Raw genomic sequence first — 89,745 nt, 5'->3', positions numbered from 1 at the left:
CACCAATCGGCAAGTCTTCTTTATCGTACGGAGGCGAAGGAAGTCTTGTGCCTGTGCCTGCGGTTACTCGGCACAAAAGCAATGAAGTTTCGCCACGTAGTTTTTTTGCGATTACTCGGCACAAAGGCCAGAGGAGTAATTCTATGTAGTTCCTTCGCTAGTCGCAGGCGCTCGGAGCTAGACATCTCCGAATTTTATTCATTTCTTTGCTATGTAAAAAGGACAACTAAATTGCTGTCCTTTTAATGACTCCCTATGAATACTTCTTCTTGTTGTTCCTTCTGAGCATTTTCTCCATCCAATGACTGTTGGATTACGGACTGGATTCTTTCAGCCAACTCTGCACTTTTTAGTTCTTTATATTCTTCTGGACGAATAGGATTGTGGATAGTAATGTTTATCGTAGAACCTTTCACCCGTCCTCCACCTTCTTCTAACATCTGGTAGGTACCATCAATTGCAACCGGTACAATGGAAACACCAGCTTTAGTAGCTAAACGAAGGCTTCCTGGCTTAAATTCATTTAACGTGCGGCCTCGACTTCTTGTGCCTTCTGGAAAAATAACCATTGAGTGACCATTCTTAAGATTCTCAATCCCTTGGTTGATGGCTTTCATCGATTGTCTACGATCTGCACGATCAATAAATACACAATAAATGATTCCCATCCAAGTCCTTATAATAGGCAACTTGTTAATCTCTTTTTTTGCAATAAAACCAACTGGTCTACCTAGATATCCTAAAAATGCTAGAATATCAAATAGCCCCTGATGATTCGCTACATATAAAACAGCTCCATCAGGCACTTTCTCTTGCCCCGTTACCTCTACCTTTGTTCCAGTACGTTCAATAACCTTTTGTGAAACTCGTTTCGGTGTATTAAAAATTTGTTCCTTTATATCAGCAGTCATTGGTTGATTAGATAGTTTCTTGGCCCTTTGCAAGGAAAACCAACTACCAATTACTAATAACCCAGCATATAAATAAATCCATAATGTAAAAATCATCGAACTCCCCCTATTAGTACAATATAAATTATACCCGTTTATGGGTGATGTTCAAGCAGCAAATGCATCAATTTTATAAATCTAGTCCATAATCTATATGAAGAAATTTTGTAATAAATGTCACACTACTATTCGCTATCCTAACTCATTTCAGATGATTATCATGTGAGATTATTACAAAAGAACCATCTTGTAATCAAAATGTTACTTGTCTTCTTATACAATATATTCTATTTTATATATTAGTCATAGTTTTAGTTAGGACATCAGGAACAATTAAAAATCATGTTTTTTTGGTATTTGTCCATAATAATTGAAGAATGTCCAATAAATGGATTAAATAATGGAATATCCGGTCCTTATGATTATCATTACATGAATATATACTGTCATCATTGGAGGAACTTATTATGTTTTCAACTGCAGAGATAGGAATTGACCTAGGTACTGCGAATATCTTAATATATTCAAAAAATAAAGGAATTGTTTTAAACGAACCATCTGTTGTAGCGATTGATGTGAATACTAAACAGGTTGTTGCTGTTGGTACAGAAGCAAAAGAGATGGTTGGTAAAACACCTCGCAATATCATTCCAATACGTCCATTAAAAGATGGGGTTATTGCCGATTATGATATTACAGCGCAAATGCTTAAAGCATTCTTGAAAAAAGTAAGTAAAAAACAAGGGCTATCCATGAGAAAGCCTAATGTTGTTGTGTGTACACCGACAGGAAGTACATCTGTGGAACGGCGCGCAATTCATAATGCAATTACAAGCTATGGTGCTAAAACTGTTCATCTAATTGAGGAACCTGTTGCTGCCGCTATTGGAGCAGACCTACCAGTTGATGAGCCAATTGCCAATGTCATTGTTGATATCGGCGGAGGAACAGCAGAAATCGGTATTATTTCATTAGGTGGGGTTGTTTCTTCAAGCTCTGTTAGAGTTGGTGGAGACAGAATGGACGATGAAATTATTCAATACATCCGTAAAAAATATAATATTCTTATCGGTGAACGTACTGCTGAAAATATTAAAATGGAAATCGGGTATGCCCATCCAAACCATAAAGGAGAAACAATGGAAATACGTGGACGCGACATGGTTACTGGATTACCAAATACCATTTCGATTTCCTCAAAAGAAGTTTACGAATCATTAAGAGAATCATTGGAACAAATTTTACAAGCTATCCGTGTTACATTAGAAAACTGTCCACCAGAATTAAGTGGAGATATTGTCGACCACGGAATTGTAATTACTGGCGGTGGCTCACTATTACACGGTATGAAAGAATGGTTAGCCCATGAATTATCTGTACCAGTACACCTAGCTCCAAATCCATTAGAATCTGTAGCAATCGGTACTGGAAAAGCTTTAAAAATGATCTCAAAACTAGAAAAAGCAGTGAAGTAAGAGCACGGGCTATTGCCCCTGCTCTTTTTTTATTTGGCTTAGTCTCATCAATTTTTGATATCCTAATGGGTATTGAATTAGTTTATCGATTACCATAGATCCTCTCCCTCAACCTCTTCGGGCATCGAGACGCCTTATCGATTACCATAGATCCTTTCCTTCAACCTCTTCGGGCATCGAGACAGCTTTTCGATTACCAGAGCTCCTTTCCTTCAACCTCTTCGGGCATCGAGACAGCTTATCGATTACCATAGATCCTTTCCTTCAACCTCTTCGGGCATCGAGACACCTTATCGATTACCGTAGCTCCTTTCCTTCAACCTCTTCGGGCATCGAGAAAATCCATCAGTATATTACTTCTATACTGTTTACTTATTTTTCAGAATATATTAAACTAGTATGTAATGAGTCATGTAAAGACGAACGCCACGTCTCTGCCCCATGACCAATCAAATTAGAATCGTACTGCCTATCTTGTTTACAGTCCCAAACCAGGATTGTCCCAACAAGCAAAAAGCCAGTTCAACTTGACTATCAGCTATAGCTACATAGTCTTTTTGAGCTGGCTTTTTTAATACTTTTCTAAAGGAGGAACCCACCCAATAAAATTAATTAAATAAAAGTTGCATTCCGTGGCAACATTACCAACTTATAGAAAGGAGTGAAGCAGTGACAGGAGCGTTAGAAAATATTCGCGTATTGGATTTGTCGAGAGTTTTAGCAGGTCCGTATTGCACGATGATCATGGGTGACCTTGGTGCTGAAGTAATTAAAGTGGAAGCACCTGGAGGCAGTGACGATACGAGAAAATGGGGACCACCTTTTCAAAACGGTGTGAGCGCTTATTACCTCTGTGCCAATCGCAATAAAAAGAGCATTACCGTAAACCTCAAAACAGATGAAGGTATTGAGACGATCAAAGATTTGGTTAAAGAGAGCGACGTAATAGTTCATAATTTCAAAACAGGTTCAATGGAAAAATTCGGGCTAGATTACGAAACACTCTCCAAAATTAATCCGGAACTAGTATACTGTTCCATCACGGGATTTGGAGAGACTGGACCATACAAAGACTATCCGGGATATGATTTTATAATCCAAGCTATGAGTGGATTAATGAGCATTACCGGAACGGAGGAGTCTGGACCACAAAAGCTAGGTGTTGCCATTACCGACATTTTGACAGGTTTGTATGCATGCATTGGCATACAAGGAGCCTTATTAGAACGAACACAATCCGGCAAAGGACAAAAGCTCGATATTTCCCTATATGACTCAGCAGTAAGTGCACTTATTAACATTGGTAGCAATTATTTAATGTCAGAAAAAATTCCAGTGCGCCTTGGTAACCACCATGCAAACATCGTTCCGTACCAAACCTTTCAAACGATGGACGGAGAAATGGTGATTGCCGTTGGAAATGACAATCAATTTAAAGCATTATGTACTATTTTAGGAAAATCCCAATATAGTGAAGATGATAGGTTTAAGACTAATCCCGACCGTGTGACAAATAGAGATATTCTCGTTCCACTTTTACAGGAAGTTTTTACAACAAAAACAACTCAATATTGGCAAGAGAAATGTCAAGAAAATAATATTCCATGTGGACCAATCCAAAATCTAGAAGAAGTAACACAAGACCCACAATTAATCGCCCGGAATATGTTTTTAGAAACCGAACATCCAACTGCAGGATTAATAAAGATGATTGGTAGCCCACTAAAATTTTCGAGAACACCAGTAACATTGAGAAACCACCCACCTGATGTTGGAGAACATAATGATAGCCTATTATCAAATAAAAACAGGAGTTGATACAATTGGATTTTAATTTTTCTGAAGAACAAAAAATGCTGCGAAACACTGTTCGTAGCTTTGTAGATAAAGAGATTATGCCTCAAATTGCAAAATGGGACCGTCAAGGGCAATTCGATCCAGCAATTATCCCTAAACTTGCTGACCTTGGATTAATGGGAGTTTGTATACCAGAAGAATATGGTGGAAGTGGAATGGATTACAACTCTTTAGCAATCGTGTGTGAAGAACTTGAAAGAGGCGATACAGCCTTCCGTACAGCTGTTTCCGTTCATACCGGGCTTAATAGCATGACTTTATTACAATGGGGAACGGAAGAACAAAAGCAAAAATACCTAGTTCCACAAGCCAAAGGTGAAAAAATTGGTGCATTTGGGTTAACCGAGCCAGGCGCTGGTTCTGATGTTGCTTCACTTCAATCAACAGCTGTAAAAGATGGTGACCATTATATCCTTAATGGCCAGAAGACATGGATTTCCTTATGTGACACTGCTGACCATTTTCTAGTTTTTGCCTATACTGATAAATCAAAAAAACACCATGGAATTTCAGCGTTTATCGTGGAACGTACATGGGAGGGATTCTCCTCTAAAGCTATTAAAGGTAAACACGGAATACGCTCTGGTAATACTGGAGAGTTATTTTTCGAGGATGTAAAAGTACCAAAGGAAAATTTACTAGGCGAAGAAGGTGAGGGCTTTAAAATCGCCATGTCAGCCTTAGACAATGGCCGTTTCACCGTTGCTGCCGGGGCTGTAGGACAAATTATGGCTTGCTTAGAAGCAAGTGTGGATTACTGCCATGAACGCGAAACTTTCGGAAAACCAATCGGAAAACACCAGCTCGTACAACAAATGATAGCGAAAATGGAAGCAGGCCTTCAAATGAGTCGACTACTCGTCTATCGTGCTGGTGAATTAAAAAATGAAGGGAAACGAAACACTAGGGAAACCTCTCTAGCAAAATGGCAAGCTTGTGATTTTGCCAATAAAGCAGCAGATGATGCGATGCAAATTCATGGTGCATATGGTTATTCCGATGAATACCCTGTTGAGCGTTACCTTCGTAATTCTAAGGCACCAGTTATTTATGAAGGGACTAGAGAAATTCACACCATTATGCAAGCAGAATATGTACTTGGCTATCGTAAAGACAAACAATTAAATAAAATGTTACCAGCATGGGACACTGAAAAAGAAACTGTTAACTAAAAACTATATACGCACCTGCTAGTTTGCGAGATTATTAGTAGGTGCGATATGCTTACATTAATAAGTTAAAAATTTAATTAGTCAAGGAGGCAATCGGATGATCTCAACGTTAACAAAAAGTATTTTTATTAATGGGGAATGGAGAGAAGTAGACACGAATCAAACAGACACCATCTACAACCCAGCAACACTTGAACCTATTACAGAGGTAGCCCACGGTGGCGCCCAAGAAACTAAGGAAGCAATTGAAGCTGCTGCCAATGCTTTTCCGATGTGGAGTGAAATGACAGGACGCAAGCGTTCTCGCGTTCTTTATAAGGCTTCAGAACTGATGAGAAAAGATGCTGAACGTCTAGGAGAAATTCTTACAATGGAACAAGGAAAACCTTTAAAGGAAGCAATTGGTGAAGTAAAGGGTGCTGCAGGTTTCTTATTATGGTATGCAGAAGAAGCCTCTCGTGGATACGGGGAATGGATTCCATCCTCCATCAAATCTAAGCGTATGCTCGTTATTCCAAAACCAGTTGGAGTTGTCGGTGCTATCACTCCATGGAACTTCCCATCATCTATGATTACTCGAAAACTAGGACCAGCGCTTGCAGCTGGATGTACAGTTGTACTAAAACCATCACCTGAAACACCATTATCAGCCATTGAGATAATGAAAATCTTTGAAAAGGCTGGCATGCCTGCTGGAGTCGTAAACCTTGTCACCGGTGATGCAGAAGCAATAGGAAAAGAAATGCTAGGAAATAAAGAGGTAAAAGCTATCACTTTCACAGGCTCAACGGCTGTTGGAAAATACTTAATGCGCGAAAGTGCTGACCATGTGAAGAAAGTAGCACTTGAACTAGGTGGGCACGCTCCCATCATTGCTTTTGAGGATGCTGATTTAGAGAAAGCAACAACACTAGCCCTTGGAAGTAAGTTTAGAAACAATGGGCAAACATGCATCTGTGCTAATCGTCTATACGTTCATGAATCAATTGCAGATGAATTTACGACATTATTAAAAGAAAAAGTGGAAAAGCTTAAAGTTGGTTCTGGTCTTGAGAAAGATACTGATCTCGGCCCATTGATCAATGAACAAGCTACGAATAAAGTTCAATCTCACCTAGATGATGCCTTATCAAAAGGGGCCAACATTGTATGTGGTGGACAAAAATGGGATGGGGATTTACAAGGACATTTTTATCCTCCAACCATCATATCCAATGTAACTGATGATATGGTTGTTATGAATCAAGAAACTTTTGGACCACTATTCCCTATTCAAACATTTACTGATGAAGATGCTGTTATTAAAAAAGCTAATGATACCGATTATGGTTTAGCTGCTTATATCTTCACTGAAAACACGAGTCGTACATTGCGGGTTGCTGAAAAATTAGACTACGGAATTGTCGGAGTTAATGATGTGTTCCCTGCCGTACCAGAAGCACCATTTGGTGGCATTAAACAATCTGGGAACGGAAAAGAAGGCGGCCATCATGGAATGGATGAGTTCTTAGAAAAGAAATTTGTGTCAATTGGAATAGAATAATTTGAAAAGAGGAACCGCCCAATTTAGTGACGGTTCCTCTTTTGGTTTTATTAGGTGATAGGACATTTATTCCGTTATAATCTAGAAATCTTCATTCTAGCAACATAATCGGACAAATAGTACGCTATTCACCTATTTTAGTAGAGGTATTAATAGATTTCAGATGAATAAAGGAACAGAAGTCCATAAGAACTCAAAACCAGGCTTTTTATCAAAAATAAAGGAAGAAATGTCCTCCCCCACACCTGCAAACATCTAATATTACCTCTCTCTCATCTCATACTGCTTATACAAATCCTTTAATGCAGACACTAAAGCATTTCCTGCTTTCCCTAAGTAATGCTGTTTTAATGCTTGTACTGGCTGTTCAATCCCATCTTGCAAACTATGTCCCCGTAGTAACTGGTGAATGTAATCTCGTCCATGTTCAGTTGCAAGTGTACAACTAGCTGTAATAATAACGCCATACTTTTTATCGATTTCTGCAGTAATCGTTAGAGTTTCATAAATGCTTTTGGCTGCCATCCCTGAAGGAAGTCTCGCATGCCCTGCTATAAATACTGTATTCATTATGTATCGATCCTTTCTTAATTAAATAATTCTCCCACGCTTCCCTCTATAAGTTTGGCTTACTGTAAGAATCGTGAATCTCTTTAAAGCCCAGTTTGCTAGATATCTCAAATGCAGTATTTAGCGTCTCTTTTTTGATTTTTTGTAAGTTATTTCCTGTGAAATAATGGGATAATCCACTTACCGTTAACGCTCCAACTACATGTTGGTGGAAATCAAAAATAGGATAAGAGATTCCTGTTGTATCAGGGTCCTGTTCACCAATACTATACGCATAACCCTGTTCTCTAATCGTACATAATTCATCATATAATTTCAGATAATCGACACCTTCACCAATAACTTGAGCTTGTTCTTCTTCAGGTAAATGAGCCAGTAGTAACTTTGGACCCGATCCTATTAACAAAGAAGAACTTTTCCCAATTCTAGTATCTAATCGAATCGCTTTCTTGCTATCTACTTTTTCAATATAGACGGCCATCTGTTGGTGAGGAATGACTAAGTGAACAGCCTCCTGTATTTCGTTTGCTAAAGATTCCATATACGGAAGGGCAATTTTACGTAACTCCAGTTGGTCACGAACCAACTGACCTAATTCTAGTAATTTAATTCCTAAACGGTAACGACTATCATGTTCACTTTCTTTTATTTTATATAAAAAATTCATTGATTCTAATGAAGACAATAATCGATATGCTGTTGGTTTCGGTAAATCTGCCTTTCTTGCAATCTCTTTTAATGTTAGTTCCTTTGTGTTTTCTGTAAATAAGTCTAATAACTTCAGTGCTTTAATTACACTTTGGTTCATATAGATTCCCCTTGGACCCATTATAATAAGAGATGAGGCTGCCTACTAAAAGACAACCTCATAACAGCTATACCTTCTCATGTGTTGCTTCTTGGTGGATGGATTCTTTAATAATGACATCTCTTTTTGCCATTTCCGAAATATATAATTCTCCAGGAACGATTTTTTCAGGAGGATATACTCCTTTTTTCTTGATTGATTTATTACCAATCATTTGTGCAACAACAGAAATGGTATTTGCTGTTGCGCGTGCCATCGCTGTTACATTCGTCGTACGGTCCTTATAGGTTGTCATTTCGTATTGATAAGTTGTTGGAACGCCATCCTTCTCTCCTGTTACAAGTACTCTTAGTAGTACAGCATCATCTTTTTCCCCTAATTCAACAATTGGATCTAATACTTTCAAGAAAACATCTCTTGGTTTAACTTTTTGACCGTTCACTTCTACTTCATAATCCATCTTTGTTAAATTTAAATCAACGAGTAACTTGAACTTCTCGGCGTGGCCTGGATAGCGAATAGTTTTGTATTCTAAAGTATCTACATCCGGATAAGACAACGGCAATGTCGACGTTCCTCCAGAAGTATGGAAGGCCTCTAATGGACCAAATTTTTCAAAATGAATTGGTTCCACTTCCGATAGCGATGGTACATCAATTTTAATTCCGTTTCGAATGATAGTCGATGGGTCTGTATAATGGTCAAACACACCTTCCATCGAAAAGACATGATTGTATTCTAGTGGAGGTTCTGGCCTAACCGGAATTCCCCCAACAAAAATGCGAATCGATTCTAATTTATCTAACTTACTATCTCCATAACCTGATAAAATATTAATCATTCCCGGTGCAACACCTAAATCAGGGATTAAGGTTACATCAGCTGCTTCAGCATCTTCCTTCATAGCCAAAACCTTATCTGTCATATGCCCGATATGGCCTCCAAGGTCAACGGAATTCACTCCAACTTGAATAGCCGTCTTTGCTACAATTTCATTAAATGAATAAAATAACGCATTGATAATCACATCAAATTGACGCATATAATTTGCTAGTTGTTGATTATCACTAGCGTCTACTTGGTAAGCCACTAGTTTATTAGAATGCAAACTATCACATACTTGTTGTGCCCTATTCAAATCAATATCTGCTAATCCAACCTTTTCCACACCTGGACTTGCAACTAAGTCACGAGCCGCTTCTTTTCCCATCAATCCTGAACCTAATACGCCTACTTTCATCTCTGTCACTCCAATCTACTAATTTTTATCAGAATAAAGGCAGCCTCAAATCCAGCTGCCTGTTCAGTTTCTTTAATCTACATCAATCTGTGCACGTTGTAACTTTCCACTAAAATCAACATAGACTGCTTTCCACTCTGTAAATACATCGAGTGCTTGAACACCAGAATCACGATGTCCATTTCCAGTTCCTTTTGACCCTCCAAATGGAAGATGAATCTCTGCACCTGTTGTACCGGCATTTACATAAACAATTCCAGTATCTAGATCACGCTGTGCCTTAAACACGCGATTTACATCTGCCGTAAAAATAGAACTGGACAAACCATAAGTTACCCCATTATTCACCTCAATTGCTTCTTCAAAGCTCTTAACAGGAATTAAGGAAACCACTGGACCAAAAATTTCTTCTTGAGCAATACGCATAGTTGCTGTTGCATCTGTAAACAATGTTGGCGCAAAATAATGCCCTTTTCCTAAATCAGCTTCTGTTAACTCATAACCACCAGCAAGGAGTTTAGCTCCTTCTTCTTTTCCAATCTCAATATACTTTTTAATCTTATCTAAACCAGCTTTATTAATAATAGGACCTACTTTAATCGATTCATCCAGACCATTACCAATCGTTAATTTTTCCATTTCGACTAGTAATCTCTCTTCTAATTTTTCCTTAACGTCCTCATGAACGATGACACGGCTACATGCCGTACAACGCTGTCCACTCGTTCCAAAAGCACTCCACAGAATGCCTTCTACAGCTAAATCAAGGTCTGCATCATCCATCACTATTACTGCATTTTTTCCGCCCATCTCTAAGGATACCTTTTTCAACTGACGCCCACATTCTCCAGCAATATTACGGCCAGTTTCATTGGATCCAGTAAAAGAAATGACGCGAATATCATCATGATGTACCATCGCATCGCCTACTGTTGATCCTTTTCCAAACACAACATTAATAACTCCTTTAGGTAGGCCTGCTTCAGAGAATATTTTCGCTAATTCATAAGCCATGATTGGTGTTTCTGTTGCAGGCTTCCAAATAACAGCATTACCAGCGACAATAGCCGGGAAAGATTTCCACGTAGCAATAGCAATCGGAAAATTCCATGGAGTAATAATTCCAACAACGCCAATTGGTGCCCGAACACTCATCGCAAATTTATCCTTTAATTCTGCTGGAGTCGTTTGACCAAACAAACGACGACCTTCCCCTGCCATATAGAAGGCCATGTCAATTCCTTCTTGAACTTCTCCTCTTGCTTCTTCAATGACTTTCCCATTTTCCATTGTTAGTAATTGAGATAATTTTTCTTTTCTTTCTTTCATTAAATTTCCAACACGATATAATACTTCTGCACGTTGTGGCGCAGGAATTAATGCCCATTCTTTTTGAGCTACTTTAGCAGCTTTTACTGCCTCATCAACACTTGCGGATTCTGATAGTGGCACTTCAACGACAGTTTCTCCATTCGCCGGATTAATAACTGGTGTTGTATTTTCACAATTCACCCACTCACCATTAATAAAGTTTGCTAGTTTTTTCGTATCTAGAACTGTTTCAACCATCTTTCTACCTCCTAAAAATATATAGTAGTGAGGAAAACCTCACTTTTTCTTACGATTTCTTATCTCTGTAATCGTTGATGATACCGAGATCTGCTCTTTCTCTATTTGAATCTCAATAACAGTTGGTTTGTTGTTTTTTAAAGCATCAATTAAAGCCATCTCAAATTCAGGAATGGTTTGTACGGAATACCCTTTAGCCCCAACACTTCTCGCTAATTGCGCAAAATCCACTCTTCCAAGGTCTGTACCTACTACTCTTTCTGGATAATGAATTTCCTGGTGCATTCGGATCGTTCCATACATGTTATTGTTGAAAACAAGGGCAATAATTGGAATCGATTGCCTCACTGCTGTTTCTAATTCTTGGACTGTCATCATGAAGCCACCATCCCCCGATAAGGAAAGAACTGTTTTCTCCGGTTGAGCCAATTTCACTCCAAGTGCTGCAGGCATTCCATATCCCATCGCTCCTGATGTAGGTCCTACATATGTATGTTTCTCTGTAAAAGGATAGAAGGAGTGCAGCCAACCTGCAAAATTACCAGCATCATTAGTTAAAATTGCATCTCTTGGAATATGCTCAACTAACGTTTGAATGACTTGTTTCATAAAGTCACTTTCTTCCCTTGAACGCTCTAGTATTCCTTTATAAGGCAAATGACATTTCCCAGCCCATTCCATCCATGAAGGTTTTACTTCCAACTTGTTTAATGATTGCAATGCTTCATACATGTGACTAACAATCCCAATCTCAGGTGCGTAAGTTTTACCAATCGTGTCGTAATCAATGTCGATATGAACGAGTCGCTTATCAGTTGTAATTAGTTGATAATCCTGCGTAGTAACTTCAGATAAACGCGTTCCTAATGCCAGAATGACATCTGCTTCTTTAACTATATTTAGAATGTCGGCATTCGTACCTAACCCAAGGTGGCCGGCATACAAGGGATGGTCATTTGGAAAAACGTCATGTCTACGAAATGCTGCCATAACTGGAATCGTGTATCTCTCTGAAAAGCTAACTAATAGTTCTTCTGCTTCTGCCCACTTCACTCCGCCACCAGCGATAATAAGTGGTGCTTTGGCTTGAGCAAGCAATTTTTCTACCTGTCTCATTTCTTCAATCGATGGGGTTGGCCTCGGAATGATAGATGGTGTTCCAAACATCATTTCTTTTTCTTCTACAAGTACATCTTCGGGTAAGGAAACAATTACTGGGCCTGGTCTTCCTGATTTTGCAATGCGGAAAGCACGTTGGACGATTTCTGGCATTCTTTCAGCATCTTTCACTTCCACAGCCCATTTTGATATTGGTTGGAAAAATTGCTCTAAATCTACTTCCTGAAACCCTTCCCTTCCCCTAAATTTACTGTGAACCTGGCCAAGAAAAACGACCATTGGTGTAGAATCTTGATAGGCTGTATGAACTCCAATCGATAAATTGGCAGCTCCGACACCACGTGTTGCTAAAACAACCCCAGGTTTAAGCGAAGCCTTAGCATAGCCTTCTGCCATAAAGGCAGCACCACCCTCATGCCGTGTCGAAACAACGTCAATGGTGGATTCTTCATACAGTGCATCTAGTACGGGCAAATAGCTCTCCCCTGGCACACAAAACGCTTTGGTAATTTGTTCGCGTTTCATACATTCTACAATTGCTTGAGCAGCTGTCATCGTTTGTTTCTTAGTAGATGTTAACTGGGATTTCACTGGTTCTTACCCTCCTGATTGGTAAACTTTTTCAATCGTTTAATAACCTCATCTATCCGCTCTAAAGTAACCGATAGTGATATTCGAATATATCCTTCTCCTAATGGACCAAAGGCAGTTCCAGGTGTAACAATCACCCCTACTTCCTCTAATAGCTTCGTACTAAATTCCATAGAATTGTACTTATCAGGGACTTTTGCCCATAGAAAAATTGTTCCTCTTGGCTTATTCACTTTCAATCCTAAATTGACTAATGCTTCATACAACTTTTCCATTCGTTGTTCGAAAACTTTATTATTTTCTTGCACACCTTGAAGGTCACTATTTAATGCTGTAGCTGCCGCTTTTTGTATTGGTATAAATTGTGATGTATCCATATTGCTCTTCAGTGTTGACAGTGCTTTAATGACTTCCTTATTTCCTACAACATAACCGATACGCCAACCAGTCATGTTAAAACTTTTCGATAAAGAGCCAAATTCAATAACACAATCCTTTGCATTAGGAATTTGAAGCACACTTGGTGCACGATATTCATTGAACGTGACAAGGTTGTATGCTGCATCATGAGCAAGTAGAATATTATTATTTCGACAAAATGTAACCGTTTTCAAAAATGTGTTTAATTCAACTGTAGCTGAGGTTGGATTACTAGGATAATTTAAAAATAGCATTTTAGCTTTTGAAATGTCGTCGTTGGATAGTTGGTCGAATCTTGGTACATAACCATTCTCTTGGTCCAATGGCAAGTAAGCTACTTTACCATCAGCAAGTTGTACGGCTGTTCGATATACTGGGTAGCCTGGATCTGGGATAAGAACTGTGTCATTTGTGTTAATAACAGCGTGGACTAAGTTGGCAATTCCTTCTTTTGATCCGATTAAGGTGAGTATTTCTGTGTCGGGATCTAAATCAACACTAAAACGAGTTTTATAGTGTTCTGCTACACTCTGTCTAAACTCTGGTATTCCATTGTAGGATGAGTAACGATGGTTTATCGGTTTATTTGCCTCTTCCACCAGTTTGTCAATGACGAACTTTGGTGTTGGTAAATCAGGAGCACCGATTCCCAGGTCAATTACATCTACTCCTTCTGACTGCAATTGCTCCTTTTTTCTTTGAAATTCAGAAAAAAGATAAGGCGGTAAATCCTTCACCTTATTCGAGACGTGCATGGCATCATCCTCCATTTCAATATATGAAACGCCATTTCATATATCTATCATCAGTATAGATTAGTATTTTTATTTTTTCAATAATTATAATTAAACTGAATATATTTTACTATGGGAAGCTTCGTGTTACTATTGTAAATGTATTATTTAAACTTAAGATTTATACTTATTGGAATCTACAAGTAAAAGCGAAGTGTATTTCCTGCGCTTTGATAGAAAAATACTCAGTATCGCCTTCTCTATATTATTTCTAGTTTTTCAATACAACTGTTAGAAAGGATTGTTACTTATGGACATTGGGTTTAACTATGCACAAGAGCTTGATCAAAACGATACTTTACATACGTTTCGCAATGAATTTTATGTATCAGACAAGTCGATTTACTTTGATGGCAATTCGTTAGGGTTATTATCGAAAAGAGCTGAAAAAACAGTCTTTGAGCTGCTTGACTCTTGGAAGCAACACGGCATTGATGGGTGGACAGAAGGAAAGCACCCTTGGTTTTATCTATCCGAGAAACTAGGTGCTTTATCTGCACCATTAGTTGGAGTAGATGCTGAAGAGGTAATCATCACAGGTTCAACCACAACAAATTTACACCAGCTGGTATCCAGCTTTTTTCATCCAACAGAATACAAGTCAAAAATTCTTGCTGATGAACTAAACTTCCCTTCTGACATTTATGCATTAAAAAGCCAGCTTCAATTAAAAGGATTAAATCCAAATACTCATCTTGTTCAAGTATCAAGTAATGACGGTCACACGTTAGATACAGATACGATAATTAAAGCTATGAATGAAGATATTGCATTGATCGTTTTACCAAGCGTTCTATATCGAAGTGGCCAAATTTTAGATATAGAAACACTTACCAAAGAAGCCCATAAACGAAATATCCTAATTGGCTTTGATTTATGCCATTCTTTTGGAGCAATACCTCACCAATTATCAGAGTGGGATGTCGATTTCGCATTTTGGTGTACATATAAGCATACAAATGGTGGACCTGGCAGTGTTGGTGGCCTGTATGTGAATAAAAAGCATTTTGGCACTCCCCCTGGACTAGCAGGTTGGTTTAGCTCAAAGAAAGAAAAGCAATTCGACATGGAACATACTTTAACAGCAGCAACAAACGCAGGAGCATTCCAAATTGGGACACCACATGTTTTAAGTGCTGCCCCTTTAATCGGTTCTCTTCAAATGTTTGAAGAAGCTGGCATCCACAATATTAGAAAAAAATCGCTTCAATTGACTAACTATCTTATGAAGTTAATTGAGTTGGAATTAGGAGATTTCAATTTTGTAATTGCGAATCCTAGAGACGAAAAAGAACGTGGTGGGCATGTGTTTTTAGAACATCCAGAGGCTGCCCGTATTTGTAAAGCATTGAAAGCAGAAGGAGTTATTCCAGATTTTCGTCAACCAAATGGAATTCGATTAGCACCCGTTGCTCTATACAATACTTTTTCAGAGGTCTACCAGGCAGTACAAATCCTCAAAAAAATAATGACAAAAGAAACCTATAAAGACTATAAAAATGAGCGAGGTGTCATTGCATAATGTCCAAATGGATTGATATTTCTCAACCATTAACCAATGATTTAGCCCAGTTTCCAGGGGATACACCGTTTAATTTTTCACTTACTTACACGAAAGAAGAAACTGGATCCGTTAATATCGGTCAAATGACTACTAGCCTTCATGGGGGAACACATGTGGATGCCCCTTTCCATTATGATTCAAACGGGCAAACGATGGAAAAAGTAGATTTAGATATTTATATTGGAAAAGCATTAGTCGTTGATGTGAGTGATACGGATTCGATTCTCCCAGAAATGTTGGCAACTATTGATAACGTGGAAAGAGTTTTACTTCGTACGTCTCTACCAAATAATCCGAAGCGTTTTCCAGAGGCCATTCCTAATCTCAACCCGGCCGTTGCTCCTTTATTAAAAGAAAAAGGGGTTAAATTGTTAGGTGTTGATATGCCATCTGTTGACGCACCAGATAGTAAAGACTTACCAACCCATCACGCACTATATGAACAGGGAATCTATATTTTAGAGAATCTTATGTTGGATCATGTAAAACCAGGTCTTTATGAATTAATTGCATTGCCACTCGCTATCGAAGGCGCGGATGGCAGTCCGGTAAGGGCCGTACTTAAGCCATTAGCTGAGGAGGAATAATTGATGACATCCAGTAATGATAAGACCTTTCAATCAGAAAAAGGAATTCATACTGATTTTCTTGAAAAGATGACCTATGGGGATTATTTAGGGTTAGATACTTTATTAAATAGCCAAAAACGGCTTTCTAACCATCATGATGAAATGCTTTTCATTATTATTCATCAGGTTAGTGAACTTTGGTTGAAATTAATTATTCATGAAACAAAAGCTGCAACACAAGCGATTCAATCTAGGGATTTTCAGGCTTCCTTTAAAATGTTAGCTCGTGTCTCAAAGATACAATCACAAATCATTCAAGCCTGGGATGTCCTATCAACGTTAACACCAGCTGAGTATATGGAATTTCGGGATAAACTAGGAAATGCTTCCGGTTTCCAATCCTACCAATATCGGTTAGTGGAATTTGTGTTAGGATATAAAACTCCACATATTTTGAAAATCTATGAAAAAAATCCTGAACTTCATCAAATATTAAAAGAAGCCTATCACGCACCTGGTCTTTATGATGTATCCATTCAAGCCCTAGCTCGCGAAGGGTTCCAAATTAATAAAGATATTTTAGAACGCGATTTTTCTAAAACCTATCAAAAGGATGAAAGTGTTGAAAGGGCATGGCAGGAAGTCTATAAAAACGTCAATGACTACTGGGACTTATACCAACTCGCTGAAAAGTTAGTCGATATTGAGGACTGGTTCCAACAATGGAGATTCCGTCATATGAAAACAGTTGAACGTATTATTGGGCATAAAAAAGGAACAGGTGGGTCTTCAGGTGTGAACTATTTGAAAAAAGTACTAGATCACTATTTCTTCCCTGAACTTTGGGAAATACGCTCGACACTGTAAAAAAGGCTAAACCCGGCATACCTAAGTATGCCGGGTTTGGTTAACTATCTTCATCTACTCTAAAGACTACTGTAAATTTATCTTCATCTAATAAATCCGTAACATGGACTCTCACACCATGACCAAAAATAACTTCATCCACTGTCATTGCTACAATCATTGCTTTCGTTTTCTGTTGGACGTCCATATAAATATCGCCAACCATTGGACTAATGCTATCATCACTTTCAGCCAAGTAGGAAATGGATTCATCTTCTAATTGCTGTGATTCCGGTACTAAGCTCTTGTCATAATACGCAATCTCTTGACTAGCATCCGAACGACCACGAATCATCACAACATACTCATGGTGTTTGACACCATTATCCCTTGTTGTTACCACATTTCCATCTTCCACACTTTCTACTTTTTCAATCGCATTTAATGAATAATGATCTAAAAAGTCTGGAGCAGGTTTTGTAATTAAAATATAATTGCCTGGTTCTGGTCTCTTATTTTCATCAATCGTATAACGTTTTCCATAAAAAATAAATGTATCATTATGCTTTGGTTTATACAGCTGGATTTCACTAGCTTTTGTCAGCACTTGTTTCATATCTTTTAAACGGTACAGATGAACCGACTTCTTAAACATAGGCTTTACTGAATAAACCTGATGGAGTTCATTTTCGAAAAATACAAACTGACCTTTTCTTACTTGAAAAAGCTTCATATATTATCCTCCTATATGTATTTCGTATTTATTTTGCATAAATATCGTTATAAGTATTCTTATATTTCCTTATCTACGCTCATTTAGTCATAAAAATCATGATTAATAATCTTGAACATATTATTTTAAAACTAGTTCCTCTTCGGTAAATGAATATTAACAGCAATGATTCCAACAGCAACAAGTACTAATGCACCAATGATATTCATCGTTAAATACTCTCCTGGAATCAACCATGCTGACAGGATTGCACCTGAAACTGGAGTCACGAATTTAAACATGCTAATTACACCAGCTTTGTAATATTTTAATATAGAATACCATAAAGCAAAAGCTACAGATGATACAAGAGCAGAATAAATTAATAACCCCCAACCAAACGGTGTAAATGTAATCGCATTTTCCTGCATCTGTGGAACACCAATTAGCAACATAAGGGCTGAACCTATTGTTAATTGCCACCCTGTTAATGCAAATGGATGTATCCCAACAGCTAGTTCTTTTGCCATAATCGTTCCAATTGCTCCCGTTAATGCTGCAAGAATCATATACCCTTCGCCGGTAAACTGAAAGGTCATCTCAAACTCCTGCCCCCAATTAGCAACGATGATTCCTGTAAAACCTGCTACTAATCCAATTGTCTTTCCTAAATTTAACCGATCATCTTTATAGAAAAAATGAGCAATTATAATGGTAAAAAACGTGCCACTTGATACAATAATTGCACCTTGCATTCCCGACGTATTTGCCAAACCATTATAGAAGAAAAAGTATTGCAATGCTGTTTGGACTAAACCAAAGATAGTAAGAAAAAGTAACTGTCTTTTAGTCACCTTTAATGCACTTCTCTTAATGACCAACATACTAATTAATAAAATTAACCCCGCCATTAAAAAACGCATACCAGCAAAAACAATTTTTGCCATCACATCATCTGCAGCCATTTGCATTTCTTCATAACTTAATTTTAAAACGGGAAAAGCACTTCCCCATAAAATCGAGCAAAAGATTGCAATGCTTATAACGACCCATTTTTTCATTAACCAATCTTTCAAACCTTGTACATCTCCTGTCTTACTTCACATTATTGTCCATATGAACAAAAGGTAAATCTGTATTAACTTGACCAAGAATTCGTTTTGTTTTAAAGTTTTCACCAGCTAGCCATGCATCAAAATCAAAGACTACTGGTTCTCGGTCCCCACCAAGTGCAAACCAGGCTTTTCTTTCTTTAGGAAAATAGGCAGAGGTGTGAATGGTACCAGACCAGTTTTTGTATTGGTCAGAGAAAATTCCTTTATCCGAATCATTTAACATTCGAAATGCTTGGTAACCATCACTTACATCTTGTTGCCTCAATTCCATTGCTTCCATGCGTTTGTAAGAATCATCTAAATGATGGCGATTTTCATCTTTTAACAATTCAAAGTGATTCGTACACATATTGGATTGCCTTAATTCGAATCCTCTAGGTGTTGCCTCTACAATATAAGTTTCCCCACTTTGATCTAAAACAATATAACTGAACGAATGACGATGTGGTATTTCCTTTAATAACGTAACAGCTTCATGGACATCTTTACACGTCTCAAGGACCATTCTCCCAATCATGTTACAAATAAAGCCATCACCCGGCTTTTTTCGATGCATGAAGTTATATCCCATCGCTAAACCTTTTTCATTCATGCCGTCCATTCTTCCTGTAATCCTTTGTGAAGGACCGATAACACTGTAACCTTGATCCGTCGGTTGGAATACAGTATACCTTCCCTCGTATGTCTTCGGATGATAATCATAATTCCGTATCATGTAATCCTCACTTGTAAAAATGGAACATCCACTTCGCTGGTACGCAAGTCGATACCCACCAAACTCTTGAAGAACATTATTCATATCCCATTTAAGCGCATCTTGTAGACCTAATAATTCTTCCCAAATTGCTGGTGCTATTGGGGTAATGGCATTCTTCACTTCGTTTTCGTCAATTGTAAATCGAGGCTTTCTAATTTTCCACTGTTTTTTGCGGTTCTCGATAGTTAAGGAATCCTTTAACAACTCTCCTTGCTTATACCCAAAATCATAATGTGTGCCTCTGAACTGTATAATATCACTATAAATCTGTTTCATTCTCCACCCGTCCTCCAATGCTATGAGTACCCCTAGTGTAACGAATCATGTCTTAATTTAAAATTAAACAGACTTAATTGGAGTTTTAGATTTGCCCAATTTTATCGATTACCTTTCAACCCTTCTTTCACTTCAAAAGGGCACCGAGGTCATTTAACTTAGGACATGAGGTACGTTATTTAATAGATTTTGCATGATCTTCTATTGTATCGGACATATAATCACTTATTTACCAAATTCATCAACTATTTTAGACTAGATTCATCATATAAGGAACTATATGTCCGATTCACTCCAAAATAGCACTATTCTACACAAATAGAGGAATATATGTCCCTGTCCCTGGCCCTGTCCCTATAGCATTCCTTCTCCCCATCAAAAAACCACACAACCAAATGCTGTGTGGTTTTCATCTCTTCTAGTTATTTTCAAATTCCTCAATCATCATTGAAAGTTCTTCCCAGCGTTCCATTTTACGTTCCAATTCGCCTTCTACTTCCTGTTGTTCAGCAAATAGCTTTTGAACTTGTTCGGAATCACTTCCAGCATCAACAATTCCCTGCTGCAGTTCCTCAATTCTCTCTTCCAATGCCGTAATTTGATCTTCTATTTCATCCCACTCTTTTTGTTCCATATAAGATAGTTTCTTTTTCTGCTTCTTTGGCTTAGGTTCATGAGATTTCAAAGGTTTGGAAGTTGTTCTTTCCTCAGCTTGATGCTCATCCAAATACTCACTATAATTTCCATAATAGGATTGAACCTTACCATTACCTCGGAATACGAGTAATTTTTCAACGACACGGTCTAAGAAATAGCGGTCATGGGAAACGGTAATGACAACACCTGGAAAATGATTGAGATACTCCTCTAACACACTTAAGGTTTGAATATCCAAATCATTGGTAGGTTCATCGAGAAATAGTACATTTGGTTCTGTCATCAGCACTTTTAACAAATAGAGGCGACGTTTTTCTCCACCTGAAAGTCTTCGTATGTACGTCCACTGCTCAGACCTAGAGAATAAAAATCGCTCCAACATTTGCTCAGCTGTAATAACATCTCCATCTTTTGTATGGATAACTTCAGCAACCTCTTTTATATAATCAATGATGCGAAGGTCTCCGTCTAACTCTTCATCACCTTGCGTATAATACCCTATCTTAACCGTTTCATCAATGATGACTTCTCCTTGTTCAGGTTCAATACGGTTCGCCATAATGTTCAATAATGTCGTTTTGCCTGACCCATTCGGACCAATAATTCCAATTCTATCGCCAGGAATGATGAGCTGGTCTACATCTTTCAATAACACTCTATCATCAAAGGATTTATAAATGTTTTTTAATTCCATTACCTTTTTGCCTAAACGAGTGGAACCAACTTGAAATTCCACATTCTCATTTTTCGTATCAAATGTTTGTTCTTTCATATCATGGATACGATCAATTCTTGCCTTCTGTTTGGTAGATCGAGCTTTTGCCCCTCGCTTCAACCAAGCTAACTCTTTTCGCAATGTATTCGCATGCTTTTGCTCACTACTACGTTCCAATGCTTCACGTTCTGCTTTTTTCTCTAAAAAAATCTCATAATTGCCTTCATAAACATAAAGATTGCCTTTATCTAATTCAAAAATCTTATTGGTCACTCGGTTTAAAAAGTAGCGATCATGTGTGACCAACAGCAACGCACCTTTATACGAAGATAAGAATTTTTCCAACCATTCCACTGTCTCATTATCCAAATGGTTGGTCGGCTCATCTAAAATTAATAAATCAGCTGGTTGAATTAATGCTTTTGCTATCGCTACACGCTTTTTCTGTCCACCAGATAGCTCTGTAATCTTTCTATCAAAATCATGAATACCAAGTTTCGTTAACACTGTTTTTGCTTGGGTATTCGCTTCCCAAGCCTCATATTCATCCATCTTTTGTTGAACCTTTAAAAGATTCTCTTGGACTCGTTCGTTAGTTGGATTTTTTTCAAGCTCTTGTAATGTTCTTTCATATTCACGCATGACCCTCATTATTGCTGATTCACCATAGTAAATCTGCTCAATAACCGTTAATTCCGGGTCTAAATCAGGTTCTTGTGCTAGATACTCGATATAATAATCTTTGGGAAAACTAACACTCCCATCTTCTGGGCTCTCTATTCCTGCGATTACTTTTAATAAACTAGATTTCCCAGTTCCATTGACCCCAATTAACCCAATGCGATCATGAGGGATAATCGTGCCATTTATCCGATTAAATAACACCTTTTCCCCATATGATTTATATAAATTTTCAATCGTAAGCATGTTAACCCTTCCTTTTGGAGGTAGCCTCCACTAAAGCTATTCCTTGTTCTTTTTGCTTCTGATAAATTCCTTTACTAATAAAACAATTAAAAATAATAGCCATGAAGAAACAATATAATATATTAGTTTACTGGAATCTGACATTTGATTAAAGAAAAAGGACATACCGAGCCAAATCACACCAATTGCAATCACTTGGTATACTAAAAATTTCATTCTTGTATCCTCCCTTTCCAATACCTATCTATTAGTGTATCTTATCATCGAAATGTTTTCCATTTTGGAAAAGCAGGAAAATGTAATTTGGTGTCGAAATGATATATTTATATCCTTTTAGGGAGGTTTTTATTATTGCTAAATATCATGAAAATGAAATTATAAAACCTATCAAATTATGTACAACAGATGGAAAGTTTAATAAAGAAAGCATCGGTTGGGCTCGGAGGCCAATTATTACATCCAATCTTTCCGGGAATTTCCTTCGTAAGAAAAAATGGAATTATTGGTGTGTCTTTGGGAAAGACGCCTTATTCTCAGCAACTATTACTCATATGGACTATGCTGCTGTTTGCTTTATCTATTATTTAGAATATAGCACAAAGAAATATATTGAAGAAACGGTACTTGTCCCTTTTCATCAAAAATTAACAATGCCAGAAGAAGTCCTGGATAGTGTCGAGTTTATTCATAATAAGATGGGAATATTCTTTGTTAACAATGGTAACAACACTTTACTAAAGGTAAGTAGTAAAGATTTTGGTGGAAAGACTTTGGAGGTTAACCTAACTATTAACCATCCAAACAATGCGGATTCACTCAACGTAGTCGTACCTTGGAGTGATGAGCAATTTCAATTTACTGCTAAGCATCATTGTCTTCCTGCAACAGGTAAGGTGAAAGTAGGAGATCAGAGCTTTTCCTTCGATGAGAAATCAGCATTTGCTGTATTGGATTATGGGCGTGGAGTTTGGCCAAGAAAAAGTACTTGGAATTGGGGAATGGCATCTGGAAAACAACATGAGGATGTAATTGGCCTGAATTTCGGTGGCCAATGGACAGACAATACAGGTTCTAATGAAAATGCATTTTTCGTCAACGGTTCCATCACCAAAATCAATGAAGATGTTGAATTCATTTATGACCGCAATGACTTTATGAAGCCATGGAAAATCGAATCAACCGAAACAGATGATGTACGACTTACCTTCCATCCATTTTTTGAACGTAAAGCTGCCTCTAACGCAGTAGTTGTAAAATCAGATGTCCATCAAATGGTTGGCCACTATGAAGGATACGTTCGGATGCAAAATGGGGAGAAAGTAGAAATTAACCAATTACTAGGGTGTATTGAGGAACATATTGCTGTTTGGTAAGGAATTAGTGGGGGGCATCCACTCCCACTGACTCCTTATTCCATCTTTTCAAATTCCTGTACCATTTGATCATAGTTCATGGCACCATATGTAAAACTATGGACACGTCCATTCGAGTCAATAAAAAATGACGTTGGGATTGGCTGAATTCGATAGAGATGTGATATCTCCCCGTCTTCATCTAATAAAACTGGAAAAGTTAAATTATATTTCTCAACGAACTCTGTTACATTTTTCTTACCAATTTCTGTGTCTGTTAAGTTTACAGCTAAAATCGCAATATCCTTCTCTTCATAGAATTTCTGCATATCTGGCATTTCTGCACGACATGGCCCACACCACGATGCCCAAAAATTGAGCATGACACGTTCACCACGTAAATCAGAAAGTTTTACAATTTTATTATCTAGCGTTTTTAGTTCAAGATCAGGTGCGATGTTTCCTTTTTGTAATCCAATCGAGTCTGAATCCTGTTCTGCTTCTGCCAATACATCTTCTGCTTTTTCGTTATCACGTTGTGCATTTTCACTGTCACTCAATGCAAAATCATAAATTGCCCATGAGAACATTCCAATTAAAACGATTAGTACAACACCTTTTTTCATTCGATAACCTCCCCTAACTTTTACTAATAGTTATCTATTTTACTCTTTTTCTTTTAAATACATACGTCCAGACGAGACATATCGTTAATAGTGCGATTAAAAAGACTGGGGATATCATATATCCAAACACGGTTATAAAAGGGGTTAACAATGAAAGGATTAATTGGCCAACAACCCACCCTACCCAGGTACTAAAGATTAGAGTATTTATTGATATTTTATTATGAAGTACGACCACTCCTAATAATAAGACAAATAATACAATTAAATACAACCATGTATATGTATCACCGACCCACATAATCTGAATGAATTCGTAACAAAAGGACGCGGCAATGAACACAAAGGTAAATGTACTAATAAATCTCATAACATCCCAATTATGTTTTCTTACTTTATATGCAATATGAATCCCAGTTAATACAGTAGCTAAATAAAATGCTTGAGCATTACTAGGGTATGCAAGTACAGCAATTGGATCTGTGAAGAACAAGCCGATGTTAATAATGATTTTGCTTATCCAAATATAGACAACAAAATTAATTAACATAGAGAGTACTTCTTCTAAATGTTTCTTCTTCTCTAGTCTTTCTATTGGGCTAATAACATAGTAAAAAAGAAACCCTGCAATAAAACTAATAACAAAGATTGCAATATTTTCTAATGCCCACGTAGGTAACATTTTAATTCCTCCAAAATTAAGGTACTTACATTATAACGGCCATAGAACTTAATTCGTATTAATACGCTTACGAGATTTTGTTGTTTAATTTATCTGTTGTTTGTATACATTAGTAACATTAATAAGAATTTGTTAAAGGAGTGCAATAGATGCCATTACAACAAGGGAATAAAAATTGTATTACAGATGTATCTGGAGTAAAAGTTGGCCATGTCACGCTTTATGAAAAAATAAATGAAGAAGACACGATTTGTACTGGCGTTACTGCCATTCTCCCCCATGAAGGAAATCTCTTTTATGAAAAAATCCATGCAGCTAGTTATGTCATAAACGGTTACGGAAAATCAACCGGGTTAATTCAGTTAGATGAATTAGGTTTGTTGGAATCACCAATAATGTTAAGCAATACTTTTAGTGTTGGGCCCGTACTTGAGGGAACATTGCGCTACATGCTTGACCAAAACAAGGAAATTGGCAACTCTGCTGGTACGATCAATATTGTTGTAGGTGAGTGCAATGATAGCATGCTAAATTCAATTCGAATTCAAGCAATTAAACCAGAACATGCTAAGATGGCTATCGAAAATGCTAGTAGTGGAGCATGTGAACAAGGAGCTGTTGGTGCCGGGAAAGGGATGGTTTGTTTTCAATATAAGGGCGGGATTGGAACTGCCTCACGAATAGTCACAGCAGCCGATAAAAAATATACGGTTGGATGTCTTGTCCTTTCCAATTTTGGAAAAAGAGAACAAGCGTTATTTGCTAAATTTCCCACAATTGAAGCCAAGTCTCCTGATGGTTCCATTATGATGGTAATTGCTACAGATGCACCACTCTATGACCGTCAATTGAAACGATTAGCTAAACACACCACGGCAGGTCTAGCACGCACTGGAAGTCATATCGCCCATGGTAGTGGAGATATTGCCATTGCTTTTTCCACTGCTAATAAACATAATCATAATGCCAATTCACATACCGAATCAATGGAATATATAAGAGACCACCATCAAGTAATGAATCAGCTCTTCCAAGCTGTCATTGAATCCACAGAAGAAGCTATTATTAATTCACTAAAATATGCAGAAACAACGGAAGGAAAAGGAGGAAAAGTGATAGATAAGGCTCCTATAAACCTTTTTCATTAAGAAAAGCTTAGTGCGCCCGCTTTGCGACGTATGGACTGGGACTGTGTCTTCGGTTACTCGGCACAAAAGCGATGTAGTTTCTCCACGTAGTTTCTTTCTTTTAAAATAGGGATCCTGCTACCAGACGTAGCATTAAATTATCGAACAATATCTTCTTCATGAAAAGGAGGTTGAACCTTTCACCTTATTGGTGGCCCTGGTTCCGTTAATAGACCATAATGTCGTATATTTGATGTGCAGTCGGTTTTAGGTTCCGTTATTGTCCTTAAAAACGTGAATACATTGTTCAAAAAAGGCAAATTAAGGAACCAGGATTACATAACACACTTAAAACTAACAATTCTCTTGGAATAACGGAATAAGGATTCATCAAAAAATCCGAACTCAACTAGCCCGGATTTCGTTATGCAAATATTCCTTTTTCCCCAATTCTTATTTTGTTTTTCTAATAAATGTAGTTGGGACGTCAGATTTAAATAATAGTAATTGGTTCGTGGTTGGATGGTTAAAAGATAATATCTTTGCATGTAATCCTAGTCTACCAACAGGATTCGTTTTTGCTCCATATTTCTTATCTCCAACTACTGGATGCCCCAAATCCTTCATATGAACTCTAATTTGATTTTTCCGTCCTGTTTCTAATTGAACTTTTAGCAACGAATACTCTTTATTTGATCGTAGAACTTTGTAATGTGTTACAGCACGTAACCCACCGTTCTTTTCTTGGCTAGAGTACATAAGATGTGTTTTTGTTTCTTTTAGCCAGGAAGCTATGGTACCTTCAGATTTTTCTACTTTACCCTCTACTAAAGCGACATAAGTGCGCTCCTTAACGATTCTTTTCCAGTTATCTTGAAGGGTTCTCTTTACTTTTTCACTCTTAGCAAACATCATTACACCAGAAGTATCTTTATCTAAACGATGAACAACAAAAATACGATTAAGTGGATTTTCTAAACGAACATATTCCATTAATTGATGGTGGGCCGTTTGCTTCTTTTCCTTTTGACTAGCAATAGACAACAAACCCGCTGCCTTATCTACAACGATAATATCCTCATCTTCATATAATATCGTTAATCCAATTAACTGTTCCTGTTTGACAGCAGCCTTATTTTTCAAAATTGTCACTGTGTTTCCAGGTTGAAGTGGATAATTATGCTTCGTTTCAATATGGTCGTCAATGGAAACTTGACCGCGTGTTAGAATGGACTTTACAGAATTTCTACTACGATTCGGCATTGATTTCAAAAGGAACGGTAATAATTCGGATGCTTCCTCCACCTCAAAGTTCATTGTATTGCTCGTTCTATTCTTGTTTTTGGACATATGTATTTTCCCCTCTAATCTTCATCTTTAACGTCAATATCTTCTGGAATTGGTTCTGACAAGTAATCTTGAATCATTTTGCGATATTTTTCTACCTGTTCAAAATGGGTTGTAAATTGCTCTTTATTTACTAAATACTGGTTACCGTCATGGACAGCACGGATTCTACCTTGAAGGACTAACGCACTCACCTTGGATGAGTCCATGGATAAATATTCTGCTACTTCTTCTATTGTAAGATACATTGTACTCCCTCCAAATCCCTGCCATATTATTTTCTTACCTACTATATAATGTCTCTACATTTAGTATTATCATACAAGTATACTTTAATTTACCACTGTTTGCAGACTTTGAATAATTTTTCGTTAAAAAAGTAATTAACCCCTCCGTAATGAAGGGGTTATAACGTTTAAGCCGACTGTTGTTGAAGGTATTTTTCAAAATCTGATGCAGCTAATGGTTTGGAAAAATAATAGCCCTGCCCATAACTACAGCGAAAATCGGTTAAGAGACTTGCTTGTTTTTCATATTCAATGCCTTCAGCAACCACACTTAGTTTTAAATTTAAACTTAAATCAATAATTGATTTGACCATTGAGTCTTCTTCCAGTTCTGTTATATCGTCAATAAATGATTTATCAATTTTTAACGTATCTATTGGTAATTCCTTTAAAACGTGTAAAGAAGAATATCCCGTACCAAAATCATCAATCGAGGTACTTATACCAAGAGCCCTTAACTGTTTCAGCACTTCGGTTGATTCCTCAATATTTTGAATCACACTCTCTGTAATTTCTAGTTCAAGGTATTGCGGATCTAGTTCAGTTTCTTCTAATACCCTTTTCACATAGCTAACAAATCCACTATGTTGGAATTGTCTTACAGAGACGTTTACAGAGATACATACTTTTGGAAGACCTTCTTCTTGCCATTTTTTATTCTGCTCACATGCCTCACGCAGTACCCATTTACCAATAGGAATAATTTGCCCGGTTTCCTCTGCTATTGGAATGAATTCTGCTGGTGAAACAAACCCAATATCAGGATTATTCCATCGTAACAATGCTTCCATTCCAATTACTTCTCGAGTTTTCAAATCCATTTTGGGTTGATAAACGAGCTGTAATTCATTATTATTGATAGCTTTTCTTAAACCATTTTCAATTTCTAGTTTTCGTGAAACTGCACCATTTAATTCTGGATTATACAATTGATAGTTGTTCTTGCCTTTTTCTTTCGCAACATACATGGCAGCATCCGCATTTTTCAATAATGCCTGACTGTTTTTAGCATTATTAGGAAAGACACTAATCCCAATACTTGGTGTAATTGAAATTTCATATTCATCTACTACAAACGATGTTGAGAATAATTTAATGACCTTCTTAGCAACTTCCTGACTTTTTTCTACTGTTGCACCTGGTAAGAGAAGAATAAACTCATCTCCACCAGCGCGATAGAACTTCCCTTCAATACCTGGAATTGTTACTAAGCGTTCAGCCGTAACCTTCAATAACTGATCTCCAACGTAATGTCCCAAAGTATCGTTGATATTTTTAAAGCGATCCAAATCAATTAATAATAGTCCAAGTTGATGCTTGTTTTGTGACGCAACTTTTAAGTATTGATTTATTTCCTTTAAATACTTCGTCCGATTCTCTAGTCCTGTTAGCATGTCGTGATAAGCTAAGTATTTTATTTCTTCCATCAGTCGGTCGTTTTGTTTTAACAGAAGCACCTGCCGAACGAGTATCAGTAAAAAGACCACACATAATCCTGCTGTTAATATATTAAATTGCCAATCATAACTTTCTATTACTAATAGAACCAATACCCCTATAAAGATATACGGAAATATTGAATCTCTTTTATTGTTTAGAATCTCTGGCAAATTCCAGTTTTGATAGGAATGACCTTTTCTAGCATAATAACCAGCTAAACCAATTACTAATAATGATACGCTCCATAATGGTTCAATGTAATCTCCATTCATTTGTGTTCCATTATATGTATGTAATAAATCGGCTAATATTTGTAAAAAGAAACCAAAAATAACGAGCAACAGTACTTTACGTTCTTTACTGTACATGGACACATAATACAAACTCGTGACAACGACTAAAATACTTAAATTTACTAAAGGATAAAGCGTATCGATTGCTAATTGTGCAACAGATTCATTAGCACCAGCCCATATAGGTTGGACAAAATAATGTATCACGACACTAATTGCAATAATCATAAAGATAATCATATTAAATAGATAAGAATGCTTCTTTATCGACTGTCTCAATAACTGATTCTTATATACCAATGCAATTAAGAATAACGTATAAGCCCCAATCCATAATAAATCGGCAATATACGGTACATTTTGGGTATTCATATTAAGTTGATAATATAACCAAGATACATTAGAACTTGCATATAATAATACGCCAAGACTTAGTAATAACCAAAAGTATCCATCCTTCTCTTTCCTAGCTGATCGGTATGCCTTCCATAACCAAACAAAGCTTATTAAACCAGCCGTTATCGGAAAAGTTGAAGCAGCAATTAATCTAGAATTGCTATAGTCTTGAAGTAAATAAATAGTTATATAGAATAGAATAATCAGTGTTATTAACATCAGTAGTCCATAATGTCTTTTAATCTTCATAGAGTCCTCCACTACTTTCCAGAACAACACAATGTACTGTTTTTCAACAAATTTCTACTATTTGGAATTAGTTATATATTACCACATACAATGAAATACCGCATGTAATACTTTATATTTATATAATCGTTCGGAAATTGTAGTGCATTTTTTACAAAAAAAGTGTCATGTACCAAGTACACAACACTCTTTTCGATCTAAGCTAAAATATCTTGATATGATTCTGTTTTTTCAATTTTATTCTTGGCATAGGAACATTCAGGAATAATTTTATACCCTTCGTCACGTGCATAACTGACCACTTTTTCTACTAATTTCCCTGCCATACCTTGCCCTCGTAATTCGTCTGAAACAAAAGTGTGATCCACTGTTATCGTTGATTCATTTGTTTTTTGGTATGTAATTTCTGCTAGCGGTTCTTGTTCATTTTCACCTACAAAAAACTTTTGATTCCCTTGTTTGATTTCTGTCATCTTTTCTCCCTCCTTTGTTATAAGATATCATAGTATCTCTTGATCAGAAAATCACCTTATCTAGTACTCATCTATTTTTCTATTCTAGACCAGTCGAATAATTTACCGGGATCTGTTTTTCTAAAAGGAGCATATTGATTATGGCCAAGAATATTTAGGTTCTCAGAATGCCTACTATAAATATTATTTAGTAACTTATCCAAAGAATTGTATTGCTCATCCGTATATCCAATATTCTTCCAATGTATGAAGTTATAAATATCTTCTCTAATGAATGGTGTCATCTCTTCTTTCGTTCCTATTGCCATTAGTTCAATCCCAATCGAATGCTCATTCATCTTTCCTAGCGTTGAAAAGCCATGGAAAAGATTCGATCCAGCATGGTAAGCAACGCGATACTCGGGAACGAATCGGTAGATTGTCCCATCTCGATCAATTAGGTAATGGGATGACACATGATGCTTCTGGAATAACTGGTAAATATCTTCAACTTGATATGGATTGTGAGGTTTTTCTTTCACATTACTAATAAAATGAAGCATAATGTGGGTAATTCTTGATTCTCTAATGGAAGAGTTTTCAGGTGGTAGTAAGTAATCGTACCAGAGTTCGTTTTCGTTAGCTTGCTTGAAACAATCGTTCTCCTTGGCATAATAGTGATGTGGCAAATAAAGGACGTTAATAATTAATAATAATAGGAAAATTAGAGTGATATTACGAATCATAGCCCTCATCCTAAGTCCTCCTAAAGAAAAGTTCATCTATGCTTATCGTTCATCATTCATTAAATGGATTTCTTTTTCAATGAACCATCGACCTATAATCTTAAGTTCCAACAAAGATATTTCCCTTTTCTTTGCTACTTGTTCGATTAATTTCCGTTCAAAATTCATAGTACTTAAATGCTTTTCTTTCTTTATATTGTCCAGTACATAACAATAAAAACAACCTAATAGTTCTGTCGTTAAATTCTCATAAAAGTTCTTTCTTTTCATAATCTTCTCCTCTTCCCCGTGTATTTCTAGTTGTCTATAAACAAAAAAGCCAAAAAGAGTAAAGCAAAAATGCTTTAACTTCTTTTTGGCTTATGTCTAGCTTATTTATCTAGTCCATTGCTGCCTCTTTGATGTGGGTCTAATATAAATAACATAACGGATTTATCTAGATCAAAATCCCAAGATACAAAGCTATCATTAATTTTCTTATCAAAAATGGATTCTAATCTCATATTATTATGAAGTAATCTTTTTTCAAGATTCCTCTTAGCAATTCGTAAAACTTCTCTTTTCCCCAGGCGAATAAATTCTCTTTCAATACTAACTAAAATCCCTTTTCGTATAACTAAAACCGTTCGTTCATTCAATTCATAGGAGATTATCTCTTCAGGTAATTTCTGTGCTTGCAAACTAATATTTGAAATTTCTTCATGTAGTACATCTTTTCCGAAATAATCCTCACTTGCTAATTGAGTGATACGCTCATCATCAATTGTGTGGGATATTGCAACAAACATTCCTGAATGATTATGCATTCCCCAATCGTAATAAAACTCGTCAATCTCAATACTAGTAATGAATTTAATAAAGGATTTCACTTCAGGAATTAAATTTTCCATTACTACGTCTCTAGATGTTTGAACAACTTCCTCTCTATTCTCATGCAACAAAGTCCGTTCTACCGGAGAGAGAAAGTTTTTTAAATATACCGTAACAAAAGGTTCTTGAATACTAACAAATACTGCTTCAGGTCCTCGCCCGAAATTATCTCTTAGTAATTTTCCAATTGCACTAGCTAATTCTTTCTGACGTTCGACATTATTCAATATCAACATCCTCTATGTAGATAAAAGCATTATATCTTTTATCCAGGTTTCATTGTATAGCCTATTATTATAATTATCAACTTTAATTCAAAGAATATACTTTATGATGCAAGTCACTTCATTAAAACCATTTCATGTTATACACTAGTACTATTGTTTTTATAACAAGTAGTTAGAGAGGAGTTTTTCTAATGAACAATGACTATCAATTACCAGAAAATCTGGTTTCTATATTAAATGAGAAGAAAAGTAAAAGTCCTGAAAAGTTTACTGAATTAGTTAGGGAGGGCGGTTATGTACCTCCACATATAGACCTATTAATCGATGCCATTTCAGCATTAAGTATGGGGAAAAATATATTATTGAAAGGACCAACTGGTGCCGGAAAGACAAAATTCGCAGAAACACTATCCTATCTTTTCCAACAACCAATGTTTAGTGTGAACTGCTCCGTTGATTTAGACGCAGAGAGCTTACTGGGCTTTAAAACGTTAACTTACGAAGAGGAAAAACAAATGATCGATTTTATTCCTGGGCCAGTTATCAATGCGATGAAACACGGGACCTTCTTGTATATCGATGAGGTAAATATGGCTAAACCCGAAACATTACCACTCATTAATGGAGTACTTGATTACCGCCGAACGATTACTAATCCATTTACTAATGAAATAGTTACCGCAAAAGATTCTTTTAACGTCATAGCCGCTATTAATGAGGGTTATATCGGAACTGTGCCATTAAATGAAGCATTGAAAAATCGTTTTGTCGTGATTGAGGTACCTTATATTGAAGGAGAACTATTAAAAAACTTAATTCAATCCAATACAAAACTTAAAGATGAAACAACGATTGATTTATTTGTGAAATTATCAGGTGATCTGATTGAGGCTGTATATCAAGGCAAATTATCGGAAGATGCTGCATCCATTCGAGCATTATTAGATGCCTGTGATTTAAGTAATCTAATTCCACCAAGACGCGCAATTCAACGCTCAATTGTTGATAAACTTGATGAGGATAGAGAACGGGAATTTATTAAAAATCTAGCAGAGACACTTTTTAGTTAATGTTCTTTAAGTAAGGAGTATATACTATGTATCGTTTTAATAATAAGAAAGTCGATACGAATCTTTTCCTACAATTGCAAGACTTAACAACTGTTTTGTCTGGGAATAGAGATCTGGAATTTGAGTTTAATTTTGGATCCTTCATCGATGTTATTGATCACAAGGTGACGGCAAGTCGTTTTTGGGATAATACAAAGCCAGTAATTCATGAAGCAGGCTTAAAATCAGATGTTTTTCTACGCACTGTTGGAACATTGCATCACACCAATCTAAACGATATAAAACAATATTTAGAAGAAGTCGTTCGTGAAGTTAGTATCCCAAAATTTGCTACTCAATTATTTGCATTGTTTGAAGACATTCGCTTACAGGAAATCATTAGAAAAGAGCGACCTGGAACTAAAAAGGTATTTGACATTCGAAACAGCTACCACAAACAACATTTTGAAACTCAATTGAATACAAACATCACTAGAAGCTATTCTTTAGATGAATTATTTTGCCTTATCTATTTGTTAATAGAATCAGACGTACCAGACCCGGTCTTCCCAAGAGCAAATGAGAAACAACTATCTGATTTAGAAAAGATTAAACCTTTTCTATACGAGTTATTTGAGGCAAAAACCACTAGAGATGTCGTTCATATTGCTGAGAAGATTGTTTTACAAATCGATGGGCATTATCGGGATTCTTATAACGAATATTTTGTATTACCTGTTTCCCATATTGACCATTACACAAGAAACACCTTATTTGATGAATTAACAAGAACGGATAAACTAACGAACGATGATTATGAAGAAGTGGACCAGGAAAAAAGCGAATATATCGATGAGAAATTTTCAACATGGCATCGTGAAAGCAAAAATGGAGAAGGTAATCAAACTTTTCTTCAGTTTGAGCTCGACCAAGGAACGAAAACCAGCTTAATTGGTGATGGTGCCCGAGAAACAGAGGAAGGCGACCAGGCAATGGCATCGATTCAAGGCGCCTCTGGTCAAAGTAAGCAAAATGACTACTCTGACATGGAATCATTAGAAGAAAAAGAAACAGAAAAAGGCAATCAACAAGATGAGGCGATTTACGGTGAAGAAAATCGAGATGCTGTGAAGATCGACAAAGTGGCCGAAAAACCAGAACATGAAGATATCCAATTATATAAAGAATATGTAATGGAAATCGAAGCCTATCAGCGTAAACTAGCTCGAACAATTGAAAAAACATTAGAGCATAAGAAAAACGCTCCACGAAAAGACTTACTATTTGGTCGTCTGTCTAAAAAGCTACTACCTATTGTAATTGATAATGATCGCCGTATTTTTTATAAAAAGAATCACGAATCGAAAGAAATGGATGCCGTCTTTACTTTACTCGTTGACTGTTCTGCTTCCATGCACAATAAGATGGAAGAAACCAAAAAGGGAATTGTTTTATTTCACGAGGTTTTGAAGCAGTTAAAAATTAAGCATTCCATAATTGGATTTTGGGAAGACGCGAATGATGTGAAAGAAGGTTATCAGCCGAACTATTTCCACAGAATCCATACCTTTAATGATTCTCTATATGAAAATAATGGTCCTAAAATTATGCAATTGGAACCAGAAGAAGATAACCGTGATGGCTACAGTATTCGTGTCATAACGAAAGAACTAGAAGCTAGACGAGAGAAGAATAAGTTCTTGCTTGTTTTCTCTGATGGTGAACCCGCAGCTTCTAACTATGAACAGAACGGGATTGTGGATACCCATGAGGCAGTACTAGAAGCAAGGAAGAAAGGTATTGATGTTATTGGGATGTTCTTGGCTAACGGAGAAGTCCAAGAACACGAAGACCTTACGATGAAAAACATTTACGGTAGAGAACGACTGATGATACCAGGCGTATCAGAGCTACCAGACCACTTTACCCCATTGTTGAAAAAATTATTATTAAAAGCAATCTAACGATAAAAGCACTTGGTTTCGACTAAGTGCTTTTTTTAAGATAAATCGTGTTAGATATCTTAAAAAGAAAAACTGTCCAAAATAGGACAGCTTCTTAAGTATACGAAATGCTATTTTACAATCTTATAATTTTTATGATTCACTACGGTTTTTATTGGTTCTCCTGTTTTGTCATTGGTCCCAATTTTGATGATGACCGAGTTCTCTCTTACCGTTAATACCGTTCCTTCGTTTCCTTTTGCTTCTCCTTTAACAACTTTAATTTGATCTCCTTCATTAGCCTTCTTAATTTCTGGCTTGTCTTGTTTTTCAGCTGTATTATCTTCTGCCATTTTGCTCTCTCCTTCTCATATGCTTCCTACTTATTATTTATTAACATAAATATTTCATTCGATACAATTTCATAAGTAATCCATTGTAAACCAATAACTAATGTAAACATAATTACCAGCATAATGTAAATAAATAAACCCTGTATTCACAAATTTTACGAATACAGGGATTACCTTTAGTAGTTTATTACTTGTTTCCAATTGGCTATGAGAAAGGTTTAGATCTAGCAGGTGATATTATTTTAGAAAGTTACATAACCATATGATATAATATGAATAAGTAACGTATAGGGTGATGATTCAATGGAATATGTTGATCCAATTAAAGAGATAGACTCATTAAACAAAATAAAAGCTCTATTGAAGGAAAAATCCAAGAGGGACTATCTATTATTTGTATTTGGAATAAATACAGGGATAAGAATAAATGAGTTACTTAACTTAAAAGTCCATGATGTTTTAGACAGGAATGAGGTAAAAGAATTCTTGATTATTCCTGAAACTGAAAAACATAATGAACAAACGTTTTTCCTAAACGACAATGTAAAAGAAGCCATAAAAGACTACCTATCAGATATTAAACTTACAGGTAATGATTTTCTATTTAAATCCAAGAACTACGACACTCCGATTACCCGTCAGCAAGCATATCGAATCATTAACCAAGCAGCTAAAAAGGCTGGTATTAATGGGAAAATTGGTACACATACAATACGAAAAACATTCGGATACCATGCGTACAAAAAAGGAATTGCCATCTCAATATTAAAATCAATTTATGGCCATAATACACCATCAGAAACACTTAAGTATATTGGAGTCAATCCCCAGAATGAACACCCTATAAGAGTGGATGTAAATTTATAATTTTCTTTATTAACACTTTATAAAGGAGGTCATTTATGAATGGCACTAGTTTAATTTTTGATTACTTTATTCTGACTCTTGGACTCTTACTAATTATCGGTGTATTGACAGCTAAGTTTTCTAATCGTCTAGGGGTTCCAGCTCTTGTATTATTTATCCTCGTTGGAATGGTTATTGGAAGTGATGGCCTAGGACTCATACACTTTAGTGATGATAAACTAGCTAGAATGATAGGAATGGCTGCACTAGTTATTATTTTATTTGATGGTGGATTACAAACGAAGTGGACAACTGTAAAGCCAGTTATAGCCCCATCCCTATCGCTAGCAACTATAGGTGTTATTTTTACTTCTGTAATTGTAGGTATAGGAGCAAAATTTATTTTAGATGTTTCTTGGTTTGAGGGTTTATTATTTGGCTCAATTGTTGGTTCTACTGATGCTGCAGCTGTATTTGCCGTCTTAAAGGGCAAGAATATTAAAAACAGAATTAGTTCTACACTAGAAGCAGAGTCCGGATCGAATGACCCAATGGCAATGATTCTAATGATTACCTTTATAGAGCTAATAACGACTGAACAACAAAATTATCTTTATTTTGTTGGTTCGTTTTTCTGGCAAATGATAATTGGTTTACTATTGGGGTTAATTATAGGTAGACTAGCAGTATTTGCAATAAATAAAATTAATCTAGATTCAAGTGGTCTTTATCCTGTATTCACACTGGCATTTGCACTATTAACATTCAGTATTACTGATTTTATAAATGCAAGTGGTTTATTGGCAGTTTATATATCCGCAGTACTAATAGGGAATTCAGATATTGCATACCGTCACTCTATTTTTAGATTTAATGAAGGGTTTTCCTGGATTGCACAAATCTTAATGTTTACCATTTTAGGTTTATTAGTCTTCCCCAAACAAGTATTCACTTTAGACATTATTATTAAAGGGCTGCTTCTTTCCTTTATATTAATTCTCATAGCACGTCCTATAGCTGTTTTCCTCTCAACGATCAAACTAGGGTTTAACTTTAAAGAAAAAGCTTTCCTTTCCTGGGCTGGTTTAAAAGGTGCGGTGCCAATTGTATTAGCAACTTTTCCAATGGCAGCAGGTCTAGAAAATAGCCAAGTGTTCTTTAACATTATCTTCTTTATTGTATTAATCTCTGCACTCATACAAGGTTCGACAATCTCTATTTTGGCAGAGAAATTAGGTTTAACTGGACCTAAAAGAACAGAACCAATGCATTCTTTAGAGTTAGTGTCGATCGGAAAGGCAAATGCCGAAATGGTCGAGTACGAAGTGAATGAGGAAGGATTTATAACTGGTAAATCGTTAACAGAAATTGATTTTCCTGAAAATGTTCTAATCAATGCGATTATTCGTAATGACGAATTAATCACTCCCTCTGGTGATACAAAAATTGAAGTGGGAGACATTCTATATATTCTTGTCTCACGTAAAAGTAAAAAATCACTAAAACAACTGTTGAATAAATAGAAGAATTAAATATAAAACTGGTGTCTAAAAATATCTAGACACCAGTTTTAATTTTCGCAGACCACGTATTAAGAGGTTTGATTCCTATTCCTCTATTCCATCTATGTTCTCAGCCATAAATTGATCCAACATATCACGTACCTCATCGGTTGATTCAGTATTCATCAAGTGGTTTCTTAACCCACTTGCTCCTTTAAAACCACGAACATAAATCTTAATAAAGCGGTGTAGGGATTTAAATGGGCGTAGTTCTAAATGAGAGTACTGGTCATGAAGATCTAACTGCAACCTTAATAGATCCAGTAACTCCTTGCTACTATGCTCTCTTGGTTCTTTTTCAAATGCAAATGGATTTTTAAATACACCACGTCCAATCATAACCCCATCAACCCCGTATTTATTAGCAAGTTCTAATCCTTTTTGACGGTCAGGAATATCGCCATTAATCGTCAATAGTGTATCAGGTGCAACTTCATCTCGAAGTTTTTTAATCTCTGGTATTAGTTCCCAGTGAGCATCTACTTTGCTCATTTCCTTTTTTGTACGCAAATGAATCGACAAGTTTACGATATCTTGCTTCAAAATATGGGTTAGCCAATCACGCCATTCATCGACATCCGTATAACCTAGTCTAGTTTTTACGCTAACAGGTAATCCCCCTGCTTTTGCTGCTTGAATTAATTCTGCTGCAACATCTGGGCGACGGATAAGGCCACATCCTTTTCCATTACCTGCTACATTTGGTACAGGACAACCCATGTTGATATCTACTCCACTAAAGCCTTGTTCGGCCATTCCAATACTCATTTCCCTAAAAAGTTCCGGCTTATCTCCCCATATATGGGCAACAATGGGTTGTTCATCTTCAGTAAAAGTCAGACGTCCTCGAACACTTTGTTTCCCTTCAGGATGACAATAGCTTTCTGTGTTTGTAAATTCTGTGAAAAACACATCTGGTCTGGCTGCTTCACTAATAACATGTCGGAATACAACATCCGTCACTTCTTCCATAGGTGCCAGTACAAAGAATGGTTTTGGTAAATTGTGCCAAAAGTTTTCTTTCATATATATAAAATCCTTTCATTATCTAAAAGATCTTCTTGTATTTAAAAACTCCTTCTACACTTATACCATGTATTCGTATTTTTAATCAAACTATTAGTTATGAATAGCACCTAATATCTGATTTACTTTACTCACTTCTTTTTGGGAATTAAATTCCGAAGAACTCTATATTTTTTATGGTCATGACCAGCATACAGATAGCCAAAAACACTAAACTAGTCTTATATCTCTTCCAACTGTTTCTTAAGCTCTTCCACTTTATATGCCCATCCAGATTTCGCACCATAGAAAGCTGGTCCTACTTCCTCAAATCCTGTATGGTCAAGGTGAACGTAGGTTATTTTTCCATCTTGCTTTAATGTCCATGTTACGAATGTGTCAATCGGGCCACCTATCCATGTATAAGATAGCTTATGGGGCTTGTCCACAACTAATACTTCACAATCTATAACTAAATCTATTTCCTTATTTTTAAATTGACATTTGTATCCGACAATAGGTTTAAAATTATTTTCCATAACCCGTTTTGCAAGTGTCTCCGATTTGGTTATACGAAACTGAATGGTGTCTAGTCAAATTCTATTTAAAATCATGGACGGTTATCATTTTTCATTTATAATGCTAACTGCAACAAAAAAAGGAATTCACCTACTATATCTCGAATTTATTATATGAGATTGAAAGGAGGAAATTATGAAACCACCAGTAGCAAAACGCATAAACCACATCCATGAGTTACATGGAGATGTACGAAAAGACGAGTATTATTGGCTAAGGGATAGAGACAACCCCGAGGTCATTGAGTATTTAAAACAAGAGAATCAGTATTACAATGAAATCATGCGTCCATTGGAAGTTAAAACTGAGTCCATTTTTCAAAGTATGCTAGACCGGGTTCCCGAATCAGAAGTGAACGTACCTGTGCAGCATGGACAATATTTCTACTATTCTCGCCTAGAAAAAGAAAAGCAATATCCAACATACGCTCGTAAAACGACAACAAGCCGTGAACTTCTACCAAATGCAAAAGAGGAAATTGTGCTCGATTTAAATGAATTAGCCGTAGATGATGAATATTTAAGTGTAACGGTACAACGCATGAATACCGACCATAACCTACTTGCTTATTTAGAAAATAGAGATGGTACAGATCGTTATACCCTCTACATAAAAAATTTGGAAACAGGTGAACTTCTACCAGATCAAATTCCAAACGTGTATATATTTGGAAGTTTGGAATGGAGCCAGTGTAGTAATTATATTTTTTATATAACGGTAGATGAAAATCAGCGTCCACACCAGTTATGGCGACATCAGCTAGGCAGTAACATTGAAACTGATGAACTTATTTATGAAGAAAAAGATACAACCTTTACATTATTCATATCTAAGTCAATGAGCAGAAAATATATTTTTGTTCATTCAGGATCAAAAACGACAAGTGAGGTTAGCCTAATAGACGCAGATTTTCCATTAGAACCTCCTAAGTTAGTGGATCAACGCCGGGATGGAGTTGAATATGACGTTGAACATTGGGAGGAACAATTTCTAATACTAACCAATGAAGAGGCATCGAATTTTCAGCTTCTCAAGTGTCCAGTCGATAACCTTGATTCACGGGAAGAAGTTTTTGAGTATAACAAAAAACGCTATATTCAAGCCATCTATCCGTTTCGTAATGCATTACTTATTTTTGGCCGGGAAAATGGCTTAACGCAGCTTTGGATACTACGTAATGGAAATTTAGAGAAAGTGCAATGGGATGAGCCTCTTTACACAGTTTCCGTTATATCCAATCAAAGTTACGATGCAGATGAAGTTTTAATTCAATATGAATCTTTTCTTACGCCAAAGACAACATACGGGATAGATTTACTAACTGGAGAAAGACGTCAACTTCAAGTAGCTCCTGTCAGTGGAGACTATGACCCTTCTCGTTTCCGTCAAAAACAAATTTGGGCCAAAGCAGAAGATGGGGTGGAAGTACCATTGGCTGTTGTTTACCAAGAAGGAGCACTTGATCATGGTCCTGCGCCTTTGATTCTGTATGGCTATGGATCTTATGGAGCAAATAGCGATCCACGTTTCAGCCCCTATCGTCTCCCTCTCCTGGAAAAGGGCATTGTATTTGTCACAGCACAAGTACGCGGCGGTTCCGAAATGGGGAAAAATTGGTATGAAGATGGAAAAATGCAAAATAAACGAAACACGTTCACTGACTTCATCGCAGCTGCGAAATATCTAATTGAACAGGGATACACAACCCCAAGTAAAATGGCTGCGCGTGGTGGTAGCGCTGGAGGCCTGCTTGTTGGTGCTGTAGCTAACATGGCTGGTGAGCTATTTCAAGTCATTGTACCTGAAGTTCCATTCGTCGATGTAGTCACGACGATGCTAGATGAAACCATTCCACTTACCACCTTGGAATGGGATGAATGGGGTGACCCACGAAATCAAGAGGACTATTTTTATATCAAGTCCTATAGTCCTTACGATAATGTGGAAGCAAAAGACTATCCACATATGTATGTGACAACCGGATTAAATGACCCACGAGTAGCATACTGGGAACCAGCCAAATGGGTGGCACGTCTAAGATCAATGAAAACTGATGATAATACTCTAGTACTCAAAACAAATATGGGAGCAGGCCACTTCGGTGCATCAGGACGTTTCAACCATTTGAAGGAAGCTGCGGCATGTTATGCATTTATTCTTGATAAGCTCGATGTTTGACACATGTTATGTGGGTTATTTTACTCAAATTAAAATCCCAAGTTCTTTCTTGAACTTGGGATTTTTTTGAAATAGTTGTATGTTTTAGTTAGACAATTTCTGTAGATTTAAAATTAACATCCCTCAAAACCCGCATTCCACCATTTGTATTCCTTCTTTTACATGTCTTATACTTATAAAATACCTGTTCGTAATATCGTAAGAACATTGTTTACGAAAAGTTTATAACTTTTCTTCAGAGTAAATCTTCATATTTTCGTTTACCGTATAAAATTCGCATAATAATCACTTTTCTCTTCTGTTCATCTAAAATATAAAAGATGATATGGAGTCAACAATGATCCTCCTATAACCTTTCAATCGTAGATATTCATCTGTGAGTCGATTACCTAAATTCGGAAATTCCCTTAATTGCATGATACTATTTTCTATTCGATCCAATAACTCTGTTGCAGCACTTTCGGCAAATAACTCTTCTGATATATAACGGTATATGTCATCTAAGTCATTCGTCGCAACGTTAGTAAAATGAACAGAATAATTATTCTTTACCATACTTCTTCTTGACCCTTTCAAACACTACTTCAGCATCCAAAAGTTCATCTTTATTGTTAAGCTCCATTTCTGCTTCTGCTAACTTTTCATATAACTCTGCTTTTGCCAACTTTTCTTTATATGTTTCCATACTCATGACAACTAAATGACCATAACCATTTTTCGTAATATATACGGGTTCATTACGTTCATGACAAAGTTCTGAAATTTCGTTTGTATTTCTTAAGTCTTTAATTGGTCTTATTTCCGGCATATTAACCCCTCCACCATAAATCATAATCATGTCTTTATTATAACATAATTATGTCAGATTAGCGTATCTATTCAAATGGTCGACCATTAATATTGAAGTTAATATCCATTCTATCCACTCCCTAGTTAAACATTATTTCAGTCAACTCAACATATTCTTATTTTGTAGTATAATGATTTGTTCCCACAAACCAAAAAACATCCATTTCGTCGAGTTGACAAAATAGATGTTTCTTCTTAAAACGTTGTTATATCAATATTTATTCTTGTACCACCAAAATAAACTCCTCCGAAACCCCCCACCTCAAACCCGCATTCCACCGTCCGGGTTAAAATAAAGTTTACCTATAGAATCCCTATTTTTCCACTTTTTCGCATCAAAAATGCACGTTTTTCGGCTTATTTTCCTGCTATTTTTTCACCTTTTTTTCGATTTTAAAATAAAGTTCTCTCAAATAACAGAAGGAAGAATATTGGAGAAAAGAATTGAAGAGGAAAAGATAAAAATATTGGATGAGTATTGATTTGTTATTGAAAATAAGATGGAGTGAAATATTGGATAAACCCAGTATTGACAAGGGATATAGAGGAACAAAGAAAAGAGAGGAAAGAACTCTTTTGTCCCCCTCTCTTGCTTCTATTATCCCGGGTTCTTATTGAAGAAAACCCGAGACATTATTGGTTCAGACCCCGAAATCGGAAATGTTTATTTTAACGAAATTGGGGTGTGAGTCGGTAATGTTTATTTTGATTGAGAGATTTACTTTTTAATTAGACAATTCTCTTGACATCATTGCTACACACTCAACATGCATGCTTTGCGGGAACATATCAACGGGCTGTACTTTTTTTGTTTCATAACCACCATCTTCTAAAATTCGTAAATCTCTAGCTAATGTTGATGGATTACAAGACACATATACAATTCGTTTTGGTCCCATCTCCACCATTGCATTGAGCAATGACTCCTCACACCCTTTTCTCGGTGGGTCAACAATAATTACATCGGGACGCAATCCATCTTCTTTCCATTTAGGCATTACAGTTTCTGCTTTACCAACTTCGAATTCTACGTTAGTAATACCATTAATTTTTGCATTGATTTTCGCATCATTTATAGCTTCTGGTACAATTTCAACACCGTATAACTTTTTAGCCTTTTGTGCTAGAAATAACGATATTGTCCCAATCCCACAATAAGCATCAATTACAGTATCGTCCTCATCAACCTGAGCATATTCTAGTGCCTTTTCATATAATTTACGTGTTTGAGGTGGGTTGACCTGGTAAAATGATTTAGCAGAGATCGCAAACCTTATATTTCCGATCGTATCGTAAATATATTTTTCACCCCAAAGGACCGTAGTCTTATCCCCTAAGATGACATTTGTTCGACGGGAATTTACATTATGTATGATCGATTTTACGTTCGGATACGTATCCGTTAATTCCTTTACCAACTCTTCTTTATGTGGTAGCTTTTCTGTTCTTGTTATTAAAACAATCATCGTTTCCTTCGTTTCACGTCCAGTACGAACCATAATATGACGTAGTACTCCTCGGTGATTTTTCTCATCATATGCTCTTATACCAAGACGACTTGCAATTCTCCTCACGCCTTCAATCATACGGTCATTTACATCATCTTGAACAACACAAGTATCCATATCATCAATAATATGGTGGCTACGCATTTGGTAAAATCCAGTAATTAATTCTCCGCCTTTTTCTCCTACAGGAATAGAAACCTTATTCCGATAACGCCAAGGGTCTTCCATACCAATAGTCTCATACACAGGTACATGGTCTAAGTGAGCGACTTTACGCATCACATTCTTCACTTGGTTTTGCTTCATTTCTAACTGCATGGAATAACTCATATGTTGAATTTGACATCCACCACATTTATAAAAAACGTCACATGGTGGTTCTACTCGGTCAGGACTTGCTTTTGTCACATTAATTAGTTTTCCAAATCCATACTTTTTATTTACTTTCACCACTTTTACCTTTGCTTCTTCTCCAGGCAATGCATATGGTACGAATAATGGATATCCATCGATTTTCCCTACCCCATTTCCTTCGTGGGTTAAGTCTTCAAAAGTAAGGGTAATCGTCTCATTCTTTTTTACTGGGGCTGCTTGCTTTGACATCTATATCTTCCTTTACGTTCGATTTCTGTTACTTATCTTATCATATCTTACCTTTAAATATCCCTAAAGAAAAAAGAAAGATAGCCTGTTACTCGGCATCTTCCTTTTTTAGATGAGATTCTGGAACAAAGAATTCAATATGTTGCTTTAAATTTTCGAACTCTCCGGGTAGTAATCCCCCGTATTCTCCATCAATATTTAGTTGCATTTTCTCATCAGGGATAACAGTGATTTTCTTAGCTTTTACATAAATGACTTGATCATCTTCTAAATGTGCACCTCGCAGCGCTAAGGAAGCGATTCGAATGAATTCTGCTAAGTTTGTTTTCCGCAAAATAATTAAATCAAAATATCCATCCGTTAACGATGCATCTGGTGCCAACTTTTCAAAACCACCAACGGAATTAGAGTTTGACACTAAAAATAACATAATATCCTCATCAATCACTTGACCATCGTATTCAATACGAGCATGGGCAGGTTTTAACGATGGTAACATCTCAATCCCCTTCATATAATACGCAAGTTGACCAATCATCGTCTTTAGTTTACTAGGTACGTCGTACGTTAATTCCGTTAACTTCCCACCACCAGCGATATTCATAAAGTAATGATCATTCACTTTTCCAATATCTAATAATAAAGATTGATCTTTTAAAATAATATCAACTGCTTTATCGATATCTCTAGGAATCGATAGTGCTCTAGCAAAGTCATTAGTTGTTCCCATTGGGATGATTCCCAATTTAGGGCGGTAATCTTGCTCTGCTAAACCATTAATTACTTCATTGATCGTACCATCCCCACCTGCTGCAACTACAACATCATACCGTCGTTCTACGGCAGTCTTTGCAGCTTCGATTGCATCTCCCTCACCAGTTGTCGCATGAGCAGATGTCTCATACCCTGCTTGTTCAAATCGTTCTAAGACACGTGGCAGCTCTTTTCGAAAAGCTTCACGGCCAGATGTTGGGTTATATATAATTCGGGCTCTTTTCACGTTCAACTCGTCCCCTCCCTAATGCTAGAATATGCTAGCACTTTGAAGTTATGTTGTTATCCTCTTATTGTTAAATCTATCCATTCTATAGCATAGCCCTTTTTTTCCACTTTGAAAAGTAAATTGTATAAAGAAAAGTAAAGAACGCATGGAGCTAGACATCTAGAACGGATTTCCAGTTCAATAAATACAGCTAGCCCACAAGTATGCAAGCTAGCTGTAATAACAATTTTATCTGTTATCCATTTCTTCTTTTAGAATTTTATTTACCATCGGTGGGTTGGCTTGACCTTTTGTCGCTTTCATCACTTGACCAACTAAGAAGCCTAATGCACGGTCTTTACCATTCTTATAGTCAACGATTGACTGTTCGTTATCATCAAGGATCTTGCCGATAATTTCTTTTAACTGACCTTCATCAGAAATTTGAACAAGTCCTTTATCTTTGACGATTTGTTCAGGGTCTCCACCTTTTTCTACTAGCTCTGCAAATACTTTTTTCGCTATTTTAGAAGATATTGTACCATCTTCAATTAGCTTGATCATTTTACCGAGCCCTTCAGGTGTAATGGCTAATTCACCAAGCTCTTTATAATGCTTATTCATATACCCAGAAATTTCACCCATTAGCCAGTTGGATGCTTGCTTCATATCAGCTCCATGCTGAACTGTTTCCTCAAAGAAATCGGACATTTCTTTAGAACTTGTTAATACAGCTGCATCGTATTCTGGTAAACCTAGTTCACTAATATAGCGTTGTTTTCTAGCATCTGGAAGCTCAGGAATTTCATTACGAATTCGTTCTTTCCATGCATCATCAATATATAATGGTACTAAATCAGGTTCAGGGAAATAACGATAATCATCTGATCCTTCTTTCACACGCATTAAAATGGTTTCTTTTGTCTTTTCATCATAACGACGCGTTTCTTGAAGAATTTCGCCACCTGATAACAATACTTTTTCTTGACGCTTTTCTTCAAACTCTAATCCTTTTTGCACAAAAGTAAATGAGTTTAAGTTCTTCAATTCAGCTTTTGTACCAAACTTCTCTTGTCCAATTGGACGCAAGGAAATGTTAGCATCACATCTTAAAGAACCTTCTTGCATTTTCACATCAGAAACACCAGTATATTGAATAATTGTTTTTAATTTTTCTAGGTAAGCATATGCTTCTTCTGGAGAACGCATATCAGGTTCAGACACAATTTCGATTAAAGGTGTTCCTTGACGGTTAAAGTCTACCAAGGAATATCCATCATCACCATGTGTCAATTTACCAGCATCTTCTTCTAAATGAAGACGTGTAATTCCGATGCGTTTCTTTTTCCCATTCACTTCAATTTCTATCCAACCATTTTCCCCAATTGGCTGGTCAAACTGAGAGATTTGATAAGCCTTTGGATTGTCCGGATAGAAATAGTTTTTACGGTCAAACTTCGTATTTGTAGCAATTTCACAATTTAACGCCATCGCAGCCTTCATTGCAAAATTAACGGCTTCTTCATTTAATACTGGAAGAACACCAGGGTACCCAAGGTCAATCGGGTTTACATTTGAGTTAGGTTCTGATCCAAATTCATTTGGACTTGGGCTGAAAATTTTTGATTGTGTTTTTAATTCTACGTGCACTTCTAAACCAATAATCGTTTCAAAATTCATTAGTTTGCACCTCCAAGTTGAGGTCGTTTTGTATGATGATCTGTCGCTTTTTCATAAGCGTGTGCTGTACGGTAAACAGTTGATTCATCAAAATGTTCACCAATGATTTGTAAGCCAATTGGTAATCCATTTTCGGAAAAACCACAAGGAATGGAAATACCAGGAACTCCTGCAAGGTTAACAGGAATTGTTAAGATATCATTTGCGTACATTGTTAATGGATCATCAATTTTCTCACCAACTTTAAATGCTGGGGTTGGTGTAGTTGGTCCAATGACAACATCATAATCCTCAAATATTTTATCAAAATCATTTTTGATTAATGTACGTACTTTTTGTGCCTTTTTATAGTAGGCATCATAGTAACCTGAACTTAACGCAAACGTTCCAAGCATAATACGGCGTTTTACTTCCTCACCAAAGCCTTCACTACGAGATTTCTTGAACATATCAATCATGTTCTCTGCATTCTCAGAACGAACTCCATACCGTACCCCATCAAAACGAGCAAGGTTTGCTGATGCTTCAGATGAAGATAGTAAATAGTAGGCTGCAACGGCGTATTTAGAATGTGGTAAAGATACCTCTTCCCATGTTGCACCTAGAGATTCATATACTTTTAATGCATTTAAAACAGTCTCTTTTACTTCAGGATTAACCCCTTCAGCAAGGTATTCTTTAGGAACAGCGATTTTTAAGCCTTTTACATCACCTGTCAGTTCCTTCGTATATTCAGGAACTTCTACGTTAGCACTTGTAGAGTCCATATTGTCATGTCCTGCAATTACTTCTAGTACCCTTGCATTATCCTCTACTGTACGTGTTAATGGTCCGATTTGATCCAAGGATGATGCGAAAGCAACTAATCCAAAACGTGATACTAATCCATATGTAGGTTTTAACCCAACAACCCCACAAAATGCAGCCGGTTGACGGATAGAACCACCAGTGTCCGATCCTAATGAGAATAGTACTTCACCTGCCGCCACACTTGCTGCTGAACCACCACTAGAGCCACCAGGCACATAATCTGTATTCCAAGGGTTTCTTGTCGGAGTGAAGCTAGAATTTTCATTGGATGAACCCATTGCGAATTCATCCATATTTAATTTACCAATTGTAACGGATTTTTCTGCTGCTAATTTTTGAACGACGGTTGCATCATATAATGGATCATCAAAGTTACGTAAAAATTGACTAGCACAAGTTGTGCGTAATTGTTTCGTTACGATGTTATCTTTGATACCAGCAGGGATACCAAATAATTTTTCGGTTTTATCTGTTGATTCGTCTAATTCCTTTGCTTTAGCTCGTGCATTTTCTTCATCTAAAGTAAGGAATGCATGCACTTTGTCATCTACTTCGTTAATACGTTTGTATGATTCATCTACTAAATCTTGGACAGTAATTTCATTGTTATGTAATTTCGCTTCGATTTCTTTAATGCTATGATCGAAAAGTGACATTTTGGTATTCCCTCCTTTTATTCTAAAATAGATGGTACTTTATATTGACCATTTTCTTGATCTGGGGCATTTTTCATTGCTTCTTCTTTTGTAATCCAATCTTTATGCTCGTCCTTACGCATTACATTTTTAAGGTCAAGCACATGCGTTGTTGGTTCAACACCATCTGTGTCTAATTCGTTTAACTGCTCTGCAAATGAAATGATCGAGCTTAATTGTTCTGTGAACATTTCCACTTCTTCTTCAGTGAATTCTAAGCGTGCCAAGTTTGCTACGTGTTTCACTTGTTCTTTCGAAATATTTGTCATGTTTGCACCTCCACTATTTCCATTATATATAATAGGATATTTTAACTACATTATTTAAATAAGAAAAGCCCTACAATACTATTGATAATAGCAGAATTTAATAGGAATTAGCAACTAATGAAGGATAAAAGCTTCCTTACAGTACTATCTGTAGCAAATTCCACTCATGAAATGTTCGGCTATATTGTTTCTTAATTAGGAAATCTACCTCAAATATATATTAATTGAACGACTAACCAAAAAAGCCACCTCTCCTTAGAGAAGTGACTTTCTTATTAATTAATATTATTCGTTTAATTTAGCAACAGTTTCATCAAACTCTGCTTCCATTTCAGGTGACGGTTTACCCGTTTTACTTACTACTACAGTAACAATTAAGTTAAGTAGGAAACCTGGAACGATTTCATAAAGATCAAAAATTCCACCTGATAAGTAGTTACCCCAAATTACAACTGTAACAGCACCAACAATTACACCAGCGATTGCACCATTACGAGTAATTCCTTTCCAGAATAACGATAGAATTATAGTTGGTCCAAATGCGGCACCAAATCCTGCCCATGCATACCCAACTAATTCAAGCACAGAAGCTTCTGGATCCATTGCGATTAATGTTGCGATTAATGCAATAACGATTGTTGCAATTCTACCAACCCATACTAATTCTTTTTCAGAAGCTTCTTTACGGAAGATTGCTTTATAGAAATCTTCTGCAACTGCTGAAGAAGAAACTAGTAATTGAGAGTCAACTGTACTCATAATTGCTGAAAGAATAGCAGCTAATAAAATACCAGCGATAACTGGATGGAATAGTAACTGTGATAACGCAATGAAAATAACTTCTGGGTTATCTAATAACGTTACTCCACCTTCTTCTACTAAATCAATTCCAAAATTACTTAGTATAGATACATCTTGTGTTGTAATGAATGCTAAACCGATAAAACCAGTAAACATTGCACCATATAAACCTAAAATCATCCAAGTTGTACCAATAAATTTCGCTTTTGGTACATCTTTATGAGAACGTAATGCCATAAAACGGACAATAATATGAGGCTGACCGAAGTAACCAAGACCCCATGCAGCACCTGAGATAATTGCAATTACTCCAGCAAACGTTCCTACTCCTGCTAACATATCTAAGTTGTCAGGATTTATTTCTCCAATTACTTGAACAGCTGTACTCCAACCACCAAGTTCATTCAAAGCAACGATTGGTACTACAATTAAAGCAAAGAGCATTAATACCCCTTGGAAAAAGTCTGTCCATACTACAGCTAAAAATCCACCTAAAAATGTATAAGATACTACAACTAAAGCACCAATCCATAGCGCAGTTTGATAGTTAAATCCAAATGATGATTCAAATAGTGTTGCCCCTGCAACCATACCTGATGATGTATAAAAGGTGAAAAATAGTAAAATTACTAATGCAGATACGACGCGTAGAACGTGTGAGTTGTCTTTAAAACGGTTCTCTAAGAAGTCAGGAATTGTAATTGAGTTGTTTGATACCTCTGTGTACACACGAAGACGTTTCGCAACAAAGTGCCAGTTAAGATATGCACCGACTGCTAGTCCGATTGCCATCCAACCACCATAAGCACCACCGAATCCAGATGCATATGCAGCTCCAGGTAGCCCTAATAGTAGCCACCCACTCATATCTGATGCCCCAGCACTTAATGCAGCAACACTAGGTCTAAGTGAACGTCCACCTAATACATAGTCTGATAGATTAGTAGTTCTATAATACATAAATAGCCCGATCACGAGCATACCAACTAAATAAACTATAAAAGTTATTAAAACAGCTGTATCCATTTTCTAGTCCCCCTTATTCGTAAATAATGACACGATTGATAGTAAAATTAATAGCGGCATCGGCACAAGTAACCAAAACCATGTTGCACCAGTTAAGGCATATCCATTCAGTAGAAATAAATCCATTATGAAACCCCTTTCTTTTTTATCAATTCTGCCCTTTTGATTTCGGAAAAGTGTTTATGTATTATTCGAAACTTTTCCAATTCACTTTTCCTATTAATATAATAACATAAATGAAATGAAATATAAGACTTTTTGTCGATTTTGTGAAAATTTTTGTATATTTTTGTTAATTACGTTAAAATAAAATATTAAAATTAAATAAGTGCCTTATATGGGGTTCTGTGGGGACAAGTTAATTTTCAAACACAAAAAGCCTAGAATAGTTTCCGCTATTCTAGGCCATCTATCATATAGTAATAGGGTAATTTAAACAACCATTTTTTCCTTACAGATCACCTTTAAAATTCATCATGTTAAAGATACTTGGTTCTAATTCACCATTAGATGCAGTATCCGTTGTGTTATCTTGCGCAAATACAAATCCTCCAACTAATAATGCTCCTAGTGCAACGGTAGCTATCATTTTTTTCATTTACTCTCCCCTCCTTTATAGATTTACAACTTCCTCATATGTGAGGTTTGCTAACTTATAATATTTAACAGAGTCTTTATACCTACCTACACTTTCATAATGTTTAGCAATCATATTCGAGTAAATTATTAAGTTTGCATGATCTTTTTGCTTTTTCAGGTAAGGTATAAATTCCTCTATTAATAACGAAGTGAACTTTTCATCTTGATTCGTGATGGCATACTCAAAAGTTAAAACTATGTAATTATACAATCTATGGTAAACATCATTTTTATCTTGTTTTAGAAGATTATTAGCAACTACTATCATCTCTTCAACTTTATCAAAATTTTGGATCTTATAATACTCTTTGATAAGGTTTGTTACTGCCATTAATCTACCAGTAACTTTAGTCTTCTCATCCTTTACTACTTCTAGAAAATGTTTAATACCTTCTTTGGTATCCCCAATATTGGAGTATAAATAACCAAGGTTTTGGTTAGTTAATTGAATCATTTCATTATTTTTATTTAGCCCTCCAAGATGTTTGGCTAAATTATAATGCTTAATTGCTTTTTCATACATTTTAATTCTACGGTAGGCAATCCCAAGAACTATATGGCATTGTGCACACCGAATAAAGTTATACTCTCTTTGAAAGATATCAATAGCCTTATTGGTATAATCAATTGTTTCTAGAACATTCCTTAACTTACTATGTGTTATAGCAATTATGTAATAAATATCTGCTTGTTCAGCATCACTGATATTAATCTGATTAATCTTTTTCTCAGCCAATCGATACATGCGCATTGCATGGGTAAATTCTCCAATAACTGAGCTATAGTTACCTTTAAATTTGTACCAATAGTATAAATGAGTGTTATCAAAAGAGCCTGCTACCTCACTTAAACTATTAATTTGCTCTAAAGCTTTATCATATTCTCCAATTAACAAGAAGTATCTTATCTTATGAATCTCAAACATCATTAAGTTATCAGAACGAACGACTGACATTAGCTGACTAATTTCCTCATATGTTGAAATAATTTCACTTTTATCATTCTGTTCAAAAAGCATATTGAACCAGTTTTGACATTTCTCTTTTATCGTTTCATCCTTCTCACTATTAAGTTCAATTCCTAGTCTCGTACATAACATGCTGATCACTTCTGGACTAGCATCTGTACGCTGGTTCTCAATTTTGGACAAATAGGACATAGAAACAATTCCATCAGCTAACTCTTCTTGTGTCATTCCTTGTTTGACTCGCTGTAATTTAATAAAGGAACCAATTTCCATCTCATCTTCTCCTCCGATTACTTGTCTCTATTACTATTTGCTTATTATTATAATAACATAATTTTCGAACACCGTTATTGGGAAAGTTAGGCCTGAAAAGTGGCTTTAACCATGAAAAAACTTTCCTACTTTCCTAACTTTAGGAAAGTAGGAAAGTTTTGACGTTAATTTCACCCGTTAAACACTACTATATAGAAGAGATTAAATATTCAGATATAAGTCTTCTTTTTATAACCCCACAGAAAGTAAATCTGTGGGGTTGGTGTGAAAATTATAGCATTTCAGAAGTTGTTTTACCTTGCATATGTTGGATTAAGTAATCTGGTCCACCTGCTTTTGAATCTGTACCAGACATGTTAAACCCACCAAATGGTTGGTAACCAACGATTGCTGCTGTACATCCACGGTTGAAGTAAAGGTTTCCAACATGGAAATCACGGCGTGCTTGTTCTAAGTGTTCACGGTTATTTGTGATTACAGCACCTGTTAAGCCGTATTCTGTATTGTTAGCAATTTCAATAGCATGATCAAAATCTTTAGCTTTTGTTAAACCAACAACAGGTCCAAAGATTTCTTCTTGCATAATACGCGCTTCAGGATCCACATCTCCAAATACAGTTGGATTTATGAACCAACCAGTTGAGTCATCTCCATCTCCACCAACAAGAAGCTCTCCTTCATTTTTACCAATCTCAATGTAACTCATAATCTTGTCATATGCACCTTGGTCAATAACTGGACCCATGAAATGAGAATTATCATAAGGATTTCCAGCAGAAAGTTCTTTCGTTAATTCAACTACGCGACCTTTTACATCTTCATAAACATCTTCATGAATAACTGCGCGTGAACATGCTGAACATTTCTGACCAGAGAATCCAAATGCAGATTGTACTATTGATTGTGCAGCCAACTCAAGGTCAGCTTCTTTATCAACAACAATTGTATCTTTACCACCCATTTCAATGATGGTTCGTTTTAACCACTTTTGTCCTTTGTGTACTACTGCTGCACGTTCAAAGATACGTGTACCAACTTCACGAGAACCTGTAAAGCTAATAAAACGTGTACGAGGATGGTCAACTAAGAAATCACCAACTTCACTCCCTGGTCCAGGAATATAGTTAATGACACCTGCAGGAAGACCTGCTTCCTCTAATACTTCCATAAATTTATATGCAATAACTGGTGTCGTACTTGCTGGTTTTAATAATACTGTATTACCACTAACCATTGCAGCTACAGTTGTACCAGCCATAATAGCAAATAAGAAGTTCCATGGTGAAATAACAAGACCAACACCTAATGGAATGTAATTAAATTGGTTATGCTCGATAGGACGGCTGTTTATTTCAATACCATCTTTTATTTTCAGCATTTGACGACCATAATACTCAAGGAAGTCAATTGCTTCTGCAGTATCCGCATCTGCTTCTTTCCACGGTTTTCCGCCTTCTTTTACTAAGTGTGCAGAGAATTCATGTTTACGACGACGAATAATTGCTGCTGCACGGAAAAGAATACCTGCACGGAATTTTGGATCAGAAGTTCTCCAATAGTTTTGGAATCTTTCATCAGCCACTTGAATTGCTTTTTCAGCTAGCTCTTTATTGGCTTTAGATACATACCCAATTATTTCTTCTTTATTAGCTGGGTTAACAGAAACAATTTTGTCTTCTGTAGTGATACGCTCACCATTAATAATTAGTGGATATTCCTTACCTAAATCTGCTTCCACCTTTTTTAGTGCGTCGAGCATCAATTGTCTGTTCTCTTCTACTGAAAAGTCAGTAAATGGTTCGTGCTTGTATGGTACTACCATATAAAAAACCTCCTATACGTTATCCATATTTATACCTTGTTTCCGTTTTCATTATTAAATACAAGTAGCGAGAAATAAACAAGAATTATGAATTTTCAAGAAATAAGTGCATTTATAAAAAAACGGAGTGGTATATTCCACTCCTTATTCTAACTGAAATCTAGCAATTCTTCAATAAATCATTCTTTTTTATATACTATCCTATTAGTGATATACATGGACAGTTGGTTCATTTTCACCTGCAGGTCGGAATATTAATGCTTCCTGTCCTTGACTTGACGTTATATTCACTTCTAAGTCATAGTAATCACCTGAAAACTTTTCCTTTACTAATCCGTAAGCATATTGCGTAAAACCTAGTACTTCCCCTTTTCCATAAAACTCGATTGGAATTTCTAACGTCAATTCTTGCAGTTCTTCATTAATGTAAAATCCTTTTCCAATCACCCCAACGTAATTAGGGAAGAATTCAGCTATATCTGTCGCGAAGCTATTAATCATTTGAGCGTCATCGTAATATTTCCGTTCTGCTTCTCTAGATGGGAAGAGAATATTTTCTTCATTCAGATTATCCCAATTTCTGATCATCATATCTCCACTTTTTACATAGGTTTTTGCAACAAAATTACCTGGTACAGCTGAATTTTGGGCTTCTTCTCGATAGATGGCAAACATAATCGGGATATCTGTTAATTCTTCACGTTGACGAAGCCTTTCCAACACTTTTTGAGCAACTTCTTGGGCTTTTTCAAACATCGTATCGTAGTCAATTTCTTCAAAATAAGGCCCTCTGCCATTTGCATTAAAACGGTAGACAGACTTCATCGCTAAGCCAATCGATATCCCACTTAATTCTACCTTCTTCTCTCCTTTCCGTTGGAGAAAATTTTGCTCGAGAATATGTGTGAGATATCTTGGATTTTCACGATAGTCTTCAACATCTGCTTCATCCTCTACTTCAGGATTAAGATCATCAATCCAATTATATACGGTTGAAAGTGATAAATATTGTCCTTCCTCAAAATAATAATCCCCTGGGTCAAAATATTCTTGTGAATGACGTCGTAACCCTTCTTCCATTTCATCAATGTCGATTCTATTACTTCCCATTTGGTTAATAATAGCACCTCTTGCCTCACTTACTCTATATGGCAAAATCATTGGATAATTTTCATCGGAAAGACGATAACTTGGAACAATTGACTTTTGTCCCTCTACCTCTTCATCATTTGGCAGCACTTCATCCTCACCCTCTAGATTCGGTATACAACCTGTTATGAGGAGGAGGGTGCATATTAAAATAACACTAACTTTTTTCATGCAACCACCCCTTTAGTCTTCTAGCACATCCACTAGCTGTTGTTCATCCCAAATCGTGATTCCTAGTTTCACTGCTTTCTCATATTTTGAACCTGCATCTTCCCCAGCAATTAAAATATCAGTCTTCTTACTGACACTTCCTGTTACAGATCCACCTAATGCTTCTATTTTTTCTTTCGCTTCTGAACGAGTAAATTTCTCCATCTTCCCTGTTAGAACAACCGTCTTCCCATTAAAGACAGATGATTCATCTACCGTTTCAGAGCGCTTAACACCTTTATACTCCAAGTTAACGCCTAATTCGTTTAATTCCTTAATTAAGTCAGTAACCTTTTCTTCTGAAAAATACTGTACAACTGCGTCTGCCATTTTTTCACCAATCTCATCGATGGCAATGAGGTCTTCATAAGTAGCTTTTTGTAGATTAGCCATTGATTCAAATTCTTCTGCTAACGTTTTAGCCGCTTTTGCACCTATGAAACGGATGCCTAGTCCAAACAATAATCTTTCTAATGAGTTTTCCTTTGAAACCTCAATAGCATTCAACAAATTATCCACTGACTTTTCGCCCATTCTTTCAAGTTTTAATAACTCTTCTCGTTCTAGACGATAGATGTCAGCAATTGTATGAATTAATTTTTCTTGGAAAAGTTGGTTGATTACTTTTTCACCGAGTCCATCAATATTCATCGCATTTCTAGAAACAAAATGAATAAGGCCTTCCTGTAATTGGGCAGGACAATTAGGGTTTATACATCTTAACGCTACTTCCTCTTCTAAACGAACTAACTCACTCCCACATGCAGGACATTTTTTTGGCATGTGAAATTCCTTTAAGTTTTCTTTTCTTTTTTCAGGTACGACACGAACAACTTCTGGAATTATATCGCCAGCTTTTTTGACAACAACTGTGTCCCCAATTCGAATATCCCTTTCACGAATCAAATCTTCGTTATGCAAAGAAGCACGTTGCACCGTAGTACCTGCTACCCTAACTGGGTCAAGAATAGCTGTTGGAGTAATGACTCCAGTTCTTCCAACACTTAGTTCGATATCAGTTAATGTTGTAACGACCTCTTCAGCTGGAAACTTATAAGCAATAGCCCATCTAGGACTCTTAGCTGTAAATCCTAGCTCATCCTGTGTTTCTAAATCATCTACTTTAATTACAATCCCATCGATTTCATAATTTAAATTTGGTCGTTCGTTCGTCCAGTATGCGACATATTCTAAAACTTCATCGATGGTTTGACACTTTTTCCATTCTGGATTTGTTTTAAAGCCAAGCTCTTTTAATCGCTCTAGTCGTTCACTGTGGGATGGCAATTCTTCTGCTTGCCACTCACCAACCCCATATAAAAATACATCTAAATTTCTAGAGGCAGCTATTTTAGGATCCAACTGTCGTAATGACCCTGCTGCTGCATTTCTAGGGTTTGCAAATGGCTCTTCCCCATTTTCCTCTTTTACTTTATTTAGAGCTAGAAATGATTTGTGTGGCATGTAAGCCTCTCCACGTACTTCTATTCTTTCCTTTTCCTTAATTGAAAGAGGAATGCTTCGAATCGTACGAAGATTACTTGTAATATCTTCCCCTGTAGAACCATCACCACGTGTAGCACCACGAACAAACTGACCATTTTCATACAACAAAGAAATTGCTAATCCATCTATTTTTAGTTCACAGACAAAAGTTAATTCTTTTTCTGTTCCTTGGCTCACCCTTTTCGCAAAGTCTCTTAAGTCTTGTTCATTAAATGCATTCCCAAGACTGAGCATTGGAATAGAGTGTTGTACTTTCTGGAATCCTTCCAGTGGCTCTCCTCCCACACGTTGGGTAGGAGAGTCAGAAGTTATAAGCTCTGGAAATTGTTCTTCAAGTTCTTGTAATTCTTGAAGCTTTTGATCATACTCAGCATCCGGAACTGTAGGCTTATCCATTACATAATATTCATGTGCATATTGATTTAACAATTCTCTTAACGAAGCTATTTTTTCTTTTGCTTGTTGTTGATCCATTTTAAGCACCCCTTACTCCTTCGTTATTGGTGCAAACTTAGCTAATAATCGTTTGATACCTGTTGGTGCTGGAAATGCAACATCAAGTTCCATTGAATCTCCTTCACCTTGAACCTTCACAACCGTACCAACACCCCATTTTTTATGACTAGCCTTATCCCCTGGCTTCCACGTTTCATTTTCAGCACCAGTTGATTTTTGTTTTTGGGCTTTCCGTTTAACAGGTGCCTCTTGAATTTTCGGTTTGCCAAATGGTGAAGCTGTTGGAGAAGGTTTGGAACCGAACATTGATGTTTTCACTTCTTCAATTCCTTCAATCAGTTCTTCAGGTATTTCATTAATAAAACGACTAATAGGATTCATATTCGTACGTCCAAATAGGGTACGCATTTTCGCATGAGTTAAGAAAAGTTGTTTCTCTGCTCTCGTAATTCCCACATATGCTAATCGTCGTTCTTCTTCCATTTCCTCTTCATCAAACATCGAACGACTATGAGGGAAAACATTCTCTTCCATACCAATTAAAAATACAACTGGAAACTCTAACCCTTTGGCAGCATGCAAAGTCATCATCGTTACTTTTTCTTCATTTTGGCTCTCTTCTTCATCCACACGGTCAATGTCTGCAATTAAAGCTAAGTCTGTTAAAAAGGCAATTAATGTCTTATCCTCGCTTGTTTCTTCATACTTCTGTGTTACGGTTTTAAACTCTTCTATATTTTCTAATCGGCTCTGCGCCTCAATGGAGCGTTCATTTTTCAGCATTTGTTCATAGCCAGTTCGCTCAAGTACAGCCTCTACCATATCAGTCGCCGTCAAAAACTCTTGCTGTTGGCTTAACGTTTTTATTAATGTACCGAATTCAGATAAAGCATTGGCTGCCTTCTTAGATACTCCTGTAAAATCAACTTCTAAAATTGTTTGATACAAAGAAATATCGTGGTTAGTAGCATAAGCTCGTAATTTCTCAACCGATGTCTTCCCAATTCCTCGCTTCGGTTCATTGACTACTCGTTCAAAGCTAATGTCATCATTGGGATTCGTAATTAGACGTAAATAAGCAAGCATATCTTTAATTTCTTTACGATCATAGAACTTAGTACCACCTACCATTTGATAGGCTACACCAGATTTTACAAATGTATCCTCCACTGCACGGGATTGCGCATTCGTCCGATATAGAATCGCAACATCATTCGGTGAAAATTCTCCTTTTGAGGTCAATTCTTGAATTTTGTCGGTGATGAATATTGCTTCATCTTGTTCGGTTGTACCTTGGTAGTAATTGATTTTATTTCCACTTGGATTATCAGTCCAAAGATTTTTCGGTTTTCTACCTGTATTATTATTAATAACTTTATTGGCAGCATCTAAAATGGACTTTGTGGAACGATAATTTTGCTCCAAAAATATTGCTCTAGCTGTTGGATAATCTTTTTCAAACGATAAAATATTCCCAATATCTGCGCCACGCCAACGATAAATCGATTGATCTGAGTCACCTACAACACAGAGATTTTGGAATCGACTTGCTAACTGCTTTACTAAAAAGTATTGCGCATGGTTAGTATCTTGATACTCGTCGACATGAATATATTGAAACCTTCTTTGGTAATATTCCAATACCTCTGGCACACGTTTAAACAGATGGATTGTCTCCATAATTAAATCATCAAAATCAAGCGACTGGTTTTTTTGTAGTCTCTTTTGGTATTCTGTGTAAACTTCTGATACTTGTCTACTAAAATAATCCCCCACGCTTTCACTAAATTTCTCAGGGGTAATCAATTCATTTTTTGCACCACTAATTTGTCCTAAAATCGCTCGTGGATCGAACTTTTTCGAATCAATATTTTTATCTTTCAAAATTTGTTTGATTAATGATAGCTGATCACCACTATCTAAAATTGTGAAATTCCTACTGAAGCCAATTCGATCTATATCTCTTCTCAATATTCGTACACACATGGAGTGGAACGTAGATACCCACATATTTTCCCCTTCTGGTCCAACTAATCTTGCCACACGTTCCTTCATTTCTCTTGCAGCTTTGTTGGTAAAGGTAATCGCTAATATATTACGTGGAGAAACATCTTTTTCTCCCATTAGGTAAGCGATGCGGTGGGTAAGTACTCGCGTTTTCCCACTACCTGCTCCTGCCATTATTAATAACGGCCCATCTGTATGTTTAACTGCTTCTTGTTGTTCTTTATTTAACCCTTTAATTAGGTCACCAATTGTTCGACTCACAAAATACACCTTCCTATGTTATAACTCTTTACAGCTTTTACCGTCTTCAAAGCTGTTTTAAAATCTGTATATAAACTATTTCCAACGATAATTACATCAGCGTGTTCTTTCATTTCACGTGCTTGTATGCTATTTTTAATTCCTCCACCATAGAATAGCAAAGTTTCCTTTAATTCATTCTTCACTTGTTCTACCAATGCAGGTGACCCATATGTCCCGCTATATTCTATATAGAAAATTGGTAAGTGGAAGACCTTTTCTGCCATATATGCATAAGCAATGACATCCTCATCACTTGGTAATTTAGAATTTGTTTTTTGGAAAGCTTTTGCCTCTTCATTTAAAATACAGTAACCTTCGAAAAAGATTTCATTGAAATCCATAATATCTTTAAATTGCTTAATGGCATCATGCTGGATATCCATAAGCCATTTTTTCTCCTGACTATTCATCACCATTGGGATAAAATAATAATCAAATCCTGGTGTAATAGCTTCCATATCGGAAATCTCTAGTATACATGGAACGGTATAACGACGTATACGGGAAAGTAAATCCAGTACACCGTCCAATGTTATATTGTCTGTTCCTCCGACAATTACTGCATCTGTACCAGATTCACAAACTTGTTCAAGTTGTTCGTCTGATATTTCCTTTGCTGGATCTAATTTAAATATGTGCTTCCATTCTTTCATATTTATATTCAATGGTACAATCCTCCAATATAAAATCCCATGTCTTACCTATTATTACACACGTATCTATTCCATTATAAAATTATAATGGAAGTTTCACTTTATTATAGCAAAAAACAGAGTATGAATTTAGCGATATGAATATTCTTTTGTAGAAATATATGGGGGAATTTGCATATTAACAAAATACGAAGTTCTAGAGGTTATTTTAAGTAGATATGCTGTAGGTCGGAGTGACAAACAATGATTAGATAGAAGGGAGGACATGGTTTTATCCATGCCCTGAACCTTTTACTCTTTATCCATCATTCGGTCTAGTACCGTTTTATAACCATCACTACCATAGTTTATGCATCGACGTACACGTGAGATGGTAGCTGTAGATGCTTTTGTTTCCTTTTCAATCATGCTATATGTATGACCTTCTGTTAACATTTTTGCTACTTGTAGTCGTTGAGAGAGTGATTGAATTTCACCCATTGTTGCAATGTCATCAAAAAAACGATAGCATTCTTCTCTATCTTTTAAAGAAAGAATAGCATCGAATAATTGATCCAAATGCTCTCCCCTTAACTTATCAATTTGCATGTTCCCATCTCCCTACTCATTCATTACCTTAACCGATTGTTCCATTCCTGGGTTTGTCGGAACAACATTAACCCATGTTTTACCGGGTACAAAACCAACTGACTCACCGTCTTTAACAGGGATTAACCTGCCAAATCGATTTTCCCATTCTAGCTTTTGAATTTTTCCTTTTTGAATAAGGTAGGCATCCCCACCTGCGTATAAATCAATATCTCGTCGCCCTACATCATCAATGACGGCGTGTTGTGCTTCAATAATAAAAACATTATCTACTTCAATTGGCTCATCTGTTTCTAGTTCAACTGTCTGTTCTCTATCATTATAGCGATTATATTTTTCTGATGCAGGATCGTATGTAAATTCTACTATTTCCATTGGATTGTTGGAATAAACGATTTCAATATGATTTGCCTCTTCTCCAGATAAACGACCGATTTCTTCATCATCTAAAAATGGTAATGACTCGTACTCTCGTTTCACGTCGTATCCTTTACTTTCAGCAACGTCATAAACATTTTCCATTAGAAAATATGAATTATGTGGTGCTACTCTAAAGGATTCCCGCTTAAAGGCATGCCCATCATTATCTCGGTAATATCCATCAATGTACTCTATCCCTCTATTATAAATCATTTCATTTACAAATCCAGCAGCACCGTGATAGACATATAACGCACCATAACGGTTAGCCAAATCAAAGTAATATTCTCTCGCACTTCGTACAGGTCCTACTACATCCGGTTTTTCACTTTGAAATAATGCTAGAAACCTAGTGATTGGTCCTTCTGCTAATAGTTCAAAGACAATATCCGCTTGACTTAAACCTGTTTGTGGTCTCGCATTCGTATGGTTATTAATCATTATCCCCACAATTCGGTCATCTACCTCATCATTTGTACCAACACCTGTTAGCGGGAAAGTATTTTTATACTCTGGTTCTGGATCAGGTTCTTCCGTTACATTTTCTTCTTGCTCTGATTCTTGTGGTTGTTCATTTTCTGTTGGTGATTCTGTTTCCTTCGCTACCTCTTCATCGTTGGAACACGCAGCAAGGAATAATGCGATAAATAATAGTAAGATTAGTTTTCTCATATCTCCCAACACCTTTATAAAAAGATTTTAGTGCTTAATCCTTATTATAGATTAACGCATTGTTGCTGGGAAGAGCACATTTCTCTTCTTAACATCAATGATTCCTTCTTGGGTAATTCGAATATACGGTAAATGAGTGGATGAAAGAAACAGAATACTATAAACTGGGTCATCAAATGGATACCCAAATTCTTTTAGTATTTCTTTTAATTGCTTTTCTTTTGCAATGAGTTCACCCATTGTACCAGAAAATAATTTTCCACCTAACTCTAGTGGAATTTCAATTAATATCTCACCATTATGAACTACGACAATGCCTCCACCAAGTTCCTTCATTCTCTCCCAAGCGAGTAGCATATCTTGTTTGTTTTTTCCAATAAAAACTAAGTCGCCTGTTTGTGAATATGAACTTACTAGAGCACCGAGCTTATTTGTGAATCCTTTTAATGTCGTATTAATTCTCCATTGACCGTCCTGATCAATTAACATTAAGAAGGCATCTTCTCGGTTACTTGGCAATTCATCCATAGTAACGTCAGTTTCAATAGCATACGGCTTAATAATGACATCATTTATCATATCCAATCCAATTGGAACAGAGAATTGCAAATCATTAATACTTAAATCCCAATCAAACTGCTTTGAGCCTATGTTATATTTTTCCCAATTAATAAGCGAAGGAACTGGTTGTTCTTCTCCTTCTCTTACAATCCACTGTCCTTTCGCTAACACACTTTCAGGATGAGGATTAGCTTTGTCCTGTAAAATATTAATATGTGCAATTCTTCCTGGAGCTATACTTCCTAATTGTTCATCTAATCGGAAATGACGTGCTACATTGTACGTTGCCATTCGATACGCCTCTTCAATCGGAACTCCTTTATCAATAGCAATCTCAATACAAATATTCATTAAGCCTTTTTCATAAAACGCAGGTGTCCCGCCATCGGTCGTCATTGTTAAGTTATCAAATGTTGTTAGACCTGCTTCTAGTATTTCTTCTATTAATCTCGGTAAATCTGGTCGAATAGAAGAATACCGCAGCCCAACGTGATATCCAAGCTCTAAACGCTTTAATACATCCTCCCCTGAAAGAGATTCGTGATCAGCACTAACACCTAGTAACTTCATTTTTGTTAATGTTTTTTCTGACGCCCCTGGTAAATGTCCCTCAATTGGCTTCAATAGATGCTTTGTTTCCTGCATCCAATATAGTAATCTATCATCACCAGCTAACACACTTGGCCATGCTGTTAGTTCTCCTCCTTGTACTACGGAAGGATGAGATATCCAGTCCATCATATCCCTTGTATTGAAAATAGAATCTTCATCTTGCAATGTCGTCTGTGGATCAAAACGGGACCACCAATACATGGATACTGGTATTTTATTAAATTCCTCAATTATAGAAAACGCTTTCTTTTTATTTAATAATAAAAGCCACGTCAAATTATCATTTATTAATGTTGTTGTACCAAACTTTGCTGCATGATGAGCTAAATTTTCAGGGTTGTATAATTGAAATGGATGGGCATGAGGTTCCATGTAGCCCGGCACGATATATTTTCCAGTGCAATCCACGATTTCTGTTCCTTGGTCATTGCTCGGAAGTTTTTCCCCTACATAAACGATGCGTTCTTCGTAAATCCATATATTAGCTTCTAACCATTGTTTTGTATATACATTTAAGTATGTAGCATTTGTTAATACCAATGTCGGTGCTACCATACCATCTATTACTTTTACATGTTTTCTTAATTCATAATTTCTCCAGTACCCTTTATCTAGCATATGGCAACTCTCCAAATTTTCATTTTTATAATTGTATCATATTTCACACTTTATTACTGTAAAGTTTTCGTTAAATAAAGTGAAAAATTTGTGAAGTCAATAAATGGCTTTTTTATTTCAATAAGGGAATTAGGATTCACTAGTTATAGAGATGGTCCCTGGTTCCGTTATTCAGCTAAAAAGAACTACTTTTTAGTAGCAAACGGATTATGGTTCCGTTATATGCTATAAAACTATGCTAATTGAGGTAGGAGAAGTGCATTAACGGAATGAGGATTACATAACCCCTTAAATAGCTGTGATTTTCAATAAATAAAGGAATGAGGATTCATCAAGCCCACAAGAAAAGGCGCCCTTACTTCACACAAGGGCGTCTTCTTTACAATTCTTTCCTATGTCACTTCGATAAAAGAGCTTGCTAGAGTCTCCTATATTATTCAACTGATTGTATACAGCATCAAATGCCTGATGATAAGTGGTTGCTTTGGCACCGACTAACATTACGCGCCCACCGTTGGACACAAGCCTATTGTCAATTTGGTCTACACCAGCATACGCTGCAAATGTTTCTTCACAATCAAGGTTAGGAATAGGAATATTTTTTTCATAGGTTGCTGGGTAACCCTGTGCTGCAACAACTACTCCAAGGCATTTTTTATCCTCCCATTGTAGTTCAGGGTCCTTTCCATGACAGACATCAACGATCACTTGTAAGAAATCTTTATTCAATAATGGAAGGATAACTTGTGTTTCAGGGTCACCAAAACGTGCATTAAATTCAATTACTTTAGGCCCACTAGTTGTCATCATTAAACCAGCATAAAGAATACCTGTAAAACTTCTTCCTTCACTTACAAGTCCATCGGCTGCCTTTTGTAGAACTTCCTTTGTTGTATTAGTGATGATATCCTCTGAAATATCCGGGACAGGAGCATACGCGCCCATTCCACCAGTATTTGGTCCTTCATCATTGTCAAAAGCGCGTTTATGGTCACGAGCTGGAATCATTGGATAAACGTTACTCCCATGAACAAATGCCATTAAAGAAAATTCTCTTCCCTCTAAAAACTCTTCAATTACAATTGTTGTGCCTGCATCTGCATAACATTTCGAAACGAGCATTTCATCAATCGCTTGTAGTGCATCCCTTTCAGTTTCTGCAACGACGACACCTTTTCCGGCTGCTAGACCATCTGCTTTTATTACGATAGGCGCACCTTTAGTTCTTACATAATACTTTGCCTCTTCTACATCAGTAAAGGTTTGATAAGAAGCTGTAGGTATACCTTGTCTTGTCATAAAAGCTTTTGCAAAATCCTTACTTCCTTCAATAAGTGCCGCTTCTTTTGTTGGTGCGAAGATAGGTAGGTTTTCTTCACGAAAACGATTGGATATCCCTAACATGAGGGGATTTTCCGGGCCGACTATTGTCATGTCAATTTGCTTTTCCTTTGCAAAATCAATTAATCTCTCTATCTCACTTTCATCAATAGGAACCCGTGTTGCTTCATCCATTCCAGCATTTCCTGGTGCAACATATATTTCATTAACTGTCTTACTTTCTGCCAGTTTTTGAACCATACTGTGTTCACGTCCACCACGACCAACCACTAATACATTCATCATTTGCCCCCTCTTAATGTTTAAAGTGACGCATTCCTGTGTATACCATGGCAATTCCATGTTGGTCACAAACATCAATAGAATCTTGGTCTCGCTTAGAACCACCAGGTTGAATAATCGCCGTAACCCCTGCTTCTACTGCTGCCTCAACAGTATCTGGCATTGGGAAGAATGCATCTGATGCCATTACTGCCCCATGTGATTTTTCACCTGCTTGCTCGATAGCAATCTTTGCTGCTCCTACACGGTTCATTTGACCAGCACCAATTCCTACCGTTTGATTATCTTTTGCTAGAACAATCGCATTGGATTTCACATGTTTGACAGCCTTCCAAGCAAATAATAAATCCATCATCTCTTGTTCAGTAGGTTCTCTTTTTGTTGCCACTGTTACCTGTTCTTCTTGTATCATGCCGTCATCCTTATGTTGGACCAATACCCCTCCACTTACTGTCGTAAATTTATGTTGTGAACTTTCATCCGGAATTAACTCTACTTCCAATAGACGAATATTTTTCTTTTGTGTAAGTATATTTAACGCTTCGTTTGAAAAACTCGGTGCAAGGACAATTTCAAGAAAAATCTCACTTAGTTGTCTAGCTGTATCTACATCTACTTCCCGATTTAAAGCAACAATCCCACCAAAAATGGAGATTGGGTCCGCATCAAATGCCGTTTGAAAAGCTTCACTAATAGAATCTCTAACCCCAATTCCACATGGGTTCATATGTTTTATGGCTACTGCAGCTGGCTCAATAAATTCACTTACTATTTCAATTGCAGCATTCGCATCTTGAATATTATTGTAAGAAAGCTCTTTCCCATGTAATTGTTTTGCTGTCGCTAGACTAGTTCCTTTATGTAATGGATTTTTATAAAACGCTGCCTCCTGATGTGGGTTTTCTCCATACCGAAGTGTCTGCACCTTTTCATAGGTCATCGTATAATTTTCAGGAAAGGACTCTCCTGTTTGTTCCGAAAAATAATTTGCAATTAGCGCATCATAATTTGCTGTATGACGAAAAACTTTAGCAGCTAAATTCATCCGATTATTTTCATTTAACTCCCCAGACTGCAGCTGTTGTAAAACGTTTTGGTAATCGGATGGTTCAACTATGACCGTTACATCTTGATAGTTTTTGGCCGCCGCTCGTAGCATGGTCGGTCCACCAATATCAATGTTTTCGATCATTTCATCTTGGGATACCCCTTGCTTTTGTAACGTCTCTTTAAATGGATACAAATTGACAACGACTATGTCGATTGGATAGATATTGTTTTCTTCCAGCTGATGTCGATGCGCTACATTATCTCGTTTTGCAAGCAACCCTGCATGAACATTTGGGTGCAATGTTTTGACACGTCCATCTAAAATCTCAGGAAAACCAGTAACGGTATCAATTGCAACAGCAGGTATCCCTGCTTCCTGAAGCACACGCAATGTTCCACCTGTTGAAACGACTTCATAATCAAGTTCTACTAATCCTTTTGCGAGCTCTACGACATTTTGTTTATCAGAAACACTAATTAATGCACGCTTTTTCATGACTTAACTCCTTTACTTAAAACATCATTTATAACAGCAGGATATAATTGATGTTCTACTTCTTGAATTCGTTTTTGTAACGATTCTTTTGTATCATTTTTATGTACTTTAATTTCTACTTGATCAATGATCGGACCAGTATCAATCCCCTCATCAATGTAATGCACTGTTACTCCAGTTGTTTCAACTCCTGCACGAAATGCCTGCCCAATAGCATCTTTTCCAGGAAACTGTGGTAACAAGGATGGATGGATATTCATCATTTTCCCATCATATGCTTGAAGCAACGTTGGTCCAACAATTCGCATATAACCTGCTAAGAAAATCCAGTCAATCTTTGCTTCCTTTAAAACGTGAAGTACTTCCAGTTCATATTCTTCCTTTGTTGAATACATATTGGGATCAAAAACTATGGTTGGAACATTGAATCTTTTCGCTTTCTCCAGAACGGATGCACCTGGTTTATCACAAACTAAAAGGGTAATTTCACAGGCAAGGTTTTCTGTTTCCATCATTGCTTGAAAATTGCTTCCTGTTCCTGATGCAAACACGGCTGCTCGAACTTTACTCATGGCGGAAATGCACTCCCTCTTTATCAATAACCTGACCAATTAACTTCGCATTTTCCCCATTTGCATGAAGAACCTGTAACGCCTTTTCTACATCCGCTTCATTTACGACAATGATCATTCCTATTCCCATATTAAATATTCCGTACATGTCTTCATCTGCAATATTTCCTATCGCTTGTAAAAATCGGAATACCTCTTGTACTTCCCAACTCGTAGAATCTAAGGTAACACCCAATCCAGCAGGCAACATTCTTGGAATATTTTCATAGAATCCACCACCTGTAATATGAGAGATTCCCTTTACGTTCACTTCTTTCATTAACCCTTCTATTGCCTTGGCATAAATTTTTGTTGGAGTCAGTAAAACTTCTCCAAGAGGTTTTGAGAATCCATCATAGGTCGATGCTAGTTCCTTATCTTCTACTAGTTTACGAACCAATGAATACCCATTCGAATGAATTCCGCTTGATGGTAAACCAATAACCATATCGCCAGTACCAATAGATGAACCTGTAATGATGTTTTGTTTTTCTGCTACACCAACTACAAAACCTGCTAGATCGTATTCATTTTCATCATACATCCCAGGCATTTCTGCTGTTTCTCCTCCTATTAAGGCAGCACCAGATTGAACACATCCATTAGTAACACCTGATACAATTTGTTCAATCATGACAGGTTCATTTTTTCCACAAGCAATATAATCTAGAAAAAACAGTGGTTTTGCACCTTGAGCCACAATATCATTGACACACATTGCAACTAAATCAATTCCAACTGTATCGTGTTTATTCAGCTGAAATGAAAGTTTCAGCTTTGTTCCTACACCATCCGTTCCTGAAACTAATACCGGCTCCTTAACATCCAAAGCAGATAAATCAAATAACCCAGCAAATGCACCGATACCACCTAGTACTTCAGGACGATTCGTTTTTGCGATATGTTTCTTCATTCGTTCGACAGCTTCATAGCCTTTTTCTACATCCACACCTGCTTCTTTATACACGTTCGACATCTTGACACCCTCTTTTCAACATCTAGTGTAGGAAAACTCTTTTTGGTCGATATCTCTAACTGGATACTCTCCAGTCATACACGCCATACAAATTCCTTGATTTAGGGAATTCCTCTCCACGATTGCTTTCTCTAAACCTTTAGCAGACAAATATGCAATACTGTCTGCTCCAATTAACTTACCGATTTCATCTAATGAATAATTAGCAGCAATGAGTTCTTGTTTCGTCGACATATCAATTCCGTAATAACAAGGGTCTGTAATTGCAGGAGAAGCGATCCTCACATGGACTTCTTTAGCTCCAGCTTTTTTTAGCATTCGAACAATTCGTTTGCTCGTCGTTCCCCTTACAATGGAGTCATCAATCATAATGACTCGTTTTCCTTCGACAATTCCTCTCACTGGAGATAGTTTCATTTTTACACCTTGCTCACGTAATTCCTGTGACGGTTGGATAAATGTTCTCCCTATGTATCTATTTTTTATGAGGCCAATTTCATAAGGGATTCCACTTTGCTCTGCAAATCCAATGGCAGCTGAAATACTAGAGTCTGGAACACCTGTGACAATATCTGCTTCTACTGGTGATTCTTTTGCCAATTCAATCCCCATTTTCTTCCGTGAGGCGTGAACATTGACATTATTTAAATCACTATCCGGTCTTGAAAAATAAACATATTCCATCGCACAAAGGCTTCGTTGCTCTTGAATTGCAAATCTAGTCGATTCAATCCCAGTGTCACTAATAGTAATTAACTCCCCTGGTAACACTTCCCGTTCATATGTTGCACCGATAATATCAAATGCACAGGTTTCAGAGGCAACCACATATGCATCACCTAATCTCCCAATTGATAATGGTCTTAAACCACTAGGATCCAGGGCTACATACATTTTATCTTCTTGTAAAAGAACAAAAGCGTATGCCCCAACTAATCTGCACAGTGCTTCACTAAGTGCTGCTTTGGTATCAGGTTCCTCACTTCGCTTTAATAAGTGAGCTAATACCTCTGTATCGGAGGAAGTTTGTAAAATACTTCCTCCTCGTTCCAATTCGCCTCTAAGGGCATAAGCGTTCATGATGTTTCCATTATGTGCTAAAGCCACACTTCCCGTTTGAGAGTGAAACAGTAGAGGTTGAACATTATCAATGGTGCGATCGCCTTGGGTGGCATACCGTACATGCCCAATTGCTGCATGGCCACTAAGCTTGGAAAAATCCACCCTTTTAAACACATCATTGACAAGCCCTTGTCCTTTATGAAGCTTTAATTGCTCACCATCTGTTGTTACTACACCTGCTCCTTCTTGGCCACGATGCTGCAAGGAATGAAGACCATAGTAGGTGATCTCTGCAGCTTTTTCATGCCCCCATATGCCAAACACACCACACTCTTCGTTTAACCCTCTTATTTCAGCAAGCATGGAATAGCTCCTTTCCAAAGCATATAAAGTTCCTCCACACTTTCTTTAATCGAAACGCTTTCTGATTGAAACTTCATCATTCCATCAGAGGTTACATTTCCTATTAAAGTTGCATCTTCTACCATTTCTTCAAATTGTTCGCGTTGTTCAGGTTTAATCGTTAATAGAAAACGAGATTGGGATTCACTAAATAAAGCTACAGTCATATCCCCACTTATATCTACTTCAAATCCAAGTCCTTTTTCATTAAACACACTCTCAGCAAGTGCAACTCCTAATCCTCCTTCAGATACATCATGTGCAGATGCAATTATTCCACGTTGGATTGCTTGGAGGATTTGGGTTTGACGTTTTTTCTCGATATCTAAATCAATCTCTGGTGCTTTACCTGTATACTGACCATTCAACAGATTTTGTAATTCACTTCCACCGAACTCTTGCTTGGTTTCTCCAACAACATAAATAAGGTCGCCAGCTTCTTGAAAGTAACTAGATGCAATATGATTTACTGATTCATGTAGACCTACCATCCCAACAATTGGTGTAGGAAAAATAGCTTTCCCTTTGGATTGATTATACAAAGATACATTCCCACTAATTACTGGTGTATCAAGAACTTTACAAGCTTCACTCATTCCTTCTACACTTTTTTCCATTTGCCAAAAGACTTCTGGATTAGTTGGATTTCCAAAGTTTAGGCCATCCGTTAACCCTAAAGGCCTTGCACCTGAACAAATAAGGTTTCGCGCTGCTTCTGCTACAGCAATTTTCCCACCTGTCTCAGGATCTAAATAAATATAGCGAGAATTACAGTCTGTCGTTATTGCTAATGCTTTTTCTGTTCCTTTTATACGGATAACAGCAGCATCGGATCCAGGAGCTACGACCGTATTCGTTTGAACCATGGAATCGTATTGGTCATACACCCATTCTTTACTAGCGATCGTTGGCTGTTGTAAAAGTTCTTTCAGTACGCTGGCATGATTTTCTACTACCGGAACGTTGCACTGAATATTCTGAAATTCTTTATAATAATTTGCTTCCTTTGAAGGCATATGATAAACCGGTGCTTCCTCTGCCAATGCATCTACTGGAATCTCTGCTTGTATATCACCATGTTGCTTAATACGAAATACCTTCTCTTCCACGACCTGACCTACATTTACTGCTTCTAAACCGTACTTATTAAAAATATCGATAATTTCTTGTTCCCGGCCTTTTTTCACAACTAACAACATACGCTCTTGTGATTCTGAAAGCATAAGCTCATAAGCGTTCATGTTTTGTTCACGTTGAGGAACACGGTCTAAGTCCATCTCGACTCCTGTTCCACCCTTGCTGGCCATCTCACTAGCTGAAGATGTTAGACCTGCTGCCCCCATATCTTGCATTCCGACTAGTGCATCAGAATGAATAACTTCTAAGCATGCTTCAATTAATAGTTTTTCCATAAAAGGGTCGCCAACTTGAACAGCTGGACGGTCCTTAGCTGAATCCTCGGCTAAATCATCGGATGCAAATGTCGCCCCATGAATGCCATCACGACCAGTTGGTGCACCTGCATAAAGAATCGAGTTACCAACACCTGCCGCAATTCCTTTTTGGATCTCATCATGATTAATTAACCCAACACACATCGCATTAACTAGTGGATTATCCTCGTAACTATCGTCAAACTGCACTTCTCCACCTACTGTTGGCACACCAACACAATTGCCATATCCAGCAATTCCATTTACAACTTCTGAGAATAAATACTTTACTCGTTCTGACGTTAAATTCCCAAATCTCAGTGAGTTCATTAAGGCAATTGGACGAGCTCCCATGGAAAATACATCACGGATAATTCCACCAACACCCGTTGCCGCTCCTTGATATGGTTCCACTGCTGATGGATGGTTATGGCTTTCTATTTTAAATACAACAGCTTGGTTATCGCCAATATCAATAATTCCTGCTCCTTCTCCTGGTCCTTGCAACACATGAGGAGCTTTCGTTGGGAATTTCTTCAGTAGTGGCTTAGATGTTTTATAACTACAATGTTCCGACCACATTACAGAGAAAATACCTGTCTCTGTAAAATTTGGGCGGCGCTGAAGTATACGTTTAATCATGTCATACTCTTGGTCGGTAAGACCCATTTCTTGATACAATCTATCGTTTTCAATTTGTTCTGGGCTAATATCATGGGTTTGTAACATAAACGGATTCCCTCCGATTCGTTTTGGTATGTATTAGAAATTGACTTTTCCTATATAGGAATTTTAATTTCATTTGAATAAACTAGAGTTTGTCAGCTAAGTTGATTTCCGCTACGGACAGTCGCTTTCCGTGGGCACGGCCTCAGCCAGGCTACTACTTGATTAGGCTTCATAGCTGCCTTGCACCGAGGAAGCTAACTTCTTAGAAATACTAGTAGACGCAGGTGCATCACTTGGGGTTTTCGGACACGTGCTGTTCCCACAGGACAAGGAAGGCTACGTCAGAGAAACATCGCACGCAGAAAATGCAAATGGAAATGCATTTTCAAGGAGTCGACTGCCCTCCTCTCCAATCAACCTTCAATATTGCAATAATTATCAAAATTATTTAGTACAATTACTACAATACCAGTGGAGGAAATACACGGAGACTCTTCGGAAATAAAGAAAAATCTCCTTCATGCGATGATTATGCTTCCGATGTCCTTCTTGGCACTGCGATTACTCGCCCCACCGAAAACTTTTGTCCTGCGGGAGGAAAGGCATAGGTAATACCCCATAATGCGCTTACGTCTACTAGTAGAACTTCGAAGCAGGCTTCCTCAGCGCAAAGGAGAAAGGAAAATTATTCAAATAGTTCCCTGGATCACCAGCCAACCGTAGGAAGCTTGAGCAGATGTCGCCTAGTGCTGGAAGTGTATTTCTGTAGCGGTAGGTTATTTTACTAACTTTATACAACTGCCTTGACTTTATTGATAAGTGATTGGAATAATTTTAGGCCATCGTCGCTTCCTAGTAGTTTTTCCATTGCGCGTTCTGGGTGTGGCATCATTCCTAGGACATTGCCTTGTTTATTAACGATTCCAGCGATATCAGATACGGAACCATTTGGATTATTTTTATATGTAAATACAATTTGGTTATTGTTTTTCAATTCGGCTAAAGTTTCTTCATCACAGTAATAATTTCCTTCTCCATGGGCAATTGGAAAACGGATAATTTCTCCCGTGGAGTAACTAGAAGTGAATATTGTTTCATTGTTTTTAACGACAAGTTCTTCCTGGTGGCACATGAAGGATAAGTTTTTATTACGCATTAAAGCACCTGGAAGTAATCCAGATTCTGTTAGCACTTGGAAGCCATTACATACACCAAGTACCGGCTTACCTAAAGAGGCGTGCTCTTTCACTTGTTCCATAACATTTGATGTTGCTGCAACAGCACCAGAACGAAGATAGTCCCCATAGGAAAAGCCTCCAGGTAGTAATATTCCATCATAATTTGATAGATTACTATTTTCATACCAAACTAATTCGGCCTCTTCTCCAAGTACATCTTTCACAGCATGGTACATATCTCGGTCACAATTGGATCCTGGAAAAACAACGACTGCAAATTTCACGAGTGAATAGCCTCCTCCACTTCAAAGCTGTAATCCTCAATGACTGGGTTTGCTAATAATTTATCGCACATTTCTTTCACCCGTCCCATTAAATTCGGACCTTCTTCCACTTGAAGTTCTAAATATTTGCCTACACGTGCTTCTACAACTTCCTCATAACCAAGGGAATTTAAAGATTTTTGGATGGCTTTCCCTTGAGGATCTAATACACCACGTTTTAAAGTTACATAAACATGAACCTTCTTCATTTCCTCTCCTCCAGACGATGTAAGATGATTTCATACACTTCCAATAAATCTCCAGTACCTTGGCGGAAAACATCCTTATCCATTTTTTCTCGTGTATCACGATCCCATAGCCTACATGTATCCGGTGAAATCTCATCTGCCAGAACAATTTCACCAGTTATCGAGCGACCAAACTCTAATTTAAAATCAATTAAATCTAAATTGAGAGATTGATAGAGTTCACGAAGAACTGTATTGACTTCTAAAGCTTTTGCCTTTATCTCTTTTAATTCAGAAACAGTGATATTCGTAAGTAGTAGAGCATGGTCGTCATTAATTAATGGATCATCAAGTTCATCATTTTTGTAAAATAATTCAATTAGAGGTGGCTGGAAGGGCATTCCTTCTTTTAGTCCAAGGCGTTTCAAAATACTTCCAGTAGCGACATTTCGAATAACCACCTCTAGTGGAATAATAGCTGTTTCATGGACGAGTTGTTCTGTTTCGTTTAATCGCTTAATAAAATGACTCGAAATTCCTTGCTCCTGTAAATAAGTGAAAATTCGTGATGAAATCTCATTATTCAACCGGCCTTTTCCTTCAAAGAATGCTTTCTTTTTCCCATTAAAAGCTGTTGCATCATTTTTGTAAGATAGAACTAGTTGACTTTTAGTATTGGTGCGATACACTTGTTTGGCTTTTCCCTCATATAAAAGTTCTGCCTTCATTTCCCCACCTCAGCTTAGGCCTATGCGTTCAAAAATAGCATCGACATTTTTTAAATGATATGTGTAGTCAAAGCAATCATCAATTTCTTCCTTAGTTAGTAATGAGGTAACTTTTTCATCTTTTGTAACTAATTCCTTAAAATGAATTTCAGTTTCCCATGCTTCCATTGCTTTTGGCTGAACAAGATCATACGCCTCTTCTCTAGCCATTCCTTTATCAATTAAAGAAAGTAGAACTCTTTGTGAGAAAATAACACCATGCGTTTTATCAATATTTCGTTTCATATTTTCAGGAAAGACTGTTAAATTTTTCACGATATTACCAAAGCGGTTTAACATATAATTCAAGGCAATCGTTGCATCTGGTAAAATAACCCGTTCTGCAGACGAATGAGAAATATCACGTTCATGCCATAACGAAACATTTTCATATGCCGTAACCATGTGACCTCTAACGACACGAGCCATTCCTGTCATATTTTCAGACCCAATTGGGTTACGTTTATGCGGCATTGCAGATGAGCCTTTTTGCCCTTTCGCAAATCGTTCTTCTACTTCTCTCGTTTCTGTCTTTTGCAAATTACGTATTTCCGTAGCCATTTTTTCAATGGAGGTAGCAATTAGTGCCAACGTTGAAATATAAGCAGCATGACGGTCTCTTTGCAAAGTTTGTGTTGACACAGGTGCTGGGGAAAGACCTAATTTTTCACAAACATAACTTTCCACGAATGGATCGATGTTGGCATATGTTCCTACTGCACCAGAAAGTTTCCCAAACTCAATGCTATCAGCAGCTAATTCAAAGCGTTCCACATTTCGTTTCATTTCTTCAAACCATAATGCAAGCTTTAACCCAAAGGTAGTTGGTTCTGCATGGACTCCGTGTGTTCTTCCCATCATGACTGTATGCTTATGTTCAATCGCTTTGTTTTTTAAAATCTCAATAAAGTTATGTAAATCTTTTCTAATAATGTCATTCGCCTGCTTCAATAAATAGGAAAGTGCAGTATCAACCACATCTGTAGACGTTAATCCATAGTGGACCCATTTCCGCTCATCTCCTAATGTTTCCGACACAGCACGTGTAAACGCAACGACATCATGTCTTGTTTCCTGTTCAATTTCATAAATTCGATTGATATCAAAAGATGCGTTTTCTCTCAGTTTTTTCACATCTTCTTTTGGTATAATGCCTAGTTCACTCCAAGCTTCACATGCTAATATTTCAACCTCTAGCCAAGCTTTATATTTATTTTCCTCTGTCCAAATCGAACCCATTTCTTCTCTTGTGTAACGTTCAATCATTGTTTTGCCTCCTCAAATTGCCTAATCTGTTCTTCAGCTGTATCTCCTATAAATGTAATATGCCCCATCTTCCGTTTTGCTTTCACTTCATCTTTCCCATAAAAATGAACAAAACCATTGGGGGTCTTAGGCATTGCATGTAGAGTTGGTTCCACATCTTCACCTAAAATATTCAACATGATAGCCGGTGTTACAACTTCCACCGGTATTAATGGTAAACCACAAATGGCACGAATATGTTGAGTAAACTGTGAAATATTACAAGATTCAATCGTGTAATGTCCTGAATTATGTGGGCGAGGTGCCATCTCATTCACATAAATATCTTCCCCTGACACAAACATTTCAATAGCAAATGTTCCGATGATATTCATTTTATCTGCTAGTACTCTAGCTGCTTCGATGGCTTTTAGTTTTACTTCCTTCGTAACCTTAGCCGGTGCCATTGTTTTATGTAATATATGGTCCATATGTTCATTTTCAGCTATCGGGAAAAATTCAATCGCACCTGCTGCAGTTCTTGTAAAGATGACCGATATCTCTTTATCAAATGAGATCCATTCTTCGATAATGCAGTGTTGATGTTTCTCTACAAACTCAATTGCTTGTGTACGGTCTTCAGGGGACGTTAGCTTCTGTTGTCCTTTTCCGTCATAACCCCCACGACAGGTTTTTATGACAGCAGGGAATGTTATCTTTTCGAATGCTTGCTCACATTCCACTCTACTATTTACAATAGAAAATCTAGGGATGGGTAAGCGAACTTCCTCCATCAGCTTCTTTTCCTTTTCACGATTTTGCGTAATTTCTAATGCATATGAACCTTGAGGCAGCTTCCCTTGTTGTTCGATATATGTAGCAGCTTCTAAATCTACATTTTCAAATTCATAAGTGATGACATCACTTACCTCTGTTAATTGTTTAATGGCATTCATGTCATCGTAATTTGCTATGATTTGCTTATCAGCTACTTGTGCAGTTGGACAATTTGGTATTGGGTCTAGGACAATAATTTGATATCCCATATATTTTGCAGCAATAGCCATCATTCGTCCTAATTGTCCTCCACCAATTATCCCAATTATTTTTGGTGGTAAAATTACTCTATTGTTCTGCAAGGTTTCCCCTCATCTCATCTACTTTTTCTTTCATCTCTTCTCTATATGTCGTTAGCTTTGCAGCCGTATATTCGTCGAAAGCTCCAATTATTTCAGCAGCCAAAATCCCTGCGTTTGTTGCTCCTGCTTTGCCAATGGCTACCGTTGCTGTTGGCACCCCACCTGGCATTTGTACAATGGATAGTAGTGAATCTAATCCATCTAACGCTTTACTCTGAACAGGCACCCCAATTACTGGCAAGGTCGTTTGTGATGCAACCATCCCTGGTAAGTGGGCTGCTCCCCCTGCTCCTGCAATAATTACTTTTAAGCCACGTTCACGAGCTGTTTTTGCATAAACAAACATGTCATCTGGGGTACGATGCGCAGAAATGACTTCTTTTTCATAAGAAATATCCAATTCTTTTAAAACATCACAGGTATGCTGCATCGTTTCCCAATCTGAAATACTCCCCATTATTACACCAACAACTGGCATAGAATCTCCTCTTTCTTTTTAAAAATAAAAAAGTCTACTCGTCTCCCTCAAAAAATGAGGAAAGATGAGTAGACTAATGGATTAACTCATAGAAAAATGCAATAAAAAGCCAAACTCATGCCTTTTATCCGGTTACAACAGACCATTATTCATAAACAATGATTCATCCTTCCTCATAGTCCAGCATTTACGGTGCCGGGTAGAAACTTCAAGGCCATATCCCAAGAAATATATGAGGACCCGTATTTAATTGATGAATTAAGCATAACAAATCCCCATCAGTCCCGTCAATAAAAATCGAACAATAAATTTTAAATTGATACTAATGTTCGGATTTAAACGAATGACTGTTAGGTTATTACGGAATAAGGACAAATAATCCTTTATTCATTGATATTAATCTATTTTCACATTTATACGGACATCTAATCACTTATTAAGCCTATTAGAGATTAATCAGTATGAATTTGGATGAAATAAAGGAACCGATGTCCAAAATGTAGGCAAATAATCAACTTATCATGTACTTAACGGAATAGATGTCATCCACTTACAAGATTCTATTCCGGTTTGGACCCCGGTACATCATTCCGATTGTTTTGCGGTGGATTTGGTTTTCCATCCATTTTCTTTTTGGGATTAAACAAGCGACCTTTTCGAACTTGTTTTACCCAGAAACCACCATGAATTTGCTTTGGTTCATAAGAAATTATAAACGCTTTTGGGTCAATATTCTTGATCACTTCATAAAGTTGCAATTCATATTTTCTTGGCGTAAGGATTTGCATCGATAAACGATCGCCATCCATTCCATATGCAGACCAACTAGTGACACCATATCCCTTTTCACGGATTTTCTTTGTAAAGGCTAAGTCAGGATTAGTTGATACGACATTAACGGTTATATAACCTAGAGCAAGTTTCTCCTCAATTATGGAACCAACTACAACCCCAATTCCATAACCTAGTGCGTAAGCGATGATATTTTGAATTTGATCTAGGTTGTCTAGTACTAAACCTAAACCTACGACATAAATAACTATTTCAAACATACTAACAAATGCTGCTACATAACGTCGCCCTTTTAACGTGAGAATCATGCGCACTGTAAAAAGCGAAACATAAACAATATTGATTATTAAAATAATCGCTACCATAATTAGTGCATTTTCTAGCATTGCAAAACCTCCTCATGCCTTTGAAGTTTTATCATATCAATAATTTCTATCAAAAGAAAATATGACATTCACCCATTAACATTTTTAGGCATATTGTATTAAAGCGATACTAAATGAGGTGATTCGTATGGATCCATTTCAACAAATGAGTGACTGGAAACAAAATATGGACCATTTTTTTGGAGAGCAATTTTGGGATCAATTTGAAGGCATTATTAAACCTACTATTCCCCAAGTTAATTTGTATCAAACAGACAATGAACTCTTATGCATCGTTAATATTCCAGGATTACACGATCTAGAAAAGTTAGATATCTATGTTGACTATACAACGATGGAACTTCGGGGTGTAATTGACATTGGTCATGATGGTGGAATGGTCATTAAAGAAGAAATATTGCAGGGAGTTTTTGAAAGAACAATTACCTTACCATTCCCAGTACGTGCCGATAAAATAAAAGCAACATACAAAAATGGCTTAGTATATATTCAATTACACAGATTAGTAACAGAATCCAGTCGTAAAAATAGAGTAAATGTGCGATTACTTGAAGATAGTTAAACGATTGAACCCTTATACTAGGAAAACCGTTACATGCACTCCTAGTATAAGGGTATTGTTATATCATATTTTCTTACATACATAAACCATCTCATAGCTATTATTAGTTACGGGTGTTTCGTTCCAATCACTATAGATATCTACAATTTCAAACCCATTCGATTGTAACAATCTTTCCATTTCTTTTGGAAATACGTATCTTAACGATATCTTCGTTCGCTTTTCTTTGAACAATTCTCCGTCTATGTTTTTGTATTTTCTAATCGTAGTATAATGTTGAACTTGTTCTAAAGCATCATAATTGCTAATTGTAAAAAGTTCAACAGTTGCATTTGATTCTTTATCGATATACGTTCTCCAGTATTCTTCTGTCGGCGGTTGTAACAACTCTTCAGCACTAGGGAACCGTGTACCAAATATAAATATTCCATCATTATCTAAATGTTTATGAACAGAGGAAAGCAACTTATCTTGATCAACATTCGTAAGAAAATGCTGAAATGAGTTACCCACTGTAAAAATAAAATTACTTTTCACGTTTAGTTCTAAATTTGTACCATCCTGTTCTATCCATTTAACAGATACATTTTGAATTCTTGCTTTTTCTTTTGCCTCGTTTAACATCCCTCTATGGATATCAACACCAATTAGATGATAGCCACTTTCTGCCATTGGAATCGTTAATCTTCCTGTACCACAAGCTAAGTCTATAATGGTACCTTTCATTTTTGATGCCCACTTTAGTAGAAATGGTAGTTCTGGTCTATATCCATTATTTTCTTTATCGTATATTATTGGGTCATCGTACTCTTCAGTATTCGTAAAAGTCATATACTGTTACCTCTATTCGCTTTCCATTTCTCTTTATTCTTTATTCGGACCAAATACACGTTTTTCAATATTCGACTGTTTCCCTCGAATGCGCTTGTTTAATGTATTCTTCCAGTTCTCAGCAAGAAGTTCACAAGAAGCTAAATCTCCAGCTAATCTTAAGTTATCCTTTTGGACATGCATGACATCATTACATGCGTCAATAGTCCATTGTGGATAGGGACGTTCCATTAATTCAATTGTATCACCAGCAGTGACATTCCCTTCCTTTAATACTCGAAAATACCAGCCTGTTCGCCCACTTTTTTGAATGCGTAATGCAAAATCCATTACACCAAACCTGCGAGCTGGCTTCCAACACGGTTGCCTCGGTTGAGAGACTTGTATAATAGCTTCTCCTACTTGATAGGAATCTCCAATACAGACATTCGATTCATCCATATGATGAACAGCAAAATTTTCACCATGTGCACCAATCCCTATTGTTTCTAACTCTAAGTCTTTTCTCCAGTAGTCATAGTGACGGATTGGATATGTAAAAACAGCTTTTTCTGGCCCTCCATGATTCTTCTTATCGGCTACCTCATCACCTTGAAGTCCTGTTTTCCCTAACCAAATAGATCCGTTAACTTCTTTTTTGAACATGCCACTTTCCCATTGTTTTTCCATTGGCTTTGTCGCATTAGGATCTCCCACACGTTTTACTTTCCCTTTTAAAATTGTATCGATTATTGGTTTATCCATATCTTCACCTGCTCTTTTATTATACTGATTCTATTTTATCTATACTTTCGAAAAAATGGAAATAGCACGCGTTCCTATTAAGAACTCGTGCTATCTTCCATTGCTTTTTCTTTTAACAATGCTTTATTTATTTTACCAACATGGGTCTTTGGTAACTCGTCAATAAGATGAAATTTTTTAGGTACTTTATAACGTGTCAGTTTTTGATTGCAATAATCTTTCAAGTCTTCTTCTGAAAGTGGCACCTTTGTGACTACAAACGCAGTTACTACTTCCCCCCACTTTTCATCAGGAAGACCAACAACAGCTGCTTCAACAATATCATTATTTGATTCTAACCAATGTTCAATCTCTAATGGATAAACATTCTCTCCACCTGTAATAATCATATCTTTTTTCCGACCAACGATATATACATACCCATCCTCATCTTGTTTAGCAAGGTCACCTGTATGAATCCAACCTTCTTTCATCGTATGGTCCGTTTCATCTTTCCTATTCCAATAATATTCAAAAGAATGATAGCCACGTATCCATAGTTCGCCCACCTCGTTTGGTAGAGCTTTAGAACCATCCTCTTTCATTATTTTAATATCATTAAACAGCATCGGCTTTCCAACAGAACCTACTCTTTCAGCTGTCTCTTCATGAGAAATAAAAAAATTATTCGGTCCAGCTTCCGTTAACCCATATCCTTCCTTAAAGGCAAGACCTTTTTCACGAAAGGCATCATAGATTTTATGTGGACAAGGGGCACCACCAGAAACAAATAGTTTCATGTTTGGAAAGCTTGATTCTTGAAACTTACGAGTTTGAATGATCATATGATACATTGTTGGAACAAATAGAACAACTGTACATTTATGATACAATAAATCCTCTATTGCCTTTTCTGGCTCAAAACTTGAGGAGATAACAACTTTACCTCCAATTAACAATAATGGTAAAGTGTATACATTTATTCCCCCTGTATGAAACATTGGCAGGCAAGTTAGCGTCACATCTTCATCACTAAGATTCCAACTAACGATGGTATTTAATGCATTCCACAGGATAGAACGATGACTCAGTACTACACCTTTTGGTCTCCCTGTTGTACCACCTGTATAAATCATTGCGAGGGGGTCAGACTCATTTAACTCCACGTTATAAGCAGGCTTAGTTATTGTTAATTCTTCTACGTATTCATTATTGTTAATAACAACAATTGTTTCGGCCATGTATCCATTCAGTTTTTCTTCAAACACCGAAGCTACGCCAATTAATTTAGGCTCACAATCATTAATAACATAAGATAATTCATCGTCCGATAAACGCCAATTTAATGGAACAAAAATAGCACCTGTTTTCATGCAGGCGAATATAAAATCAAGATAACTTATGTGATTCAGTGACAACAAGGCAACTCGATCACCCTTTTGTACCCCATTTGAAATAAAAAAGTCTGCCAATTTCCCAACACGCTCATGGAGTTCTTTATATGACCATGAATCCTTGTTCTCTGCATCAATTACCGCTTCTCTATTAGGAGATAATTCCACACGAGATTTAAGCCAATCAATATTTGCATGCACTGTAACCCCTCCTAGCAAAAACACAACTTTAATAATCTAGACACATCATAAACAATAGAAGTTACAACGTAGTTACAGTTATGTAGGGATTAGTTCTTTTTGTATAGCACTACTCAGCAAACAAAAAAAGTGGGACACATCAATGCTCTTTCTAATACGAGCATTTGTGTCCCAACCTTTACATCATTATTCCACCATCAACATGCAGTGCATGCCCATTAACATAGTCTGATTCACTAGAAGCTAAGAAGAGGTAAGCATTGGCGATATCCTCCGGTTTACCAAGACGTTGCATAGGCACCTGCGCTTTCATTTTATCAATGACCTTCTCTGGTACGGCTGCAACCATTCCTGTTTCCGTAAAGCCTGGTACAACTGCATTGACATTAATGCCTTTACGACCAAGCTCCTTCGCCCAAGTCTTGGTCATTCCAATTATCCCTGCTTTTGCTGCTGCATAATTGGTTTGACCGACATTACCATATGTACCTGTCACAGAGGATGTACTAACAATTTTACCTTTACCCTTTGAAATCATTGATGGTAGTACAGCTTGTGTACAATGAAATACTCCGGTTAAATTAACATCGATTACCTGTTGAAATTGTTCGGTTGTCATTTTGCTCAACATGGCATCACGGGTAATCCCAGCATTATTAATCAGTACATCAATTCCATCGTAATCTGCTAATACCTTTTCAACCAAGTTATCCACGCTATTTCGGTCTGCCACATTCACTTGAATAAATTTGACCTCATATCCTTCGTTTAGAAGTTCCTTTTCACTTTCTACACCTTTTTCTTCATCAAAATCAGCAATGACTACTTTTGCACCTTCTCCTGCAAAAGTTCGAGCCGCTTGAAAACCTATTCCATTCGCAGCACCTGTGATAATTGCTACTTTATCCTGTAATCTGCCCATTTTGAAAACCCCTCTCCTGTCATATTACCTTGCGCTTTCCACTTCTGAAAAAAACTCTTCCATCACTTGTAATAATTGATCCAAATCATCAATCAATGGTGAATGTCCGCAGCCTTTCAATTCTTTATATACTGCTTTATCTCCAAAATCTTCTCGTAGTTCTTCCGTCATTGCCTTCGTCACAACAATGTCATGTTCTCCCCAAGCAATACATACCGGAACATCAATTTCCTTTACCTTATCTTCACCCTCGACAAGACCATTATAGGCATTACTAATATTAAAGATATTTAACGCTTGGTAGCACTCTGCTAGATTTCTTTGGGCAGTCATATCCTCTAGGTATTTCTGGTAGCGCTCATCTTCTGGTTTTTCTCGTTGATAGATGAGCATATCCCAAGTCTGTTTGAGTAAATCGTAATTCTTCGTATCATAGGCACTTTGAACAAGTAAACGTTTTTTATCGTTCATTATTTCATCCAATGTTTCAATTCGCATGTTCAAATCTGGCATGCCATCATCTTTTGTTGCATAGTATGCATACCCCCTAGAGGAACCTGATGCTAACAAGAATAACCGTTCACTAAATCCAGGGTAATCTGCACAGAATTGTTGACATACAGTACCACCTAACGACCAGCCTACTAAAGTAAAATTGCTAAGACCTAAATGATCCACCCAAGCCTTTAGGTCATCAGAAAAGTCCTTAATTGAAGTAATTTTCTCATTGTAACTCGATTCACCAAATCCACGTAAATCTACAGCATACACTTTGTAGTTGTCTGAAAGATTCTCAATAACTAAATCCCAATGAACAGAAGAAGTCATGTTCCCGTGAACTAAAACAACGATGTCCTCCCCACCAGAACGCTCTCGATATGCCATTTCTTCCCCATTTGGTAGCATTACCTTCTTTAAGCTAACATCAACCATCTTCAAATCCTCCCCTTGTTTAATTACTTCCCCATTTAATAACACATGCTCCCCAGGCATATCCTATTCCTGCAGAAACAAGAACCACCACATCTCCACTTTTAAGTTTTCCTTGTTGTTCAGCTAACTCAAGTGATAAAATTTGATCCATTTGACCAATATGACCATAGTTTTCAAGATAGATTGATTTCTCTAGATCAACTCCTAATTGGTCGAGCACGTATTGATGAGCAGAGCGCTTCATATGGAGCATAGCGACGTAATCAATATCTTCTTTTTTATACCCACTTTTTTCAAGTGCCTTTTCCATACAAAGAATAAAATTACTCATCGACTTTTGTTCCAGTCGTTCCTTCATTCCAACCGGATCTAATACATCCAATTGATATAATCCATTTTCTAACGTCTCTTTTGTAATAGGATTTTTTGTTCCACCAGTGGTCACTACGACATCCTCCGAAAAAGATCCATCCGTCATTAGATGAGATTCTTTTAACAGATTCTCCTGATGGCCTTTACGTAATAGAATGGCTCCTCCACCTGCACCTAAATTAAACATAAATCTAGTTCTAGCATTCTCGTAATTGATAAAATCCACATTTCGGTACCCACCGGCAAGTAACACCGTATTAATGCTTGGATCAGATGTCATCATATCTTTGGCAACCTTTAATGCCATGATCGTCGTTCCACATCGTAGTGCTATATCGAAAGCCCAGGCATTTTCAGCACCAAGATCGTGTTGCAATTTAATCCCTGCTGTCCATAAAGGATATTCCTTATGTTCTTCACCAATATAAATAATCAGATCAATTTCTTTTGGGTCTATCCCAGCTCTTTCAATAGCAATCTTTGCTGCACGTGTTCCCATTTCAGCTGTATGATCTTCTTTATTTGGGATTGGCTTTTCTTTTATTCCCATCTTCTGTTCGACAACTTCTAATGGAATTCCTGCTTGTTTCGAGATTTCCTCTGATGTCATCCGTTTTTTAGGTATATACGTTCCAATACTAACGATTCCAATTGTGTCCACATTACCACCACCTATATTGCTTCTGATTTCTGATTATCCTTTAGTCCTTTCTTAGCCGAACTTCCCAAAAATTTCGCCCGAATCGTTCCAACAATTCCTAATGGGAAGAAGATAACAACTAGGATATATACAGTACCGTACAAAATAATCCACCGTTCAAATATCCAGTGAACATCTGATAAACTTGATAACCAGTGATGAGCAAATTCAATCAACCCTGCACCAATGATTGGACCAATTAAAGTGCCGACTCCACCAATAATAGTCATTAGTAATACATCGATTGTTAAATCTGTTGCAAAAACATCCGTATTTACAAAACGTATTGAGATAATATATAAAACCCCAGCAAAGCTTGCAATAACTCCTGAAACAACACTCGCAATTACTTTATAGTGCAGAACTTTATATCCTAATGACTCGGTTCTCTGCTCATTTTCACGAATGGACATTAGCACTCTACCAAAAGGAGATTTTGTTAATCGCCTTAATCCAAAGAAAATAAGAACTAATGAAACTAAACTGAGAAAATACAGATTTTGAGATTCACGCAATATGTCTGGAACACGGAATGTAAATCCATCGTATCCTCCTGTTACATCCCTCCATTTTTCAGCTGCTACTAAAAATAACCCTGCCAATGCTAATGTCAACATCGCATAGAAATGACTTTTTAGTCGAAGCGTTAAAATCCCAACAATAAAACTCACAATACCAGCAATGATAAAAGCAACGAGTACACTTAGTAGCATGTTAGGAATTGTTGGCTCCATCCGGTCCATTATGATTCCTGTAGAATAAGCCCCAATTCCAAAAAACATGACATGACCAAATGATATGATTCCGGTGTAACCTAGAAGCAGGTCATAACTCATCGCAAAAATTCCAAAAATAAATATTTGAATAATGATAAATTGCATGCTTCGCCCTGTTACTAGAAATGGGACAATAAACAGAACTAGTGCAAATGCTAAATAGATCCACGTACTTCTTTCTACATGTCGTAAATTCATCTTCTCACCCCTTTACCCTAAACAAGCCTTGTGGTCTAAATACCAGAACAATTGTCATTAATAGCATATTTACAGCTAACGATAGCGCTGGGAAATAGTAAGCCATAAATGCTTGTGCTAATCCAACGAGTAATGCTGCTAATAATGATCCGGTAAAACTCCCCATTCCACCGATAACAACAACGATAAATGCCAAGATAGAAAATTCTAATCCCATTTCTGCATATAGATTTCCAGAGTATGGTGCATGGAGAATTCCACTTAAAGCTGCCAATGCTGCCCCTACCATAAAGACAAGCATAAAGACCAATCGAATATTGATACCTAACGATTGGACCATCTCCTTATTAATAACTCCGGCACGCACGATTAACCCAATTCTTGTTTTCTTTAAAATAAACATACAAATAGCAAAAACGAGTATACCTACAGCAATAATAAATAAACGATACTTAATTAAAACAACATCTCCAACTAAAAAACTACCTGAGAGCCATTCTGGTGGAAATACTGCGATTTGCTGTGGACCAAACACGACTTTAATTAATTCTTGCAAAACTAGCATAAAACCTAATGTAATCAATATTTGCTGAATATGATTCCCATACACCGGACGTACAATTATCCGTTCTGTTACATAGCCAATCAATAAACCAGTAATAATAGCTACAATAATTCCTAAGAAAAAACTATTTGTCATTTGATAGAACCATACACCAGTATAAGCCCCCCAAATAAACAAACCACCGTGCGCAAAGTTTAATACACTCATTAACCCAAAAATAAGAGTTAATCCTGCAGCAAGGAGGAATATTAACATGCCTGTTGCAAGCCCATTTATTAATAAGCTAAAAATTAAATCCATTTGTCCCCCTCCTTAAGAAATCCCTAAATATTTCTTCATAAGTACTTTATCTTCTTTTAACTCTTCCATTTGTCCATTATGAATCGTTTGGCCATCATCAATAATATAAAATTGATCACCAATTTTACTCGCCATCATAAAGTTTTGTTCCACTAGTAGAATTGTAGTTTTTTCCTTCATTTGATTAATGGAATCCATGACCTTTTCTACGATAATTGGAGCTAACCCTTTACTTGGCTCATCAATTAAAAGCAATTCATTTTCATTTACGTACGCTCTAGCAATTGCTAGCATTTGCTTTTGTCCTCCACTTAATTGCCCACCAGGCTTCTTCCAAAACTTTTTTAAATCTGGAAAAAGCTCTAGCACCCATTCCATTCGTTTTGTCGTTCCTTCATCTTCCTTTTTCATGGCGACACGAATGTTTTCACCAACCGTTAAATCACCAAATATCCCTTGATCTTCAGGCACATAACCAATTCCTCTATTGGCTATAATATGAGGTTTTAATCTACTAATCTCTTCATTCTTAAATGTGATAGAACCTTTAGAAGCTGGGTTTAACCCCATAATGGTTCTAAGTGTCGTTGTCTTACCTGCTCCATTTCTTCCTAACAAAACGGTTACCCCACCTGAAGGCACTTCAAATGAAATATCATGCAAAATATGGTATTGTCCAATATTAGCTGCAACTTGATTTAAATTAAGTAAGCTGTTCATCATACACCCCTCCTAAATAAGCAGACTGCACTGTTTCGTTTTCTACAATTTCCTGCGGTGTTCCTTTTGCAATTAATTCACCATGAAATAAAACAAATACTTCATCAGATAAATCCATAATCATATCCATCTTGTGTTCAATAAGGACAATGGTTCGGTCTTCGGTTTCTTTTATCTGTTTTATCACATCAATAATGGCTGGTACTTCTTCTAAAGACATTCCTGCAGTCGGCTCATCTAGTAATAAAACCTCTGTTTCAAGGGCTAACAACATCGCAATTTCTAATTTCCTTTTTTCACCGTGAGCAAGATTGACAGCAATCTGGTTCGCCTGTTCTTTTAGTAAAACTCGATCCAGTAATTCGTATGCTTTGGCTTCTAGTTTCCTATAATGAAGGAAATGTTGAATCATTTGATAACGAATTTTTGCCTGAGATTGAACAGCTAGACGTACATTTTCTAATACAGTTAAATTCGGAAAAACATTCGTTATTTGAAAAGAACGTCCGATTCCAAGTCTCGTTCGTTTGGTTGTTGAAAATTTGGTAATATCTTGGCCTTTAAAGTAAATCGATCCATTTGTGGGTGATAATTGGCCACTTAGAAGATTGAAAAAAGTGGTTTTTCCAGCCCCATTCGGGCCAATGATGGAAGTAAATTTCTTTTCTGGTATTTCAACAGAAATGTTATCTACTGCCGTGTGACCTCCAAATGAGATGGAGAGATTTTTTGTCTCAATAATACCTGACATGGTGCTCCTCCTTTATATTCAATTAGACTCTTGATTGTTGTTATTTAAACATGATAGTTGGTAGATACTGCGTAGTTCTACTTGGTTGATTTACACTCCGGACATTTGCTTTCCGCGGGCACGGCCTCAGCCAGGCGACTACTTGAATAAACTTCTTTGCTGCCTTGTACCGAGGAATTGACTTCTTAGACTTTCTAGTAGACGCAGGTACATCTTTTGGGGTCTTCGGACACGTGCTCTTCCCGCAGGACAAGGAAGGCTGCGGCAGCGAAACATCGCATGCAGAAAATGCACATGGAAATGCATTTTCAAGGAGTCGACTGCTATCCGCTCCAATCAAAACCTAATATTGCAATGTGTTAACTGTCGAAAATAGCGGAGGAAATACACGAAGACTCCTGCGGGAGGAAAGGCATAGGTGAGACCCCACAGGGCGATAGCCTGA

The 89,745-nt window shown here is 36.9% G+C and carries 81 protein-coding genes and 1 riboswitch; of the genes, 15 read left to right on the top strand and 66 right to left on the bottom strand.

The window, feature by feature from the left end:
* Positions 1-242: 242 nt before the first annotated feature.
* Positions 243-1,007: a lysophospholipid acyltransferase family protein gene (locus BUB12_RS04930; protein WP_072888648.1), complete on the bottom strand. Its 765-nt coding sequence runs from the start codon at positions 1,005-1,007 to the stop codon at positions 243-245.
* A gap of 410 nt (positions 1,008-1,417) precedes the next feature.
* On the opposite strand from BUB12_RS04930, the gene mreBH reads away from it, so the two are divergent.
* From mreBH to BUB12_RS04910, 4 genes are all read left to right on the top strand, one after another.
* Positions 1,418-2,425, top strand: a complete 1,008-nt coding sequence (gene mreBH / locus BUB12_RS04925; protein WP_072888646.1) for a rod-share determining protein MreBH — start codon at positions 1,418-1,420, stop codon at positions 2,423-2,425.
* Positions 2,426-3,094: 669 nt separating this feature from the next.
* A complete protein-coding gene (locus BUB12_RS04920) occupies positions 3,095-4,243 on the top strand; it encodes a CaiB/BaiF CoA transferase family protein (RefSeq protein ID WP_072888645.1) in 1,149 nt (382 codons plus the stop codon).
* A gap of 5 nt (positions 4,244-4,248) precedes the next feature.
* Positions 4,249-5,454, top strand: a complete 1,206-nt coding sequence (locus BUB12_RS04915; protein ID WP_072888643.1) for an acyl-CoA dehydrogenase family protein — start codon at positions 4,249-4,251, stop codon at positions 5,452-5,454.
* Between the two features lie 97 nt (positions 5,455-5,551).
* Positions 5,552-6,997, top strand: a complete 1,446-nt coding sequence (locus BUB12_RS04910; protein ID WP_072888641.1) for an NAD-dependent succinate-semialdehyde dehydrogenase — start codon at positions 5,552-5,554, stop codon at positions 6,995-6,997.
* Between the two features lie 261 nt (positions 6,998-7,258).
* Here BUB12_RS04910 and BUB12_RS04905 read toward each other — a convergent pair whose 3' ends face one another.
* The 6 genes from BUB12_RS04905 to BUB12_RS04880 form a co-directional block, all read right to left on the bottom strand.
* On the bottom strand, positions 7,259-7,567 hold the full coding sequence (locus BUB12_RS04905) for a DUF3870 domain-containing protein (protein ID WP_072888639.1): 309 nt from the start codon (positions 7,565-7,567) through the stop codon (positions 7,259-7,261).
* A 46-nt stretch (positions 7,568-7,613) separates the two neighbouring features.
* Complete coding sequence (locus BUB12_RS04900; RefSeq protein ID WP_072888637.1) at positions 7,614-8,375, bottom strand: IclR family transcriptional regulator; 762 nt, start codon at positions 8,373-8,375, stop codon at positions 7,614-7,616.
* Between the two features lie 67 nt (positions 8,376-8,442).
* Complete coding sequence (locus BUB12_RS04895; protein ID WP_072888635.1) at positions 8,443-9,615, bottom strand: saccharopine dehydrogenase family protein; 1,173 nt, start codon at positions 9,613-9,615, stop codon at positions 8,443-8,445.
* Between the two features lie 72 nt (positions 9,616-9,687).
* Positions 9,688-11,184 (bottom strand): aldehyde dehydrogenase family protein, encoded by a 1,497-nt coding sequence (locus BUB12_RS04890; RefSeq protein ID WP_072888633.1) that lies wholly within the window; start codon positions 11,182-11,184, stop codon positions 9,688-9,690.
* Positions 11,185-11,223: 39 nt separating this feature from the next.
* Complete coding sequence (locus BUB12_RS04885) at positions 11,224-12,858, bottom strand: thiamine pyrophosphate-dependent enzyme (RefSeq protein WP_072888659.1); 1,635 nt, start codon at positions 12,856-12,858, stop codon at positions 11,224-11,226.
* Positions 12,859-12,890: 32 nt separating this feature from the next.
* Positions 12,891-14,069 carry an LL-diaminopimelate aminotransferase gene (locus BUB12_RS04880; RefSeq protein WP_072888631.1) on the bottom strand — a complete coding sequence of 393 codons (1,179 nt, stop codon included), beginning with the start codon at positions 14,067-14,069 and terminating at the stop codon, positions 12,891-12,893.
* Between the two features lie 289 nt (positions 14,070-14,358).
* Between BUB12_RS04880 and kynU the strand changes: the two genes are divergently transcribed.
* The 3 genes from kynU to kynA are packed head-to-tail and all read left to right on the top strand — an operon-like array spanning position 14,359 to position 17,108.
* On the top strand, positions 14,359-15,630 hold the full coding sequence (kynU, locus tag BUB12_RS04875; protein WP_072888630.1) for a kynureninase: 1,272 nt from the start codon (positions 14,359-14,361) through the stop codon (positions 15,628-15,630).
* The gene (gene kynB, locus BUB12_RS04870) at positions 15,630-16,259 is read left to right on the top strand and encodes an arylformamidase (RefSeq protein WP_072888628.1); all 630 of its coding nucleotides are present in this window, start codon (positions 15,630-15,632) and stop codon (positions 16,257-16,259) included. Before kynU ends, kynB begins: the two co-directional genes overlap by 1 nt.
* 3 nt (positions 16,260-16,262) lie before the next feature.
* The gene (gene kynA, locus BUB12_RS04865; RefSeq protein ID WP_072888627.1) at positions 16,263-17,108 is read left to right on the top strand and encodes a tryptophan 2,3-dioxygenase; all 846 of its coding nucleotides are present in this window, start codon (positions 16,263-16,265) and stop codon (positions 17,106-17,108) included.
* 40 nt (positions 17,109-17,148) lie between these two features.
* On the opposite strand, the gene BUB12_RS04860 is transcribed toward kynA, so the two are convergent.
* The 5 genes from BUB12_RS04860 to BUB12_RS04840 form a co-directional block, all read right to left on the bottom strand.
* A complete protein-coding gene (locus BUB12_RS04860; RefSeq protein ID WP_072888626.1) occupies positions 17,149-17,820 on the bottom strand; it encodes a hypothetical protein in 672 nt (223 codons plus the stop codon).
* Between the two features lie 131 nt (positions 17,821-17,951).
* A complete protein-coding gene (locus BUB12_RS04855; protein ID WP_234982574.1) occupies positions 17,952-18,875 on the bottom strand; it encodes a DMT family transporter in 924 nt (307 codons plus the stop codon).
* A 19-nt stretch (positions 18,876-18,894) separates the two neighbouring features.
* A complete protein-coding gene (locus tag BUB12_RS04850; RefSeq protein ID WP_072888624.1) occupies positions 18,895-19,947 on the bottom strand; it encodes a C45 family autoproteolytic acyltransferase/hydrolase in 1,053 nt (350 codons plus the stop codon).
* A 418-nt stretch (positions 19,948-20,365) separates the two neighbouring features.
* Entirely contained in the window at positions 20,366-22,246 is a 1,881-nt protein-coding gene (locus tag BUB12_RS04845; RefSeq protein ID WP_072888623.1) for an ABC-F family ATP-binding cassette domain-containing protein, read from the bottom strand.
* A gap of 36 nt (positions 22,247-22,282) precedes the next feature.
* Complete coding sequence (locus BUB12_RS04840; protein ID WP_072888622.1) at positions 22,283-22,462, bottom strand: hypothetical protein; 180 nt, start codon at positions 22,460-22,462, stop codon at positions 22,283-22,285.
* 98 nt (positions 22,463-22,560) lie between these two features.
* Between BUB12_RS04840 and BUB12_RS04835 the strand changes: the two genes are divergently transcribed.
* Positions 22,561-23,619 (top strand): DUF2804 domain-containing protein, encoded by a 1,059-nt coding sequence (locus tag BUB12_RS04835; RefSeq protein WP_234982573.1) that lies wholly within the window; start codon positions 22,561-22,563, stop codon positions 23,617-23,619.
* Between the two features lie 35 nt (positions 23,620-23,654).
* On the opposite strand, the gene BUB12_RS04830 is transcribed toward BUB12_RS04835, so the two are convergent.
* Positions 23,655-24,224: a peroxiredoxin family protein gene (locus tag BUB12_RS04830; RefSeq protein WP_072888620.1), complete on the bottom strand. Its 570-nt coding sequence runs from the start codon at positions 24,222-24,224 to the stop codon at positions 23,655-23,657.
* 34 nt (positions 24,225-24,258) lie between these two features.
* Complete coding sequence (locus BUB12_RS04825; RefSeq protein WP_072888619.1) at positions 24,259-24,906, bottom strand: hypothetical protein; 648 nt, start codon at positions 24,904-24,906, stop codon at positions 24,259-24,261.
* Between the two features lie 149 nt (positions 24,907-25,055).
* Between BUB12_RS04825 and BUB12_RS04820 the strand changes: the two genes are divergently transcribed.
* Complete coding sequence (locus BUB12_RS04820; protein WP_072888617.1) at positions 25,056-26,054, top strand: DmpA family aminopeptidase; 999 nt, start codon at positions 25,056-25,058, stop codon at positions 26,052-26,054.
* Positions 26,055-26,486: 432 nt separating this feature from the next.
* On the opposite strand, the gene BUB12_RS04815 is transcribed toward BUB12_RS04820, so the two are convergent.
* From BUB12_RS04815 to BUB12_RS04785, 7 genes are all read right to left on the bottom strand, one after another.
* On the bottom strand, positions 26,487-27,383 hold the full coding sequence (locus BUB12_RS04815) for an RluA family pseudouridine synthase (RefSeq protein WP_072888616.1): 897 nt from the start codon (positions 27,381-27,383) through the stop codon (positions 26,487-26,489).
* Positions 27,384-27,397: 14 nt separating this feature from the next.
* Positions 27,398-27,628, bottom strand: a complete 231-nt coding sequence (locus tag BUB12_RS04810) for an excisionase family DNA-binding protein (protein WP_072888615.1) — start codon at positions 27,626-27,628, stop codon at positions 27,398-27,400.
* A 167-nt stretch (positions 27,629-27,795) separates the two neighbouring features.
* Positions 27,796-30,045 carry a putative bifunctional diguanylate cyclase/phosphodiesterase gene (locus tag BUB12_RS04805; RefSeq protein ID WP_234982572.1) on the bottom strand — a complete coding sequence of 750 codons (2,250 nt, stop codon included), beginning with the start codon at positions 30,043-30,045 and terminating at the stop codon, positions 27,796-27,798.
* Between the two features lie 197 nt (positions 30,046-30,242).
* Positions 30,243-30,518 (bottom strand): GNAT family N-acetyltransferase, encoded by a 276-nt coding sequence (locus tag BUB12_RS04800; RefSeq protein WP_072888613.1) that lies wholly within the window; start codon positions 30,516-30,518, stop codon positions 30,243-30,245.
* 71 nt (positions 30,519-30,589) lie between these two features.
* Positions 30,590-31,252 carry an N-acetylmuramoyl-L-alanine amidase gene (locus BUB12_RS04795; RefSeq protein ID WP_072888611.1) on the bottom strand — a complete coding sequence of 221 codons (663 nt, stop codon included), beginning with the start codon at positions 31,250-31,252 and terminating at the stop codon, positions 30,590-30,592.
* Between the two features lie 33 nt (positions 31,253-31,285).
* Complete coding sequence (locus tag BUB12_RS04790) at positions 31,286-31,513, bottom strand: hypothetical protein (protein WP_072888609.1); 228 nt, start codon at positions 31,511-31,513, stop codon at positions 31,286-31,288.
* A gap of 101 nt (positions 31,514-31,614) precedes the next feature.
* The gene (locus BUB12_RS04785) at positions 31,615-32,340 is read right to left on the bottom strand and encodes a Na-translocating system protein MpsC family protein (RefSeq protein WP_072888607.1); all 726 of its coding nucleotides are present in this window, start codon (positions 32,338-32,340) and stop codon (positions 31,615-31,617) included.
* A gap of 191 nt (positions 32,341-32,531) precedes the next feature.
* Between BUB12_RS04785 and BUB12_RS04780 the strand changes: the two genes are divergently transcribed.
* Together BUB12_RS04780 and BUB12_RS04775 are read left to right on the top strand one after the other, a co-directional pair.
* The gene (locus tag BUB12_RS04780) at positions 32,532-33,410 is read left to right on the top strand and encodes an ATP-binding protein (protein WP_072888605.1); all 879 of its coding nucleotides are present in this window, start codon (positions 32,532-32,534) and stop codon (positions 33,408-33,410) included.
* Positions 33,411-33,436: 26 nt separating this feature from the next.
* Positions 33,437-35,353, top strand: a complete 1,917-nt coding sequence (locus tag BUB12_RS04775) for a vWA domain-containing protein (RefSeq protein WP_072888603.1) — start codon at positions 33,437-33,439, stop codon at positions 35,351-35,353.
* A 110-nt stretch (positions 35,354-35,463) separates the two neighbouring features.
* Here the strand turns inward: BUB12_RS04775 and BUB12_RS04770 are convergent, their stop codons facing one another.
* Positions 35,464-35,685: a DUF2187 family protein gene (locus BUB12_RS04770; protein WP_072888601.1), complete on the bottom strand. Its 222-nt coding sequence runs from the start codon at positions 35,683-35,685 to the stop codon at positions 35,464-35,466.
* Positions 35,686-35,988: 303 nt separating this feature from the next.
* On the opposite strand from BUB12_RS04770, the gene BUB12_RS04765 reads away from it, so the two are divergent.
* A complete protein-coding gene (locus BUB12_RS04765) occupies positions 35,989-36,552 on the top strand; it encodes a tyrosine-type recombinase/integrase (protein WP_072888599.1) in 564 nt (187 codons plus the stop codon).
* A gap of 35 nt (positions 36,553-36,587) precedes the next feature.
* Positions 36,588-38,054 (top strand): potassium/proton antiporter, encoded by a 1,467-nt coding sequence (locus tag BUB12_RS04760; protein WP_072888597.1) that lies wholly within the window; start codon positions 36,588-36,590, stop codon positions 38,052-38,054.
* 84 nt (positions 38,055-38,138) lie between these two features.
* On the opposite strand, the gene BUB12_RS04755 is transcribed toward BUB12_RS04760, so the two are convergent.
* Together BUB12_RS04755 and BUB12_RS04750 are read right to left on the bottom strand one after the other, a co-directional pair.
* Positions 38,139-39,119: a tRNA dihydrouridine synthase gene (locus BUB12_RS04755; RefSeq protein ID WP_072888595.1), complete on the bottom strand. Its 981-nt coding sequence runs from the start codon at positions 39,117-39,119 to the stop codon at positions 38,139-38,141.
* 221 nt (positions 39,120-39,340) lie between these two features.
* Positions 39,341-39,637, bottom strand: coding sequence for an SRPBCC family protein (locus BUB12_RS04750; protein WP_084063216.1), 297 nt, complete (start codon positions 39,635-39,637; stop codon positions 39,341-39,343).
* Positions 39,638-39,812: 175 nt separating this feature from the next.
* Here BUB12_RS04750 and BUB12_RS04745 point away from each other — a divergent pair, with 175 nt between their 5' ends.
* On the top strand, positions 39,813-41,855 hold the full coding sequence (locus BUB12_RS04745; protein WP_072888592.1) for a S9 family peptidase: 2,043 nt from the start codon (positions 39,813-39,815) through the stop codon (positions 41,853-41,855).
* A gap of 306 nt (positions 41,856-42,161) precedes the next feature.
* On the opposite strand, the gene BUB12_RS04740 is transcribed toward BUB12_RS04745, so the two are convergent.
* The 32 genes from BUB12_RS04740 to BUB12_RS04595 form a co-directional block, all read right to left on the bottom strand.
* The gene (locus BUB12_RS04740) at positions 42,162-42,410 is read right to left on the bottom strand and encodes a type II toxin-antitoxin system RelE/ParE family toxin (RefSeq protein ID WP_200801019.1); all 249 of its coding nucleotides are present in this window, start codon (positions 42,408-42,410) and stop codon (positions 42,162-42,164) included.
* Positions 42,397-42,663, bottom strand: a complete 267-nt coding sequence (locus tag BUB12_RS04735) for a prevent-host-death protein (RefSeq protein ID WP_072888590.1) — start codon at positions 42,661-42,663, stop codon at positions 42,397-42,399. Before BUB12_RS04735 ends, BUB12_RS04740 begins: the two co-directional genes overlap by 14 nt.
* 766 nt (positions 42,664-43,429) lie before the next feature.
* Positions 43,430-44,815 carry a 23S rRNA (uracil(1939)-C(5))-methyltransferase RlmD gene (gene rlmD / locus BUB12_RS04730; RefSeq protein WP_072888588.1) on the bottom strand — a complete coding sequence of 462 codons (1,386 nt, stop codon included), beginning with the start codon at positions 44,813-44,815 and terminating at the stop codon, positions 43,430-43,432.
* Between the two features lie 88 nt (positions 44,816-44,903).
* Complete coding sequence (locus BUB12_RS04725; RefSeq protein ID WP_072888652.1) at positions 44,904-45,815, bottom strand: diacylglycerol kinase; 912 nt, start codon at positions 45,813-45,815, stop codon at positions 44,904-44,906.
* Positions 45,816-46,046: 231 nt separating this feature from the next.
* Positions 46,047-47,477 carry an Asp-tRNA(Asn)/Glu-tRNA(Gln) amidotransferase subunit GatB gene (gene gatB / locus BUB12_RS04720; RefSeq protein ID WP_072888585.1) on the bottom strand — a complete coding sequence of 477 codons (1,431 nt, stop codon included), beginning with the start codon at positions 47,475-47,477 and terminating at the stop codon, positions 46,047-46,049.
* The gene (gene gatA / locus BUB12_RS04715) at positions 47,477-48,943 is read right to left on the bottom strand and encodes an Asp-tRNA(Asn)/Glu-tRNA(Gln) amidotransferase subunit GatA (RefSeq protein ID WP_072888582.1); all 1,467 of its coding nucleotides are present in this window, start codon (positions 48,941-48,943) and stop codon (positions 47,477-47,479) included. The genes gatB and gatA overlap by 1 nt, the downstream gene beginning before the upstream one ends.
* Positions 48,944-48,960: 17 nt before the next feature.
* Entirely contained in the window at positions 48,961-49,251 is a 291-nt protein-coding gene (gene gatC, locus BUB12_RS04710) for an Asp-tRNA(Asn)/Glu-tRNA(Gln) amidotransferase subunit GatC (RefSeq protein WP_072888580.1), read from the bottom strand.
* 285 nt (positions 49,252-49,536) lie between these two features.
* The gene (gene putP / locus BUB12_RS04705) at positions 49,537-51,078 is read right to left on the bottom strand and encodes a sodium/proline symporter PutP (protein ID WP_072888579.1); all 1,542 of its coding nucleotides are present in this window, start codon (positions 51,076-51,078) and stop codon (positions 49,537-49,539) included.
* 3 nt (positions 51,079-51,081) lie between these two features.
* On the bottom strand, positions 51,082-51,204 hold the full coding sequence (locus tag BUB12_RS18170) for a hypothetical protein (protein ID WP_268801932.1): 123 nt from the start codon (positions 51,202-51,204) through the stop codon (positions 51,082-51,084).
* 325 nt (positions 51,205-51,529) lie between these two features.
* Positions 51,530-51,676: a hypothetical protein gene (locus BUB12_RS17610; RefSeq protein ID WP_159431546.1), complete on the bottom strand. Its 147-nt coding sequence runs from the start codon at positions 51,674-51,676 to the stop codon at positions 51,530-51,532.
* Between the two features lie 15 nt (positions 51,677-51,691).
* Entirely contained in the window at positions 51,692-52,957 is a 1,266-nt protein-coding gene (locus BUB12_RS04700) for a helix-turn-helix domain-containing protein (protein ID WP_072888578.1), read from the bottom strand.
* 271 nt (positions 52,958-53,228) lie between these two features.
* Positions 53,229-54,779, bottom strand: a complete 1,551-nt coding sequence (pruA, locus tag BUB12_RS04695) for an L-glutamate gamma-semialdehyde dehydrogenase (protein WP_072888577.1) — start codon at positions 54,777-54,779, stop codon at positions 53,229-53,231.
* 204 nt (positions 54,780-54,983) lie between these two features.
* Entirely contained in the window at positions 54,984-56,099 is a 1,116-nt protein-coding gene (locus BUB12_RS04690) for a CamS family sex pheromone protein (RefSeq protein ID WP_072888576.1), read from the bottom strand.
* Between the two features lie 12 nt (positions 56,100-56,111).
* Entirely contained in the window at positions 56,112-58,118 is a 2,007-nt protein-coding gene (ligA, locus tag BUB12_RS04685) for an NAD-dependent DNA ligase LigA (RefSeq protein ID WP_072888575.1), read from the bottom strand.
* Between the two features lie 12 nt (positions 58,119-58,130).
* Positions 58,131-60,368 carry a DNA helicase PcrA gene (gene pcrA / locus BUB12_RS04680; protein ID WP_072888573.1) on the bottom strand — a complete coding sequence of 746 codons (2,238 nt, stop codon included), beginning with the start codon at positions 60,366-60,368 and terminating at the stop codon, positions 58,131-58,133.
* The gene (gene pcrB, locus BUB12_RS04675) at positions 60,365-61,063 is read right to left on the bottom strand and encodes a heptaprenylglyceryl phosphate synthase (protein WP_072888651.1); all 699 of its coding nucleotides are present in this window, start codon (positions 61,061-61,063) and stop codon (positions 60,365-60,367) included. The genes pcrA and pcrB overlap by 4 nt, the downstream gene beginning before the upstream one ends.
* A 291-nt stretch (positions 61,064-61,354) precedes the next feature.
* On the bottom strand, positions 61,355-61,651 hold the full coding sequence (locus BUB12_RS04670) for a YerC/YecD family TrpR-related protein (RefSeq protein WP_072888571.1): 297 nt from the start codon (positions 61,649-61,651) through the stop codon (positions 61,355-61,357).
* A gap of 12 nt (positions 61,652-61,663) precedes the next feature.
* The gene (locus tag BUB12_RS04665) at positions 61,664-62,743 is read right to left on the bottom strand and encodes a DUF3048 domain-containing protein (protein ID WP_072888569.1); all 1,080 of its coding nucleotides are present in this window, start codon (positions 62,741-62,743) and stop codon (positions 61,664-61,666) included.
* A gap of 51 nt (positions 62,744-62,794) precedes the next feature.
* Positions 62,795-64,534: an adenine deaminase C-terminal domain-containing protein gene (locus tag BUB12_RS04660; protein WP_072888567.1), complete on the bottom strand. Its 1,740-nt coding sequence runs from the start codon at positions 64,532-64,534 to the stop codon at positions 62,795-62,797.
* A gap of 360 nt (positions 64,535-64,894) precedes the next feature.
* Entirely contained in the window at positions 64,895-66,157 is a 1,263-nt protein-coding gene (purD, locus tag BUB12_RS04655) for a phosphoribosylamine--glycine ligase (RefSeq protein WP_072888566.1), read from the bottom strand.
* Positions 66,158-66,170: 13 nt separating this feature from the next.
* Positions 66,171-67,703 carry a bifunctional phosphoribosylaminoimidazolecarboxamide formyltransferase/IMP cyclohydrolase gene (gene purH, locus BUB12_RS04650; protein WP_072888564.1) on the bottom strand — a complete coding sequence of 511 codons (1,533 nt, stop codon included), beginning with the start codon at positions 67,701-67,703 and terminating at the stop codon, positions 66,171-66,173.
* The gene (gene purN / locus BUB12_RS04645; RefSeq protein ID WP_072888562.1) at positions 67,700-68,275 is read right to left on the bottom strand and encodes a phosphoribosylglycinamide formyltransferase; all 576 of its coding nucleotides are present in this window, start codon (positions 68,273-68,275) and stop codon (positions 67,700-67,702) included. Before purN ends, purH begins: the two co-directional genes overlap by 4 nt.
* Positions 68,268-69,290, bottom strand: coding sequence for a phosphoribosylformylglycinamidine cyclo-ligase (gene purM, locus BUB12_RS04640; protein WP_072888560.1), 1,023 nt, complete (start codon positions 69,288-69,290; stop codon positions 68,268-68,270). Before purM ends, purN begins: the two co-directional genes overlap by 8 nt.
* Positions 69,291-69,305: 15 nt before the next feature.
* Positions 69,306-70,715 (bottom strand): amidophosphoribosyltransferase, encoded by a 1,410-nt coding sequence (gene purF / locus BUB12_RS04635; RefSeq protein ID WP_072888558.1) that lies wholly within the window; start codon positions 70,713-70,715, stop codon positions 69,306-69,308.
* Complete coding sequence (gene purL / locus BUB12_RS04630; RefSeq protein ID WP_072888556.1) at positions 70,700-72,916, bottom strand: phosphoribosylformylglycinamidine synthase subunit PurL; 2,217 nt, start codon at positions 72,914-72,916, stop codon at positions 70,700-70,702. Before purL ends, purF begins: the two co-directional genes overlap by 16 nt.
* 730 nt (positions 72,917-73,646) lie before the next feature.
* Positions 73,647-74,318 (bottom strand): phosphoribosylformylglycinamidine synthase subunit PurQ, encoded by a 672-nt coding sequence (purQ, locus tag BUB12_RS04625; RefSeq protein ID WP_072888554.1) that lies wholly within the window; start codon positions 74,316-74,318, stop codon positions 73,647-73,649.
* Positions 74,315-74,566 (bottom strand): phosphoribosylformylglycinamidine synthase subunit PurS, encoded by a 252-nt coding sequence (purS, locus tag BUB12_RS04620; protein ID WP_072888552.1) that lies wholly within the window; start codon positions 74,564-74,566, stop codon positions 74,315-74,317. Before purS ends, purQ begins: the two co-directional genes overlap by 4 nt.
* Complete coding sequence (purC, locus tag BUB12_RS04615; RefSeq protein WP_072888551.1) at positions 74,563-75,273, bottom strand: phosphoribosylaminoimidazolesuccinocarboxamide synthase; 711 nt, start codon at positions 75,271-75,273, stop codon at positions 74,563-74,565. Before purC ends, purS begins: the two co-directional genes overlap by 4 nt.
* 9 nt (positions 75,274-75,282) lie before the next feature.
* Positions 75,283-76,578 carry an adenylosuccinate lyase gene (purB, locus tag BUB12_RS04610; protein ID WP_072888549.1) on the bottom strand — a complete coding sequence of 432 codons (1,296 nt, stop codon included), beginning with the start codon at positions 76,576-76,578 and terminating at the stop codon, positions 75,283-75,285.
* Positions 76,575-77,696, bottom strand: coding sequence for a 5-(carboxyamino)imidazole ribonucleotide synthase (purK, locus tag BUB12_RS04605; RefSeq protein ID WP_072888547.1), 1,122 nt, complete (start codon positions 77,694-77,696; stop codon positions 76,575-76,577). Before purK ends, purB begins: the two co-directional genes overlap by 4 nt.
* Positions 77,683-78,174 carry a 5-(carboxyamino)imidazole ribonucleotide mutase gene (purE, locus tag BUB12_RS04600; RefSeq protein ID WP_072888545.1) on the bottom strand — a complete coding sequence of 164 codons (492 nt, stop codon included), beginning with the start codon at positions 78,172-78,174 and terminating at the stop codon, positions 77,683-77,685. The genes purK and purE overlap by 14 nt, the downstream gene beginning before the upstream one ends.
* A 156-nt stretch (positions 78,175-78,330) precedes the next feature.
* Positions 78,331-78,430, bottom strand: a riboswitch (purine riboswitch).
* A 304-nt stretch (positions 78,431-78,734) separates the two neighbouring features.
* On the bottom strand, positions 78,735-79,352 hold the full coding sequence (locus BUB12_RS04595; RefSeq protein WP_072888540.1) for a DUF2179 domain-containing protein: 618 nt from the start codon (positions 79,350-79,352) through the stop codon (positions 78,735-78,737).
* 127 nt (positions 79,353-79,479) lie between these two features.
* Here BUB12_RS04595 and BUB12_RS04590 point away from each other — a divergent pair, with 127 nt between their 5' ends.
* Positions 79,480-79,914, top strand: a complete 435-nt coding sequence (locus BUB12_RS04590) for an Hsp20/alpha crystallin family protein (protein ID WP_072888538.1) — start codon at positions 79,480-79,482, stop codon at positions 79,912-79,914.
* A 63-nt stretch (positions 79,915-79,977) separates the two neighbouring features.
* On the opposite strand, the gene BUB12_RS04585 is transcribed toward BUB12_RS04590, so the two are convergent.
* The 10 genes from BUB12_RS04585 to BUB12_RS04540 all read right to left on the bottom strand — a co-directional run bounded on the left by BUB12_RS04585 (position 79,978) and on the right by BUB12_RS04540 (position 89,300).
* Entirely contained in the window at positions 79,978-80,745 is a 768-nt protein-coding gene (locus BUB12_RS04585) for a class I SAM-dependent methyltransferase (protein ID WP_072888537.1), read from the bottom strand.
* A gap of 33 nt (positions 80,746-80,778) precedes the next feature.
* Entirely contained in the window at positions 80,779-81,489 is a 711-nt protein-coding gene (locus BUB12_RS04580) for an MOSC domain-containing protein (protein ID WP_072888536.1), read from the bottom strand.
* 77 nt (positions 81,490-81,566) lie between these two features.
* A complete protein-coding gene (locus BUB12_RS04575) occupies positions 81,567-83,063 on the bottom strand; it encodes an acyl-CoA synthetase (protein WP_072888535.1) in 1,497 nt (498 codons plus the stop codon).
* Between the two features lie 178 nt (positions 83,064-83,241).
* Entirely contained in the window at positions 83,242-83,985 is a 744-nt protein-coding gene (fabG, locus tag BUB12_RS04570) for a 3-oxoacyl-ACP reductase FabG (RefSeq protein ID WP_072888534.1), read from the bottom strand.
* A 24-nt stretch (positions 83,986-84,009) separates the two neighbouring features.
* Complete coding sequence (phaZ, locus tag BUB12_RS04565; protein WP_072888649.1) at positions 84,010-84,918, bottom strand: intracellular short-chain-length polyhydroxyalkanoate depolymerase; 909 nt, start codon at positions 84,916-84,918, stop codon at positions 84,010-84,012.
* A gap of 19 nt (positions 84,919-84,937) precedes the next feature.
* Positions 84,938-85,951: a 3-oxoacyl-ACP synthase gene (locus tag BUB12_RS04560; RefSeq protein WP_072888532.1), complete on the bottom strand. Its 1,014-nt coding sequence runs from the start codon at positions 85,949-85,951 to the stop codon at positions 84,938-84,940.
* Positions 85,952-85,962: 11 nt separating this feature from the next.
* The gene (locus tag BUB12_RS04555) at positions 85,963-86,964 is read right to left on the bottom strand and encodes a branched-chain amino acid ABC transporter permease (RefSeq protein ID WP_072888530.1); all 1,002 of its coding nucleotides are present in this window, start codon (positions 86,962-86,964) and stop codon (positions 85,963-85,965) included.
* A gap of 4 nt (positions 86,965-86,968) precedes the next feature.
* On the bottom strand, positions 86,969-87,829 hold the full coding sequence (locus BUB12_RS04550) for a branched-chain amino acid ABC transporter permease (RefSeq protein WP_072888528.1): 861 nt from the start codon (positions 87,827-87,829) through the stop codon (positions 86,969-86,971).
* Positions 87,830-87,841: 12 nt separating this feature from the next.
* Positions 87,842-88,549, bottom strand: a complete 708-nt coding sequence (locus tag BUB12_RS04545) for an ABC transporter ATP-binding protein (protein WP_072888523.1) — start codon at positions 88,547-88,549, stop codon at positions 87,842-87,844.
* On the bottom strand, positions 88,533-89,300 hold the full coding sequence (locus BUB12_RS04540) for an ABC transporter ATP-binding protein (protein ID WP_072888522.1): 768 nt from the start codon (positions 89,298-89,300) through the stop codon (positions 88,533-88,535). Before BUB12_RS04540 ends, BUB12_RS04545 begins: the two co-directional genes overlap by 17 nt.
* Positions 89,301-89,745: the final 445 nt, after the last annotated feature.

Origin of the sequence: Ornithinibacillus halophilus, from assembly GCF_900129485.1 — a bacterium.
In the GTDB taxonomy this organism is placed as follows: Bacteria; Bacillota; Bacilli; order Bacillales; family Amphibacillaceae; genus Ornithinibacillus; species Ornithinibacillus halophilus.
The sequence above is the reverse complement of the archived record's forward strand: the minus strand, read 5'-3'. Positions and strand labels throughout refer to the sequence as shown.

Coding starts and splice junctions, on each gene's coding strand:
- gatA (WP_072888582.1), bottom strand. CDS start 48,943: ATGTCACTTTTCGATCATAGCATTAAAGAAATCGAAGCGAAATTACAT.
- rlmD (WP_072888588.1), bottom strand. CDS start 44,815: ATGTCAAAGCAAGCAGCCCCAGTAAAAAAGAATGAGACGATTACCCTT.
- purC (WP_072888551.1), bottom strand. CDS start 75,273: ATGAAGGCAGAACTTTTATATGAGGGAAAAGCCAAACAAGTGTATCGC.
- BUB12_RS04905 (WP_072888639.1), bottom strand. CDS start 7,567: ATGAATACAGTATTTATAGCAGGGCATGCGAGACTTCCTTCAGGGATG.
- ligA (WP_072888575.1), bottom strand. CDS start 58,118: ATGGATCAACAACAAGCAAAAGAAAAAATAGCTTCGTTAAGAGAATTG.
- purF (WP_072888558.1), bottom strand. CDS start 70,715: ATGCTTGCTGAAATAAGAGGGTTAAACGAAGAGTGTGGTGTGTTTGGC.
- BUB12_RS04660 (WP_072888567.1), bottom strand. CDS start 64,534: ATGCTAGATAAAGGGTACTGGAGAAATTATGAATTAAGAAAACATGTA.
- kynU (WP_072888630.1), top strand. CDS start 14,359: ATGGACATTGGGTTTAACTATGCACAAGAGCTTGATCAAAACGATACT.
- purL (WP_072888556.1), bottom strand. CDS start 72,916: ATGTTACAAACCCATGATATTAGCCCAGAACAAATTGAAAACGATAGA.
- phaZ (WP_072888649.1), bottom strand. CDS start 84,918: ATGGTTGATGTTAGCTTAAAGAAGGTAATGCTACCAAATGGGGAAGAA.
- gatB (WP_072888585.1), bottom strand. CDS start 47,477: ATGAATTTTGAAACGATTATTGGTTTAGAAGTGCACGTAGAATTAAAA.
- BUB12_RS04760 (WP_072888597.1), top strand. CDS start 36,588: ATGAATGGCACTAGTTTAATTTTTGATTACTTTATTCTGACTCTTGGA.
- BUB12_RS04590 (WP_072888538.1), top strand. CDS start 79,480: ATGGATCCATTTCAACAAATGAGTGACTGGAAACAAAATATGGACCAT.
- BUB12_RS04595 (WP_072888540.1), bottom strand. CDS start 79,352: ATGCTAGAAAATGCACTAATTATGGTAGCGATTATTTTAATAATCAAT.
- purB (WP_072888549.1), bottom strand. CDS start 76,578: ATGATTGAACGTTACACAAGAGAAGAAATGGGTTCGATTTGGACAGAG.
- BUB12_RS04690 (WP_072888576.1), bottom strand. CDS start 56,099: ATGAAAAAAGTTAGTGTTATTTTAATATGCACCCTCCTCCTCATAACA.
- BUB12_RS04900 (WP_072888637.1), bottom strand. CDS start 8,375: ATGAACCAAAGTGTAATTAAAGCACTGAAGTTATTAGACTTATTTACA.
- BUB12_RS04830 (WP_072888620.1), bottom strand. CDS start 24,224: ATGAAAAAAGGTGTTGTACTAATCGTTTTAATTGGAATGTTCTCATGG.
- BUB12_RS04765 (WP_072888599.1), top strand. CDS start 35,989: ATGGAATATGTTGATCCAATTAAAGAGATAGACTCATTAAACAAAATA.
- kynA (WP_072888627.1), top strand. CDS start 16,263: ATGACATCCAGTAATGATAAGACCTTTCAATCAGAAAAAGGAATTCAT.
- BUB12_RS04800 (WP_072888613.1), bottom strand. CDS start 30,518: ATGACAGAAATCAAACAAGGGAATCAAAAGTTTTTTGTAGGTGAAAAT.
- purH (WP_072888564.1), bottom strand. CDS start 67,703: ATGAAAAAGCGTGCATTAATTAGTGTTTCTGATAAACAAAATGTCGTA.
- BUB12_RS04820 (WP_072888617.1), top strand. CDS start 25,056: ATGCCATTACAACAAGGGAATAAAAATTGTATTACAGATGTATCTGGA.
- BUB12_RS04545 (WP_072888523.1), bottom strand. CDS start 88,549: ATGAACAGCTTACTTAATTTAAATCAAGTTGCAGCTAATATTGGACAA.
- BUB12_RS04885 (WP_072888659.1), bottom strand. CDS start 12,858: ATGACAGCTGCTCAAGCAATTGTAGAATGTATGAAACGCGAACAAATT.
- mreBH (WP_072888646.1), top strand. CDS start 1,418: ATGTTTTCAACTGCAGAGATAGGAATTGACCTAGGTACTGCGAATATC.
- BUB12_RS04895 (WP_072888635.1), bottom strand. CDS start 9,615: ATGAAAGTAGGCGTATTAGGTTCAGGATTGATGGGAAAAGAAGCGGCT.
- purN (WP_072888562.1), bottom strand. CDS start 68,275: ATGAGTAAAGTTCGAGCAGCCGTGTTTGCATCAGGAACAGGAAGCAAT.
- BUB12_RS04845 (WP_072888623.1), bottom strand. CDS start 22,246: ATGCTTACGATTGAAAATTTATATAAATCATATGGGGAAAAGGTGTTA.
- BUB12_RS04585 (WP_072888537.1), bottom strand. CDS start 80,745: ATGACTTTTACGAATACTGAAGAGTACGATGACCCAATAATATACGAT.
- BUB12_RS04910 (WP_072888641.1), top strand. CDS start 5,552: ATGATCTCAACGTTAACAAAAAGTATTTTTATTAATGGGGAATGGAGA.
- BUB12_RS04825 (WP_072888619.1), bottom strand. CDS start 24,906: ATGTTACCTACGTGGGCATTAGAAAATATTGCAATCTTTGTTATTAGT.
- fabG (WP_072888534.1), bottom strand. CDS start 83,985: ATGGGCAGATTACAGGATAAAGTAGCAATTATCACAGGTGCTGCGAAT.
- BUB12_RS04805 (WP_234982572.1), bottom strand. CDS start 30,045: ATGAAGATTAAAAGACATTATGGACTACTGATGTTAATAACACTGATT.
- BUB12_RS04770 (WP_072888601.1), bottom strand. CDS start 35,685: ATGGCAGAAGATAATACAGCTGAAAAACAAGACAAGCCAGAAATTAAG.
- BUB12_RS18170 (WP_268801932.1), bottom strand. CDS start 51,204: ATGGATTTATTTCTACTGAATGGATATGCCTTAACTGGTGCAACATGG.
- BUB12_RS04795 (WP_072888611.1), bottom strand. CDS start 31,252: ATGAGGGCTATGATTCGTAATATCACTCTAATTTTCCTATTATTATTA.
- BUB12_RS04740 (WP_200801019.1), bottom strand. CDS start 42,410: ATGGTAAAGAATAATTATTCTGTTCATTTTACTAACGTTGCGACGAAT.
- pruA (WP_072888577.1), bottom strand. CDS start 54,779: ATGGTAGTACCATACAAGCACGAACCATTTACTGACTTTTCAGTAGAA.
- gatC (WP_072888580.1), bottom strand. CDS start 49,251: ATGACAAATATTTCGAAAGAACAAGTGAAACACGTAGCAAACTTGGCA.
- BUB12_RS04750 (WP_084063216.1), bottom strand. CDS start 39,637: ATGGAAAATAATTTTAAACCTATTGTCGGATACAAATGTCAATTTAAA.
- BUB12_RS04665 (WP_072888569.1), bottom strand. CDS start 62,743: ATGAGAAAACTAATCTTACTATTATTTATCGCATTATTCCTTGCTGCG.
- BUB12_RS04745 (WP_072888592.1), top strand. CDS start 39,813: ATGAAACCACCAGTAGCAAAACGCATAAACCACATCCATGAGTTACAT.
- purM (WP_072888560.1), bottom strand. CDS start 69,290: ATGTCGAACGTGTATAAAGAAGCAGGTGTGGATGTAGAAAAAGGCTAT.
- BUB12_RS17610 (WP_159431546.1), bottom strand. CDS start 51,676: ATGAAAAAAATGATAGCTACCGTTGCACTAGGAGCATTATTAGTTGGA.
- purS (WP_072888552.1), bottom strand. CDS start 74,566: ATGAAGAAGGTTCATGTTTATGTAACTTTAAAACGTGGTGTATTAGAT.
- BUB12_RS04755 (WP_072888595.1), bottom strand. CDS start 39,119: ATGAAAGAAAACTTTTGGCACAATTTACCAAAACCATTCTTTGTACTG.
- BUB12_RS04700 (WP_072888578.1), bottom strand. CDS start 52,957: ATGGAAATTGGTTCCTTTATTAAATTACAGCGAGTCAAACAAGGAATG.
- BUB12_RS04790 (WP_072888609.1), bottom strand. CDS start 31,513: ATGAAAAGAAAGAACTTTTATGAGAATTTAACGACAGAACTATTAGGT.
- BUB12_RS04890 (WP_072888633.1), bottom strand. CDS start 11,184: ATGGTTGAAACAGTTCTAGATACGAAAAAACTAGCAAACTTTATTAAT.
- BUB12_RS04880 (WP_072888631.1), bottom strand. CDS start 14,069: ATGCACGTCTCGAATAAGGTGAAGGATTTACCGCCTTATCTTTTTTCT.
- purD (WP_072888566.1), bottom strand. CDS start 66,157: ATGAATGTATTAGTGGTTGGTCGTGGTGGACGTGAACACAGTATGGTT.
- BUB12_RS04840 (WP_072888622.1), bottom strand. CDS start 22,462: ATGAAATTTTTAGTATACCAAGTGATTGCAATTGGTGTGATTTGGCTC.
- BUB12_RS04850 (WP_072888624.1), bottom strand. CDS start 19,947: ATGAAACAGATTTATAGTGATATTATACAGTTCAGAGGCACACATTAT.
- BUB12_RS04550 (WP_072888528.1), bottom strand. CDS start 87,829: ATGGATTTAATTTTTAGCTTATTAATAAATGGGCTTGCAACAGGCATG.
- BUB12_RS04780 (WP_072888605.1), top strand. CDS start 32,532: ATGAACAATGACTATCAATTACCAGAAAATCTGGTTTCTATATTAAAT.
- BUB12_RS04860 (WP_072888626.1), bottom strand. CDS start 17,820: ATGAAGCTTTTTCAAGTAAGAAAAGGTCAGTTTGTATTTTTCGAAAAT.
- BUB12_RS04735 (WP_072888590.1), bottom strand. CDS start 42,663: ATGCCGGAAATAAGACCAATTAAAGACTTAAGAAATACAAACGAAATT.
- pcrB (WP_072888651.1), bottom strand. CDS start 61,063: ATGAAAGAATGGAAGCACATATTTAAATTAGATCCAGCAAAGGAAATA.
- BUB12_RS04670 (WP_072888571.1), bottom strand. CDS start 61,651: ATGCAAATTGATAAGTTAAGGGGAGAGCATTTGGATCAATTATTCGAT.
- kynB (WP_072888628.1), top strand. CDS start 15,630: ATGTCCAAATGGATTGATATTTCTCAACCATTAACCAATGATTTAGCC.
- BUB12_RS04810 (WP_072888615.1), bottom strand. CDS start 27,628: ATGTATCTTACAATAGAAGAAGTAGCAGAATATTTATCCATGGACTCA.
- BUB12_RS04540 (WP_072888522.1), bottom strand. CDS start 89,300: ATGTCAGGTATTATTGAGACAAAAAATCTCTCCATCTCATTTGGAGGT.
- BUB12_RS04815 (WP_072888616.1), bottom strand. CDS start 27,383: ATGTCCAAAAACAAGAATAGAACGAGCAATACAATGAACTTTGAGGTG.
- BUB12_RS04835 (WP_234982573.1), top strand. CDS start 22,561: ATGATATATTTATATCCTTTTAGGGAGGTTTTTATTATTGCTAAATAT.
- BUB12_RS04775 (WP_072888603.1), top strand. CDS start 33,437: ATGTATCGTTTTAATAATAAGAAAGTCGATACGAATCTTTTCCTACAA.
- BUB12_RS04555 (WP_072888530.1), bottom strand. CDS start 86,964: ATGAATTTACGACATGTAGAAAGAAGTACGTGGATCTATTTAGCATTT.
- putP (WP_072888579.1), bottom strand. CDS start 51,078: ATGGATACAGCTGTTTTAATAACTTTTATAGTTTATTTAGTTGGTATG.
- BUB12_RS04930 (WP_072888648.1), bottom strand. CDS start 1,007: ATGATTTTTACATTATGGATTTATTTATATGCTGGGTTATTAGTAATT.
- purE (WP_072888545.1), bottom strand. CDS start 78,174: ATGCCAGTTGTTGGTGTAATAATGGGGAGTATTTCAGATTGGGAAACG.
- BUB12_RS04580 (WP_072888536.1), bottom strand. CDS start 81,489: ATGGATAAACCAATAATCGATACAATTTTAAAAGGGAAAGTAAAACGT.